The organism is Nocardia sp. NPDC050710 (genome assembly GCF_040654375.1).
In the GTDB taxonomy this organism is placed as follows: domain Bacteria; phylum Actinomycetota; class Actinomycetes; order Mycobacteriales; family Mycobacteriaceae; genus Nocardia.
The window spans coordinates 1-114624 of the sequence record NZ_JBFAHV010000001.1 but is presented as its reverse complement, the minus strand read 5'-3'; the positions used below and the strand labels follow the sequence as shown (position 1 = coordinate 114624).

The 114624-nt window shown below is 66.8% G+C and carries 110 protein-coding genes and 3 pseudogenes; 67 read left to right on the top strand and 46 right to left on the bottom strand.

The window, feature by feature from the left end; translation table 11 throughout:
* Positions 1-225: 225 nt before the first annotated feature.
* From AB0H61_RS00565 to AB0H61_RS00550, 4 genes are all read right to left on the bottom strand, one after another.
* Positions 226-873 carry a hypothetical protein gene (locus tag AB0H61_RS00565; protein WP_357297463.1) on the bottom strand — a complete coding sequence of 216 codons (648 nt, stop codon included), beginning with the start codon at positions 871-873 and terminating at the stop codon, positions 226-228.
* A 670-nt stretch (positions 874-1543) separates the two neighbouring features.
* Complete coding sequence (locus AB0H61_RS00560; protein WP_357297461.1) at positions 1544-3604, bottom strand: CocE/NonD family hydrolase; 2061 nt, start codon at positions 3602-3604, stop codon at positions 1544-1546.
* Positions 3605-3768: 164 nt separating this feature from the next.
* Positions 3769-4941 (bottom strand): helix-turn-helix domain-containing protein, encoded by a 1173-nt coding sequence (locus AB0H61_RS00555; protein ID WP_357297460.1) that lies wholly within the window; start codon positions 4939-4941, stop codon positions 3769-3771.
* A gap of 20 nt (positions 4942-4961) precedes the next feature.
* A complete protein-coding gene (locus AB0H61_RS00550) occupies positions 4962-6758 on the bottom strand; it encodes a long-chain fatty acid--CoA ligase (protein ID WP_357299766.1) in 1797 nt (598 codons plus the stop codon).
* 363 nt (positions 6759-7121) lie between these two features.
* Here AB0H61_RS00550 and glnA point away from each other — a divergent pair, with 363 nt between their 5' ends.
* The gene (gene glnA / locus AB0H61_RS00545; protein ID WP_357297459.1) at positions 7122-8558 is read left to right on the top strand and encodes a type I glutamate--ammonia ligase; all 1437 of its coding nucleotides are present in this window, start codon (positions 7122-7124) and stop codon (positions 8556-8558) included.
* Positions 8559-8570: 12 nt separating this feature from the next.
* Here the strand turns inward: glnA and AB0H61_RS00540 are convergent, their stop codons facing one another.
* Positions 8571-9338 (bottom strand): helix-turn-helix domain-containing protein, encoded by a 768-nt coding sequence (locus tag AB0H61_RS00540; protein WP_357297456.1) that lies wholly within the window; start codon positions 9336-9338, stop codon positions 8571-8573.
* 78 nt (positions 9339-9416) lie between these two features.
* On the opposite strand from AB0H61_RS00540, the gene AB0H61_RS00535 reads away from it, so the two are divergent.
* Positions 9417-10268 carry an alpha/beta hydrolase gene (locus AB0H61_RS00535; protein ID WP_357297454.1) on the top strand — a complete coding sequence of 284 codons (852 nt, stop codon included), beginning with the start codon at positions 9417-9419 and terminating at the stop codon, positions 10266-10268.
* Positions 10269-10289: 21 nt separating this feature from the next.
* On the opposite strand, the gene AB0H61_RS00530 is transcribed toward AB0H61_RS00535, so the two are convergent.
* The 3 genes from AB0H61_RS00530 to AB0H61_RS00520 all read right to left on the bottom strand — a co-directional run bounded on the left by AB0H61_RS00530 (position 10290) and on the right by AB0H61_RS00520 (position 12999).
* Positions 10290-10817 carry an NUDIX domain-containing protein gene (locus AB0H61_RS00530; protein WP_357297451.1) on the bottom strand — a complete coding sequence of 176 codons (528 nt, stop codon included), beginning with the start codon at positions 10815-10817 and terminating at the stop codon, positions 10290-10292.
* A gap of 19 nt (positions 10818-10836) precedes the next feature.
* Positions 10837-11535, bottom strand: a complete 699-nt coding sequence (locus AB0H61_RS00525) for a hypothetical protein (protein ID WP_357297449.1) — start codon at positions 11533-11535, stop codon at positions 10837-10839.
* A gap of 246 nt (positions 11536-11781) precedes the next feature.
* Complete coding sequence (locus AB0H61_RS00520; RefSeq protein WP_357297446.1) at positions 11782-12999, bottom strand: DUF418 domain-containing protein; 1218 nt, start codon at positions 12997-12999, stop codon at positions 11782-11784.
* 92 nt (positions 13000-13091) lie between these two features.
* On the opposite strand from AB0H61_RS00520, the gene dop reads away from it, so the two are divergent.
* The 6 genes from dop (at position 13092) to AB0H61_RS00490 (ending at position 18667) form a co-directional block, all read left to right on the top strand.
* Entirely contained in the window at positions 13092-14591 is a 1500-nt protein-coding gene (gene dop / locus AB0H61_RS00515) for a depupylase/deamidase Dop (RefSeq protein ID WP_357297444.1), read from the top strand.
* A 161-nt stretch (positions 14592-14752) separates the two neighbouring features.
* Positions 14753-14947, top strand: a complete 195-nt coding sequence (locus tag AB0H61_RS00510) for a ubiquitin-like protein Pup (protein ID WP_014351559.1) — start codon at positions 14753-14755, stop codon at positions 14945-14947.
* Positions 14948-14961: 14 nt separating this feature from the next.
* Positions 14962-15810: a proteasome subunit beta gene (gene prcB / locus AB0H61_RS00505; protein WP_357297441.1), complete on the top strand. Its 849-nt coding sequence runs from the start codon at positions 14962-14964 to the stop codon at positions 15808-15810.
* A complete protein-coding gene (gene prcA, locus AB0H61_RS00500) occupies positions 15807-16580 on the top strand; it encodes a proteasome subunit alpha (RefSeq protein ID WP_357297439.1) in 774 nt (257 codons plus the stop codon). The genes prcB and prcA overlap by 4 nt, the downstream gene beginning before the upstream one ends.
* A gap of 243 nt (positions 16581-16823) precedes the next feature.
* On the top strand, positions 16824-18182 hold the full coding sequence (gene pafA, locus AB0H61_RS00495; RefSeq protein WP_218024195.1) for a Pup--protein ligase: 1359 nt from the start codon (positions 16824-16826) through the stop codon (positions 18180-18182).
* Positions 18183-18289: 107 nt separating this feature from the next.
* Complete coding sequence (locus AB0H61_RS00490; RefSeq protein ID WP_357297436.1) at positions 18290-18667, top strand: nuclear transport factor 2 family protein; 378 nt, start codon at positions 18290-18292, stop codon at positions 18665-18667.
* A 4-nt stretch (positions 18668-18671) separates the two neighbouring features.
* Here the strand turns inward: AB0H61_RS00490 and AB0H61_RS00485 are convergent, their stop codons facing one another.
* Positions 18672-18971 (bottom strand): MTH1187 family thiamine-binding protein, encoded by a 300-nt coding sequence (locus tag AB0H61_RS00485; RefSeq protein WP_357297434.1) that lies wholly within the window; start codon positions 18969-18971, stop codon positions 18672-18674.
* A gap of 133 nt (positions 18972-19104) precedes the next feature.
* Here AB0H61_RS00485 and AB0H61_RS00480 point away from each other — a divergent pair, with 133 nt between their 5' ends.
* From AB0H61_RS00480 to AB0H61_RS00450, 7 genes are all read left to right on the top strand, one after another.
* Positions 19105-20100, top strand: a complete 996-nt coding sequence (locus tag AB0H61_RS00480; RefSeq protein ID WP_357297431.1) for a YafY family protein — start codon at positions 19105-19107, stop codon at positions 20098-20100.
* Positions 20097-21077, top strand: coding sequence for a YafY family protein (locus AB0H61_RS00475; RefSeq protein ID WP_357297428.1), 981 nt, complete (start codon positions 20097-20099; stop codon positions 21075-21077). The genes AB0H61_RS00480 and AB0H61_RS00475 overlap by 4 nt, the downstream gene beginning before the upstream one ends.
* Positions 21074-22096 (top strand): 2-dehydropantoate 2-reductase, encoded by a 1023-nt coding sequence (locus AB0H61_RS00470; RefSeq protein WP_357297425.1) that lies wholly within the window; start codon positions 21074-21076, stop codon positions 22094-22096. The genes AB0H61_RS00475 and AB0H61_RS00470 overlap by 4 nt, the downstream gene beginning before the upstream one ends.
* An 85-nt stretch (positions 22097-22181) precedes the next feature.
* On the top strand, positions 22182-22442 hold the full coding sequence (tatA, locus tag AB0H61_RS00465) for a Sec-independent protein translocase subunit TatA (RefSeq protein WP_357297424.1): 261 nt from the start codon (positions 22182-22184) through the stop codon (positions 22440-22442).
* 128 nt (positions 22443-22570) lie between these two features.
* Positions 22571-23518: a twin-arginine translocase subunit TatC gene (tatC, locus tag AB0H61_RS00460; protein WP_357297421.1), complete on the top strand. Its 948-nt coding sequence runs from the start codon at positions 22571-22573 to the stop codon at positions 23516-23518.
* 2 nt (positions 23519-23520) lie between these two features.
* The gene (locus AB0H61_RS00455) at positions 23521-26220 is read left to right on the top strand and encodes an RNA helicase (protein WP_357297419.1); all 2700 of its coding nucleotides are present in this window, start codon (positions 23521-23523) and stop codon (positions 26218-26220) included.
* A 120-nt stretch (positions 26221-26340) separates the two neighbouring features.
* Positions 26341-27027: a DUF4333 domain-containing protein gene (locus AB0H61_RS00450; RefSeq protein ID WP_357297417.1), complete on the top strand. Its 687-nt coding sequence runs from the start codon at positions 26341-26343 to the stop codon at positions 27025-27027.
* Between the two features lie 176 nt (positions 27028-27203).
* Here the strand turns inward: AB0H61_RS00450 and AB0H61_RS00445 are convergent, their stop codons facing one another.
* Positions 27204-28178 carry a 5'-3' exonuclease gene (locus tag AB0H61_RS00445; protein ID WP_357297414.1) on the bottom strand — a complete coding sequence of 325 codons (975 nt, stop codon included), beginning with the start codon at positions 28176-28178 and terminating at the stop codon, positions 27204-27206.
* Positions 28179-28484: 306 nt separating this feature from the next.
* Between AB0H61_RS00445 and AB0H61_RS00440 the strand changes: the two genes are divergently transcribed.
* A complete protein-coding gene (locus tag AB0H61_RS00440) occupies positions 28485-29612 on the top strand; it encodes a Xaa-Pro peptidase family protein (protein ID WP_357297411.1) in 1128 nt (375 codons plus the stop codon).
* 55 nt (positions 29613-29667) lie between these two features.
* Here the strand turns inward: AB0H61_RS00440 and AB0H61_RS00435 are convergent, their stop codons facing one another.
* Positions 29668-30075, bottom strand: coding sequence for a PPOX class F420-dependent oxidoreductase (locus AB0H61_RS00435; RefSeq protein ID WP_357297409.1), 408 nt, complete (start codon positions 30073-30075; stop codon positions 29668-29670).
* An 84-nt stretch (positions 30076-30159) separates the two neighbouring features.
* On the opposite strand from AB0H61_RS00435, the gene AB0H61_RS00430 reads away from it, so the two are divergent.
* Together AB0H61_RS00430 and cbiE are read left to right on the top strand one after the other, a co-directional pair.
* The gene (locus AB0H61_RS00430; RefSeq protein WP_357297406.1) at positions 30160-30915 is read left to right on the top strand and encodes an SDR family NAD(P)-dependent oxidoreductase; all 756 of its coding nucleotides are present in this window, start codon (positions 30160-30162) and stop codon (positions 30913-30915) included.
* A gap of 151 nt (positions 30916-31066) precedes the next feature.
* A complete protein-coding gene (gene cbiE / locus AB0H61_RS00425; protein ID WP_357297403.1) occupies positions 31067-32308 on the top strand; it encodes a precorrin-6y C5,15-methyltransferase (decarboxylating) subunit CbiE in 1242 nt (413 codons plus the stop codon).
* 327 nt (positions 32309-32635) lie between these two features.
* Here cbiE and AB0H61_RS00420 read toward each other — a convergent pair whose 3' ends face one another.
* From AB0H61_RS00420 to AB0H61_RS00400, 5 genes are all read right to left on the bottom strand, one after another.
* On the bottom strand, positions 32636-33481 hold the full coding sequence (locus tag AB0H61_RS00420) for an SGNH/GDSL hydrolase family protein (protein WP_357297401.1): 846 nt from the start codon (positions 33479-33481) through the stop codon (positions 32636-32638).
* Between the two features lie 117 nt (positions 33482-33598).
* Entirely contained in the window at positions 33599-35437 is a 1839-nt protein-coding gene (locus tag AB0H61_RS00415; RefSeq protein ID WP_357297398.1) for an acyl-CoA dehydrogenase, read from the bottom strand.
* Positions 35434-36570 carry an FAD-binding oxidoreductase gene (locus AB0H61_RS00410; protein WP_357297396.1) on the bottom strand — a complete coding sequence of 379 codons (1137 nt, stop codon included), beginning with the start codon at positions 36568-36570 and terminating at the stop codon, positions 35434-35436. The genes AB0H61_RS00415 and AB0H61_RS00410 overlap by 4 nt, the downstream gene beginning before the upstream one ends.
* 11 nt (positions 36571-36581) lie before the next feature.
* Positions 36582-38069, bottom strand: a complete 1488-nt coding sequence (locus AB0H61_RS00405; protein ID WP_357297393.1) for an NAD(P)/FAD-dependent oxidoreductase — start codon at positions 38067-38069, stop codon at positions 36582-36584.
* Positions 38066-38482 (bottom strand): nuclear transport factor 2 family protein, encoded by a 417-nt coding sequence (locus tag AB0H61_RS00400; RefSeq protein ID WP_357297392.1) that lies wholly within the window; start codon positions 38480-38482, stop codon positions 38066-38068. Before AB0H61_RS00400 ends, AB0H61_RS00405 begins: the two co-directional genes overlap by 4 nt.
* Before the next feature lie 124 nt (positions 38483-38606).
* Between AB0H61_RS00400 and AB0H61_RS00395 the strand changes: the two genes are divergently transcribed.
* The gene (locus AB0H61_RS00395; protein WP_357297389.1) at positions 38607-39170 is read left to right on the top strand and encodes a PadR family transcriptional regulator; all 564 of its coding nucleotides are present in this window, start codon (positions 38607-38609) and stop codon (positions 39168-39170) included.
* Positions 39171-39233: 63 nt separating this feature from the next.
* On the opposite strand, the gene AB0H61_RS00390 is transcribed toward AB0H61_RS00395, so the two are convergent.
* Complete coding sequence (locus AB0H61_RS00390; RefSeq protein WP_357297386.1) at positions 39234-40823, bottom strand: AMP-binding protein; 1590 nt, start codon at positions 40821-40823, stop codon at positions 39234-39236.
* 117 nt (positions 40824-40940) lie between these two features.
* Entirely contained in the window at positions 40941-42146 is a 1206-nt protein-coding gene (locus AB0H61_RS00385) for a helix-turn-helix domain-containing protein (protein WP_357297384.1), read from the bottom strand.
* Between the two features lie 179 nt (positions 42147-42325).
* Between AB0H61_RS00385 and AB0H61_RS00380 the strand changes: the two genes are divergently transcribed.
* The 3 genes from AB0H61_RS00380 (at position 42326) to AB0H61_RS00370 (ending at position 46446) form a co-directional block, all read left to right on the top strand.
* Entirely contained in the window at positions 42326-42940 is a 615-nt protein-coding gene (locus AB0H61_RS00380; protein ID WP_357297383.1) for a GMC oxidoreductase, read from the top strand.
* Positions 42937-44634, top strand: a complete 1698-nt coding sequence (locus AB0H61_RS00375) for an aldehyde dehydrogenase family protein (RefSeq protein ID WP_357297381.1) — start codon at positions 42937-42939, stop codon at positions 44632-44634. The genes AB0H61_RS00380 and AB0H61_RS00375 overlap by 4 nt, the downstream gene beginning before the upstream one ends.
* A gap of 135 nt (positions 44635-44769) precedes the next feature.
* The gene (locus AB0H61_RS00370; RefSeq protein WP_357299763.1) at positions 44770-46446 is read left to right on the top strand and encodes a long-chain fatty acid--CoA ligase; all 1677 of its coding nucleotides are present in this window, start codon (positions 44770-44772) and stop codon (positions 46444-46446) included.
* Positions 46447-46538: 92 nt separating this feature from the next.
* Here AB0H61_RS00370 and AB0H61_RS00365 read toward each other — a convergent pair whose 3' ends face one another.
* Positions 46539-47552, bottom strand: a complete 1014-nt coding sequence (locus AB0H61_RS00365) for a phosphotransferase family protein (RefSeq protein ID WP_357297378.1) — start codon at positions 47550-47552, stop codon at positions 46539-46541.
* A gap of 323 nt (positions 47553-47875) precedes the next feature.
* Between AB0H61_RS00365 and AB0H61_RS00360 the strand changes: the two genes are divergently transcribed.
* From AB0H61_RS00360 to AB0H61_RS00350, 3 genes are all read left to right on the top strand, one after another.
* Complete coding sequence (locus tag AB0H61_RS00360; RefSeq protein WP_357297376.1) at positions 47876-48517, top strand: TetR/AcrR family transcriptional regulator; 642 nt, start codon at positions 47876-47878, stop codon at positions 48515-48517.
* 131 nt (positions 48518-48648) lie between these two features.
* Positions 48649-49467, top strand: a complete 819-nt coding sequence (locus AB0H61_RS00355; protein ID WP_357297374.1) for an SDR family oxidoreductase — start codon at positions 48649-48651, stop codon at positions 49465-49467.
* A 206-nt stretch (positions 49468-49673) separates the two neighbouring features.
* Entirely contained in the window at positions 49674-50351 is a 678-nt protein-coding gene (locus AB0H61_RS00350) for a TetR/AcrR family transcriptional regulator (RefSeq protein WP_357297372.1), read from the top strand.
* Positions 50352-50358: 7 nt separating this feature from the next.
* Here the strand turns inward: AB0H61_RS00350 and AB0H61_RS00345 are convergent, their stop codons facing one another.
* Positions 50359-51120, bottom strand: coding sequence for a crotonase/enoyl-CoA hydratase family protein (locus AB0H61_RS00345; RefSeq protein ID WP_357297369.1), 762 nt, complete (start codon positions 51118-51120; stop codon positions 50359-50361).
* A gap of 224 nt (positions 51121-51344) precedes the next feature.
* Between AB0H61_RS00345 and AB0H61_RS00340 the strand changes: the two genes are divergently transcribed.
* The 16 genes from AB0H61_RS00340 (at position 51345) to AB0H61_RS00265 (ending at position 67958) form a co-directional block, all read left to right on the top strand.
* Complete coding sequence (locus tag AB0H61_RS00340; RefSeq protein WP_357297366.1) at positions 51345-52562, top strand: acetyl-CoA C-acetyltransferase; 1218 nt, start codon at positions 51345-51347, stop codon at positions 52560-52562.
* 29 nt (positions 52563-52591) lie between these two features.
* Positions 52592-53344 (top strand): SDR family oxidoreductase, encoded by a 753-nt coding sequence (locus tag AB0H61_RS00335; RefSeq protein ID WP_357297364.1) that lies wholly within the window; start codon positions 52592-52594, stop codon positions 53342-53344.
* Between the two features lie 10 nt (positions 53345-53354).
* Positions 53355-54338, top strand: a complete 984-nt coding sequence (locus AB0H61_RS00330) for an NADPH:quinone oxidoreductase family protein (RefSeq protein WP_357299760.1) — start codon at positions 53355-53357, stop codon at positions 54336-54338.
* Entirely contained in the window at positions 54335-55003 is a 669-nt protein-coding gene (locus AB0H61_RS00325) for an HAD family phosphatase (RefSeq protein WP_357297361.1), read from the top strand. Before AB0H61_RS00330 ends, AB0H61_RS00325 begins: the two co-directional genes overlap by 4 nt.
* Positions 55000-55761 (top strand): 3-oxoacyl-ACP reductase FabG, encoded by a 762-nt coding sequence (gene fabG / locus AB0H61_RS00320; protein WP_357297359.1) that lies wholly within the window; start codon positions 55000-55002, stop codon positions 55759-55761. Before AB0H61_RS00325 ends, fabG begins: the two co-directional genes overlap by 4 nt.
* Positions 55762-55798: 37 nt before the next feature.
* Entirely contained in the window at positions 55799-56251 is a 453-nt protein-coding gene (locus AB0H61_RS00315) for a MaoC family dehydratase (protein ID WP_357297358.1), read from the top strand.
* The gene (locus AB0H61_RS00310) at positions 56251-57288 is read left to right on the top strand and encodes a phosphotransferase family protein (protein WP_357297356.1); all 1038 of its coding nucleotides are present in this window, start codon (positions 56251-56253) and stop codon (positions 57286-57288) included. The genes AB0H61_RS00315 and AB0H61_RS00310 overlap by 1 nt, the downstream gene beginning before the upstream one ends.
* Positions 57285-58472, top strand: a complete 1188-nt coding sequence (locus AB0H61_RS00305; RefSeq protein ID WP_357297354.1) for an acyl-CoA dehydrogenase family protein — start codon at positions 57285-57287, stop codon at positions 58470-58472. Before AB0H61_RS00310 ends, AB0H61_RS00305 begins: the two co-directional genes overlap by 4 nt.
* Positions 58469-59578, top strand: a complete 1110-nt coding sequence (locus AB0H61_RS00300) for an acyl-CoA dehydrogenase family protein (RefSeq protein ID WP_357297351.1) — start codon at positions 58469-58471, stop codon at positions 59576-59578. Before AB0H61_RS00305 ends, AB0H61_RS00300 begins: the two co-directional genes overlap by 4 nt.
* A 4-nt stretch (positions 59579-59582) precedes the next feature.
* Complete coding sequence (locus AB0H61_RS00295) at positions 59583-60602, top strand: NADP-dependent oxidoreductase (protein ID WP_357297348.1); 1020 nt, start codon at positions 59583-59585, stop codon at positions 60600-60602.
* Positions 60599-62116 carry a Re/Si-specific NAD(P)(+) transhydrogenase subunit alpha gene (locus AB0H61_RS00290; protein WP_357297346.1) on the top strand — a complete coding sequence of 506 codons (1518 nt, stop codon included), beginning with the start codon at positions 60599-60601 and terminating at the stop codon, positions 62114-62116. Before AB0H61_RS00295 ends, AB0H61_RS00290 begins: the two co-directional genes overlap by 4 nt.
* 3 nt (positions 62117-62119) lie before the next feature.
* A complete protein-coding gene (pntB, locus tag AB0H61_RS00285) occupies positions 62120-63541 on the top strand; it encodes a Re/Si-specific NAD(P)(+) transhydrogenase subunit beta (protein ID WP_357297344.1) in 1422 nt (473 codons plus the stop codon).
* A 161-nt stretch (positions 63542-63702) separates the two neighbouring features.
* Positions 63703-65199 carry a long-chain fatty acid--CoA ligase gene (locus AB0H61_RS00280; RefSeq protein ID WP_357297341.1) on the top strand — a complete coding sequence of 499 codons (1497 nt, stop codon included), beginning with the start codon at positions 63703-63705 and terminating at the stop codon, positions 65197-65199.
* A 64-nt stretch (positions 65200-65263) separates the two neighbouring features.
* Entirely contained in the window at positions 65264-66493 is a 1230-nt protein-coding gene (locus AB0H61_RS00275; RefSeq protein WP_357297338.1) for an acyl-CoA dehydrogenase family protein, read from the top strand.
* Between the two features lie 42 nt (positions 66494-66535).
* The gene (locus tag AB0H61_RS00270; protein ID WP_357297335.1) at positions 66536-66859 is read left to right on the top strand and encodes a putative quinol monooxygenase; all 324 of its coding nucleotides are present in this window, start codon (positions 66536-66538) and stop codon (positions 66857-66859) included.
* Positions 66860-66959: 100 nt separating this feature from the next.
* Positions 66960-67958, top strand: coding sequence for an NADP-dependent oxidoreductase (locus tag AB0H61_RS00265; protein ID WP_357299758.1), 999 nt, complete (start codon positions 66960-66962; stop codon positions 67956-67958).
* Positions 67959-68099: 141 nt separating this feature from the next.
* Here the strand turns inward: AB0H61_RS00265 and AB0H61_RS00260 are convergent, their stop codons facing one another.
* Positions 68100-68762 carry an HAD family phosphatase gene (locus AB0H61_RS00260; protein ID WP_357297333.1) on the bottom strand — a complete coding sequence of 221 codons (663 nt, stop codon included), beginning with the start codon at positions 68760-68762 and terminating at the stop codon, positions 68100-68102.
* On the opposite strand from AB0H61_RS00260, the gene AB0H61_RS00255 reads away from it, so the two are divergent.
* The 3 genes from AB0H61_RS00255 (at position 68761) to AB0H61_RS00245 (ending at position 71128) form a co-directional block, all read left to right on the top strand.
* A complete protein-coding gene (locus tag AB0H61_RS00255) occupies positions 68761-69522 on the top strand; it encodes a TetR family transcriptional regulator (RefSeq protein WP_357297330.1) in 762 nt (253 codons plus the stop codon). The genes AB0H61_RS00260 and AB0H61_RS00255 overlap by 2 nt on opposite strands.
* Positions 69523-69695: 173 nt before the next feature.
* On the top strand, positions 69696-70592 hold the full coding sequence (locus tag AB0H61_RS00250) for a hypothetical protein (protein WP_357297328.1): 897 nt from the start codon (positions 69696-69698) through the stop codon (positions 70590-70592).
* Positions 70593-70618: 26 nt separating this feature from the next.
* Positions 70619-71128, top strand: coding sequence for a thioesterase family protein (locus AB0H61_RS00245; protein ID WP_357297325.1), 510 nt, complete (start codon positions 70619-70621; stop codon positions 71126-71128).
* A 59-nt stretch (positions 71129-71187) separates the two neighbouring features.
* Here the strand turns inward: AB0H61_RS00245 and AB0H61_RS00240 are convergent, their stop codons facing one another.
* On the bottom strand, positions 71188-72084 hold the full coding sequence (locus tag AB0H61_RS00240; RefSeq protein WP_357299756.1) for an alpha/beta hydrolase: 897 nt from the start codon (positions 72082-72084) through the stop codon (positions 71188-71190).
* Positions 72085-72312: 228 nt separating this feature from the next.
* On the opposite strand from AB0H61_RS00240, the gene AB0H61_RS00235 reads away from it, so the two are divergent.
* A complete protein-coding gene (locus AB0H61_RS00235) occupies positions 72313-73527 on the top strand; it encodes a hypothetical protein (RefSeq protein ID WP_357297322.1) in 1215 nt (404 codons plus the stop codon).
* A gap of 126 nt (positions 73528-73653) precedes the next feature.
* Here AB0H61_RS00235 and AB0H61_RS00230 read toward each other — a convergent pair whose 3' ends face one another.
* The 3 genes from AB0H61_RS00230 to AB0H61_RS00220 are packed head-to-tail and all read right to left on the bottom strand — an operon-like array spanning position 73654 to position 75841.
* Positions 73654-74517, bottom strand: a complete 864-nt coding sequence (locus tag AB0H61_RS00230) for an aldo/keto reductase (RefSeq protein WP_357297320.1) — start codon at positions 74515-74517, stop codon at positions 73654-73656.
* A gap of 59 nt (positions 74518-74576) precedes the next feature.
* Positions 74577-75143 carry a helix-turn-helix domain-containing protein gene (locus tag AB0H61_RS00225; RefSeq protein WP_357297319.1) on the bottom strand — a complete coding sequence of 189 codons (567 nt, stop codon included), beginning with the start codon at positions 75141-75143 and terminating at the stop codon, positions 74577-74579.
* Between the two features lie 5 nt (positions 75144-75148).
* Complete coding sequence (locus AB0H61_RS00220) at positions 75149-75841, bottom strand: type 1 glutamine amidotransferase domain-containing protein (RefSeq protein ID WP_357297316.1); 693 nt, start codon at positions 75839-75841, stop codon at positions 75149-75151.
* Between the two features lie 121 nt (positions 75842-75962).
* Between AB0H61_RS00220 and AB0H61_RS00215 the strand changes: the two genes are divergently transcribed.
* From AB0H61_RS00215 to AB0H61_RS00200, 4 genes and pseudogenes are all read left to right on the top strand, one after another.
* Positions 75963-76889 (top strand): LysR family transcriptional regulator, encoded by a 927-nt coding sequence (locus AB0H61_RS00215; protein ID WP_357297314.1) that lies wholly within the window; start codon positions 75963-75965, stop codon positions 76887-76889.
* Between the two features lie 198 nt (positions 76890-77087).
* Positions 77088-77384: pseudogene (locus tag AB0H61_RS00210) on the top strand (hypothetical protein); the annotation flags it as partial.
* A gap of 78 nt (positions 77385-77462) precedes the next feature.
* Positions 77463-78053 carry a hypothetical protein gene (locus AB0H61_RS00205; protein ID WP_357297312.1) on the top strand — a complete coding sequence of 197 codons (591 nt, stop codon included), beginning with the start codon at positions 77463-77465 and terminating at the stop codon, positions 78051-78053.
* Positions 78050-78808: a cobalt-precorrin-6A reductase gene (locus tag AB0H61_RS00200; RefSeq protein ID WP_357299755.1), complete on the top strand. Its 759-nt coding sequence runs from the start codon at positions 78050-78052 to the stop codon at positions 78806-78808. Before AB0H61_RS00205 ends, AB0H61_RS00200 begins: the two co-directional genes overlap by 4 nt.
* A gap of 42 nt (positions 78809-78850) precedes the next feature.
* Here AB0H61_RS00200 and AB0H61_RS00195 read toward each other — a convergent pair whose 3' ends face one another.
* The 4 genes from AB0H61_RS00195 to AB0H61_RS00180 form a co-directional block, all read right to left on the bottom strand.
* Positions 78851-79375 carry a PadR family transcriptional regulator gene (locus tag AB0H61_RS00195; RefSeq protein ID WP_357297310.1) on the bottom strand — a complete coding sequence of 175 codons (525 nt, stop codon included), beginning with the start codon at positions 79373-79375 and terminating at the stop codon, positions 78851-78853.
* A 74-nt stretch (positions 79376-79449) separates the two neighbouring features.
* Positions 79450-81027: a precorrin-2 C(20)-methyltransferase gene (locus AB0H61_RS00190; RefSeq protein ID WP_357297307.1), complete on the bottom strand. Its 1578-nt coding sequence runs from the start codon at positions 81025-81027 to the stop codon at positions 79450-79452.
* Positions 81024-81659 carry a precorrin-8X methylmutase gene (locus AB0H61_RS00185; protein ID WP_357297304.1) on the bottom strand — a complete coding sequence of 212 codons (636 nt, stop codon included), beginning with the start codon at positions 81657-81659 and terminating at the stop codon, positions 81024-81026. Before AB0H61_RS00185 ends, AB0H61_RS00190 begins: the two co-directional genes overlap by 4 nt.
* A 126-nt stretch (positions 81660-81785) precedes the next feature.
* Entirely contained in the window at positions 81786-82223 is a 438-nt protein-coding gene (locus AB0H61_RS00180; protein WP_357297301.1) for an Lrp/AsnC family transcriptional regulator, read from the bottom strand.
* 137 nt (positions 82224-82360) lie between these two features.
* On the opposite strand from AB0H61_RS00180, the gene ddaH reads away from it, so the two are divergent.
* Entirely contained in the window at positions 82361-83206 is an 846-nt protein-coding gene (ddaH, locus tag AB0H61_RS00175; protein ID WP_357297299.1) for a dimethylargininase, read from the top strand.
* A gap of 184 nt (positions 83207-83390) precedes the next feature.
* On the opposite strand, the gene AB0H61_RS00170 is transcribed toward ddaH, so the two are convergent.
* The 3 genes from AB0H61_RS00170 to AB0H61_RS00160 all read right to left on the bottom strand — a co-directional run bounded on the left by AB0H61_RS00170 (position 83391) and on the right by AB0H61_RS00160 (position 85323).
* A complete protein-coding gene (locus AB0H61_RS00170; protein WP_357297296.1) occupies positions 83391-84617 on the bottom strand; it encodes an FAD-dependent oxidoreductase in 1227 nt (408 codons plus the stop codon).
* Positions 84614-84799 (bottom strand): rubredoxin, encoded by a 186-nt coding sequence (locus AB0H61_RS00165; protein WP_357297294.1) that lies wholly within the window; start codon positions 84797-84799, stop codon positions 84614-84616. The genes AB0H61_RS00170 and AB0H61_RS00165 overlap by 4 nt, the downstream gene beginning before the upstream one ends.
* A 74-nt stretch (positions 84800-84873) precedes the next feature.
* The gene (locus AB0H61_RS00160; RefSeq protein WP_357297292.1) at positions 84874-85323 is read right to left on the bottom strand and encodes a hypothetical protein; all 450 of its coding nucleotides are present in this window, start codon (positions 85321-85323) and stop codon (positions 84874-84876) included.
* 155 nt (positions 85324-85478) lie between these two features.
* On the opposite strand from AB0H61_RS00160, the gene AB0H61_RS00155 reads away from it, so the two are divergent.
* Positions 85479-86102, top strand: a complete 624-nt coding sequence (locus AB0H61_RS00155) for a TetR family transcriptional regulator (RefSeq protein WP_357297291.1) — start codon at positions 85479-85481, stop codon at positions 86100-86102.
* A gap of 72 nt (positions 86103-86174) precedes the next feature.
* On the opposite strand, the gene cobG is transcribed toward AB0H61_RS00155, so the two are convergent.
* Both cobG and AB0H61_RS00145 read right to left on the bottom strand, forming a co-directional pair.
* Positions 86175-87353, bottom strand: a complete 1179-nt coding sequence (gene cobG, locus AB0H61_RS00150) for a precorrin-3B synthase (protein WP_357297288.1) — start codon at positions 87351-87353, stop codon at positions 86175-86177.
* Positions 87350-87544: a hypothetical protein gene (locus tag AB0H61_RS00145; protein ID WP_357297285.1), complete on the bottom strand. Its 195-nt coding sequence runs from the start codon at positions 87542-87544 to the stop codon at positions 87350-87352. Before AB0H61_RS00145 ends, cobG begins: the two co-directional genes overlap by 4 nt.
* On the opposite strand from AB0H61_RS00145, the gene AB0H61_RS00140 reads away from it, so the two are divergent.
* Positions 87543-87980 (top strand): nuclear transport factor 2 family protein, encoded by a 438-nt coding sequence (locus AB0H61_RS00140; RefSeq protein ID WP_357297283.1) that lies wholly within the window; start codon positions 87543-87545, stop codon positions 87978-87980. The genes AB0H61_RS00145 and AB0H61_RS00140 overlap by 2 nt on opposite strands.
* A 65-nt stretch (positions 87981-88045) precedes the next feature.
* Here AB0H61_RS00140 and AB0H61_RS00135 read toward each other — a convergent pair whose 3' ends face one another.
* Complete coding sequence (locus AB0H61_RS00135; RefSeq protein ID WP_357297280.1) at positions 88046-89605, bottom strand: MFS transporter; 1560 nt, start codon at positions 89603-89605, stop codon at positions 88046-88048.
* Positions 89606-89653: 48 nt separating this feature from the next.
* Between AB0H61_RS00135 and AB0H61_RS00130 the strand changes: the two genes are divergently transcribed.
* The 3 genes from AB0H61_RS00130 (at position 89654) to AB0H61_RS00120 (ending at position 95000) form a co-directional block, all read left to right on the top strand.
* Positions 89654-90316: a TetR/AcrR family transcriptional regulator gene (locus AB0H61_RS00130; protein ID WP_357297278.1), complete on the top strand. Its 663-nt coding sequence runs from the start codon at positions 89654-89656 to the stop codon at positions 90314-90316.
* Between the two features lie 176 nt (positions 90317-90492).
* Complete coding sequence (cobN, locus tag AB0H61_RS00125) at positions 90493-94128, top strand: cobaltochelatase subunit CobN (protein ID WP_357297275.1); 3636 nt, start codon at positions 90493-90495, stop codon at positions 94126-94128.
* A gap of 290 nt (positions 94129-94418) precedes the next feature.
* Entirely contained in the window at positions 94419-95000 is a 582-nt protein-coding gene (locus AB0H61_RS00120) for a hypothetical protein (protein ID WP_357297272.1), read from the top strand.
* 193 nt (positions 95001-95193) lie between these two features.
* Here AB0H61_RS00120 and AB0H61_RS00115 read toward each other — a convergent pair whose 3' ends face one another.
* Entirely contained in the window at positions 95194-95379 is a 186-nt protein-coding gene (locus AB0H61_RS00115; protein WP_357297270.1) for a hypothetical protein, read from the bottom strand.
* A gap of 22 nt (positions 95380-95401) precedes the next feature.
* Entirely contained in the window at positions 95402-95734 is a 333-nt protein-coding gene (locus AB0H61_RS00110) for a hypothetical protein (RefSeq protein ID WP_357297267.1), read from the bottom strand.
* An 86-nt stretch (positions 95735-95820) separates the two neighbouring features.
* Here AB0H61_RS00110 and AB0H61_RS00105 point away from each other — a divergent pair, with 86 nt between their 5' ends.
* The 4 genes from AB0H61_RS00105 to AB0H61_RS00090 are packed head-to-tail and all read left to right on the top strand — an operon-like array spanning position 95821 to position 99419.
* The gene (locus AB0H61_RS00105) at positions 95821-96471 is read left to right on the top strand and encodes an ABC transporter permease (RefSeq protein ID WP_357299750.1); all 651 of its coding nucleotides are present in this window, start codon (positions 95821-95823) and stop codon (positions 96469-96471) included.
* Positions 96464-97663: an ABC transporter ATP-binding protein gene (locus AB0H61_RS00100; protein ID WP_357297265.1), complete on the top strand. Its 1200-nt coding sequence runs from the start codon at positions 96464-96466 to the stop codon at positions 97661-97663. Before AB0H61_RS00105 ends, AB0H61_RS00100 begins: the two co-directional genes overlap by 8 nt.
* Positions 97660-98448 carry an ABC transporter permease subunit gene (locus tag AB0H61_RS00095; RefSeq protein ID WP_357297263.1) on the top strand — a complete coding sequence of 263 codons (789 nt, stop codon included), beginning with the start codon at positions 97660-97662 and terminating at the stop codon, positions 98446-98448. Before AB0H61_RS00100 ends, AB0H61_RS00095 begins: the two co-directional genes overlap by 4 nt.
* The gene (locus AB0H61_RS00090) at positions 98445-99419 is read left to right on the top strand and encodes a glycine betaine ABC transporter substrate-binding protein (protein WP_357297260.1); all 975 of its coding nucleotides are present in this window, start codon (positions 98445-98447) and stop codon (positions 99417-99419) included. Before AB0H61_RS00095 ends, AB0H61_RS00090 begins: the two co-directional genes overlap by 4 nt.
* Before the next feature lie 9 nt (positions 99420-99428).
* Here the strand turns inward: AB0H61_RS00090 and AB0H61_RS00085 are convergent, their stop codons facing one another.
* Positions 99429-100175 (bottom strand): TetR/AcrR family transcriptional regulator, encoded by a 747-nt coding sequence (locus tag AB0H61_RS00085; RefSeq protein WP_357297258.1) that lies wholly within the window; start codon positions 100173-100175, stop codon positions 99429-99431.
* A gap of 55 nt (positions 100176-100230) precedes the next feature.
* On the opposite strand from AB0H61_RS00085, the gene AB0H61_RS00080 reads away from it, so the two are divergent.
* The gene (locus tag AB0H61_RS00080) at positions 100231-101694 is read left to right on the top strand and encodes an MFS transporter (RefSeq protein ID WP_357297255.1); all 1464 of its coding nucleotides are present in this window, start codon (positions 100231-100233) and stop codon (positions 101692-101694) included.
* Positions 101695-101804: 110 nt separating this feature from the next.
* On the opposite strand, the gene AB0H61_RS00075 is transcribed toward AB0H61_RS00080, so the two are convergent.
* Positions 101805-102824 (bottom strand): crotonase/enoyl-CoA hydratase family protein, encoded by a 1020-nt coding sequence (locus tag AB0H61_RS00075; protein ID WP_357297253.1) that lies wholly within the window; start codon positions 102822-102824, stop codon positions 101805-101807.
* 169 nt (positions 102825-102993) lie between these two features.
* On the opposite strand from AB0H61_RS00075, the gene AB0H61_RS00070 reads away from it, so the two are divergent.
* The 4 genes from AB0H61_RS00070 to AB0H61_RS00055 all read left to right on the top strand — a co-directional run bounded on the left by AB0H61_RS00070 (position 102994) and on the right by AB0H61_RS00055 (position 105540).
* Complete coding sequence (locus AB0H61_RS00070; RefSeq protein ID WP_357297250.1) at positions 102994-103617, top strand: TetR/AcrR family transcriptional regulator; 624 nt, start codon at positions 102994-102996, stop codon at positions 103615-103617.
* A gap of 49 nt (positions 103618-103666) precedes the next feature.
* Positions 103667-104872: an acyl-CoA dehydrogenase family protein gene (locus tag AB0H61_RS00065; RefSeq protein WP_357297248.1), complete on the top strand. Its 1206-nt coding sequence runs from the start codon at positions 103667-103669 to the stop codon at positions 104870-104872.
* A 77-nt stretch (positions 104873-104949) separates the two neighbouring features.
* Positions 104950-105309 (top strand): hypothetical protein, encoded by a 360-nt coding sequence (locus tag AB0H61_RS00060; protein ID WP_357297247.1) that lies wholly within the window; start codon positions 104950-104952, stop codon positions 105307-105309.
* 84 nt (positions 105310-105393) lie between these two features.
* Positions 105394-105540 carry a hypothetical protein gene (locus AB0H61_RS00055; protein ID WP_357297246.1) on the top strand — a complete coding sequence of 49 codons (147 nt, stop codon included), beginning with the start codon at positions 105394-105396 and terminating at the stop codon, positions 105538-105540.
* A 367-nt stretch (positions 105541-105907) separates the two neighbouring features.
* Here AB0H61_RS00055 and AB0H61_RS00050 read toward each other — a convergent pair whose 3' ends face one another.
* The 4 genes from AB0H61_RS00050 to AB0H61_RS00035 all read right to left on the bottom strand — a co-directional run bounded on the left by AB0H61_RS00050 (position 105908) and on the right by AB0H61_RS00035 (position 109312).
* Complete coding sequence (locus AB0H61_RS00050; RefSeq protein ID WP_357297243.1) at positions 105908-107629, bottom strand: DUF3556 domain-containing protein; 1722 nt, start codon at positions 107627-107629, stop codon at positions 105908-105910.
* A gap of 118 nt (positions 107630-107747) precedes the next feature.
* Positions 107748-108467: a metallophosphoesterase gene (locus AB0H61_RS00045; RefSeq protein ID WP_357297241.1), complete on the bottom strand. Its 720-nt coding sequence runs from the start codon at positions 108465-108467 to the stop codon at positions 107748-107750.
* A gap of 2 nt (positions 108468-108469) precedes the next feature.
* Positions 108470-108748, bottom strand: a complete 279-nt coding sequence (locus tag AB0H61_RS00040) for a BON domain-containing protein (protein ID WP_357297239.1) — start codon at positions 108746-108748, stop codon at positions 108470-108472.
* Positions 108749-109312: a nucleotidyltransferase family protein gene (locus AB0H61_RS00035; protein WP_357297236.1), complete on the bottom strand. Its 564-nt coding sequence runs from the start codon at positions 109310-109312 to the stop codon at positions 108749-108751.
* Between the two features lie 566 nt (positions 109313-109878).
* On the opposite strand from AB0H61_RS00035, the gene AB0H61_RS00030 reads away from it, so the two are divergent.
* The gene (locus AB0H61_RS00030) at positions 109879-110223 is read left to right on the top strand and encodes a hypothetical protein (RefSeq protein WP_357297234.1); all 345 of its coding nucleotides are present in this window, start codon (positions 109879-109881) and stop codon (positions 110221-110223) included.
* A 425-nt stretch (positions 110224-110648) separates the two neighbouring features.
* Here AB0H61_RS00030 and AB0H61_RS00025 read toward each other — a convergent pair whose 3' ends face one another.
* The gene (locus tag AB0H61_RS00025; RefSeq protein ID WP_357297233.1) at positions 110649-111935 is read right to left on the bottom strand and encodes a helix-turn-helix domain-containing protein; all 1287 of its coding nucleotides are present in this window, start codon (positions 111933-111935) and stop codon (positions 110649-110651) included.
* Between the two features lie 354 nt (positions 111936-112289).
* Here AB0H61_RS00025 and AB0H61_RS00020 point away from each other — a divergent pair, with 354 nt between their 5' ends.
* Positions 112290-113225 carry an AMP-binding protein gene (locus tag AB0H61_RS00020; protein WP_357297230.1) on the top strand — a complete coding sequence of 312 codons (936 nt, stop codon included), beginning with the start codon at positions 112290-112292 and terminating at the stop codon, positions 113223-113225.
* 303 nt (positions 113226-113528) lie between these two features.
* On the opposite strand, the gene AB0H61_RS00015 is transcribed toward AB0H61_RS00020, so the two are convergent.
* Positions 113529-113783, bottom strand: coding sequence for a hypothetical protein (locus AB0H61_RS00015; protein ID WP_357297227.1), 255 nt, complete (start codon positions 113781-113783; stop codon positions 113529-113531).
* 180 nt (positions 113784-113963) lie between these two features.
* Between AB0H61_RS00015 and AB0H61_RS00010 the strand changes: the two are divergent.
* Positions 113964-114299 (top strand): annotated as a pseudogene (locus AB0H61_RS00010) (transglycosylase family protein); the annotation flags it as partial.
* Between the two features lie 127 nt (positions 114300-114426).
* Here AB0H61_RS00010 and AB0H61_RS00005 read toward each other — a convergent pair.
* A pseudogene (locus AB0H61_RS00005) lies at positions 114427-114624 on the bottom strand (glyoxalase); the annotation flags it as partial.

The following is a 114624-nucleotide window of genomic DNA, read 5'->3' as shown; positions in this document are numbered from 1 at the left end:
CGCCGTGGCCGTCGCGAGCCACTCGGTGACGCGCACGCTCGGCAGCGGGTAATCGGCGAACACGACAGTCGTACTTCGTCACTCGGATCAGCGAGCGGGGCACTTCGGTGTGCGCACGAGACCACTGTGTGCAACTGCCGACCCTCTCAGACCTGTTGGCCTTCGTCACTTCAGGCTAGCGGTTCGTCACCGGCCAGTGCTCTCGTCCGATGGGATGGTCGGGCACTACACCCCCATTTCCTCCGCTGTCGAAACAGAACCAATACCAGTCGCCGCTGAGGTGATGGGATGCGCCAGTCGCGGGTCGGTGGCCAGAAAGGCGGGCAAAGCCACTTCCCATCGAGCAATAGCCCAGCGGAGGGCCAGTCCTGAAGTAGATGCCGTCGCTGAGGCTTTCCACACCGCGATCGCCGTTTGGTTCCAGACCGCGAATGCGATAAGAGCCGAGGCGGTCGCCTTCGAACGTCCGTGGATCGACACCGGCGCCCACCTGCCGTGCCGCATCGTCGAATACGTGCGCCGAGAAGTGCCAGCGCACAGCCATTGGCAGGTCCGCGCTCCACATATCGCCGTGAGCGCGATTATCAGTGCGGGAGCAACCAGGGGGTCGAGCGCAGGTGCCCGAAGCCGCCGGGATCGGGCTGCCTGGATCGGGTAGGTGATGACCAGAAAGAACACCGCAACCACCATGAATGCCCACGCGAGAACCAAGAACGGCGACAACGACATCAGCTCGGCGCTCGCCGGGTTGCTCGCCGAGACGAGTATCCCGAGGCAGACCACGATGGTGCAGACAAGCAGAAGACTGCTGCGGAGCCATGACCGTAATCGTCGGTTCCCCGGTCTGCTGTTCTCGGTTTGCGCCGTGCTCATGCCGGGAGCCTAGAAGCTTCGAGGACCTGATGGGCGTGTAGCCGGATGGATCCGACGTGTCGAGAAACGTCGCACTGCACGGGATGGTGACCAGTCTGGTCTCGGGCTGCCGGACAAGAACTGCTGGACACTGTCGGAACTGGTTCAGCCGGTTCGTTATGCCGCCGCACGGCAGCGGTATAGCGAACTACGGCTGGACTGCCAATTCGATGAATTCCATGACACACCCTCAGTTGCCTGATGGGAATTCCCTTGTACGCCGGGGAATTCCCGAACCGTGACGCGTCCGTATGTTGCCGCAGTTGGTCGCCCGAATTTCACCGGTGCGTCGTGGTCGACCGGAATGGGAAATAATTAGAGATCCTTCCGCCGAGCTCAATGGTGAGTTGTGCCACCGATATTGCCCTGGCGGGTTTGTGGAATGGGTGCGTGCCCGAGGTTGCCGGGGTGCTCGACGCCGCTACCCGGCGCTCATACGAATGTTCTTGCCTCGAGTGGCTGAAGGGTTGCTCGCTGAGGACCGGTAGCCAGCCCATCCCAGGTTCGCGCATCCTTTGCGGGCATCGTGTCGTCGGGCACGGTGGAAGTATCCGCGCCCAGTCGAATTCGAACGCCCCTCTGGATCACAGACGGTCCGCCGGGGGCGTTCGAGTGTGTCGGAGCTCGGTGCTCAGCCGCCGAACGCCGAGGCGGGAGCCAGCGGCACGATCAGGCTCGACGGCCCGGCCGCATCTCGATGGATCTGCTGCGACGAACCGACCAGCCGCGGCAGATCGGACGGCACCGGGATGGTGGTCGGGAAGGTGCCGCTGGTGATCCGCACCCGCAGCGCGTGTCCGGGTTCGAGCCGGTAGAACGCGGGCCGCAGCTTGATCTCCATGCGTGTCACGGCCCCGGGTGTGAGCAGTTGCTCGGCATCCTTGCGGACGATGTGCTCGGGTCCGTAGACCGCACCGTCCGGTCCGCACCCGGTCTTGGCCTCGTCCAGGGTGCGCATGCTGGCCAACTGCGAGCCGCCGGTGATATTCACGGCCGATCCGTCCGGTGCGATATCGTCGAGCCATACCTGGAAGGCGGCGTCGGTGCTGGTGGACGACGCGTACAGGGTGAGGCTGCCGGGCCCGGCGAGCACGGTCGGCTCGGACACCGAATCCATCGTGTACTTCCGGCCCGCGGTCGGTTCCTGCACCGATTCGGTGCAGGGGTTGTACGCGGTGAAGAGCCGGAATACGAAGTCCAGCAAGCCGCCGGTGTACTGGGCGAGGCTCTGGCGGTTACATGGATTGTCGAATCCGGTGTAGTCCAGGCGATCCGAGGCGTCGGCCGCCGTCGGTGCCTGCGCTACCAGGCGGTCACCGTCGAGGTAGCGCTGCTGAATTCCGGCCTGCTCGAAGGGATAGCGTGCCGCGGCCACCGCCATATTGCCCGGGTCGATCACGTGCAAGGGGGTGTCGGTCTTGTCGATGCCGTTCGGAATGTCCTTGAGCCACCGGTCGAACCATGCGAGCGTGATGAGGTCGGTGTCCAGTCGCGAGCCGGGCCCGAACCCGAGCCCGACGTGGTACCAGGGCCCCATCAACAGCTGATAGCGCCCGTCGGCGGCCTGATCCGGGGACATCGGCGCGAACTGTTCGCCGCCAGCCGAAAGATTCTGCAGCTGTGCGTAATTGCGCCATGGTCCCTCCTGGTACAGGTCCCACGATCCGCCGACCTGGTACATGGCGATGTCGTTGTCGATCAGCTTCGGCAGCTCGGTCTCGAAGCGCCGATCCTGCCACCACTGGCCGTCATAGGCGAGTGGCCCGCCGCCGTATGCCTCGAACAGCAGCTTGATGGTGGAGTCGGCGGAGACCAGCGCGGTCAGATGATCGCCCAGTGCGGTCAGGAACTGCTGGGGCGAGACCACCGCCGACATAAACGGCCCGATCAAGCTCAGATACGGCACCATGACCGAGATCGCGGTGAGCAGGATCGGGCTCATCATGCCGTCGTGCCCGAGCACCTCGTTGAAGATGTTGTTGGGCATGGCCATCGGGACGATCGCCTTCAACGGCGAACCGGGACCGACGGATTCGGCGGTGCGCAGCGCCGAGAGCGCCGGGAACGAGTACCCGTACATACCGACCTTGCCGTTGGAGCCGGGCAGTTTCGCGGCCCAGTCCACCAATTGCGCGCCGTCGATACCGTCCTGTTTCGATGCCGGATTCCAGGCGCCCGTCGACCCACCGGTGCCGCGCACATCGGCGATCACCTCGATATAGCCGCGCCGTACCAGCATGTCCTGGGCGCTGGTCGCCTGGTTGACGATCCGGCGCGCATCCTTCAGCTGATCCGGCAGCGGGATGCGCAGTTCGTCGACCACGCTGGTGACCGCGGCGGCGAGCGCGCTGGACAGCGCGCCATAAGTGGTGAAGTTGACGACCACCGGGAATTCGCCCGCGGCCCGCTGCCCGGTGGCCGGGTCGGTCGGATACCGCACCTCGGTCTGTAGCCGGGTGCCGTCCGCGAGCGGCACCACATGTCCGAGTTCGTAGGCGATCGCGTACCGCTCGGGCGTCGGCCGGTAGTCCGTGGGCAGCCCGAAGTTCGCCGGCGCGTCCGGCACCGGACCCGCGGCGGGCACCGCCACGGCGGTGGGGGCGAACTGGATGGTCGGTCCGAACGCGGTGATGACCGCGACGGCAATCGTCAGGGTGCGCCCGGCGGCGCCCGTACGGGTCGATATTCTCAACTACCTGCAACCTCTTTTGCCGTGGCGAGGCCGGGTATGCCGCAGCAGCGCCCGACCTCCTCGTCGCTCTACAGCACACCGCACAGGTAGGGGGTCCTACTACCGGCAATCCGCACGATGAGCGGGTGACCGTTTGTGAACCCGACCAAGGCGCGCGATGTGGCTCAGGGTGCGAAGGAGGCGGATTCCAGCCGCCGGGCCAAGCGGGCCGCGGACAGGGTCATCGCATCGGCAGGCCGATGCGGGTCAAGGCCGGTGAGTTCGTGCACGCGCGAGAGCCGATAGGTCACGGTATTGCGGTGCACATTGAGCTGCCGTGCGGTGGCCAATTGGTTGAAGCCGCTATCGACGAACATATCCAGCGTCTCGGCCAGCATGGGCTGGGTGTCCAGCGGGGCCAACACCGAGGCCAGTCCGGGCCGTGCCGCATCGCTCACCGCGAGGGTGTATTCGAACTGGAGATTCGTTCTGCGGCAGATGATTTCGTGATGCGATAGGCAACGACCGAGCTCGGCGAGCACCCGGGCCTCGGCGTACATCGCGGGAATGGCGCCGCGTGTGCGTGCCGTGCCGACGCCCACCCAGTACTGTGGCGCACCTTCGGGAACCGGAGCGGGCAGCCGTGCGGTCAACGCGGCGAGCGTGGCCGAGCCGTCGTCGCCGGGGTGCAGCGGGAGCAGGGCGGTCCAGCCGCCCGCGTCCAAACGCAGGAATACACCCGGAATCGCCTCGACTCGGTGCCGCAGCGCCGATGCGGGCGCGCCGTGGGTGCCGCTGAGGCGGAACACCGCGACCAGGAACGCGTCGGCGACCGGGATCACCGGATCATTGGCCCACTCCACCGGATCCTGCCCGTCGAGTAGCGCGTCGGCGATGCCTCGTCGGCGCTCCAGCAGTTCCCAGCGCGGATCGAGCGAGCGCTGGGTGGCGGCGGTGGCGATTCTGGCGGTGATCAGCGTGATGTACTTCAGCAATACCAGTGAAGTGTCGAGCAGCAGCTCATGTTCGGCGGGGGAGACCGTATCGCGCAGCTTCTCCCAGAGGAATGCCGCGCCGAGCCGGTATCGCTCCAGCACGTCGGCCAGCGGGGTGCCATCGCGCAGCCGATCCATCGCGAGTTCGACCAGCTCCCTGGTGTCCTCCTCCGAAGGCTCCGCGCCGCGCCGCAGGTAGTCGAAGAACAGATCGACATTGAGCTTGGTCCCGCGGGCGAAATCGGTCTCCACCAGCGACACCGGCATCTGCTTATAAGGCGGCAACGACGCGTAGAACCCGTCGATCATCGACGCGGCCCTCCGGTGTAGATCGTCGAACACCCGGGTCCGCGCTGGCATCATGTGCTGTCCTCCGTCCCGGACTACGTCGAGTAAAGATTCTCGATCGTATCCGTGTAGCGGGTGGCGATCGGCGTGCGTTTGAGTTTGCCGGTGGCGGTGAGACAGTCGCCGCCGGGCTCCCAAACCTCGGCGAGCACAACGTACTTCTTGATCTGCTCCACGCGGGAGAGTTTGCTGTTGGCCGCGGCCACACCCTGTTCGATCACGGCCAGCACCTGCGGATTCTCGGCCAGCGCGGCCGCCGAGGTCTCGGTGATCCCGTGGCGCGCGGCGAAGGCGGCGGCCAGATCAGGGTCCAGGCAGATCAGCGCCGTGTTGTAGGGCCGCTGCTCGCCGATGCAGACCACCGAGCCCGCCAGCGGGGTGTTCGCGGTGATGGTGTTCTCGATATTGGCGGGCGACATATTCTTGCCCGCCGCGTTGATGATGAGCTCTTTCTTCCGATCCACGATTGAGAGATACCCATCGGCGTCGAACGACCCGATATCGCCGGTGTGCAGCCAGCCGTCGGCGTCCACCGTCTCGGCGGTCTTGACCGGGTCGTTGCGGTAGCCGCGCATCACCATCTTGCCGCGGACCAATACCTCGCCGTCCTCGGCGAGCTTCACCTCGGCGCCGGGCAGCGGGGTGCCGACCGTGCCGATCTTCACCCGGTCCGGGCCATTGAGCGTCGCGCCCGCCGTGCATTCGGTCATGCCGTACCCCTCGCACAACGGCAGACCGAGACCGAGGAAGAATTCGTGCACCTCCGGTGGGATGGCCACCGAGCCGGTGACCGCGACCCGCACCTGATCCAGGCCGAGTTTCTCGCGAATGGGTGCGAGCACCAGTCGATCCGCGAGACGGTACCGAAGGGTCTGAAAAGCGCCCGGCACGGTACCGGCCGAGCCGGCTCGTGCCCGGGAGCGCCCGATATCGATGGCCCAGGCGATCAGGCGGCGCTTTATCCCGCTTTCGGTCGCGAAGCGCGCCTCGAGCGCGCCCTTGATCTTCACCCAGATGCGCGGGACGCCGAGGAAGACCGTCGGATGAACTTCTGCCAGCGCCGCGGCCACCTGTGCGAAATCGGCGACGGTGGTGATCTGGCCGCCCTCGAGCATGGTCAGGTAGTGCGCGAACCAGCGGTTCGCAGCGTGTGCGTCCGGCAGGTAGGAGATGACCCGATCGTCCGGGCCCGCGCCACCGAATTGCTCGACGACCCTGGCATTTTCGATGAAATTGGTATGGGTCAGCTCGACCCCTTTGGGCGGACCGGTGGTGCCCGAGGTGTACACGATGGTCAGCAGATCTCCGGGTTCCACAGCGCGCCAAGTAGATTCGAAGTCGAAGTCGTCGCTGCCAGCGGCTTCGACGGCCTCCAGTGCGATCGTGCCCGCCGGGGCCTCGTCTACACAGATGACATGGGCGACGGCGGCCCCCTGCGTGGCAGCCTTCGCCACTGCCGTGAGAATGTCCGGGACGAAACGACTTTCGCAGATCACCGCCTTATTGGCGGCATTGCCGAATTGGTAGGCGAGCAGGTCGACGGGGTTGGTGTTGTAGACAGAGAACGGTGTGGCGCCGGTGTGCAGCACGGCGGTATCGCACAGATGGAATTCGGGCCGGTTGGTCATCATCAACGCGACCGTGTCACCGGGCTCGATGCCGAAAGCGGCCAGACCGGCTGCGATCGAGCGCACCCGGTCTCCATACGCGCGCCAGGTGAGCGATTGCGCACCGTCGTGGGTGCGCAACGCGACCCTATCGGCATACTTCGCGACATTCGCCTGGAATGCGGCGCATAGCGTATCCGGACGGGCCGAACCCGCGGGGACCATCGATGGAACCACGACCTGAACCTTCTGCTCGACAGTGTTCGAGGTCGCGTGTCCGCGCGGTGGCGGATGACCTCGTCGTCGGTACCAGCACAGCGCATGGGCGTGGTGCGCGGCTAGCGGCAAACGCCAAGACTGTGCTCCGTCCGTTTGTGCATCCGACCAAGACGGCCCGAGGGGTGCGGACATCGGAATTCCGTGGCGGTCGGTTGAGGTCCCTCCGATTCGACTCCGTCGCCGACGGTGGCGTCGTATGGTGAAAACGGCGAGCAGCACCCGCCGCGACCCCTAGCGGGTGCGGTCGACCGGGGATGCGGTCGCCTCGCCGATCCGTGGAAACATGTCCGCGAGAGCGAGGAGACAGCCATGATCCCGGATTCCACCGACGGTATCGTGGAGTACATCGACTCGGCCGAGGTCGAGTTCATCGATATTCGATTCTGCGACGTTCCCGGTGTCCAACAACACTTTTCGATGCCCGCCAGCGGGTTCGGCCCGGATCTGGTGGATAACGGCGTCGCCTTCGACGGATCGTCGGTGCGCGGCTTCCAGTCCATCCACGAATCGGACATGTTGCTGCTGCCGGATCTGCGTACCGCGCACCTGGATCCGTTCCGCGCGGCGAAAACGTTGAACCTGAACTGCTTTGTGCACGATCCGCATACGCACGAGGCCTACAGCCGGGATCCCCGCAATATCGCACGCAAGGCCGAGGAATACCTGAAAAGCACCGGCATCGCCGACACCGCGTACTTCGGACCCGAGGCCGAGTTCTACATCTTCGACAGTGTCCGTTACGACACCACGATGAACGGCGCCTTCTACGAGGTGGATTCGTGGTCGGCGGACTGGAACACCGGATCGAAGTTCAACCCCGACGGCAGCCTCAACCGCGGGTACAAGATTCGGGCCAAGGGCGGATACTTCCCGGTCGCGCCGTACGACCACGACGTCGACATCCGCGACGAGATGTGCACCAACCTGATGAACGCCGGATTCGAATTGGAGAAGGGCCATCACGAGGTCGGCACCGCGGGCCAGGCCGAGATCAACTACAAATTCAACACCTTGCTCGCCGCCGCGGACGATCTGCAGCTGTACAAGTACATCGTCAAGAACACCGCGTGGGCGGCGGGCAAGACCGTCACCTTCATGCCGAAACCGCTGTTCGGCGACAACGGTTCCGGTATGCACGTGCACCAATCCCTGTGGAAGGATGGCGCACCGCTCTTCTACGACGAGGCGGGCTACGCGGGCCTGTCCGATCTGGCGCGGCACTACATCGGCGGACTGCTCCGCCACGCGCCCTCGCTGCTCGCCTTCACCAACCCCACCGTGAACTCCTATAAACGCTTGGTGCCCGGCTTCGAGGCGCCGGTCAACCTGGTGTACAGCCAGCGCAATCGCTCAGCGGCCGTACGTATCCCGGTGACCGGCGCCAGCCCCGGGGCCAAACGCCTCGAATTCCGCTGCCCCGACTCCTCCGGCAACCCGTACCTGGCCTTCGCGGCCATGATGATGGCGGGCTTGGACGGCATCCGCCGCAAGATCGAACCGGCTCAACCCATCGACAAGGATCTCTACGAACTCACCCCCGAGGAATCCGCCGAGGTCGCCCAGACTCCGGCCCGGCTCGACAGCGTGATCGACAGCCTGGAGGCCGACAACGACTACCTCACCGAAGGCAATGTCTTCACCGACGATCTCCTCGAAACCTGGATCCGTCTCAAGCGCGACACCGAGATCGCCGAAATCGACATCCGCCCGCACCCGTACGAATTCGAGCTGTACTTCGACGTGTAGCCGACGCGGGCGTCAATCCAGCAGGTGGAGATCGCCGTTGACGGCCGTGAAGGCGGTCGGTGTGAGGCCGAACATGGCGCGGAAGGTGTCGCTGAAGTGAGAGGGGGACGCGAAGCCCGCATCGACCGAGGCGCGGGTGAGATCGTGGCCCGCGGCATATGATTTGGCCACCTCCAGCATTCGCGCCCACTGGATGTAGCGGCGGAAGCTGGTGCCGGTCTGCTCGGCGAAAGTACGCAGGAAATAGGATGTGGAAAGCCCTGCGGTGAGCGCGGTTTCGGCCGCGCGCCGCTGCCGGGCCGGGTCCGCGCGGATCGCGGCCGCCGCCGCGGCGATGCGAGGGTCACGCACCAGGGGCAGCGGAATACTCGCCAATTCCAGCAACCGTGCGATATCGGGTTCCGGTTGCGCGCAGAGCGCGATGATCTCGGTCTCGGCACGGTGGTCGGCGGAGAACCCATTGACCTCGCGCAGCATGCCGCCGAGGCAGCGGGCCACCCGCGCCGAGGTCGCGTCGAAGTAGCAGAACAGCATCCGGCCCGAGCCATCGAGCAGGTGGTGGGTGACGCGGGGCCGGAACAGGAAGCTACGGGCGACAATGTCCGGCGTGCCCGCGGCACGGACCCGGAAGGGTGCGTCGAGCCCGACGCCGAGCGAGGCCACCGCATTGGAGTGGGCGTCCAGGCCCAAGCTCGGGCCGATGTAGATCGCGTGGCCGAGCCGCAGCCACAGCTGCGCCGTCTCGGTAGCGCACGTTTGCGGAAGTGCCGAACGCGCCATACGGGCGACGATACCGGTGTGCCATCGCCGCGCCGAGGCGAGTGGCCGTACCGGAGGGAGAGATCGATGGAGCGGGTGATGAACGAGCCGGCCTTCGCGATGCGGTCGCTGGTCGTGGACGGCACGCGGATGCGCTATGCCGAAGCGGGGAACGGTGATCCGCTGGTATTACTGCACGGCTGGCCGGAGAGTCATGCGGCATGGCGCGCGCAGATCGGTCCGCTCGCCGCGTCACGCCGCGTCATCGCCCCGGATTGGCTCGGGTGGGGCGAGTCCGACCGCGATACTGGACTGGCCTGCGACTACGACAGCGAGGTCGACCGCATCGGCCGCATGCTCGACGCCCTCGACCAGGACCGCGTCGACCTCGCCTGTCATGACTACGGCGGCTTCCTCGGGCTCGGCTTCGCGCAACGCCATCCGGACCGCGTCCGTCGCCTCGCGATCCTCAATTCCCGCGCCCACGGCACCTTCACCCGCCCCTATTACGCGCTGTTCGGGCTCATCACCGCGGTGGCCCGGCGTCCGCGTCTACGTCCGCTGCTGACCGCCCGCCCCCTGAAATCGCTGCACCGGTGGGGCCTTGCGCCCTACATCCGCAACGGCTCCTTCGACCGCGACCGGCTCGACCGCTACCTCACCGCACTGGACACCCCCGAAGGCCGCCACTGGTACGCCCACTTCTGGTCCGGCTACCGGGTGCGCATTCATCCCGAACTCCGGGACGGACTCCCGGCCATCACCTGCCCCACCGCCGTCATCTGGGGCGTGCGCGACCCGGCCATCCCCTTCGACACGGCCCGGGAACTGGCCGAACGCATCCCCGACGCCACCCTCACCGCCCTCGATGGCAGTCACTTCATCATGGAGGAACGACCGACCGAGGTCACCGAGGCCCTCGACGCCTGGCTCCGCCGACCCGCGCCGTGACCGGATAGGCGGGTGCGGCAGCTACCGGCGATGCAGTTCGATGGCGAGTGACACCAATTCGGGCATGTGATCGCCGTCGGTGCCCGCCAGCCGGATCGCCTCCTCGGCCGGGAAGGTGCGAACCTCGAGGATCTGCTCGGCGTCCGCGGGATTGGTCGGCGCCGAATCGAGCACCACATCGGCCGTGCACCAGAGGAAGGCCTTGCGCGGGTGCGGCTGCCATTCCCGGTACGGCGCGGGGCGATCGCTGATGCCGTGGTGCGCGCCGATCCACCGGATCGGGCCGACCGGACGCGCACCCGCCTCCTCCTCGAGCTCGCGGCGAATGCAGTCGTCGATGGACTCGCCCGCCTCGCGAGTACCGCCCGGCACCAGCCAGATATCGCGGTCGTCGCGACACAGCACGATCCGCGCGCCGACGAAGCAGACGACATGGATATTGGTGACCAATTCATCCGCGGGCAGCTCGGTCGAGAATTGGACGTCGAGGCCGCCCCATTCCCAGCGGACGGGGGTGTGTAGCAACGGATATCGGTCGGCGAGCGTCACCGCGACCACGCTAGCCGGATCACGGAATACGGAACAGCAGCATCTCCGGATCGAGTCCCTCGTCCTCCACCCGGAAGGCGTTGCGGAACAACTCCTGGCTGCGATCGTTGCGGCGCACCGCGGTGCCGATCTCGGGATTGACGCGACATTCGGCGGCACAGCGCAACCAATCGCGGGTGAACGCGGCATCCTGGAAGCGAGGGAATTGGAACCTCGGGCCCATCATCCAGCACATGCTGAGCATGCCGAGCTGCGCGTCGGCGGGCCAGGAATCGAAGGCGGCGAACGGCATGATGATCGAGCCACTGCTGTGCCGCACCATGCGACCGCGGAGCAGGGTCTCCAGTTCGTCGAGATGCTCGAAGACCAGCCGTTCGATCGCGGCCTCGGTGAGCCGTAGGTCGGTCAGGCGCTCGAAGCGGCGGCAGCCGCCGGGCACGAGATCGGTGCGGCTCTTCACCATGTCCCAGGCGGCGTCGATCTCGGGGTCGGAGGCGTAGCCACCGCGGGTGCCGTGGCGCCAGGGGAGCCGTCGAGCGGTGGCGAGGGCGGCGGCTCGTTCGGCCGTGCTCGGCGGGCTGAGCACGCGCACCGCATCGTCGAGCTTGATGCCGACGGCGGTGCTGACGTAGCCCCGGGCGTCCAGGTACATCCAGGGCACCCGGCCCTCCAGCGGCACATTGAACGGCAGCCAGATCTCGCGGACCGCGGCTTTCATCGGTAGAACTCCGTATTCCGGTGCGACGCGCGGGAATCGGATATCGCATCCGACACGACGCACCCTTCGCTATGTGGTGAATGCGTCGACAGGTGACGCTATTCCAGCATCGGGTGGCCGAATGCGGAGAACACGAGTAGTGGACTACTCATGTTTCTCACCTGGCGCCTTCGATCGGATCGGTACCCGGCCGCATACGCGCGCTGACCGGCGGTCCACGGGTGACCGGCGCGCGCCCGCGCGCCCTCAGCGCTCGCGGGCCAGGATGCGATAGCTGCTATTCCACGCCCATTCGACCGGGCCGCGTTCGAAGCGGCGTAGCCACAGGTGGGCGCCGGTGACGATGATCAACGACACCAGCAGGTACATGCCGATCGTGAACGGCACCCTGGCGTCGGGAGCAACCTCGGCGGCCAGTCCCAGCCCCCACCCGTAGCACAGCGCCGAAGCGACCAGGTTCTGCAGGATGTAGCAGCTGAGCGCGGTGCGGCCGACCTCGCTCAGCCGGGCTCCGATGAACCCGACGCGGGGGCGGCGCACATAGAACTCCGCCACCAGCGCCAGGATGCCGAGCGCCACGAACGGCGCCGTGCCGTACCGGGTGAACAGGATCAGATCCCCGCCGCCGAAGACGCCGGCCACCAGGTCGATCGGCGCCGCCACTCCGAAGCCGACGACCATGAGCCGCTTGCGGATTCGCGCACCCGCCGGTTCGAAGACACCCTCCCGGAACAGTCGCACGCCGACCAGGAACAGCGCGATCGACATCGGGAAGATGAAGATCGCCTCGACCCGGAACATGCCCGCGTTCTCCAGCCGGAACAGCACCAGATCCCAGAACGATCCGTCCGCATAGGGATTCGGATCCAGCGGTTCGCGCGGTGCTGGATCCCGCGGCGGCACGAAGGCCATCGCGATGCCGATCGCCGTCAGCATCGCGACGTGTACGGCCGCCGCGATGATCAGCCAACGCCGTTGCGCCCGTTCGCTCGTCGCGAGTACGAACGCGACCACCAACCCGGTGACCGCATAGCCCATCAGCACGTCGAACTCCGCGACGAAGACGAAGTTGAGTACACCGTCCAGGAATAGCAATCCGGCCCGCCACGGATATCTGCCGGGCCAGCGTCGCCCGCCGCGCACCGCGGAAGCCTGCTGGATGGCGAGTCCGATGCCGAACATGACGGTGAGCAGTCCGAGGAATTTGCCCTGTGCCAGTTGCTGGAGTATCCGCTCGGTCCACGCCCAGCCACCGGAGGCATCGGCGAGCCCGCCGATGTACCCGATGAGCCCCTCGGGGTCGGTCAGAATCCAGATGTTGGTGCCGAGCGTGCCGAGGATCGCGATCCCGCGCAGCACATCCAACGCGACCAAGCGGGCGGGTCGGGCAGCGGTAACCTGTTCCTCCGGTTTCCGGTGCCGCCCTGCCGTATCCGGCGTGGTCGTGGCCATCGATTCGATCATGTACCGAGAATCCCGGGATCGGGGTCGACGCGGATCCTACGGAAGTACCACCCTCGGTATGACATTGGTATCGGTCGCCTAGGCTCGATGCCATGCAGCGCATCATCGGAATCGAGGTCGAATACGGCATCTCGACCCCCACGGAGCCGTCGGCCAACCCGATCCTGACCTCCACCCAGGCGGTGCTGGCGTACGCCGCCGCCGAGGGTGTGCCACGGGCCAAGCGGACCCGCTGGGACTACGAGGTGGAATCGCCGCTGCGTGACGCGCGCGGATTCGACCTGAGCCGGATGAACGGGCCCGCCCCGGTGATCGACGCCGACGAGGTCGGTGCGGCGAATATGATCCTGACCAACGGCGCGCGGCTCTACGTCGACCACGCGCACCCGGAGTACTCCGCCCCCGAGGTCACCGACCCGCTGGACGCGGTGATCTGGGACAAAGCCGGGGAGCGGGTGATGGAGGCCGCCGCAAGGCACGCCTCCAGCGTCCCGGGCGCCCCGCGCCTGCAGCTGTACAAGAACAACGTCGACGGCAAGGGTGCCTCCTACGGCACCCACGAGAACTACCTGATGAGCCGCGACACCCCCTTCAACCAGATCATCGTCGGGCTGACCCCGTTCTTCGTCTCCCGTCAGGTGATCACCGGTTCCGGGCGGGTCGGCATCGGCCAGTCCGGTGACCATGCCGGATTCCAGCTGTCCCAGCGTTCGGACTACATCGAGGTCGAGGTCGGCCTGGAGACCACGCTCAAGCGCGGCATCATCAACACCCGCGACGAACCGCACGCCGACGCGGACAAGTACCGCAGGCTGCACGTCATCATCGGTGACGCCAACCTGGCCGAGATGTCGACCTACCTGAAGGTCGGCACCACCGCGCTGGTGCTGGATCTGATCGAGGCGGGCGAGGATCTGTCCGACCTGCAGCTGGCCCGTCCGGTCACCGCTGTGCACCAGATCAGCCACGATCCGACGCTGCGCACCGCTGTCGCGCTGACCGATGGCCGTGAACTCACCGGCCTGGCGCTGCAACGGCTCTACCACGAGCGGGTGGCGAAGTTCATGGACCGCGAGGGCAACGACGACCCGCGTGCCCTCGACATCCTGGAGAACTGGGCCATGGTGCTCGACCTGCTGGAGCGCGATCCGATGGAGACCGCGAACCTGCTGGACTGGACCGCCAAGCTGCGGCTGCTGGAGGGTATGCGCAACCGTGAGGGCCTCGGCTGGGCCGCGCCCAAACTGCACCTGATGGACCTGCAGTACTCCGACGTGCGCCTGGACAAGGGTCTGTACAACCGCCTGGTCGCGCGCGGCTCGATGAAGCGCCTGGTCACCGAGCAGCAGGTGCTCGATGCGATGACCAATCCGCCCACCGATACCCGCGCCTATTTCCGCGGTGAATGCCTGCGCCGATTCGGCGCCGATATCGCCGCGGCCAGCTGGGATTCCGTGATCTTCGATCTGGGCGGTGATTCGCTGGTGCGTATCCCCACCTTGGAGCCCCGCCGCGGCACCAAATCCCATGTCGGCAAGCTGCTCGACGGTGTCGACACCGCCGCGGAACTGGTCGAGCAGCTCACCCAGTAGGCCCGCGCTCCATGTCGACTCGGTCCCACATCGGACGCGAATCCGACATGGTCTCGGTTCCGCTGGGTAGGGTTGTTGTACGAGCACGAACATTGCTCATGATCGGGGCCGTGCTCATACTTGGGCTCCGGTCATGATGAGGACAGAGGAGGTCGGCTGCCATGGCACAAGAGCAGACCAAGCGCGCCGGGGGCGGCGACGAGGACGAGGGTCCGGAGGGCGTCGATGCCGCCGGTCAGGAGCGCCGCGAGAAGTTGGCGGAGGATACCGACGACCTGCTCGACGAGATCGATGACGTGCTCGAGGAGAACGCCGAGGACTTCGTCCGCGCGTACGTGCAGAAGGGCGGCCAGTGACAGCAGGTGACCCGATGCGTCTCCAACCGGGGCACGCGCTCTCGTCCTTCACCGAACACCTGCGCACACACGCACCGGAACTGTTGCCGGGCAACAGGTTCGCCGCGATCGATGGTGCCACCGGAGCTTCCGGTGGCACCGTCGCGAAGGACCTGGCTCCGCACGGGACCACCATCGTCGCGGTCAGTTACCGCGGCGGTGTGCTGATCGCGGGTGATCGGCGGGCCACCCAGGGAAACCTGTTGGCCAGCAGGGATATCGAGAAGGTGTACATCACCGACACCTATTCGGCGGCGGGTATCGCGGGCACCGCGGGCATGGCCATCGAGATGGTGCGGCTGTTCGCCGTCGAACTGGAGCACTACGAGAAGATCGAGGGCGTCTCGCTCACCTTCGACGGTAAGTCCAACAAACTGTCGAAGATGGTGCGCGACAACCTGCCCGCGGCCCTACAGGGGCTGGCGGTGGTGCCGATACTGGTCGGCTACGACCAGCACGCCACCGATCCGGACCGGGCGGGCCGCATCGTCTCCTACGACGTGGTCGGCGGCCGCAGTGAGGAGCGGTTCGGCTACACCGCGGTCGGCTCCGGTTCGGTTTTCGCCAAGTCATCGCTGAAGAAGCTGTACGCCAAGGGAATCGACGAGACGCGCGCGTTGCGCATCGCCGTCGAGTCGCTGTTCGACGCCGCCGATGACGACACCGCCACCGGCGGCCCGGATATGGTGCGCGGCATCTATCCGACAGCGATCGTCATCAATGACGAGGGCGCCGAAGAGGTGACCGAGGCGCGGTTGGAGGAGATCACCCGCGGCATCGTCGCCGACCGGGAGGCCGCGGAAGAAGGGAGTGCCCCCGCATGACGCTGCCGTACTACGCGTCGGCCGAGCAGATCATGCGCGACAAGACCGAACTTGCGCGCAAAGGCATCGCTCGCGGTCGCAGTGTCATCGTCCTGGTGTACGACAAGGGTGTGCTGTTCGTCGCGGAGAACCCGTCCGCGACCCTGCACAAGGTGAGTGAGCTCTACGACCGCGTCGGGTTCGCGGCCGTCGGCAAGTACAACGAGTTCGAGAGCCTGCGCCGAGGTGGCATCCTGCAGGCCGACCTGCGCGGTTATCAGTACGACCGGCGGGATGTGGCGGGCCGGGCGCTGGCCAACGCCTACGCGTCGACCCTCGGGTCGATCTTCACCGATCAGCTCAAGCCCTACGAGGTGGAGCTGTGCGTCGCCGAGGTCGGATATCCGGAGCAGGCGTCGCAGTCGGTGCTGTACCGGATCACCTTCGACGGGTCGATCGTGGACGAGCGCGAATACGTGGTGATGGGCGGCACGACCGAACCCATCGTCACCGCGTTGAAGAGCTCCTATCAGGCGGGTCTGGATCTGGGCGCCGCCATGGGGATCGCGGTGAAGGCGTTGCAGGCCGGGATTCCGGAGGGTGCCGATAAGGAGAAGCGGGGCTTGGGGGTGACCTCACTGGAGGTTGCCACGCTGGAGCAGTCGCGGCCGCGACGGGCCTTCCGCCGGATCTCCAACAACCAGTTGGAGCAGTTGCTGGCTACCGGTAAGCCGGCCGCCAAGGGCAAGTCGGCGCCGAAAACCGCCGATGACGGCGCCCAGCCGGAATAAGCCTTCCGGCGAATAGCCACCTCGGGCCCGCGCCCGGAACACCGCACAGCGGACGTTCCGGCGCGGGCCCGAGCCATTCCCGAGGTCGAATGGCGCGCCCGACCTCGGGGTACGGTCGTGCCGAATTCCGCCGGTGTGGTCCCGGCAAATCCGGCAAACCGACCCAAATCGTTGTGAAGACGTATGCGTTCGTATTCTCCGCAGCCCCACGCGACCGCATGACATGGCTGTAATGTCGATGGTGTGCAGCGACGAATTATGGGGATCGAGACCGAGTTCGGTGTGACATGCACCTTCCACGGTCACCGTCGGCTGTCCCCCGACGAGGTAGCCCGGTACCTGTTCCGCCGGGTGGTGTCCTGGGGCCGTAGCTCTAACGTGTTCCTCCGCAACGGCGCTCGGCTGTACCTCGATGTCGGTTCGCATCCGGAGTACGCCACCGCGGAATGTGACAGTCTGCATCAGTTGGTCACCCACGACCGTGCGGGCGAGCGGGTGTTGGAAGAGCTACTCATCGACGCCGAGCAGCGGCTCGCCGAAGAGGGTATCGGCGGCGACATCTACCTGTTCAAGAACAACACCGACTCCGCGGGCAACTCCTACGGCTGCCACGAGAACTTCCTCGTGGTCCGGGCGGGCGAATTCTCCCGGATCTCCGATGTGCTGCTGCCGTTCCTGGTGACCCGCCAATTGATCTGTGGCGCGGGCAAAGTGCTCCAGACGCCCAAGGCGGCCACCTTCTGCCTGTCGCAGCGGGCCGAACATATCTGGGAGGGCGTCTCCTCGGCGACCACCCGGTCCCGGCCGATCATCAACACCAGGGATGAGCCGCATGCGGACGCGGAGAAATACCGCCGCCTGCATGTAATCGTCGGCGACTCGAATATGTCCGAGACCACCACCATGCTCAAGGTGGGCACGGCCGCGCTGGTACTCGAGATGATCGAGGCCGGTGTCTCGTTCCGCGATTTCGCCCTGGACAACCCGATCCGCGCCATCCGCGAGGTGAGCCACGACCTGACCGGCCGACGGCCGGTGCGGCTGGCCGGCGGACGGCAGGCGAGCGCCCTGGACATCCAGCGCGAGTACTACGCCCGCGCCGTCGAGCACCTACGCAACCGGGACCGGGATCCGCAGATCGACCAGGTGGTCGACCTGTGGGGCCGCACCCTGGACGCGGTCGAGGCGCAGGACTTCGCCAAGGTCGACACCGAGATCGACTGGGTGATCAAGCGCAAACTGTTCCAGCGCTACCAGGACCGCTACAACATGGAGCTGTCCGATCCCAAGATCGCCCAGCTGGATCTGGCCTATCACGACATCAAGCGCGGACGCGGCGTCTTCGACCTGCTCCAGCGCAAGGGTCTGGCCAAGCGGATCACCGAGGACGAGGCCGTGGACGCCGCGGTGGACACGCCGCCGCAGACCACCCGGGCCAAACTGCGCGGTGACTTCATCACCGCCGCCCAGGAGGCCGGTCGCGACTTCACCGTCGATTGGGTACATCTCAAGCTCAACGATCAGGCGCAGCGCACCGTGCTCTGCAAGGATCCGTTCCGCTCGGTCGACGAGCGTGTGGACCGGCTCATCGCCTCGATGTAGACAGCCGACGCCTCGAAGCCGCCCACCGTGCACGGTGGGCGGCTTTCGTTCGCGGTTTGCAACCGAAGACGACCTCCGTCCGGCAGCAGCGCACTAGCGTGGAGTGTATGACCGAGACGGAACTCCTCGACGAACTGCTCACGGTCGAGCGCCGCGGTTGGGACGCGCTGTGTACGAGCACCGGTGCGGAGTTCTACGGCTCGCTGATGAGCGACGACGCGCTGATGATCCTCGCCGATGGCGCAGTTCTCGATCGCGCTGCCGTGGTCGCCTCCCTGAAGGACGCGCTCCCGTGGCGCGCATTCGATATCGAAGATCCGCGGGTAGTGGTAGCGGGTCGCGACGCCGCCGTCCTCGTCTACATCGCGGTGGCGTATCTCGACTCGCGAGAACCCGCTTTCCGGGGTGCGATGTCGAGTACGTACATCCGCACGCCGGACTGTTGGCGGCTGGCCTGCTATCAGCAGACACGTTTTCCCGACTGACGCGCTACCCGCCGTCGGCCAGGTAACGCTCGACGGACTCGACCTTCGCGGTCATCCCGTCGGTCACCCCGGGCCGGATATCGGCCTTGAGCACCAGGCTGCAGCGCGGCGCGACCGCCAGGATCGCGTCGGTGGCTTGCTTCACCACCGCCATGACCTCGTCCCATTCGCCCTCGACGGTGGTGAACATGGCGTCCGTACGGTTCGGTAGTCCGCTGGCCCGCACTACCCGGACCGCCTCGGCTACAGCACGTCCGACATCGACGCCGGTGCCGAGGGGTGTCACGGAGAAGGCGACGATCATTGATGACTCCTCGGGGGTGGTCGGTCCATTCGCGTATACGCCGATTCTCACCGTTCGCCGATCTCCCGGATGTGACCGAGTGAATCGCGCGCCGCCGCGCACTGTGGGTCCGGCGCAGATTACCCTCTATCGGGTGGCGATATCCAAGGTCGAGCGGCTGATGAATCTGGTCATCGCGCTGCTGTCGACTCGGCAGTTCTTGACCGCGGAGCGGATTCGGGACAGCGTCGCGGGGTACGAGGAGTCCGCGAGCGACGAGGCGTTCAGCCGGATGTTCGAGCGGGACAAGAACGAGCTGCGCGACCTGGGCATACCGCTGGAAGTCGGCCAGGTGAGCCGGTACTCGACGCTGGAGGGTTACCGGATCAATCGGGATGCCTACGAGCTGCCCGATATCGACCTGTCCGACGAGGAAGCGGCGGCCGTCGCGGTGGCGGTTCAGATGTGGGAGTCCCCTGAGTTGGCGGCTGCGGCCGACGGCGCGCTGTTGAAGCTACGGGCGGCGGGTGTGCACGTGGAGACCGACGCGGCGGTGGCCTCGGTGCCCGCCGTGCCCGCGCGCACCCGCGGTTCGGAGCCGGTGCTCGGCAAGTTGCTCGCCGCGATCGATGCGGGCCGCGCCGTGCGGTTCGAACACCGCGGCGCGATCAATGCGCCGTATCTCATGCGCGATGTGGAGCCGTGGGGTGTGGTGACCCATCACGGACGCTGGTACCTCGTCGGGCACGACCGGGGCCGGGATGCGGTGCGTAGCTTCCGGCTGTCCCGGATTGGTGACGACATCACCGCGTACGGTCCGGTGAACGTCGTGCGCAAACCGGACGGCGTCGATCTGCGGGCGATCGTGGACCGGGTCACCAGCAGCGCGCCGGTCAGTGGATCGGCGACGGTGTGGGTGGCCGACGACCGTGGCCGGGAGATCCGCAGGCTCGGCCGGGTGATCGAGCAGCGCCGCGTCGGCGACCGCGCCGGGGTGGTGGTGGAAGTGCCGATCCGCTCCCGTGACTGGCTGGCCCGCCTGATCACCGGTCTCGGCCCGGACGCGTTGGTGCTCGCGCCCGAGGAACTACGGTCCGATGTGGTCGCGCGGCTGCGTTCGGTCCTCGAACGGACGGAGGTCGCGCTGTGAGTAATACGCGCCTTTCCGTGCGGCTTTCGCGGCTGCTCAATATGATTCCGTACTTCATCGCCAACCCGGGGATCAGCGCCGCCGAGGCCGCCGCCGATCTCGGTGTGACGACCAAACAGCTGATGAGCGATCTGAATCAGCTGTGGATGTGCGGGCTACCCGGCTACGGGCCCGGCGATCTGATCGACCTGTCCTTCTCCGAGGAGAGCATCGAGGTCACCTTCTCAGCGGGTATCGACCGGCCGTTGCGGCTGACTTCCACCGAGGCGACGGCGCTGCTGGTGGCGCTGCGCTCGATCGTGGAGATGCCGGGCATGGTCGATCCGACCGCGGCGTACGCGGCCATCGCCAAGATCGAATCGGCGATCGCGGGCGGCGGTGTCGGGGCGGGCGAGGGTGAGGAGCCCAGGGTGGCGCCGATGGAGGCGCCCGCGGTGGCGGCGGTCCGCTCGGCGCTGGCTCGGCAGCACGCGCTGCGCATCGTCTACTACTCGGCCAGCCGCGATGTGGTGTCGGAGCGGGTCGTCGACCCCATCCGAATCGTTCTGGTCGACGACAACAGCTATCTACAGGCCTGGTGCAGGCAGGCCGAGGGCGTGCGGCTGTTCCGATTCGACAGGATCGAGGCGGCGACCGAGCTCGACGAGCCCGCCCGCCCGCCCAGCCATGCCGCCGCGGCCGCCGCGGCGCTCGACCTGTTCCAGGAGGATCCCGCGGTTCCGCTGGCGCGCTTGCGGATTCGCGGCGACTACGGGTGGGTACTGGATCAGTACCCGATGCATCGACTCGCCGTACATCCCGACGGCAGCCTGGAGACCACCATGCGTTTCGCCACCCTCGACTGGATGGCGCGCTTGCTGCTCGGGTTCGGTTCGGGGGTGACGGTGCTGGGTCCGCCGGAGCTCGTGGCGGCGGTGCGTGAACGTTCCGATGCCGCGCTGGCGGCCTACGCGGAGGCCGGGTTCGAGGTTCGATGAATGTCATGGTGCTCGGTGCGGGCAGCATCGGGGTTTTCGTCGGCGGGAAGCTGGCGGCCGCTGGCGCCGAGGTGATCTTCGTCGGTCGGCCCCGGGTACTGGACGAGATCACCGCGTCGGGGCTGCGGCTGACCGATCTCGACGGCGGCGAGGTCGCGGTCGCGCCCGACGGATTCCGGGTGGCCACCGAGCCGGAGGAGGTCGGATCGGCGGACCTGGTGCTCGTCACGGTGAAGTCTGCGGCGACCGCCGATGCGGTCCGGGGGCTGACCGGCAAGATCCGGCCCGGAACCGTGGTGCTGAGCCTGCAGAACGGGATCGGCAACGACACGGTGATCCGGGAGATCCTGCCCACCTGCGTGGTCCTGGCCGGAATGGTGATGTTCAATGTCGTGCATCACCCGGACGGTTGGTTCCACCGCGGCACCGACGGCGTGATCGCGGTGCAGGACGATCCCGCGCTGGCCGAGTTCGCCGGGGTCTTCGATCGGGCGGGTCTGGCGCTGCGCCGGTATCCGGATCTGCGGCCGGTGCGGTGGGCCAAGCTGCTGCTCAACCTGAACAATCCGATCAACGCCCTGTCCGGACGGCCGCTGCGCGAGGAACTCGCGGACCGCGACTACCGCCGCTGCCTGGCGCTGACCCAGGCCGAGGCACTGGCCACGATGAACAGGGCGCGAATTCGCCCGGCCCGGCTGACCCCGTTGCCGCCCGCGCTGATGACCCGGCTGCTGACGGCGCCGGACGGCGTTTTTCGTCGGGTAGCGGGCAAGGTGCTGGCCATCGATCCGGTGGCGCGTTCGTCCATGGCCGACGATCTCGCGCTCGGGCGCAAGACCGAAATCTCTTGGCTCTGCGGCGAAATCGTCGGGCTCGGTGCGATGGTGGGGATGCCGACCCCGGTGAACCAGCGCCTCATCGAATTGATCGTCGCGGCCGAACAGGGTGACCAGCGCACCTGGACCGGTCCGGAACTGTTGGAGCAATTGCGGGCGGCGGCAGCGAGCGAGCCCACCTGAACACCCGGCAAACCCGGACTGACCGGGACGTTCGTGACCCCCGTGGTCCGGTAGCATCGAACTACCACAGTCTTGGGAGGTACAGATGTCAGGCACGTTCAGCTGGACGCACCTGCTGATCATCGCGTTGCTGTTCGTGGTGCTCTTCGGCGCGAAGCGGCTGCCGGATGCGGCCCGCGGCCTCGGGCGGTCGCTGCGCATCTTCAAGAGCGAGGTCAGCCAGATGCAGAAGGAGGAGACCCCCGCGAGCCCCGCGGCTCCGACCCAGCAACCGGCACAGCAGCTGCCCCCGGGGCAGTCCGTCGCGCAGCCCGCGCAGCCGCAGGCCGAGCCGAAGTCGATCTAGCGAGCTGTTCCCACCGGGGTGAGCGCCGCTCACCCCGTTCAGTGCTGTTCGGCGGTTTGTGACACGGTTCGGCAGGCCGGACCCCCGCGCCCGGCGCGGCACTCAGGAGCACAGGGGCAATCACACATATGCGAATCCCGTTCGATCCCCGGCGCAGCAAGCGCAGGACGAATCCCGACGGCACCATGTCGTTGGTCGAGCACCTGCAAGAATTGCGCAGCAGACTGCTGAAGTCGCTGGCCGCCATCCTGCTCACCACGGTGATCGGGTTCCTCTGGTACGCGCATTCGTTCTTCGGGATCGAGAGCCTCGGTGATCTGCTGACCGGACCGTACTGTTCGCTGCCCCCGGAGGCACGTGCCTCGCTGACCACCGACGGCGCCTGCCGCCTGCTGGCCACCGCGCCGTTCGAGCAATTCATGCTGCGGCTGAAGGTGGGCTTCACCGCGGGTGTGGTGCTGGCCGCGCCGATCTGGCTGTACCAGCTGTGGGCGTTCATCACGCCCGGGCTGTATGCGAAGGAACGCAAGTACGCGGTGGGGTTCGTCACCTCGGGTTCGGTGCTGTTCGCGGCGGGGGCGGTGCTGGCCTACGTCGTCGTCGCCCATGCCTTGGACTTCCTGCTGACGATCGGCGACAACGTCCAGATCACCGCGTTGAGCGGTTCGCAGTACTTCGGCTTCATTATCCAGTTGCTGATCATCTTCGGCGTCAGTTTCGAGACACCGCTGATCATCATCGGTTTGAACCTGATCGGGGTGCTGACCTACGCGCGGCTGAAGGCATGGCGGCGCGGGCTCATCTTCGGACTCTTCGTTTTCGCGGCCATCGTGACCCCGCAGGATCCGTTCTCCATGCTGGCACTGGCGCTCGCGCTCACGGTGCTGTTCGAGGTCGCGGTGCAGTTCGCCAGGATCAATGACGGGCGCCGCGCCCGCAAGGAAGCCCAAGCCGCGCTCGCCGACGACGAGGCATCCTCGATCACCGCGCCCGAGCCGATCCGGGCGGGTGAGTCGATCATGGAATCCGCCGATAAATCCACGCGACCCGTGCCGGACTACTCCGATACCCTCTGACGGTGACAGATCACCGGTCGCGGACAGGCGAGCTGGCGAAGTTTTCCGCCGAGCTGAGTTTCACCCTGGATCCCTTCCAGCGCAGTGCCTGTGCGGCATTGGAGGATGGGCACGGGGTGCTGGTGTGTGCCCCGACCGGGGCGGGTAAGACCGTGGTCGGCGAATTCGCGGTGCACCTGGCGTTGGCCGCGGGCGGCAAATGCTTCTACACCACACCGATCAAGGCGTTGTCGAACCAGAAGTTCGCCGATCTCACCGAGCGGTACGGGCGCGCCAGCGTCGGCCTGCTGACCGGTGACCAGTCGATCAACCCGGACGCGCCGGTGGTGGTGATGACCACCGAGGTGCTGCGCAACATGCTCTACGCCTCCTCCGACGCGCTGCGCGGGCTGTCGTATGTGGTGATGGACGAGGTGCACTACCTGGCCGACAGGTTCCGCGGCGCGGTCTGGGAGGAGGTCATCCTGCACCTGCCGACCGACGTGCGGCTGGTCAGCCTGTCCGCCACGGTCAGCAATGCCGAGGAGTTCGGCGCATGGATGGAGACCGTGCGCGGCGACACCACGGTGGTGGTGGACGAGACCCGGCCGGTGCCGCTGTGGCAGCACGTGATGGTCGGGCGGCGGATGTTCGACCTTTTCGACACCGACTCCAGCGAACAGAAGGTCCTCGTCGACGAGGACTTGGTGCGCTACATCAAGCACCGCGAGGCCGCAGACCGGATGAACGGCTGGGGCGGACCGCGTGGTCGTGGCGGCCCCCGACGCGACTTCCGTCCGCTGCCGCGTCCGGAGGTGCTGGCCAAGCTGGACGAGGAAGGGCTACTACCCGCGATCACGTTCATCTTCAGCCGGGCCGGTTGCGACAGCGCATTGGCGCAGTGCCTGCGTTCGCGGCTGGATCTGAGCCGTGCGGAAGAGACCGACGAGATCGACGCCATCATCGAGAAGCACACCGGGGACCTGCCCAAGGGTGATCTCGAGGTGCTCGGTTACTGGGAGTGGCGCGAGGCATTGCACCGCGGTCTTGCCGCGCACCACGCGGGCATGTTGCCCGCATTCCGGCATACCGTCGAGGAACTATTCGTGCGTGGGCTGGTGCGGGCCGTATTCGCTACCGAGACACTGGCTTTGGGCATCAATATGCCCGCGCGCACGGTGGTGCTGGAGCGGCTGGTCAAGTTCAACGGGGAATCGCACGCCGAGCTCACCCCCGGCGAGTACACCCAGCTGACCGGTCGCGCCGGACGCCGCGGCATCGACGTCGAAGGACATGCGGTAGTGCTCTGGCAGCCGGAGGTCGACACCAGCGCGGTCGCCGGTCTGGCCTCCACACGCACCTATCCGCTGCGCAGTTCGTTCAAGCCCGGCTACAACATGTCCATCAACCTGATCGATCGGATGGGCGCCGACGAGTCGCGAGCGCTGTTGGAACGGTCCTTCGCACAGTTCCAGGCGGACCGCTCGGTGGTCGGTTTGGTGCGCGGTATCGAACGCAACGAGGCACAGCTGCGCAAATTGCGCGGTCAGCTCGGTGACACCGAGGGCGGCTTCCTGGAATACATTTCCCTGCGCGAACGCATCAAGCAGCGGGAACGGCAGTTGGAACAGCAGACCAGGTCGGATCGTCGCGGTGTGGCGGTGACCTCGCTGACGTCGCTGCGCCGCGGCGATGTGGTGGCGATCCCGTCGGGGCGGCGGGCCGGGCTCGCGGTCATCCTGGAGCCGGACGCGACGCCGGGGGATCCACGTCCGCTGGTGCTCACCGAGGACAAATGGGCGGGCCGGGTCTCGGTCGCCGACTTCCCGGTGCCCGCGGAGGCGCTCGGGCATATGCGGCTGCCGCGGCGCGTCGACCATCGCACCGCGCGCACCCGGCGCGACCTCGCGTCGGCGCTGCGCGACACCGGCATTTCGATACCGGGCAGGCAGCGGCGCGGCAAACGATCGTCGGCGGCCGACGACCGGGAACTGGCCACGCTGCGCCGCAGCCTGCGCTCGCACCCCGCGCACACCAGACCGGATCGAGAGCAGATGAGCCGGGTCGGTGAGCGCTACAACCGGCTGCTGCGCGAGACCGACACCATGCGCCAGAAGGTTGCCGCCACCACGAATTCGCTGGCTCGCACCTTCGATCGGATCCTCGGGTTGCTGGAGGAACGCGGCTTCGTGCACGAGGGTGAGGTGACCACGGACGGCCGCAGGCTGGCGCGCATCTACGCGGAGAGCGATTTGCTCGTCTCGGAATGCCTGCGGCAGGGCCTGTGGCGTGGACTCGGCCCGGCCGAACTGGCCGGGGTGGTCTCGACCCTGGTGTACGAATCGCGTCAAGAGGGTGGATACCTCGGCGCGACCGGACCCACCGAGCCGATCCGGCGAGCGGTTGGCAACACCGTCGGGGTATGGAGCCAACTGCGGTCCGATGAGGCGCGGCATAAGATCGCGCCGACTCGCGAGCCCGATCTGGGGTTCGTCACGGGCGTCTACAAGTGGGCGCACGGCGACGGGTTGGCCGAGTCGTTGCTGGCCAGTGGTGACCAGGGTGCGCCGCTCTCGGCGGGCGATTTCGTGCGGTGGTGCAGACAGGTCATCGACCTGCTGGACCAGATCCACGGCACTGCCGATGACGTGGAGGTGGCCGCGACCGCGGCCAAGGCCGTGCGCGCCATTCGGCGGGGTGTCGTTGCGGTGGACGCCGCGTAGGCGATTCACTTGTGATTTGATTTCTTTCGCGTACCGACCGTGGCGGAGGAGTCGTGCTATGCGACGAGTCGCCGACGGGGGGCTACCGTAGGAATTACCGATGCGAGTGGAGGCAAGCAGATGAGCGGCCCGTACGGACCGAACGACCCAGGGGAGGGACGCAACGATCCCACCCAGCAGTGGGGCGGACAGCAGGCACCCGGCGGGGCCGGACCGACCCAGCACTGGGGCGGCCAGCAGACTCCGTCGCAGGCGCAACCGACGCAGCAGTGGGGTGACCAATCCCAGCAGCAGTGGGGTCAGCCGCAGACCGGTGGCCAGCCTCAGCAGCAGTGGGGCCAGCCGCCGGCCGGTCAGCCGCAGTGGGGCCAGCAGCCGCAACAGGATTGGAGCCAGCAGCCCCAGCAGCAGTGGGGGCAGCAGCCCCAGCAGCAGTGGGGGCAGCAGCCGCAACAGCAATGGGGCCAGGGCCAGCAGCCTGCGCCCGCGAGCGGCGGCAAGGGCAAGGGCCTGATCATCGGTCTCGCCGTCCTCGGCGTGGTGGTGCTCGGCGCGATCGCGGCACTGGTTGTGGTGCTGACCTCCAAGGACAAGCTGGACCAGACCGCCGTGCAGGACGGCGTGAAGAAGGTCCTCACCGATTCCTACGGCATCCAGGACGTCGCCGATGTCTCTTGCCCGTCCGGCCAGGAGGTGAAGGTCGACGCGACCTTCGAATGCACCCTCAAGGTGAGTGGCGAGCAGAAGAAGGTCAACGTCAAGATCACCAATGAGAACGGCACCTACGAGGTCGGCCGTCCGAGCTGAGCTCAGAGCTACCCCGGGTAGCCCGTGTTCCCGCGCGGGCGCCCGTGGGCGTGTGGGCGTCGGCCGTGTGACGCCGCGCCGCAGATGTCTTGCCGGGCGTTCGCCGGACGGTCTCGAGTGTCCGCGACCGTCCGCGTGAGGTTTACGGCCCAGCCGGAATGCCCGACCGCCGGGAGTTACGGTGTGCGCGGGGCGTTCATGGCGGTGATGAGGCGTTTGACCGGGCTCTCGGCGTTGTAGGCGATCGCCAAATCGCCCAGTCGATCCGGGTCGGCCGGCGTGGTCGGCAAGGTGTCGGAGCGGGACAACTCGACATCGGCGTCGCGGACCACGCGAACCACCGGCGCGGCCGCCTTCACGTAATCCTCCGCGGCACGGAGCTTGGCGCGTACGCCCGCCGCGAGATCGGCGTCGGGGTCGTCGACCGCCGCCACCAGCGCCTCCAGCGAACCGAACCGGGAAATCAATGTGGACGCGGACTTCTCGCCGATGCCGGCGACACCGGGCAGACCGTCCGAAGCGTCGCCGCGCAGGGTCGCCAGATCCGCATAGGCCGGGCCCGCATTCTCCAGCGGCACACCGTATTTCGCGGAGACTTCCGCCGGACCGAAGAGTTCGGCTTTGGCCAGACCGCGGCCGGCGTAGAGCACCCGCACCGGCGGTGCGGGATCGTCGCGGACCAGCTGCAGCAGATCGCGGTCGCCGCTGACGACCACCACCGGATCGGTGCGTTCCCGGGTGGCGAGGGTGCCGAGCACATCGTCGGCCTCCAGCCCGTCCGCGCCGCCGGTCGCGATACCCGCGGCGGCGAGCACTTCGAGGATCATCTCGACCTGCGGGGTCAGCCGATCCGGCACCTCCTCGGCCCCTGCCGCGGCCTCGGCGGAGGTATCCAACCGGTGCGTTTTGTACGAGGGCACCAGATCGACCCGGAACTGCGGGCGCCAATTCAGATCCAGGCACACCACCAGACGACTCGGCCCGTGTTTGGTGATGAGCGAGGCGACCATATCGGTGAAGCCCCGCAGCGCGTTCACCGAGCGGCCGTCGGACGCCGTGATCTTGTCCGGGATCGCATAGAACGCGCGGAACCACAGGCTGGCCCCATCGAGCAGCAGCAGGGTCCCACCGGAAGTCGCAGCAGAGGTCACGCGCTGAGGCTACCTGTCCGGCACGACAACGCCCGCGGATATCGGGCGGGCGGTTCGGTATTCGTGCCCGGTGTGCGGGGCTCCGCGGGCTACCTCCGGCCTCGGTCGGGGCGACCGTGGCCCGGTGATCATTCGTGCGTGCTACGGGTGGCTCCACCCTGAACCGGTGACTCGCGGCCGTTCGGAATTCGGTGGGCGAATTCGGGGCCGTGGCCGCCGGGCGGCGTCGGGTCACCGCGCGTCGGCGTAGTGGCGGGTCGGTATTCGGGTCCTGGGGTCCGCGCCGGGCGGGTAACGTCGGTGGGTATGAGTTCGCACACGGAGTCCAGGTTCGCGGCGGATGTCTACGGTGAGCGGCTGGAGCGGGCGGTGGAGTTGATGCGGGCCGCACATCTGGATGCCCTGCTCATCACACCGGGGCCGGATCTGCGCTATCTGATCGGATCGGCGGCCGAATCCTTCGAGCGGTTGACCTGTCTGGTGATCTCCGCCGATGGCGCGACCCCGTCGGTGGTGATCCCGAAACTGGAGTTGGCGTCGCTGTCCGAATCGGCGGCGGGTGAGCTCGGGCTGCAGGTTCTGGACTGGGTGGACGGCGTCGACCCGTACCAGGTGGTGAAGTCGACGCTGCACGCGGGTTCCCGGGTCGCGGTCGCCGACGCGATGCCCGCACTGCATCTGATTCCGCTGGCACAGTCCTTCAGCGGCCTCCCGGTTTCGGCCACGCCGGTGCTGCGCGAACTGCGGATGACCAAAGACGCGGCCGAAATCGACGCGCTGCGCCGGGCAGGTGCCGCGATCGATCGGGTGCATGCGCGGATGGGGGAATTCCTGCGGGCCGGACGCACCGAGGCGGAGGTCGGCGCGGATATCGCGGCGGCCATTGTCGAGGAGGGCCATACCGAGGCCGCGTTCGTCATCGTGGGCAGCGGCCCGCATGGCGCCGATCCGCACCACGGCGTTTCGGAGCGCCGCATCGAGCGCGGCGATGTGGTGGTCATCGATATCGGTGGCCCGGTCGACCCCGGCTACTACTCCGACTCCACCCGCACCTACGTGCTCGGCGAGCCGACCCCGGAGATCGCCGCGAAGTTCGACGCCCTGGAACGTGCGCAGGCCGCGGCGGTCGCCGCCGTGCGCCCCGGCGTCACCGCCGAGTCGGTCGACGCCGCCGCCCGAGATTTGTTGACCGAGGCGGGTTTCGGCGAAGCCTTCGTGCACCGCACCGGCCACGGCATCGGCCTGTCCGTGCACGAGGAGCCCTATATCGTCGCGGGCAACGACCTGGTTCTCCAACCGGGCATGGCGTTCAGCATCGAACCCGGCATCTACTTCCGCGGTGAGTGGGGCGCTCGCATCGAAGATATCGTGGTCGTCACCGAGGACGGCTGCGAGTCGATGAACCAGCGCCCGCACGGTCTGACCGCGCTGTAGTGACGTCGACGCCGGTCTGACGCCATCGGCCACGGTCGACCGTGCGGAGCCGGGGTCAGCGTGGCTGAACCAGGGTGCTGCTGGACAGGACACGGCGGACCTGGATGGCGATGACGACACGGGTGGGGTTTTCGCGCGGTACCCGGTAGCGGCCCGCGTAGCGCTCGACCGCGTCGGCCACTTCGTCGGGACCGTCGAGCACCGTGGCGGGGCCCTCCAAGGTGAGCCAGCGAATTCCGTCGACCTGACTCACCGCCGCATACCCGGACCGCCGCACGTTGCGTACCTTCACCGACCCGTTATTGGTGATCACCCGCGCGATCCCGGCCTCCGGATCCCAGGTGAACCCCACCGCCACCACATGCGGCGTCCCATTGGCCCGCAGGGTGGTGAGCGTGGCGAGGTGGCGTTCGGTGACGAATTCGGTGGCGGCGGGCGACAGCGTCGCGGTCGTGGTGGGCATTACCCGACCGTAGCGGGCCGCCGCGCGGCTCGACGGCCAGCCCACCCGCGCGGCAGGTGCGGGCCACAATGACAGACTGAGCCTATGGGATCGGAAGGGATTGCCACGGGGCCGCTGCTGGTGCTGGGTGGACGCAGCGAGATCGGGCTCGAGGTGGCGCGGAGGCTGGCATCGGGGCGCACCGTGATTCTGGCGGCGCGGCGCAGTGATGAGCTGGACGCGGAAGTCGCGGAGGTACGGGCGGCGGGTGCGACGGCGGTGCATACGGTGGAGTTCGACGCCGACGACACCGCGAGCCATCCGGCGTTGCTGGAGAAGATCGACGCCGAGCACGGTGGTATCGGTATCGCGGTGCTGGCGTTCGGCATCCTCGGCGATCAGGCACGGGCGGAACAGGATCCGGCGCACGCGTTGGCCATGGTGCACACCGATTACGTGGCGCAGATCAGTGTGCTGACCACCTTGGCGAACGTGATGCGGGCCCGCGGCGCGGGACAGATCGTGGTCTTCAGCTCGGTGGCGGGCGCACGGGTGCGTCGCGCCAACTACGTCTACGGCTCGGCCAAAGCGGGCTTGGACGGTTTCGCCACCGGTCTCTCGGATGCCTTGTACAGCAGCGGTGTTCACCTTCTGCTGCTGCGTCCCGGGTTCGTCATCGGCCATATGACCGTGGGCATGGACCCGGCCCCGCTGTCGAGCACTCCCGACCAGGTAGCGGACGCGGTAGTGCGCGGTCTGCGCCGCCGCGCGGGCGTCATCTGGCAGCCCCGCGCGCTCCGACCGGCCTACGTCGTGGCCCGCTTCGTGCCGCAGTCGATCTGGCGGCGGCTGCCCCGGTGATCACGACACCCCACCCCGCGCCGCACCCGATTCGCCTGAGCGGACGAGAGCCCGCCGGAGCGCGAATGCCGCTGAGCTGCCGCATATCCCGCTACTACCGCGCATCGGACGCGACCTGTGCGAGGCGGCAACATGGCGTGCGAGGTGGGAGATGAGTGGAGGTTGGGCAGGGGCGCCGGTGCTGGTTGTCGGGATCGGGGCTGATGGGTGGGACGGGCTGGGGCGGGCCGCACGCGAGGAGCTTGCCGGGTGTGCGGTGATCTTCGGATCGCGGCGGCAGTTGGGGCTGGTTCCGGAGGCGGTTCGGGGGGAGCGGGTGGTGTGGCCGTCGCCGCTGGTACCCGCGTTGCCCGGGTTGTTCGAGCGGTATGCCGGGGCGCGGATCGGTGTGCTGGCCAGTGGGGATCCGATGTTCTACGGGATCGGGGTGACCTTGGCCCGGTTGCTCGGGGCGGCGGCATTGCGGGTGTATCCACAGCCGTCCTCGGCGTCACTGGCCTGCGCCCGTTTGGGGTGGCCGCTGGCGGAGGTGCCGGTGGTGAGCGTGGTGGGGCGGCCCTTGGTGACGATTGCGCCGGAGTTGGCGGATGGACGCCGCGTGCTGGTGCTGAGCGCCGATGAGAAGAGTCCGGCGGGGATTGCAGAGTTGCTGCGCGACGAGGGTTTCGGTGATTCCCGAATGACAGTGCTCGAGCAGTTGGGCGGTACGGCCGAACGGACCGTGGCCGGTGTCGCGCGCGCGTGGGAGCATGCCCCGGGCGACCCGTTGAATATCGTCGCCATCGAATGCGTCGCCGATCCGGACCGCCCGCGGGTGACCCGGCTGCCCGGTCTGCCGGATGAAATGTATTGCGGTGATGGGCAGCTCACCAAGTCGGAGGTGCGTGCCTTGACGCTGGCGGCGCTCGCTCCAGCGCCGGGCGAGCTGCTCTGGGATATCGGCGGGGGATCGGGCACGATCGCCATCGAATGGTGCCGGACGCACCCGACCTGCCGCGCGGTGACCTTCGAACGGCTCGAACATCGGCGGCGGCAGATCGCCGACAATGCCAGTGCGCTGGGTGTCCCGCACATTGTGGTGCGGGGGGAGGTGCATGCGGAGCTGGAGCCCACCGATTCCGCCGAATCCGCCTCGCCCGAAGCGGTTTTCGTCGGTGGTGGAATCACCCAGGACGGCCTGCTCGAGGCCTGCTGGTCACATCTGCGTCAGGGCGGCAGGCTGGTCGCGAATGCGGTGACCGCGGAGTCGGAGGCACTACTGCTGACCTGGGCATCCGCGCACGGCGGTGCACTGCGGAAGTTTCAGATCTACCGGGCGGAGCCGCTCGGTGGGTTCACCGCGTGGCGGCCGCAACTGCCGGTGACGCAGTGGTCGGTGGTCAAAGGAGGGTAGTGCCTCGCTTGGTCCCGCGCCATCTCCGCGCTGCCAGTACGACCTCGACGGCAATCCGCAGGCTCGCGACGAGCCATTGATCGGGAGCGCGAGTTTCGCTGTCGGCGGCCGGTTCTCGGCGCCGTGACCTCCGCCGACTGTGGGCCGAATTCGAATAAGCCGACACTTCGGCATCCGGACCTTGCACAACTACACCCGCTGTACTGACAGTCGCTCCGAAGGATCGGGATCCCCGGCGAGGCTATCTGTCCGTTTCGAATTGCGGGAAGACGATCCGGCCGTAGCCTCATATCCGGATGCGGCGGACACGGCGTTGGGAGCCCTCGGTTACGAGTGGGACCGGTCGCTGATCGTACGGAGCGACGTGTCCCCACTGTCGCGAACCGGACCCAGTTGGGGGCGCTTGGCGGTGCGGCCGTCGCCGGAAGATCGGCCGGTCAGTCGCCGCTTCAGCCAAGGGCCTAGAAATGTTGTGGCCCAGCGTAGTTCATTGATCACCGTGGACGCCGCACCCGGATGTGGCAGCGCCGGCAGCAAGGGATGGGTCCAGCTGTCATCGGCGCCGGGCAGTTGGAGGGCGTACCCCATGGCTTCGGCGATGCGTTGGTGTCCGAGTGGTCCCGCGTGCAGGCGATCGGAGCTCCAGAGCCGAGGGTCGGTGACGACGGCATGATCGGCGGTTTCGGCAACGATGACGCCGTGGCGCGCGGCGGATTCACGGATGCGCTGGTTGAGCTCGGTGACACGGCCGCTGACCGGCCGGGCGAGGGGAGTGATGCGAGCGACGTCGGGGAAGGTCATGGTTGCCACGACCGCACCTTCGGCGGTGAGCGCGGCGAACATGGAATCCAGGTGGCCGGCGACCTCATCGGCGTCGAACCCCGGACGTAGCAGGTCGTTGACGCCTGCGACCACTGTGGCGAGGTCGGGGCGGAGGGCTACCGCGGCGTCGAGCTGTTCGTCGTGAACCTGTCCGGCGAGTTTGCCGCGGACGGCGAGGTTCGCATAGTGCAGGTCGGAGTTGATCGCGGCGAGCTGGTCGGCGAGTCGGTCGGCCCAGCCGCGCAGCCCGGTGTGGTCGTCGCCATCGCCCACGCCCTCGGTCTGACTGTCGCCCAGGGCGACATATCGCGAGTACGCGGCGGCGGTGCGGTGTTCATGGTCGGCAGCCATGAGGCCAGCCTAGTGATATAGTCAATTATTTGTCTACTAATAGTGTTGGGGTTCACCCCGCGTGAACGACGGTGGGGGCGGAGCCACGTTGCGCCACCCCCACCGAGCCCACTGTTGTCAGAGGGCGGCTTCGTCCAGCTCCATCACCGTGTTGTCCAGGTTGGACAACACGATGCGAGTGGCGGTGAGGGTCGGCAGTACCGTGCGGGCGAAGAACCGCGCGGTGGCGATCTTGCCCTGGTAGAACGCCTGCTCTTGGCGCACGTCGCCGCTCGACAGGGCAGCGGTGGCGATCTCGGCCTGGTGCAGTAGCCGCCACCCGATGAGCAGGTCGCCGACCGCGAGCAGGAAGCGGACCGAGCCGAGGCCGATCTTGTACAGCTCCTTCGGATCTTCTTGCGCCGCCATCAGATGACCGGTGAGGACTCCGGCCATGGCCTCCACGTTCGCGAGCGCGGTGCCCAATAGGATGCGTTCGGGCGCGAGGTCGCCGGAGTCGATGCTGATGAATTCCGCTATCCGCCCCGCGAGGTGGCCCAGCGCGGCGCCTTTGTCGCGAATGATCTTGCGGAAGAAGAAGTCCTGCGCCTGAATGGCCGTGGTGCCTTCGTACAGCGAGTCGATCTTCGAATCACGCAGATACTGCTCGAGTGGATAGTCCTGGAGATAACCCGAACCGCCCAGGATTTGCAGCGATTCACCCAGGTACTGGAAGGCGCGCTCGGAGCCCACCCCTTTGACGATCGGCAGCAGCAGATCGTTGACGCGGGCGGCCATCTCCGCATCCGCACCCGAAACCTGCTGCGCCATCACCGGATCCTGATGTGCGGCCGTGTAGAGGTACACCGCCCGCAGTCCCTCGGCATACGCCTTCTGGAGCAGCAGCGAACGACGGATATCCGGATGCCGGATGATCGGTACTCGCGGCGCCGTCGGGTCGTCCCTCCGCGTGAGGTCAGGGCCCTGAACGCGATTGCGCGCGTAGTCGAGCGCGTGCAGATACCCGGTGGACAGGGTGGCGATAGCCTTGGTGCCCACCATCATTCGCGCGTTCTCGATAATCCGGAACATCTGCGAGATGCCCGCGTCACGTTCCCCGATCAGCTTGCCTTTCGCCGGAATCCCGTGGCCGCCGAAGGTCAGTTCGCATGTGGCCGAGACTTTCAGGCCCATCTTGTGCTCGACGTTGGTGACGAACACCCCATTGCGCTCGCCCAGCTCGCCGGTGTCCGGATCGAAGTGGAACTTCGGCACGAGGAACAGCGCCAGACCCTTCGTGCCGGGTCCCGCACCTTCCGGACGGGCGAGTACCAGGTGGACGATATTGTCGAACAGGTCATCGGAGTCGCCGGAGGAGATGAACCGCTTGACACCCTCCAGGTGCCAGGAACCATCCGGTTGCGGAATCGCGCGGGTACGTGCCGCGCCCACATCCGATCCGGCGTCGGGTTCGGTGAGAACCATGGTGCCGCCCCAACTGTTCTCGACCGTGGCGCGTGTGTGTCGGCGCTGATCCTCGCTGCCGTGGTGGAACAGCGCCGCGGCGCTGGGGCCGAGTGAGTAGATGAAGGCGGCCGGTTGCGCGCCGAGGATCATCTCGGCCAGCGCCCAGTAGACTGCCCGTGGCACCGGGGTTCCGCCCAGTTCCGCGGGGACGCCGATCTTTTCCCAGCCCAGCTCACGAAGCGCCCGGTAGCTGCGTTTGAACGATGCGGGCAGGGTGACCGAGTGGGAATCGGGGTGGAAGACCGGCGGATTGCGATCGGAGTCGGCGAACGACTCCCCGAGGGGGCCCTCCGCCAAACGGCGCATCTGGTCGAGCATCTCCCGCACCGTGTCGGAGTCGAGGTCACCGAAGGCTCCGAGGTCGAGTGCCGCGTCGATTCCGAGTACTTCGAACAGGTTGAATTCGAGATCGCGGACGTTACTGCGGTAGTGGCTCGCGCCCGAGGTCACAGGTCGATCTCCACGTCCGTTATGGGGTAGGCGACGCAGGAGTGGGTGTAGCCGAATTGTGCATCGGAAAGTCGAGGTTTGGCTTCCTCAGCGGTATGTACCGCGCCCTTCACGACACGCACCCGGCACAGGCTGCATTCGCCCGAGCGGCAGGCCGCTTCGGGACGAATGCCGTTGTCCTCCAAAGCATCCAATAGTGGTCGGTTACGCGGGGTGCGGAACGATGTACCGGCCACGGTCACCGTGACCTCCTCGGCGGGGTCCACATCGGCCGGCCAGTGCGCCTGAGCGGTCGGGTCGCTCGGTGCGCCATTGGCCTCGAAACGAATGCGTTTGCGTGGCTGGCCGAGCGCGGTCAGCTGCTCGAGCGCGTACAGGTACAGCGCCTGCGGCCCGCAGACGTAGACCATTCGATTGTCGAGGCCGCGCGCCAGGGTGCGGATGGTGTCCGCCGTGAGGAAGCCGGCCGCCCCGGTCCATTCGATATCGGGTTCGGTGATGACGTGGTCGACGTCGATGCCCGGATGCGCCGCGGCGATCGCGTCGAGTTCGGCGCGAAAGATGATGTCGGAAGCGTTGCGGGAGCCGTAGATCAGGTGGAAGGTGCGATCCGAACCGATGTCGGCGATCTCGCGGATCATGCTCATGGCGGGGGCGACGCCGGACCCGCCCGCCAGGAACACGATGTCGGAGCCGTGGAACAGCGGATTGTGGTGAAAGGTGCCCATCGGGCCGGTGGTGGTCAGCACCTGGCCGACATTCACGGTATCGATCAGCAGATTACTGATGCGCCCGTTGGGGACGCGGCGAACGGTGAGGTCGTAGTGGTCGAGTCGCGCCGGGCTGGAGGATATGGCGTAGGGGCGGCTGGTGCCGTCGATGAAGACATTGACATACTGACCGGCCAGGAATGGCGGCAGCTCGAGTTCGTCGCGTCGTTCGAGCCGAAATGTCTTGGTGGTGGCGGTCTCGTCGATGACATCGGTCACCACCAGCTGTAGCCGTTTGGGATGGTAGGTATCGATGGTGGCACGCGTCTCGGCGCCATAGTCACGGGTGTCCGGGATGCGGCTGTCGATTTCGGCGAGGATTTCGGCCGCGCCGTCGAATCGTTGTGCGAGGGGGTGGTTCACGAATGCTCCGTTCAGGCGGCCTTGGCGCGCAGCAGGCGGCGGGCGACCCGTGCGCCCGCTTCGAGGGTGGGTTGGAAACCGCCGATTCCGGCCCAGGAACCGGCCAGATGCAGTCCGGGAATATGGGTTCGGCGTTCGCTGTTGCGGAACAGCCAGCCTTCGGTGGCGTCCTGGTCGTAGCCGTAGATGGCCCCGCCCGGGTGGCCGAGGTAACGCATCATGGTCAAAGGTGTCGCGACATCCACCTCTTCGATGGCGTCGCGGATACCCGGGGTGACGGCCTCGCACAGGTCGAGCAGCGATTCGGCATAGGCGAATTTGGTGCGCGCGTACTCCGACGGTGCCACGTTCTTCCAGATGTCGGCGTATTGCAATGTCATGAGACTGACGTGGGTGGCCCCGGCGGGCGCGAAGCCGATGGGCGCGACATCGTAGGAGCTGACGCAGATTCCGCGTGCGGGTTGAAAGGACCGCCACGCGTTGTAGGTGCGGTCGTCGTCGGTGTCGATATTCACGAATGTGGTGCTGGTGGTGAAGCCGAGCTCCGCGGGTGTGGCGTCGAGACCCATGTGCAGCACGAACCCGGAGACGCCGATTCGCCTGGTGGCCAGATCATCTCGTACCGCGGCGGGCACCTCGATACCCTCGAGCATGCCGTAGGTGGTGGGGAGCGAGGCATTGGACACCACATCGGTCGCGGTGACTTCGGTACCGTCCTCGAGCCGCACACCGAGCACTCGACCCCCCGAGATGAGGATGGCCTCGACCCCGGTATTGAACCGCACCTCGCCACCCGCCGCGAGGAAAGCGTCGAGAATGGCGGTGGACATGGCCTGCGAGCCGCCGCGCACATGCCAGGGCTTGAATTCGAAGTAGGCGAACAGCGTGAGCGCCAGATCCTGGAAGCGCAGCTTCGACGGCGGCTGCCCGAGATAGGTCCAGTACATGCCGAGCGCGACCTTGATCCGGTCGTCGTCGAAGAACTCGTCGAGCACGTCCTTCAGCGGCCGCAGCCCGTACTTGAACAGCACCGGGTCGATCTGTTCGACAGGCATACCGCGCATGGCGGCGATCTGCCAGAAGGTGATTTGCTTGAGCAGTTCGAAGAATTTGGCCGTGCGGTCGCGGTTACCGGGGAACTCCGCCTCGATGGCGTCGATGGCGGCATCCCAGTCGGCGGGCAGGGTCAGATCCAGCTGCCCGGGAATCACCGCGCGGTAGATGTCGTGCTCCTGCACGAATTCCAGCTTGTCGGCAATGCCGAGCTGCTGGAACAGGCCTTCGCGCAGAGAGATCGGCTGACCTTCCACGCCCACACCGGATAGCTGGTGCAGGGCCACCTCGAATTCGAAACGTCCACGGCGGAAGGAGGTTCCGCAGCCGCCCGGAATATTGTGCCGCTCCAACAGCAGGGTGCGCGCACCCGCGCGCTGCAGTGTCGCGGCGGCGGTCAGCCCGGCATTGCCCGCGCCGATGACAATAGCGTCGTAGTCGCTCACGCCTGCGCCGCCTCACGCTCGACCTGTGCGATGGCCTCGGACTTGATGCGTTCGAACTGCTCGCCCATGCGAGCGGCGAGCGCCTGCGCCGCCGACAGCGGCCGCACCATGACCATGAACTCGTCGATCTTCCCGTCCGCGTCGAAATGCAGGAAGTCGCAGCCGGTGAGTTGCTTGCCATCCACGGTGGCCTCGAAGACGAACGCGTGATCGCGCCCGCCCGCATCGGCGATCTCGCGAACGTAGTGGAAATCCTCGAAGACCCGGATCACCGCACGCAGGATGGCCGCCGTTATCGCCTTGCCCGGGTACGGCTTGAACGCCACCGGGCTGGTGAACACCACATTGTCGGCCAGCAGGGCCTCGATGGCATTGTCGTCGCGTGCCTCGACAGCGGCGCGGAAGGGATGCATGCCCTCACCTCTCGTACTAAAATAATTGACTAGATTGCCTTGTACGGTATCGGTGCTTGTGGCTGGTGTCCATAGTTTTATAGACAACAAATTGAATAATCACTCCGGATGGTACTCTGTGTCGATGGCGCTACGTAACGCGGTCCTGGCCGCCCTCCTGGAAGGCGAGGCCTCCGGCTACGACCTGGCCAAGGGTTTCGATGCCTCGGTAGCCAACTTCTGGATGGCCACCCCCCAGCAGCTGTACAAGGAACTCGAGCGCATGGCGGCCGAGGGGCTCATCGAAACCCGTGTCATCCAGCAGGAGCGCCGCCCCAACAAGCGCGTGCACGCGATCACCCCCGCGGGTCGCGCGGCATTGCACGAGTTCATCGAAGGACCGGCCAAGCCGACCGCCATCCGCGACGAGATGATGGTGAAGGTGCAGGCCATGGAGGCCGACGACGCTGCGGCCGTACGCGCCGCCGTCTCCGACCAGCTGGAGTGGTCCAAGGCGAAACTCGCCCGCTACGAACGCCTGCGTACGCGGCTGCTGGACGGCCGCAGTGAGCAGGCATATCTGGAGGAGGCCGAGCGGGTCGGCCCCTACCTGACATTGATGCGCGGTATCTCCTTCGAGCAGGAGAACATTCGCTGGGCGGGGTTCGCGCTCTCCGTCATCGATCGCCGTACCACCGCGCACCTCTAGCCGGGCGACCGGCAACCAGAATCCGCCGCCGATCCGTGGTCCGGATCGGCGGCGGTTGCGCGTTCAGCGCGTGGATTCCAGCTGCCGCAGGTCCTTGCGCAGGATCTTGCCGGTCATAGATTTCGGTATGGTGTCTACGAATTCGACCCGGCGCACCTTCTTGTAGGGTGCGACGCGTTCGGCGACGAATCCGATGACATCGCCCTCGTCCAGCTCGGCCCCCGCCTGTCGCACTACGAACGCCTTCGGAATTTCCTCGCCGTCGGCGTCTTTCACGCCGATCACCGCCGCATCGGCGATAGCGGGGTGGGTCAGCAGGAGCGCCTCCAATTCAGCGGGCGGCACCTGATAGCCCTTGTGCTTGATCAGCTCCTTGACTCGATCCACCAGGTAGACAACGCCATTGGCGTCCACGACGGCGATATCGCCGGTGCGCAGGAACCCTTGCTCATCGAAGGTTTCGGCCGTCGCCGCATCATTACCGAAATATCCGGGCATGATATTCGGTCCCTTGCAGCACAATTCGCCCGGCGCGCTGAGCCCCTCGGTGGGGTAGGTGATCTCGATGCCGGTCGCGGTATCCACGAGTTTGCACTCGATATTGGGCAGTGTGATCCCGATCGATCCCAGTGGCAGGTCCAGGCGACCCTCCGGGATCCCATGGCTGGCCGGGCTCATCTCGGTCATCCCGTACCCCTGGTGGACTCGGCATTTCAGCCTTTCGGCGACGGTGTTCGCGAGTTCGGCGTCCAATGCGGCCGCCCCGGACATGATCACCCGCACGCTGGACAGGTCGTAGTCGTCGACACGCGGATCCTTCGCCAGCGTCACGGCGATCGGCGGCGCGATGGGCAGGTAGGTGCAGCGCTGTTCCGCGGTGATCCGGAGGAACTCCGTCAGCTCATACCTGAGCATGGTGACCAGCGTGGCCCGACGGCGCAGAGTCGTATTGAGCAGTAGCGTCAGGCCGTAGATGTGAAAGAACGGCAGTACGGCCATGACCCGGTCAGCAGCTCCGATATGCGTCAACGGTTCGACCTGACAGATATTGGCCACCAGATTCCGGTGCGTCAGCATGACGCCCTTGGGATTTCCGGTCGTCCCCGATGAATACGGCAGCACCGCGAGGTGACCGGCGGGATCGAACGTCACGTGCGGAGCGGGTCGACTCTCGGCGAGTAGATCGGCCAGTGACTCGTGCCCGGGCGCGCCATCCAGCACGATGATGTGCTCGGACGGGATGCCCACCGTCGCGGCGGCCGCGGCCGCCTGCGGCAGGAACAATGAAATCGTGAACAGGAAACGGGCTTTCGAATCGCGGAGCTGTTTGGAGATTTCGTCGGCGGTGTAGAGGACGTGCACCGGCGTAGCCGTACCTCCGGCGCGCAGCACCCCGTGCAGCACCGCCGCGAAGGCCGGTGTGTTCGGCACATGTACCGCCGCCACCTCGCCGACACCGAAACCTCGGGCCGCGAGTGCCCCGGCTACCGCGTCGATCTGCTCACGGAGTTCGCGATAGGAGGTCGTGGCTCCGGTCGCGCCGTCGAGCAGCGCGGTACGGCCCAGATCGTCGTCGGTGAGTCCACCGAACAGGAACTCGTACAGGTTGACGGCCGGGATTTCGACATCGGGATAGGGGCTGGTGAAGCTCATGGGCTGATCCTCGTGATCGTCCGAACCCGTGCGTATGGTGGCGCGGGTCACAACTGGGCCGACTTTAGAGGCAAAACAGTCACTATTCAACTAATTGACTAGAAGGCGAATTGGCTATTAATCGGCGGATCGGGCCGGATCGAGCCCCATGAGTCGAGCCGCATGGAGGGCGACGAACAGCTCGGCGGCAGCTTTCGGATCCGAGCAGCGGCGGTCGGTGAGGGTTTCGATGCGGCGTAACCGGTAGTGGATGGTATTGCGGTGGTAGTGCAGGTGTTGTGCTACTTCGGTATTGGAGCCGCCGCATTCGAACCAGAGCTCGAGAGTGTCGAGCAGGGTGTCGCGTTCCTCGGCCGGCAGATTCAGCACGGGGCCGAGGATGTCATCGGCCAGTTCTCGCGAGGCGGACGGCGCGTGCGCGAGTACGAGCGGGATGGGTGTGCTGCCGTACGCGGTGACGGTCGCTGTGCCGGGTGGTGCGCAGCGACCGGCGAGTTCGGCCTCGCGTAGACCCATGCCCGCGGAGTTCGGGGTCGGGAAGGGGCGGCTCACGCCGATCCGGCCGGTGGCGTGCAGTCGTAGGCGCGAGAGCACCCGGTCGTGTGACCGGGTGGTGGCCAGGCTGAGGAGGCCGATCCGTGCGCCGGGTTCGGTGAGCCAGATCGATTCGACGAATTCGGTGCGCAGTCGATCCTCGATGCCGATGAGCGGTTCGATCGCACCGGAATCGGTTTCCGCGTGCACGACGATGAAGCTCCCCAGCGGCGGGAGGTGCAGCGCACGGGCGATGTCGCGTTGGGTCGGATCGTCGGCGTCGCCGTCGAAGAGACGGCGGAGCATGGCGCGGCGTTCGGAATCGCCACGGCGAACGCGTTCGGTCAGGTAATCGCTGTACGCATCGGCGGCCGCGCCCGAGTAATCGTCGATGATCCGCCACATCTCCGAACCGAGCTGTGGCAGCACGTCCAGGCTCGAGCCGGTAGCGGTGGTCAGCGCCCGTTCCCACAGCAGCCGCCCAGCCAGCCGGTATGCGTGTAGCACTGCCGCGAGCGGTACGCCCAGCTCTGCCTTGAACCGGCCGACGACGGCGGCCGGTTGCAATCGGCAGCCGATACTTCCCGAGAGCTGGCCGAGGACGGCGACGAGATTGTCGCGGACGACAACCCGCAGCTGGTCTTCGGTCAGAGCGGTGGACTCCGCGTAGGCGTGGTCACCCGTGCGAATGCGACCGACGAGTTCGGCGGTGAGATCGTCGACTTCCACCAGCAAAGTGCGCGCGACCGCGGCGGAGTCGTTCACGGGCGGGCCGGTCAACGCTGTCATGGGTTCGATGGTAGGCATTCGCTCTCGGCGCGGGCTGTGCTCCAGCACAGTCGGGCGGCCACGATCGGCAAACCCGCGCACATGGTGGGCGACCACAGCCGACCCGCAGTATCGACTGCGACAGTGACCGGGGTCATAGCACCCCGATTCGAGTATGAGCTCGAGAGGAGGTGCCGACCGTGTACGTCGTAGGCGCGGGATCCGTCGGATCCGTGCTGGCCAGCCGACTATACGAATACCCGGGAGTCCGGGCAGCGGTGATCGAGGCCGGGCCACGGGATACCGCGGATGAGATCGCGTTGCCGGTCGCCTTTCCGTCGCTGCTCAAGAGCCCGCTCGACCGGGACTACGACACCGAGCCCGAGCCACGCCTGCACAGTCGCCGCGCTTATCTGCCGCGCGGGCGGATGCTCGGTGGGTCGAGTTCGCTGAACGCCATGATCTACATTCGCGGTGCCCGCGCCGACTACGACGGCTGGGCCGCGAGCGGCGCGGACGGGCGGAGCTACCACGAGGTCCTGCCGTACTTCCTGAAGGCCGCGGACAACGAGCGCGGCAAGCATTTCGCGGCCCACGCCGCGCAGACTCTCAACCACCCCACCTCCACCTGCGCCATCGGCGCCGTCGTGGACCCGAGCCTGCGTGTGCCGGGTCTACGGGGCCTGCGCGTGGCCGACCCCTCGGTCATGCCGAATGTGGTGCGAGGCAACACCAATGCGCCCACGATCATGAACGGTGAGAAGGCCGCGGTCATGATCGTCGAGGACGCCGACTCGGAAGGAATCCAACGGTGACCACAACCGTGACAGCAACCATCGACGCCGCCGTCTCCGCACTGCGGCGCGGTGAAATCGAATGGGCTCGAACATCTTTGCCCGACCGCAGGCGACTGCTCGACCGAATTCACGCCAATACGGCGAGCTACGCGCGGGAATGGGTCGAGATCGCGGCCGGGATAAAAAAGCTGTCCCTGGACTCGCCGCTGCTGGGTGAGGAATGGGTGAGTGGCCCCTACTCGCTGCTCACCGGAGCAGCCGCGCTGGCTGAATCCCTCCTGGCGCTGGAGAACGGGGGCAGCCCGGTCGACGGATACCCGATGCGAGCGGCTCCCGGTGGTCGCACCGCGGTCGAGGTCTTCCCGCACGGCATGTTCGATACCCTGCTGCTTAATGGATTCCGTGCCGAGGTCTGGTCGCGGCCGGGCATTGATCCCGAAACCGTACGCGCCCGTGCGGGTTTGGGGCAGCGTAAACCGGACCACACCGGCGGTATCGGCGTCGTGCTCGGTGCGGGAAATATCTTCTCGATCGCCCCGCTGGACGTGCTGTACCAGCTCTACGCCGACAATCGGGTGGTCGCACTCAAGCTCAACCCCATCACCGATCCGCTGTTGCCGGTGCTGGAGAAGATCTTCGCCCCCATGATCGAGCGTGGATTCGTCCGCCTGCTCACCGGTGGACCGGATGTGGGAGCGGCGTTGGTGCATCATCTCGACGTGGATGCCGTGCATATGACCGGCAGCGCGCTCACCCATGACGCCATCGTCTTCGGCACCGGAGTCGAGGCCGCTCAGAACAAGGCGGCGGGCACCCCCAAGCTGACCAAACCCATCACCAGCGAGCTCGGCGGTGTCTCACCGGCCATCGTGGTACCTGGCCGCTGGTCGACCGCCGACCTGCGTTTCCAAGCCGAGCATCTCGCCACGCAGCGGCTGCACAACAACGGCTACAACTGCATCGCTTCCCAGGTGGCGGTGATCTCCGCGGACTGGCCGCAGAAGGACCGTTTTCTCGCCGAACTGCGCGCGGCCATCGAGCGTGCACCGGAGCGGCCGGACTACTACCCGGGGTCGGCCGCCCGCGTCGCGGCCGCCCGCCAGGGCTACCCGCAGGCAGAGGCGATCGGCGCACGCACCTTCATCGAGGGACTGACTCCGGACAGGGATGAACCCGCCCTGCACACCGAATACTTCTCCCCGGTGCTCGGAGTGCTCGAATTGCCTGGCGACCCCGCCGAATTCCTGGCGCGGGCGGTGCAGGTGGCCAACGACGAGTTCGAGGGCACGCTCGGTGTGAACATCACCGCCCACCCCGCCACGATCAAGCAGCTGGGCGAGCGATTCGACCGTGCGGTCACGGACCTGCGCTACGGCACCATCGCCATCAACGCCTGGACCGGCCTGGGCTACCTGACCGCCCGCGCCTCCTGGGGAGCCTTCCCCGGCCACACCCTGGCTGATGTCCAGAGCGGAATCGGTGTGGTGCACAACGCCTTGCTGATCGAGGAACCGGAGCGCACCGTGCTACGCGGCCCGTTCCGGCCCGCGCCACGGTCGCTGCTGCACGGTGAGTTCACCCTCGCACCGAAGCCGCCGTGGTTCGTGACCAACCGTACCGGCGCCACCACTCTGCGGCGTCTGACGGACTTCGCGAAGAGGCCCCGCATCTCCGCCCTGCCGGGGATCTTCGCTTCCGCGCTGCGCGGCTGAGCGCAGCGGTGAGCCGGGCCGGGCGCCGACTGTCCACAGCGCGTGCCCGGCCCGGCGTACCCGATGTTCACCGTAGGCCCGGACCCCTTCGAGAAAGACCAGCACACAATGACTTACCACGATTACGACCTGCCGATGGTCAGCACCATGCAGGATGAACCCCTGTCCTTGGCGACACTCCTGCGATATGCCGCCACCGTGCACGCCGAAGCGACCGTCCGTACCTGGACCGGCAGCGAGTCACGGGTACTGACCTACCGTGAATTGGGCGAACACGCATCCCGGCTCGCACATGCCCTGACCGCGCTCGGCATCGGCCGTGGCGATCGGGTGGGCACGTTCATGTGGAACAACAACGAACACCTCATCGCCTACTGCGCGGTGCCCGCGATGGGGGCGGTGCTGCACACCCTCAATATCCGGCTGTTCCCCGAACAGATCACTTACGTGGCGAACCACGCGGCGGACAAAGTGGTGATCGTCGATGGATCGCTGGTACCGCTGTTCGCCGGGGTGCTGCCGACCCTGCGAACCGTCCGCCACGTCATCGTGGCCAATGGGAACGCTTCGGCGTTGACCGCACCCGAGGGTGTGACGGTGCACGATCTGGACACGCTGCTCGCCGAATATCCGTCGACCTTCGACTTCCCCGTACTCGATGAGCGGTCGGCCGCCGCGATGTGCTACACCTCCGGCACCACGGGTGACCCGAAAGGTGTTGTCTACTCGCATCGTTCGAACTGGTTGCACTCGCTGCACGCCTGCACCGGTGACGGCATGGGAGTCGAGGCCGGGGATCAGGTGCTCGCGATCGTGCCGATGTTCCACGCCAACGCCTGGGGTTTGCCGTATGCGGCGCTCATGGCGGGTGCATCGCTCGTGATGCCCGACCGCTTCCTGCAACCCGCGCCGCTACTGGAACTCATGGCGGTCGAACGTCCCAGCTTCGCCGCCGCTGTTCCGACGGTCTGGAACGGCGTGCTCTCCGCGGTCGATGCGAGTCCGCAGGATCTCGGCCATCTGCGGGCGGTGGTGGTCGGCGGTTCGGCCGTGCCGCCGCAGCTCATGCGAGCCTTCGAAAACCGCCACGGTGTGCGCATCATCCAGGCGTGGGGCATGACCGAAACCTCCCCGCTGGGTAGTGTCGCCTGGCCGCCGCCCGGAACCGAAGGCGAGTCGGCCTACGCCTACCGGGTCACCCAGGGACGATTCCCCGCTACCGTCCAGGCCCGCCTCATCGGCGACGACGGCGTCGAGCTGCCCCGCGACGGAAAGTCCGTGGGGGAGCTCGAGGTTCGCGGTCCTTGGATCACGGCCTCGTACTATTCGCCGGACGCGGACGCGACCGGCGCCGACTCATTCCATGACGGCTGGCTGCGCACCGGCGACGTCGGCACCATTTCGCCCGACGGCTACCTCACCCTGGTGGATCGTGCGAAGGACATCATCAAGTCCGGCGGTGAATGGATCTCCTCGGTCGACCTCGAGAACGCGCTCATGGCTCACCCCGATATCGCAGAGGCCGCCGTATTCGGGGTGCCCGACGAGAAGTGGGACGAGCGTCCTGTCGTCGCGGCGGCCTTGCGCGACGGAGCGACCGCCGACGCCGGGGAGTTGCGCTCGTTCCTGGCCGACAAAGTGGCGAAATGGCAACTGCCCGAACGCTGGACCTTCCTTCCCGAGGTGCCCAAGACCAGCGTCGGCAAATTCGACAAGAAGGCCCTGCGCGCCCGCTACGCCGCCGGCGCACTCGATATCCTGACCCTGGAAGCCGATTCCGCGCAGGCGAGTTCGGAAAGCGGGGCGCGATGATGGAGTACGACGATCCGAGATCACTTCTCCCGGGTCGGTGCTCTGCGGAGGGATCGCGCTGAATTCCTTCCGCACGTCGCGGCCGGGGTCGATCAGATCCCGGCCGCCTCGGCGACATCGTGAGCCGCCGCGACCACCTGGTCGATCTGCTCACGCGTCGGCGTGCCCGCGGCGGCGCGATTGCGCGGATCGTCGAGCGCGCGGCGCAGCACCCCCTCGCCGATGATCGCGATCTTCCACATGCCCAGCGCATGCCAGAAGCCGAGCGCCGCGGCATCTCTGCCGGTGACCGCGAGATACTCGGCCGCGAGCTCGGCCCGCGAGGGGAAGCCGGGCAGCGTGCACATCGAGAAGTTGCCCACCAGATCTTCACCGGGCTCGGGCCAGTAGGCCAGCAGGCTGCCGATATCCGCGAGCGGTTCGCCGAGCGTGCAGAGTTCCCAATCGAGTACCGCGCGGATCGCACCGGTATCCGGATCGGTGATCACATTGCGGATGTGGAAATCCCCGTGCACCAGGGCGATTTCGTGCTGTTCGGGGACCGCGGCGCGGAGCCGCTCGGTGAGCTGGTCGACGGCGGGAAGCTCCCGGGTCTTGGACTGCTCCCACTGCGCGGCCCACCGCTTGAGCTGGCGCGCGGCGTAGGGCTTGTGGCTGGCCAGGTCCGTCAACCCCGTCCGTTCGAGGTCGACCGCGTGTATGCGAGCGAGCGTGCGCGGCAGCGCCATCCCGATCGCATGCCGCTGCGCGGGTGTCAGCGCTTCGGCGATCTCGATATTGTCCACGACCAGGCCCGCGACGTACTCCATGATCGCCACGGGTACCTCGTCATCGGAGACCACGCTGTAGACCCGGGGGACGGGCACGTCGGTGTCGGCCAGTGCCGACAGAATGCGCGCCTCGCGGGCGATGTCGTGGGCGGAGGCGAGGAGATGACCCAGCGGCGGCCGCCGCAACACGTACCGACGCCCCTCGGCATCGGTCAGTCCGTAAGTCAGATTCGACTGCCCCAGACCGAGCCTCGATGTCCGCAGCGGAAGGCGATGCGCCAGCCCGAGGGAGCTCAGCCAGCCGGACGCCGTCTCGTCCGAAAGTTCGCTGTTCATGACCAATGCTCCTCGAATGATCGTCTGGATGGGAGCGTGGCGGACGGGAGATGGACACCGCGCCACGGGAGACCGCGAAGACTCTATACCCGAAGTTGAGTTCCGGTTCGAGAACCTTCGAAAGTCGCTATCGGATAATTGATTCCGCCCGCAGGCGTACCTCCGACGGGATGATTTCCCCGCCGATCGCAGCGCGCGATTCGGATGCGTCGGCGCAGGTAGAGGAGGGATGCCGGTCGTCAGCGTGGGATGAACTCACACGGTGTCCGCGGTGATACGGTGACAATCGATAACTATCCCTGCGACCTAGTGAGTGATCAGCGTTGGCGTCCGATCCCGTTGCCAGCGAGGCCGAGCCTCGTCGAGTTCCCCCGCGTACGAAGCGCGGCGAGCGCACACGCACCGCATTGATCACCGCGGCGCGGGAGGTCTTCGAGCGCGACGGGTACCTCGACGCCAAGATCGCCGATATCTCCAAGGCCGCGGGCACCGCCTCCGGCTCGTTCTACACCTACTTCGACAGCAAGGAAGAGATCTTCACCGCGGTTGTCGAGCAGGTGCAGGAGGAGATGCTGCATCCGCACGTGCGGGAGCGCACCGGCGTCACCGATCCCCGCGACCTCATCGAGGCCGCCAATCGTGAGTATTTGCTCTCGTACAAGCGCAATGCGCGCCTGATGGCGGTGTTCGAGGAGGTTTCGCTGATCAACGAGGACTTCCGGAAGCTGCGGGTCGAACGCAACAAGGCCTTCGTGCAGCGCAATGCGAAGATGATCCGGGAGTTGCAGGAATCGGGCCGGGCCAGCGCGGATCTCGATCCCCTTATCACCGCGCAGGCGCTATCGGTGATGGTCAGCCGCATGGCCTATCTCGTCTTCGCGCAGAATCAGCGCATCGCGTTCGAGAAGCTGGTGGGTACCCTGACCCAGCTCTGGGTCAACGCCCTGCAATTGAAGTCCGAGTGATCCGGACTCCGTCCGGATCAGCCGTCCTTGTCGAAACTTGAAATTGACGTAGGATTCAAGTTTATGACAGGCTCGGCTCGGCGGAGTCGATCGGGGGATCGCGCGCCGGGGATGCTCGGAAGGAGACAATTGTGAAGGTCGCGGGAAAAACCGCAGTGGTCACCGGAGGCGGCGGTGGAATCGGTGGCGCGATCGCGCTGCGCCTGGTCGAGGCGGGTGCGCGCGTCGTGGTCGCCGATCTGGACGGTAATGCGGCCGAGGCCGTCGTCGGATCAATTCCGGAGAACTCCCGCGGCGCCGCGATCGCCGTCGGAGTCGACGTATCCGACGAAGGGCGGATCCGTGAGCTGATCGAGCGCGCGGAGGCCGAATTCGGCCCGGTGGATATGTATTTCGCGAATGCGGGTATCGGAGGTCCGGTCGGCCTCGGCGACGATGCCGCCTGGGCCGCCACGATCGACATCAATGTCAGCGCCCACGTCCGGGCCGCGCGGCTGCTGGTTCCCGGCTGGCTGGAACGCGGCGAGGGGTACTTCATCAGCACCGCCTCGGCGGCGGGCCTGCTGACCCAGATCGGTTCGTCCGCCTATTCGGTCACCAAGCATGCCGCCGTCGGATTCGCCGAATGGCTGTCGGTCACTTACGGCGACAATGGAATTCGGGTCAGCTGCCTGTGCCCGATGGGCGTCGAGACGAAACTGCTGCGTGCCGGTGAGAATTCGGGAGACGCGCTCGGCGAGGCGGCGACCAGGGCGGTCACCTCCGCCGGTGCGGTCCTGACCCCGGACGAGGCCGCGGACATCGTCATGGACGCCATCGACGACGAGCGATTCCTGATCCTGCCCCATCCGGAGGTGCTCGAGATGTACCGCCGCAAAGGCGCCGACTACGAGAAGTGGTTGAGCGGGATGCGCCGATACCAGACGGGACTGCTGCAAGCCGCTGATTAGCGACTGCGCAGTCGGGACGGGCCGATGTCCGGACGTGGGGCCGCCGAGACGTCCTCGATCGGGGGAGCGGGTCGCCGCAGCGCGCCGACCGGCGCCGGAGTAATCACACGGCTCGGTGGATGGGGTCATGTGGCAAACTTGACTGTGAATTCAAGTTCGCCTGGCGTTGTTCCAGGTGGACGCGAGAATTCGAGTGGGAGGTAGACATGACCATGACGACCGGAGATGGCGTCGCGGTGGAGGGGATCCCGTCGCTGGCCGACACGTCGATCCTGCGCGAGCCGCCCAGTACGGCCCGGGGCGTGCGTACGCGCGCCGCGCTGGTCGCGGCGGCGCGGGCGGTGTTCGAACGCGATGGCTATCTCGAGGCGCGACTATCCGATGTCGCCGCCGAGGCGAAGTGTTCGACGGGGTCGTTCTACACCTATTTCGCCAGCAAGGAGGAGGTCCTGCACGCGGTGCTGGACCTCGCGCAGAGTGAATTGCTGCATCCCGGTATGCCGCGGCTGGGTGATGACGAGGCATCGCCCGCGGCGGTGATCGAGGCCAGCAATCGGGCGTACTTCGAGGCGTATAAACGCAACGCGAAGCTGATGAACATCCTCGATCAGGTCGCCGCGATCGATCCCAAGTTCCGTGAGTTGCGCCGCCGTCGCAGTCGTGCCTTCTGTGATCGCAACGCCCGGTCGCTCGCGCAGCTACAAGAGCGCGGACTCGCCGATCCCGAGCTGAATCCGCACCAGGCCGCGCGGGCACTGTCGGGCATGGTGGGCCGCATGGCGTACTACACCTTCGTGCTCGGCGAGGAGAACTCCCTCGACGATCTGGTGCGGCACGCCACCCGGCTGTGGGTGAATGCCGTGCGGATCGGCTCCGCCGGCTGAACAGAATTCAGACCCCGCGCCACACGGGCGGGCGCTTCTCGGCGAAGGCGCGTGCCCCTTCGAGTGCGTCCGCCGAGGTGTTGACGGTCGCGACGATATCGAACTGCGATTCGAACGCCCCGGCGTCGGTGTACTGAATCGCTTGCGACAGTACCTGTTTCGTGGCACGAACGGCCAAGGGGCCGTTCTCGGCGATGCGCGCGGCGAGCGACTTCGCCGCCTGGAGCGCGTCGCCCGGTGCGGTGAGCACATTGACCAGCCCGAACCGGTGTGCGCGGGCCGCCGCGAGGGGATCACCGGTCAGGGCGATCTCCATGGCCAGCTGATAGGGGAGCACCTTCGGTAGTCGTAATGCGCCACCGCCGGCCGCGACCAGACTTCGTTTCACCTCGGGCAGACCGAATTTGGCATTCTCGGCCGCCACGATCAGGTCGCAGGCCAGGGCGAGTTCGAAGCCGCCCGCGAGCGCCCAGCCCTCCACGGCGGCGATGAGCGGTTTGGTCGGTGGCCGCTCGGTGAGGCCGCCGAATCCGCGCCCGGCCACGACCGGCAGCTCGCCCTCGGCGAACGCCTTGAGATCCATGCCCGCGCTGAAGGTGCCCGCCGCGCCGGTGAGGATGCCGACCGCGAGGTCGGATCGGTCCTCCAGTTCGTCGATGGCGTCCGCCAATGCCTGGGCGACCGCTCGATTCACCGCGTTTCGTGCCTCGGGCCGGTTGATGGTGATGGTGGCAATTCCCTCGGCGAACTCGGTCAGCACAACGCCCATCGCAGCCTCCTCTCCGCATGGCTGGTAGTCGTCGTGACGTTAGCGAAATCTGAATCCGACTTCAAAATCGCGTTTACTTTTGCGGTGTGACCTCGACTCTTGCAATTTATGTGGGTCAGATCACATACATGTTCCTGGGCTACCGGTATTGACCGCGGCGGGCGCATCCAGCAAGGTGGCGGAAGAAAATAAGCGCTTAGTAAGTTCTGTACGGAGGTTGGGCCATGCCCGAAGCTGTCATTGTTTCCGTCGCCCGGTCGCCGATCGGGCGCGCCGCCAAGGGCTCGCTCAAGGACATGCGGCCCGACGACCTGGCCGCGCAGATCGTGCGCGCCGCGCTGGACAAGGTTCCCGCACTCGATCCGAACGCGATCGACGACCTGATGCTCGGCGTCGGTCAGCCCGCCGGGGAATCGGGCTTCAATCTGGGCCGGATCGTGGCGGTGCTGGCCGGGCTCGATCAGGTGCCCGGTACCACGGTCAATCGCTACTGCTCCTCGAGTCTGCAGACGACTCGAATGGCGTTGCACGCGATTCGGGCGGGTGAGGGCGATGTATTCATCTCGGCCGGGGTCGAGACCGTGAGCCGCTACGGCAAGGGTAGTGCCGACGGCCTGCCCGGTACCCAGAACTCACTGTTCGACGACAGCGTCGAGCGGACCGCGAAATTCGCCGCGGGAGGCCAGGTGTGGGCCGATCCCCGGCAGGGCGGGCAGCTGCCCGACGTCTACATCGCGATGGGGCAGACCGCCGAGAACGTGGCCCAGCTCAAAGGGGTGAGCCGCCAGGAGCAGGACGCTTTCGGCGTGCGCAGCCAGAACCTCGCCGAGATCGCCCTCGCCAATGGCTTCTGGCAGCGCGACATCACGCCGATCACGCTGCCGGACGGCACCGTCGTATCCGCCGATGACGGCCCGCGCGCCGGCGTCACGCTCGATGCGGTGGCCGGGTTGAAGCCGGTTTTCCGGCCCGACGGAACTGTTACCGCGGGCAACTGCTGCCCGCTCAACGACGGGGCCGCGGCCGTGGTCATCATGTCCGATACCAAGGCCGCGGAGCTGGGCTTGACTCCGCTGGCGCGCATCGTCTCCACCGGAGTCAGCGCGCTGTCGCCGGAGATCATGGGTCTGGGCCCGGTCGAGGCGTCCCGGCAGGCGCTGGCCAGGGCGGGCATGACGATCGGCGATATCGACCTGGTCGAGATCAACGAAGCCTTTGCGGCGCAGGTCGTTCCGTCCGCCTGGGAGCTGGGTGTCGAACTGGACAAGCTCAATGTCAATGGCGGCGCGATCGCCGTCGGCCATCCCTTCGGCATGACCGGCGCGCGGATCACCAGCACCCTCATCAATTCACTGCAATTCCATGACAAGCAGATCGGCCTGGAAACGATGTGCGTGGGCGGTGGCCAGGGCATGGCCATGGTGCTCGAACGGCTGTCGTGACCGCAGGCGCAATCCGAAAGGACTTCTCCATGAACAGATTCGAAGGTAAGACCGCCATCGTCACCGGCGCCAGCCGCGGCATCGGGCTCGGGATCGCGCAGCGCCTGGTGGACGAGGGTGCGAAGGTCGTGATCACCGCCCGCAAACAGGAGGCGCTCGACGAGGCGGTCGCGGCTCTGGGCGGTCCGTCGCGGGCGTTGGCCGTGGCAGGTCGCTCCGATGATGTCGCGCACCAGGCCGAGACGGTCAAGCGGGCGATCGACACCTTCGGCAGCGCCGACCTGCTGGTCAACAACACCGGCATCAACCCGGTCTTCGGTCCGATGGTGGAGCTGTCGCTCGACGCCGCCCGCAAGATCGTGGAGGTCAACTGTCTTGCCGCGCTGTCCTGGGTGCAGCAGGCCTACCAGGCGTGGATGAAGGACCACGGCGGCGCGATTGTGAACGTCTCCTCGGTCGCCGGGACCAAGCCCGCGCCCGGTATCGGCTTCTACGGCTCCAGCAAGGCGATGCTGACCCACATCACCCAGGAACTCGCCGTCGAACTCGGCCCGAACCTGCGCGTGAACGCCGTAGCACCGGCCGTGGTGAAGACCCAATTCGCCAGTGCCCTCTACGAGGGGCGCGAGGAGAAGCTCGCGGCGACCTATCCGCTCAAGCGGCTGGGCGTGCCGGAGGACATCGGTAGCGTCGTCGCCTTCCTGCTCTCCGAGGACGCTGCCTGGCTCACCGGTCAGCTGCTCGTCGTGGACGGCGGCATCACCCTCACCGGCGGTGTCTGAGTTGGCGGAGATGAAGGCGTGGCGCGTCCACGAACTCGGCGAGCCCGGGCAGGTGCTGCGACTGGACACCGTGGAACGCCCCGAACCCGGCCCGCGCCAGCTCGTCGTCCGTGTCACCGGCGCGGCGGCGAACTTCCCCGACGTCCTCATGTGCCGTGGCCTGTACCAGGTGAAGCCGCCGCTGCCGTTCACGCCGGGCGTCGAGCTGTGCGGTGAGGTCGTGGCCGTGGGTGCCGATGTCACCGGGATCGCCATCGGCGATCGCGTGATCGGCGGCACCTCGCTGCCGCACGGCGGATTCGCCGAATACGCGCTGATGGAAGCCGCCCAGACCTTCCCCGCGCCACCGGCATTGGACGATGCCGAAGCGGCGTCGCTGTTCATCGGTTACCAGACCGGATGGTTCGGATTGCATCGCCGCGCCGCCCTGAAAGCGGGGGAGACCCTGCTGGTGCACGCCGCCGCCGGCGGCGTGGGTAGCGCGGCCATCCAACTCGGCAAGGCCGCCGGAGCCAGGGTGATCGGCGTGGTCGGCGGGCCCGAGAAGGCGGAGTACGCCCGCAAACTCGGCGCCGATGTCGTAATCGACCGTAGGACAGAGGATTTCGTCGAGGTCGTCAAGAAGGTCACGGATAATCGTGGCGCGGATGTCATCTACGATCCCGTCGGCGGCGAGGTCTACGCGCGCTCGACCAAGTGCATCGCGTTCGAAGGCCGGATCCTGGTCGTCGGCTTCGCGGGCGGCGAAATCCAAACCGCCGCACTGAATCACGCGCTGGTCAAGAACTACTCGATCGTGGGGCTGCACTGGGGTCTCTACAACGCCTACGACCCGGCCGCGGTCGCCGAATGCCACCGGGCGCTGACTCGCCTCGCGGCCGACGGCGCGATCCGCCCACTGGTCAGCGAGCGGCTGGCCCTGGCGGATATCGCCGATGGCGTGCAGCGCCTCGCCGACGGCAAGACCGTCGGGCGGGTGGTCTACACACCGTGAGCGATACCGCCGAAGCCGTGCTGTTCGATTACGGCGGCGTGCTGACCGGCCCGGTCCGGCCGTCGATCGAATCATGGCTGACGCGAGAGCATCTCGACGCGGCCGTGCTGTGGGAGGTGCTCGGCTCCTGGGTGTCGGCCTCCACCGGGGAGTCGACGCCCGTCCACCGGCTCGAGACCGGAGAGCTCGAGCTCGGTGAATTCGATCGGTTGCTCGCCGCGCGCCTGCGACGCCGCGACGGCAGCCGGCCGTCCGCCGACGGCCTCACCGCCGCCATGCTGGCCGAGCTACGTCCCGACACGGCGATGTTCGAACTCGTCGGGGATCTCCGGGAAGCCGGAATCCGGGTCGGGATGTTGTCGAACAGCTGGGCCGGAACCTATCCGCGTGACCTGATCGACGCGCTGCTGGACCCGATCGTGATCTCCGCCGAGGTCGGTTTGCGCAAACCCGATCCGGCCATTTTCGAGTTGGCGGTCGATCGGCTCGGAATGCGTCCCGACCAGGTGCTTTTCGTCGATGACTCGATGGACAACGTCGCGGGTGCCCGCCGCGCGGGACTGCGCGCGCTACTGCACACCGACCCCCACGGCACTCGTATCGCGATGGCCGCTCTGCTCGAGCGGCCATCGCCCCAGAACACACCACAGAGGAGAACCCCATGAGCAACGAAACACAGCGAGTCGCGGTCGTCACCGGCGCGGCACGGGGTATCGGTGCCGCGGTCGCGCGGCGGCTCGCGGCGGACGGAATGGCCGTTGCCGTACTGGATTTGGATGAGGCCGCGTGCAAGCCGGTCGTGGCGGAGATCGAGGCGGCCGGTGGCCGCGCGCTCGCGATCGGCGCGGATGTGTCGGACGAGAGCGCGGTCACGCTGGCCGTGGACCGTGTCGTTGCCGAACTCGGCGCTCCCACGGTGCTCGTCAACAATGCGGGTATCCTCCGCGACAACCTCCTGTTCAAGATGACCGTCGACGACTGGGACGCCGTGATGGGGGTGCACCTGCGCGGTGCGTTCCTGTGCACCAGGGCGGTGCAGCGCCACATGATCGATCAGCGTTTCGGCCGCATCGTCAGCCTTTCCAGCACTTCGGCGCTGGGCAACCGCGGCCAGGCCAACTACGCGGCCGCGAAGGCTGGACTTCAGGGCTTCACCAAGACTCTCGCGCTCGAACTCGGCAAGTTCGGTGTCACCGCGAATGCCGTTGCCCCCGGATTCATCGAGACCGATATGACGCAGGCCACGGCCGAACGGATGGGCGTCGATTTCGAGGATTTCAAGAAGGTCGTCATCTCGCAGATCCCGGTGGCCAGGGCCGGATCGCCCGACGATATCGCGCACACCGTGTCGTTCCTGGTGAGCGAGGGCGCGGGATTCGTTTCGGGACAGGTCGTCTACGTGGCCGGTGGGCCGAAGAACTAACCAGGCCAACGTAATTGGAACGGAAGGAGCACAGGCGATGAAGGTTTTCCATGGCTTGCCCGAATTGGAGAAGGCCGTCGGCACCCATCTCGGATACAGCGACTGGCACACGGTGACCCAGGAGCAGATCGACCGTTTCGCCGACGCGACCGGTGATCACCAGTGGATTCACGTGGACCCGGAGAAGGCCGCGGCGGGGCCGTTCGGCACCACCGTCGCGCACGGCTTCCTGACCCTGTCGCTGCTGCCGATGCTCACCGTGAGCGTCTACACGGTGGAGGGCCTATCGATGGGAGTCAACTACGGGGCCAATAAGGTTCGCTTCCCGGCTCCGGTGCCGGTCGGCTCCCGGGTCCGGGCCGGTGTGGAGCTGGTGTCGCTCGTACCCGCGAGCATGGGGTACCAGGTGGTCAGCCGCGTCACGGTGGAGATCGAGGGCGCTGCCAAGCCGGCCTGCGTCGCCGAGTCCGTCGCCCTGCTGGTGCCCTGATGGGCGGCCGGGACGTCGCGGAGCTGCCGGGGCTGGATCTGGATCGGCTCGCGGGCTGGCTGGCCGCCACCCTGCCCGACCTCTTCACCGGGCCGCTGACCGGCCGGTTGATCGCCGGTGGGAGGTCCAATCTCACCTACGCGGTCGGCGACGGCAGCTCGGAATGGATCCTGCGCCGTCCACCGCTGGGCCACGTGCTGGCGACGGCACACGATATGGGCCGGGAATTCCGGGTGATGAGCGCGCTGGCGGGTACCGAGGTCCCGGTTCCGCGGACCTACGCGCTCTGCGCGGATCGCGATATCCTCGGCGCACCGTTCTATCTGATGGAGAGCGTCGCGGGCACGCCCTATCGGGCGGCGACCGAACTCGCGGCGGTGGGTCCGGAACGGACACAGGTCATTTCGGCCGGAATGGTCGACGCACTGGCCGCCCTGCATTCCGTCGACCCGGTGGCGGTGGGACTCGGGGACTTCGGGCGCGCGAGCGGATTCCTGGAGCGGCAGGTGCACCGCTGGAAGAAACAGCTGGACGCCTCCCGCTCCCGCGACCTGCCGGGTGCCGACGAGCTCTTCGCGCTGCTCGCCGAGCATCAGCCCGAGCAATCGCCGGATGGCATCGTGCACGGTGACTACCGGCTCGACAATATCCTCGTCGATGCGCAGGATCGGGTGGCGGCCGTCATCGACTGGGAGATGGCCACTCTGGGTGATCCCCTCACCGATGTGGCCTTGCTGCTGCTGTACCAGCGCCTCGGCGAACTGGGTCTGCCCATTGTCAGCGATGTGTCCGGCGCCCCCGGGTATCTCAGCGAATCCGAGATGCTCGACCGGTACGCCGCCCGCAGCGGCCGCGACCTGGCGCATCTCGGTTTCTACCTCGGGCTGGCGGCATTCAAGCTCGCCGCCATCCTCGAGGGCATCCATTACCGCTATCTCCACGGCAAGACCGTGGGCTCCGGCTTCGAGAGTGTGGGCGAGGCGGTCGATCCGCTCCTGCGCGCCGGAATCGCCTCTGTGAAGGAGAGGAACCGATGACCGACACGGTTCGCGACGACCTCCGGCAGCGGGTGGAAACCCTGCTCGCCGAACATGATCCGGGCACCACCGATGCGGTGACCTTCCATCGCGCCCGGTTCGACGCCGGACTGGCCTGGGTGTACTTCCCGGCCGGCCTGGGTGGCCTCGGGGTCGAGCGGGAACTCCAGCCGTTCGTCGACGGGTTGTTCGAGAAGGCCGGGGCCCCGGGTAATAACGCCGAACTCAATGGCATCGGCCTCGGCATGGCCGCTCCGACCATCGTGGCCTATGGCACGCCGGAACAGCAGCGGCGTTTCCTGCGCCCGTTGTGGGCCGGCGAGGAGATCTGGTGTCAGCTGTTCAGCGAGCCGGGGGCCGGATCGGATCTGGCGGCGGTCGGCACCCGGGCGGTCCGCGATGGCGAGGACTGGATTGTCAACGGGCAGAAGGTGTGGACCTCGGTCGCGCACAAGGCGCAGCTGGCCATCCTGGTCGCCCGCACCGATCCGAGCCGTCCCAAGCATTCGGGCCTCAGCTACTTCATCTGCGATATGACGGATCCGGGCGTGGACGTCCGGCCGCTGCGTCAGATCACCGGTGAGGCGGAGTTCAACGAGGTCTTCCTCACCGATGTGCGCATCCCCGACGCGCACCGCCTGGGCAAGGAGGGGGAGGGCTGGCGCGTCGCCACGACCACCCTCAACAACGAGCGCGCATCGATCGGCGGACGAGCCGTCCCGCGCGAGAGCGGTGTCCTGGGAGCCGTGGCCCGCAGCTGGCGGAGCAATCCGGATAAGCACACCCCGGAACTGCACGACCGGCTGCTGCGGCTGTGGGTCGAGGCCGAGGCGGGTCGCCTGGCGGCCACCAAGATGCGGCAGCAGGTGTCCGGTGGGCAGCCGGGACCCGAGAGCTCCGCGCTCAAACTCGCCTTCGCGCGGTCCAATCAACAGCTATCCGGGCTCGAACTGGAAATCCTCGGTGAGGGCGGCCTGCGCTACGACGACTGGACCATGGTGCGCACGGAGCGCGTCGATTTCGCCGGGCGTAGCCCCGGCTACCGGTACCTGCGCGCGAAGGGTAATTCGATCGAGGGCGGAACCTCGGAAATCCTGCGCAATATCGTCGCCGAGCGGGTCCTCGGCCTGCCGGTCGAAGCGCGCGCGGACAAGGACATCGCCTGGAAGGACCTGACCCGATGAGTGACGACATCCTCCTGCTCGACACCGACACCGAGACCGCACTGCGTCAGACGGTCCGCGATCTGCTTGCGGCCCAATGCGATCCGACCACGGTGGCACGGGCCTACGAAGGTGACCGCGCGCTCACGCCGGGGCTGTGGAAGGCACTGGCCCGCGATCTCGGGCTGGCCGGATTGCTCATTCCCGAGGATCGCGGTGGAGCCGGTGGTTCCGCCCGCGACGCCGCGGTCGTGCTCGAAGAACTCGGGCGGTTCGTCGCACCCGTTCCCTTCCTCAGCAGTAGCGTGATCGCCGCGACGGTGCTGCTCGCCGGTGAATCCGAGCTGGTCGGCAAGCTGGCCGAAGGGGAGGTGACCGCGGCACTGCTCGCGCCCTTCACCGCCGCCTCGGCGACCGAAGTCCCGTCCTTCTGGAAGGACGCCGACGGGCGGCTGTCGGGCCGCGTGACGAGCGCCGCGGGCGTCCTGGACGCCGATGTGCTGCTGGCCGCGGTCGAAACCGATTCCGGCACAGAGATTCACGCGATTCCGGTGGCCGCGGCCACTGTCACGCCGGTGATCTCGCTCGACATGACCCGCCAGCTCGCGGATGTCGTTGTCGAATCCGCGCCGGGTCAGGTCGTCGTCCCCGCCGGTTCCGGTGTCGTGGCCTTGCGGGCGGGCCTGGAAGTCGGCGCTGCGCTGCTGGCATCGGAACAGGCGGGCGTTGCCGCGTTCTGCCTGGAAACCACGGTCGACTATCTGAAGCTGCGCCGCCAATTCGGCCGGATCGTCGGCGGATTCCAGGCGCTCAAGCACCGTCTCGCGGACCTCTACGTCGAGGTCGAGACCGCGGCGGCCACCGCTCGGTACGCGGCGGGCGTCATCGCGGCATCCGATCCCGATGCTGCCGTTGGCACCTCGCTCGCTGCGGCCTACTGCGCGGATGTCGCGGTCAAGGCCGCCGAGGAGGCCGTCCAACTGCACGCCGGCATCGGCATGACCTGGGAGTATCCGGTGCACCTCTACCTCAAGCGGGCCAAGGCCGACCAGATCGGTCTCGGTAGCCCCGGCTATCACCGATCGGTGCTGGCCGAACTCGTCGATCTTCGCCTGGGCGGGAACTGAACCGATGGAAACGACACAGATTCAGCTGATCGCGCGGCCCCATGGCGAGCCCATGGACACCGACTTCGCTGTCGTGAAGATCGGCCTGCCGGAACTGGAAGACGGAGACGTGCTGCTGCGCGTGCTCTACCTGTCGCTGGACCCGTATATGCGGGGCCGGATGAGCACGGCCAAATCCTATGCAGCACCAGTGGAATTGGGCACCGTCATGGTCGGCGCCACCGTCTGCGAAGTGATCGAATCCCGCGCGGATTCGCTCGCCCCGGGCGATGTCGTGCTGTCGTACTCGGGCTGGCAGACCCACACCGTCGCCAAGGCCCGCCACGTCCGGAAGCTGGACCCCGAGGCCGCGCCGATCTCCACCGCGCTCGGCGTCCTCGGCATGCCCGGATTCACGGCCTATGGCGGTCTGCTCGAAATCGGCCGCCCGCAACGCCATGAGACCGTCGTGGTCGCGGCGGCGACCGGCCCGGTGGGCTCGGCCGTCGGGCAGATCGCGCGGATCAAGGGTGCGCGCGCCGTCGGCATCGCCGGTGGACCGGAGAAATGCCGGGCCCTGCTCGACGAATTCGGGTTCGACGCGGCCGTGGACCACCGCGCGCCCGACTTCGAAGACCAGTTGGCCGCAGCGGTTCCGGACGGCATCGACGTGTACTTCGAGAATGTCGGCGGCGGGGTGGCCGATGCTGTCACGCCGCTGCTGAATCGATTCGCGCGCATTCCGGTGTGCGGCCTGGTGTCCGCCTATAACGCCACCGAGGCACCCACCGGCCCGGATCGCCTGCCCGCCTTCATGCGCCGAATCCTGACCTCGAGCCTCACGGTGCGCGGCTTCATCCAGGATGAGTTCGTGCCCACCCGGTACGACGATTTCCTGCGCGACATGTCGGAGTGGATCCGCGACGGTTCGGTCGCGTACCGCGAGGACGTCGTCGTCGGACTGGAGAATGCGCCCGAGGCATTTCGGGGCATGCTGGCCGGACGCAATTTCGGCAAGGTGCTCATTCGAATCGGTGACCGATGATCGTCGGCATCGTCCGCGAATCGCAGGTGGGGGAGACCCGCGTCGCCGCCACGCCCGCCACCGTATCCCGGCTGCTGAAGCTGGGATACGAGGTTGTCGTGGAGTCCGGCGCGGGTGTCGCCGCCAGTTTCTCGGATGAGTCCTATACCGGGGCAGGTGCGCGTATCGGCACCGCTACCGCCGCCGATATCGTCCTCGGCATCAACCCGTTCACTCCCGAGCAACTCGATCAATTGCCCTCGGGTGCGATGGTGATCAGCCTGCTGCGGCCCGCCTCGGATCCGGATCTGGTGGCGGATCTGGCTCGCCGTCCGATCACCGCGCTGGCGATGGATGCCGTCCCGCGTATTTCGCGCGCCCAGTCGCTGGATGTGCTGAGCTCCATGGCCAATATCGCGGGCTACCGGGCCGTAGTGGAGGCCGCCCACGCCTTCGGGCGGTTCTTCACCGGACAGGTCACGGCGGCCGGAAAAGTCCCACCGGCCAAAGTGCTGGTCGCCGGAGCCGGTGTCGCCGGACTCGCGGCCATCAGCGCCGCGGGCCGACTCGGTGCCATCGTCCGGGCCGCCGATCCGCGGCCCGAAGTGGCAGACCAGGTGAAATCGCTGGGTGGACAGTATCTTTCGATCGCCTCGCCGGATACGGAGGTGAGTGCCACCGGATACGCCAAGCAAATGTCGGACGACTACAACACCCGTGCCGCCGCGCTGTACGCCGAACAGGCCCGAGACGTCGACATCATCATCACCACCGCCCTGATTCCCGGCAAACCCGCGCCGCGGCTCATTACCGCCGACATGGTCGCGGGCATGAAGCCCGGCAGCGTGATCGTGGATATGGCCGCCGCCAACGGCGGCAATGTCGAAGGCACGGTGGCGGGACAGTCGATCGTCACGAGCAATGGTGTGACCATCATCGGCTACACCGATCTCGCCGGTCGGCTGCCCGCGCAGGCATCGCAGCTGTACGGCACCAATGTGGCGAACCTGCTCGAACTCCTCACGCCCGCTCGCGATGGGAATCCGGTGCTCGACTTCGAGGATCCGGTACAGCGCTCGATAACCGTTGTGCGCGAGGGCAGCCTCACCTGGCCTCCGCCACCGGTTCAGGTATCGGCCGCACCGGTGTCCACGCCGAAACGCGCGGAGGTGCAAGCGAAGTCGCAGCCCTCCGCGGCGAGGCGGATCGGCGCGGTCGCGGTCGGTGCCATGCTGCTGTTCTTCCTGACGGCGGGCTCACCGCCCGCGCTACAGGGCCATCTCACGGTCTTCGTGCTGGCCGTCGTCATCGGCTTCTATGTCATCGGACATGTGCATCACGCCCTGCACACCCCACTCATGTCGGTCACCAACGCCATTTCCGGGATCGTGGTCGTGGGTGCGCTGTTGCAGATCGGGCACGGTGACGTCATCGTCTCGGCGCTGTCGTTCGCGGCCATCGCGCTCGCCGGTATCAATATCTTCGGCGGCTTCGCGGTCACCCGGCGCATGCTCGCCATGTTCGCGAGGAGCTGACCTGTGCTGACCATCGACACGGCGACACACGCCGCATATCTCATCTCGGCACTGCTGTTCATCCTGGCCCTGGCCGGATTGTCGAAACACGAGACGGCCAAAGCGGGCAATGGTTTCGGCATCGCGGGGATGGCGGTCGCGTTGGGGGCCACCGCGGTACTGGCCGCGAAGGACGGCATGGACGCCACCGGTGCGGTGCTGGCCATTGTCGCCGTGCTGGCCGGTGCGCTCATCGGAGTGCGACGGGCCACTTCGGTGGAGATGACCGGCATCCCCGAAATGATCGCGCTGCTGCACAGTTTCGTCGGCCTGGCCGCGGTACTGGTCGGCTGGAACGGCTACCTGCATGTGGAAGCCGACCCCGATGGTGGCGAGGCCCGGCGGCTGGAACAGTTGCAGACCTTGGGAATTCACCACGCCGAGGTCTTCATCGGTGTGTTCATCGGCGGCGTGACATTCGTCGGCTCCATCGTCGCGTACCTCAAGCTGTCGGCCCGGATGAAGCCGGATCCGCTCGTGCTGCCCGGCAAGAACGCTCTGAACATCGGCGCGTTGCTGCTCTTCGCCGCACTGACCGCCGCGTTCGTCGTCCGGCCGCACCCGGGGCTGCTCGTCGCGGTGACGGTCCTGGCCCTGGTGCTCGGCTGGCATCTGGTCGCCTCGATCGGCGGCGGCGATATGCCCGTGGTGGTGTCCATGCTCAACAGCTATTCCGGTTGGGCCGCCGCGGCGTCGGGATTCCTGCTGGAGAACGACCTGCTGATCATTGTCGGTGCCCTGGTGGGTTCCTCCGGCGCGTATCTGTCGTACATCATGTGCCGGGCCATGAACCGCTCATTCCTCTCGGTCATCGCGGGCGGATTCGGGATCGAGGCCACCTCCGGCGGCGAGCAGGCCCATGGCGAGCATCGTGAGGTGACCGCGGCGGGCGTCGCCGAAATGCTCGCGAACGCCACGACGGTGATCATCACTCCGGGCTACGGAATGGCGGTGGCGCAGGCCCAGCACGGCGTCGCCGAGCTCACGCGCAAGCTCGCCGAGCGCGGCGTCGAGGTCAGATTCGGCGTCCACCCGGTCGCCGGACGGCTGCCCGGGCATATGAACGTGTTGCTCGCCGAGGCGAAAGTGCCGTACGACGTCGTTCTCGAAATGGACGAGATCAATGACGATTTCGACGGCACCTCGGTGGTGCTGGTGATCGGAGCCAATGACACCGTCAACCCGGCCGCGGCCGAGGATCCGGCCAGTCCGATCGCCGGCATGCCGGTGCTACGGGTGTGGGAGGCCGAGAACGTGATCGTTTTCAAACGATCCATGGCGGCGGGCTACGCGGGCGTGGCGAACCCGCTGTTCTACCGCGAGAACAGCGCCATGCTCTTCGGCGATGCCAAGGAGAGGGTCGAGGACATCCTGCTGGCCATCTGAACCGGAGCGCCCTCGCACCGAACGGTGTCGTGACACGTGGTGTCACGACACCGTTCGCGCATGTCGGCGACCTTTCGCGTCGCAAAGTTGAAGTTGAATCCGAATTCAAGTACCTTGCGAAGTGGAACGCATGTCAGTTGGGCACGAGAGGAATGATTCGGATGGTCAATGTCGCCGGTCCGATGTGGGACAACGCGCTCGCGCGGCCCGACGCGATCGCGCTACGCGCCGGTGGTGAGGGGTGGACCTACGGCCGCTTGCGCGATGCTGTTGCGGCGTTCGGCGGCGCACTGCGCGACGCCGGTGTCGCCAGTGGAGACCGGGTACTGCTGGTCGCGCCCAGTGTTCCCGAATTCGTGGTCGCGTACTACGGCGCACATCTGCGCGGTGCGATCGTCATCACGATGAACACCATGGCGACCGCATCCGAAATCGGTTATGTGTTGGATGATTCGGCGGCCAGTCTGGTCGTCGCTTGGCACGAGGCGGCGGACGCAACCGAAAAGGCCACGACCGAGCGCGGATTGCCGTTCAGGACCTTGGAACCCGGTGCTGCCATGGGTACTTCGGAACCGATGATCGAGCCGGTCGAACTCGATCCGAACGATATCGCGATCCTTCTCTATACCTCGGGCACCACGGGAAAACCCAAGGGCGTCCAGCTCACCGTGGGCAATTTACAGGCCACCTCTGCCACCGTGGTCGACTATCTGAGCTTCACCGCGGAGGATCGCCTCGGTACGGCGCTGCCGCTATTCCACGTCTTCGGCCAGTCGGTGGTCATGAATACCGCGCTGCACGCGGGCGCGTCGCTGTCGCTGCTGTCGCCGTTCGATCCGCGCGGAATGCTCGAGATGCTGCGCGCGGATCAGCTCACTATGCTCGCGGGCGTCCCGACCATGTGGAACGCCATGCTGCACGCGGCGGGAGACTTCGGGCCCGAGGACTGCGCGAGCCTGCGATCCGCGTGCTCGGGCGGGGCCTCGCTGCCTGCCGAGGTGATTCGCGCGTTCCGGGCCCGGTTCGGGTGCGAAATCCTGGAAGGCTACGGACTCACCGAGTCCTCGGGCGTGGCCACATACAACCCGATGGGCCGGGAGCCGCGCATCGGCTCGGTCGGATTGCCATTGCCTGGCATGGCGGTCGAGGTGCGCGATGCCGCGGGGCAGCCACTGACCGGCGACGAGATCGGCGAGCTGTACGTGTCCGGGCCGAATGTGATGAAGGGGTACTGGAACCGGCCCGAGGCGACCGCGTCGGACCTGCGTGACGGCTGGCTGAAGACCGGTGATCTCGGCCGGGTCGACGCGGACGGTTACGTCTACATCGTCGACCGGGCCAAGGACATGATCATTCGCGGCGGCTACAACGTCTATCCGCGTGAGGTCGAGGAAGTGCTGTACGAGCATCCGGACATCGTCGAGGCGGCGGTGATCGGCGTGCCCCATGAACACTATGGCGAAGAGGTCGCCGCGGTGATCACTCCGGCCGCGGGCGTGACGCTCGATCCGGAGGAACTGCGCGCCTGGGCCAAACAACAGCTTTCCGCCTATAAGGTCCCGCATTTGTTCGCCTTCGTCGACCAATTGCCGAAGGGGGCCACCGGGAAGATTCTCAAACGCGCGATCGACTGGGACAGTCTGACCGGCCGCGCGTGAATTCCGGCGCTACGCGCAACGTGGCGCGGACCCATATCCGTTGTGGCACAATAAATTACGAGGAGTGACCATGTTCGAGACGACCGACCGGGCTCGACGCTACCGCGAAGATCTGCTCACCTTCATGGACGAGCACATCTACCCGTCGGAATCGATCTACGAGGCGCAGATGGCGGAGTCCGGTGACCCGCACTTCCATCCGCCGATTCTCGAGGAACTCAAGACCGAGGCGCGCAAGCGCGGGCTGTGGAATCTCTTCCACCCGCACCCGGAATGGGGTCCGGGCCTGACCAATCTGGAGTACGCGCCGCTCGCCGAAATCATGGGCCGCAGTGCGCATCTGGCTCCGGAGGCCACCAACTGCAATGCTCCGGACACCGGGAATATGGAGGTGCTGACGCTCTTCGGCACGCCCGAGCACAAGGAGCAGTGGCTGCGCCCGCTGCTGGACGGCGACATCGCCTCGGCATTCGCCATGACCGAGCCCGCCGTCGCCAGTTCCGACGCCACCAATATCGAGCTACGCATGGAGCCGGACGGCGACGAATACGTCCTCAACGGCCGGAAGTGGTGGACCTCCAACGCCTTGCACAAGAACTGCAAGGTCCTCATCGTCATGGGCAAGACCGATCCCACCGCGGCCGCGCACCGGCAGCAGAGCATGATGGTCGTTCCGATCGATACCCCCGGTGTGACCGTGCTGCGCAATCTGCCGGTGTTCGGCTACCAGGACCGGGAAGGGCACGCGGAGGTCGTATTCGAGAACGTGCGGGTGCCGCGCACCGCGCTGCTGGCCGGTGAGGGCGACGGATTCATGATCAGCCAGGCCCGGCTGGGTCCCGGCCGCATCCACCACTGCATGCGTGCCATCGGCATGGCCGAACGGGCGCTGGACCTGATGATCGACCGGGCGCAGGCGCGCACCACATTCGGCGCACCGGTCGCCGACCGGGCGAACATCCAGGACTGGATCGCCGAATCCCGTATCGAGATCGAGATGGCGCGGCTGTTGACGCTGAAGGCCGCCCACCTCATGGACACCGTCGGAAATCGTAATGCGCGTATCGAGATCGCCGCGATCAAGGTGGCCGCGCCGCAGGTCGCGCTGAAGGTGGTCGACCGAGCGATCCAGGTCCACGGCGGCGGCGGCGTCTCCGACGACTTCCCGCTCGCCAGTATGTACGCGCACGTGCGGACGTTGCGGCTCGCGGACGGTCCGGACGAGGTCCACAAGCGCACCATCGCCCAGATGGAACTGCGCCGCCGTGACCCCGCGTGGGGCAAGCGCGGGTAACCGCTGGAAGTTCGACATCACCCACTCACCGAGGAGGAATCAATGGCCGACCCCTGCGTCGTCGTGGCGACCATGATCGCGAAGCCTGGTCAGGAAGACCTGGTCGAGAAGACCCTGCGGGCAGCGGCGCCCGCCGTGCACGCCGAGTCCGGCTGCCTGCGATACGCGCTGCACCGGCAGCACAAGAAGCCCGGACATTTCGTGATGATCGAGAAGTGGGCGTCCAAGGACGCCTTGCGCGCGCACGGCCAGAGCGCGACATTGCGCGAGGTCGGTGCGACCCTGTCCGACGCCCTCGGGGCTCCGCCGGAGGTCCTGGTCTTCGAACCCTTGCCCGCAGGCGATCCCGAACTGGGCGCGCTCTGATATAGGAATTCGCCCGACGGGCAGGCTGCCTCGACGGCGTGAACGCCGTGCCGCGCGCACCCCGCGCGGCACGGCGTCAGGAACGAGAAGAGATCTCATGATGAAAACTCAGCAGGTGCGTCTCGCGCAGCGCCCGTCCGGGTTGCCCGACGGCGACACCTGGGACGTGACGACCGAGGAACTCCCCGTCCTGTCCACGGGGCAGATTCTGGTGAAGGTCGCCTACATTTCCGTCGACCCGGCCATGCGGGGCTGGCTCAATGACGTGCGCTCCTACGTCCCGCCGGTCGGGTTGGGCGAGGTGATGCGCTCATTGGACATCGCGACCGTTGTCGAATCCACCCACCCGGACTTCGCCGTCGGCGACACCGTGAGCGGAATCTTCGGGGTGACCGAATACGCGATCAGTGACGGCAGTGGCGTGCAGCAGGTCGACCTGAGCGTCGCACCCGGACCCACCTGGCTCGGCACGCTCGGAATGCCCGGCATGACAGCGTATTTCGGGCTGCTCGAGGTTGGGAAACTACAAGCCGGTGAGACCGTGGTGGTGTCGGCGGCGGCCGGCGCAACCGGCAGCGTGGTCGGCCAGATCGCGAAAGCCAAGGGCGCGACCGTCATCGGCATCGCCGGTGGCGAGGAGAAGTGCCGGTTGCTCACCGAGGAACTCGGTTTCGACGCCGCCATCGACTATCGCGGCGAGGATGTGCTGCAGCGGTTGCGGGAGCTGGCGCCGAAGGGGATCGACATCTACTTCGACAATGTGGGCGGCGAGATTCTCGATGCCGCGCTCGCCAACCTCCGCCGGGGTGCCCGCGTGGTGCTGTGCGGGGCCATCTCGGCCTACAACGACGAGAAGCTGTCGCCCGGGCCGTCGCGCTATATGTCGTTGCTGGTCTTCCGCGCGACCATGACCGGATTCGTCGTCTTCGACTACGCCGACCGCTATGGCGAAGCGGTCGCGCAGATCGCGCAGTGGCTGGCCGAAGGGAAGCTGAAGAGCCGCGAGCACGTCGTAGACGGCGGCGTGGCGCGCTTCGGCGAGACCTTGAACATGCTGTTCACCGGCGGTAACACCGGAAAGCTGGTGCTCGCGCTCTGAGGTGCCGAGTTCGACGCTGACGGCCGCACCGGGACCCCGCACCGCACGGTGCGGGGTCCCGGTCATTCAGCAGGCTCTCCGGCGCGCAGCGTCGATCGACAGAAATGCTTTGCCAGGCAACAGGACTGGCTGTGCTCGAGGTCAGGGATCGCGCCGCAGGCCGAGCGCGCCCCACAGCCGCGCGGCCGTACTGAACGCCTCGCGGTGCAGGATACCGGTGAGCCCCACCCGCTCGGCCGCGACGATGTTCTGCCTCAGGTCGTCCACCATCACGGTGGCCTCCGGTGCGGTACCCAATCGGGCACAGGCGATCGCGTACGCGCGCCGGGACGGTTTCCGCACTCCGATCTCGCCGGAGATGGTGACGGCGTCGAACATCGCGTCGAGATCGAATCCGGCGTAGCAATCGTCGCCGAGCGAATTCGACAGCAGTCCGACCCGGAACCCGGCCGCCCTGACATCCGCCACCAGCTGGATCATGTCCTTGTCGGCGTGCATTCCGGACTGGATCCGGCGCACCAGGCCCGCACCGTCCACATCGACCCCGCGAACCCGCAGGCAGGCCGCGAAGCCGCGTTCGAACGCCCGTTCATTGATTCGCCCCTCCTCGTGGTCGACCAGCAGGGTCCGCGCCACGGTGTCCTCGCTGAGCACGCGTAGCGGCAACCGGGGATCGCAGCCCAGGGATGTGCCGAGAGCCTCGAACGCCTCGAAGATGCTGGAGGTCAGCACACCGCCGAAGTCGAACAGCGCCGCCGTCGCGGGCTGGCTGTGCTCGGTCGATGCGGGCATCGGGCTGGTCATGGAATTCCCTTCCGCTCTCTGTGCCGAATCGAGCTTAGTTGAATTCGAGGTCATGTTCAATGCGCGATTCAGCGCGGTGAGCGCGGGTTTCTTCGTCGAGGCGGATCGTCTGGTTGGTACCACCCGGAAATTTGCGGCGGCCGGATGCAAGACTGTTCGGGTGACCGGATCAGAGGATCGCTCGCGCGCGGACGAGACGCGGGCTCGGTTGTTGGAGGCTGCTGTCGTCGCCTTCGCCGAGCGTGGTTTCCATGGCTCCACCACCCGCGATATCACCTCGATCGCGGGCCTGAGCACGGCGGCCATCTATGTGCATCACCGCTCGAAGGAGGAGTTGCTCTATCAGGTCTCACGCGGCGGGCATCAGAACACGCTGGAGCGCATCCAGGCCGCCATCGCGTCCTCGGACGACCCGGTCGATCAGTTGATCGCGGTAATGCGGGAGTTCGCCATCCACCACGCTCGCGCGCACACCGTGGCCCGGGTCATCAACTACGAACTCGCCGCGCTGAGTCCCGAGCACCAGCGCGAGATCAAGGCCATCCGGCACGTCATCGACGCGGAGATGCGGCAGCTGATCGAGCGCGGTGTCGCCGCCGGTGCCTTCGACAACCCGGATCCGCATATGGCGGCGGTCGCCCTGCTGTCGCTCGGTATCGACCTCGCCCGCTGGTATCGCGAGGACGGCCCGTTGTCGCCCGAGGAGATCGGCGACTACTACGTCGACCTCGCCTTGCGGATCGTGGGCGCGCGTACGTAGGGCGCACGGCTCCGGTTCGCGGGGCGGCCCACCTCGGATCCAAATCTTGAAATTGACATCGGATTCGGGTAACTATGTGATGACGCGCGACGTTCGGTCATGAGTGAACCGAGTGGCGCATGGCCGCAAGCAGATTCGGCCTCTCCCTCGCACTGAGACATCGGAGCATTCTTTTGACTACGGTTTCCCCGCACAATGCCCGTCTGACCTTCCGCGCCCTCGAACCGGTGCACGGCATGATCTACTTCACCCCGCACGGCCCGGACGTGTACCGCGAACTGGGGATCACGGATCCGCGGATGATGTACTTCGCGTCCCGGTCCGCCGCCCTCGGCCCGGTACCCGCCGAGGTCACCATCTCGACCTTCTTCAATTTCAATCCGGCCGTGGTCGGTGCGGTGCTGCCCACCGCCTGGGACATTGCCTCTCCCGCGGAGATTCTGCGCGCCAGGCTGGAAGCGGTCGACCGGTCGCTGCGGCAGGTATGGGGCGAGGATATCTCCGGTGCCCAGGTGCGTGAAGCCGCCGACCTGGCGCGGCAGGCCGCCGAACGCGCGTGCGAACGACCGCAGGGGCGGCCGTTGTTCGCGGCCCACGCGGCGCTGCCCTGGCCGGACGAACCGCATTTGGTGCTGTGGCATGCGCAGTCGCTGCTGCGGGAGTTCCGCGGTGATGGGCACGTCGCGCTGCTGCTGACCGAGGGACTGAGCGGTATCGAAGCCTTGATCACGCACAGCGGCACCGGCGAGATCGCGCCGGAAGTCCTGCGGATCAGCCGATCCTGGAGTGAGCAGGACTGGGCGGCGGGTGTGAACGGGCTGCGAGAGCGCGGCTGGCTGGTGGATGACGACATCGCGCTGAGCGAGCACGGCAAGGCCCGGCGCGCGGCGATCGAGAGCCGTACCGACGAACTCGCGGTCTATCCGTACGAGGCGATCGGCGACGCCGGGTGTGAGCGTCTGCGAGTCCTCGTGGCACCGTTGACCATCCGGGTGATCGAGGGCGATCTGGGCTTCCCGCCGCAGCTGTCGGAGCGCTACCGGCAGGCGATCCAGGCCGGGTCGCGGTAGGTTCCCGGCGAGCGAGGAGGAGCGCGGTGGCGGCAGTGAAACCGGAACTCGCCGAGGTGCTCGCGGTACGCGCCGCGTTCACCCGGGTGATCCCGCCGGAATTCGAGGACAGCAACGGGCATATGAATGTGATGCACTACTTCCGGTTGCACGGCGAGGCCATGTGGCAGATGCATCACCGGATGGGTTACGGCCTGATGGGCGGGGCCGGGCTGTTCGCGTCGGAGCAGCATCTGACCTATTTCCGGGAAGTGCTGGTGGGGCACGAGGTTTCGGTGCACGTCTGCGATCTGGGCCGAACCGACAAGGCCGTCCACGGGATCTCATACCTGGTCAATCGCACCATCGGCGAGATCGCGAATTCGTTCGAGTTCCTCAGCGTGAATGTCGATCTGGCATCGCGCCGCCCGGCCGCACTTCCCGACCAGGTCGCCGAGGTCCTGGACGAATCCATCGCGCGAACCCGAGCGCTGGGCTTCGGCCCCGAGCACGGTGTACTCGAGCTACGTCCGGTGGCGACACCGGTGCACGACTGAGAGCTGCCGGGGCGGCGGTGATGTGGTGAAATACGCCGCCGCCCCGGACTTTCGGCGGTTCAGCCGAGGTCGCTGACGAAGTCGATCAGCGCGACATTGACCTCGGCTGCTCGCTCCTGCTGAATCCAGTGCCCCGCACCGTCCAGGATGATCGTGGCCCGTAGATCCGACAGCACCGCGGCCATCTTCGAGGTCGGGGTGAATTTGATGACAGGATCCTCGGATCCGGCGATGAACAGGGCGGGCTTGTCGATCTTCGCACCGGCGAGATGCGCGGTGAGGTCCCAGTTCCGGTCGAGATTGCGGTAGTAGTTGAGTCCGCCGGTGAATCCGGTGGCAGTGAAAGTATCGATGTAGTAACCGAGTTCGGCCTCACTGAGCCACGCGGGCACGGTCGGCTCCGTGCTGTCGGCGTCCATCCAGTCGCGGACGCTGATGACGTCGTCCTTCAGTAGGGTGCGGCGCACATCCGAGGCGAGAACCTCATCGGCTACGCCAGGCTCCTGGAACCAGCACATGTAGAAGTCGTCGCCCAGCCGGGACCGCAGAATCGACAGCGGTGGTGCCGCCGACCGCGGCGTGACCGGCACGCTCAGGCCCGCGACCGCTCGCACCCGATCGGGGTACAGGGTGGCCAGCTGCCACACCACCGAAGCACCCCAGTCGTGTCCGACGAAGATGGCGTCCTCGAGGCCCGCCTCATCGAGAATCCCGACGAGATCGGCGCACAGCGTCGTGACGTCGTAGTCCTCGATCCGGTCGGGCCGCGAGCTGCCGCCGTATCCGCGCATATCCGGCGTCAGGGTCCGGAACCCGGCCTCGGCGAGTGCGAAAACCTGGTGACGCCAGGAGAATCCGAGTTCGGGGAAGCCGTGGCAGAACACCACTGCGGGGCCCTCGCCGTGGTCGACGACGCGCAGTTCGATCCCATTCGTCGCGACTCGGCGACTGCCCAGTCGCTGCCATTCGTCCAGCAGATTGCGTGTTCCCATATGTGGAGCCACCTCGTGTTCGCGGATGTATCGCCCATAGACCGTATTCGATTCTGACGTCGAATTCAATTAACGGGTCGAGCGGGTGCCCAGGTCCGTGCGGGCGTCGCCGCGGCAACCGGCGGCCCGACGCCGACAAGCCACGCCGAGTGGATAGGCGGAGCGGTCGGTCTATTCCCGTAGGCTCTGCGAATGCGCCTTGACCAGGTGGTCTACTCCGTAGACGGGTGGCTTTCCGCCGAGCGCTTTCTCGGCGCGGGCACACGGACGTACAGCAAGTACGCCGATATCACCGACATCTCATCGGCGTTCCATCCGCAGCATGGGAACACGTCGTTCCGGGTGCCGAGTTTCCGGGTCCCCGCCGCGCTCGGGCGGTTGCGCACCAATGGCATCGCATCGGAATTGCCGGGGTACTACCACGATGGTGAGCGGCTACTGCTGCCCGTACATCCCGATGCCTTGGCATGCGCCGATCTCGTCGGGCGCGAGGAACTGCTCGAGTGTGAGCCGGGGCCGGATTTCGAGGTGATCCCGCTGGCCAATGCGCGCACGGTTTTCGTCGTAGCGATCGACGGGGTCGATATCCGACCGCATCAGCTCAAACTGCACTACCCGCGACGAATATCGCGGTTCACTCGACGGCTCCGAGAGCCGATGATCGAGCTGGAATTGTGGGTCGCGGACGAGCTCGCAGCCCTGGGCACTCCGTTCTTGGCCGAGGTGTGCGGTGGGATATTCGGATCTGGCGGTGATGCCTGGGGATTCATCGTGCGCGAAGCTCCTCCACTCGCCGCGGGCCGCTACACCGTGCCACTGTTCGCCCTGTACGGCGGTGACATTCGCGCCCCGCAGGACCCTACGCTGCTCGAGCAATTGGTCGAGGTCGGCTCCGAAACCGCCGAAACCTTCATTGCCGAGCGGATCGTCGCACCGATGATCCGGCTGTGGGTGCGCGCTGCGGTCTCCGCGGGCTGCCTGTTGGAACCGCACGGGCAGAACACCCTGGTCTCGTTCACGGCCGACGCGCGGGATATCGAGGTGCGGTATCGGGACTGCGGCGTCTACATCGATCCCGTGATTCGGCGGCGGCTGGGCCTGAACCGCCCGCTTCCACCGATGAACGTGATCGGTTCGGACCTGCGGGCACCGGCCGCGGGAATCCGCAGCCTGACCTACGACAGCTTCATGGGTCACCATGCGCTGGACTATCTCGCGGAACTCGCCCGCAAACGATTCGGCGCCGATCCGGACGTGCTGCACGAAGCCGCCCGGATCGTCTACGCGTCCGCTGTGGAAGGGTTCCCAGAGCCCTTGCTGCCGGACACCGTCTACTACTACGACGATGCCGCGCCCCCGGAGAGATGGCGATTGAAGGACACCGGGATTCGCCCGCATTGGCGTTGAGATTCGACGGCCGATGTCATGCCCCGGCATTCGAATGGCTGTGCGGCGGCACAATCCGGCGGGGCCATGTACGAGTAGGGCCCACCCACCGGAGTGAACGGGCCCCACGGCCGGCGGTTCGAGCGGCTACACCGTGGCGGTGAGCGCCTGGAATTCCGCATCGGTGAGTGTGATTTCGGCGGCGGCGATGTTCTCCTCCACATGCGGCACGCGGGAGGTGCCCGGGATGGGCAGCATCACGGGGGAGCGGCGCAGTAGCCAGGCGAGCGCCAGCTGGGCGGGGGTGGCACCGTGCTCTTTCGCCGCGGTATCGAGCGGGCCGCCCGGCCGGGCGAGTTCACCGGTGGCGATCGGGAACCACGGGATGAATGCGATGCCATTGGCCTCGGCGTATTCCAGCACATCCTCGGCCTTGCGGTTGGCGAGGTTGTACAGGTTCTGCACCGAGACGATCTCGGCGTGCTCACGCGCCTGCTTCAGCTGGTCGACGGTGACCTCCGAAACGCCGATGTGGCGAATCTTGCCTTCCCGCTGCAGCTCCACCAACGCGCCGAGCTGGTCGGCGAGCGGCACCTGCCGATCGATCCGATGCAGCTGGTAGAGATCGATGCGATCGACGCCGAGGTGGCGCAGGCTCAGATGCAGTTGCTGACGCAGGTATTCGGGGCGACCGACGGGGCGCCAGTCGCCGGGCCCGGAGCGGGTGAGCCCGGCCTTGGTGGCGATGACGAGGTCGTCGGCATAGGGGTGCAATGCTTTTCGAATCAGCTGCTCGCTGACGAAAGGTCCGTAGGAGTCGGCGGTGTCGATGAAATTCACCCCGAGTTCGACGGCCCGCCGCAGGACGCGGACGGCCTCGTCGGGATCGGCCGGGTCGCCCCAGACTCCGGGGCCGGTGAGCTGCATGGCGCCGTAGCCGAGCCGGTGGATGGGCAGATCACCACCCAGGGCGTGGACGCCGGATGCTGTGGCGGGTTGTGCTGTGGTCATCGTGAGATCCCTTGGGTAGCAGAGAGACACCAGCATCTTGCCGGTATTCGCGCCATTCATCATGGCAGTGAACGCATCGAGGGGTACGCAGTGTGGTGATCGTAGAAGCCGCCGAGCAGGGCGACGGTGGCGCGGCGTAGCAAGTCCGGCCGGCCGGTCGACAGCAGGCCGATGGTTGTGGCCAGCAGGATTCGCGCAGCGTCGGCCGGGCGGTCGATGTGTTCGGCGGCGAGACTCGTGGTGAGCAGGGAGTGCAGTTCGTCGGTGAACTCCCGGCAGATGTCACCGCACAGCCGGGCTTGTTCATCGAAAAGCTCGGTGGCGTGCGGAGATTCGGTAAACGGCCCGGTGGCGAGCTCGACCTTGGCCGACAGGATGCCGTGCACGCGCTCCGCGAGGGGTGCGTCGGCTACGGCAGCCTCGCGGGCATGCGTGAGTGCCCGTCGGTGCAGCCGGTCCGCCACCCGGCGCACGGCGTCGTCCTTACCGCGGACGTACTGGTAGACCGCCGACCGGGAGACGCCGACCTCGGCGGCGATATCGTCCACGGTGGTCCGGCGCACGCCATAGCGCAGCAGGCAACGGAGGGTGGCGTCCAGGACGTCCGCGGTGCGGTCGGCGGCCATGGGTATCAGAGCGCCTTCAGTATCTCCGCGGCCAGCGGTGCGGAGGAGGCCGGGTTCTGGCCGGTGTAGAGGTTGCGGTCGACCTCGATGTGCGGGGCCCAGGGCTCGCCCTCACGGTAGTCGACACCGAGCTCGATCAGACGGTCCTGCAACAGCCATTTGGCCTTGTCCGCGAACCCGGCCTGGGTCTCCTCCGCATTGGTGAAGGCCGCGACGCGGTAGCCCGCGAACGGGGACTTGCCGTCCGCGTCGGCGGTGGCCAGCAGCGCGGCGGGCGCGTGGCACACCACACCGAGCGGCTTGCCGGAGGCGAGAGCGTCGGTCAGCAGCTTGCCGGAGACGGCGTCGACGGCCAGATCCTCCATCGGGCCGTGGCCGCCCGGGTAGTAGACCGCGTCGTAGGCGGCGAGGTCGGCGTCCTCGAGATTGATCGGCTGGGTCAATTCGGTTGCCGCTCGCAGGGTTTCGGCGATCTTCTCGGCACCCTCGGCGCCGCCGTTGACCTCGGGCGCCAGGCTGCCGCGGTCGACCGACGGGATGACGCTACCCGGGGTTGCCACCACGACGGTATGTCCGGCCGCCTTGAACGCCTCGTAGGGCGCGGCGAATTCTTCGGCCCAGTACCCGGTGGGGTGCTTGGTGCCGTCGGCGAGCGTCCAGTAGTCGACGCCGGTCATGACGAACAGGATGTGTGCCATCGGAAGCTCCTCGCGTGAGTGGTTCGAATTCGACGGGCTGACACTTTGTGCGCGTTTCGTCAGGCCGTCGTGAACACCACGCTAGGGGCAGAGCCATCATCTGACCAATAGAATCTGCTATATGGGACATAGGGAATCCAATAGCTCCATGGATTTGGTGCACCTCAGGACGTTTCTGGCCGTCTACCGGGCCGGATCGCTCACCGCCGGCGCGGCCCAGGTGGGTTTGTCCCAGCCCACGGTGACGACGCAGTTGCAGGCGCTCGAACGGCACCTGGGACGGCCATTGTTCGAACGACTGCCTCGTGGGGTCGCGCCCACCGCGGCGGCCCTCGACTTGGCCGCGCGGGTGGCCGATCCATTGGACGACCTCGAAGCGGTCATCGGAGGTTCGTCGACGCGGAGCACGCCGTTGCCGGAGCCACCGGTTCTCTTGGGAGGTCCGGCCGAACTCCTCGCGACTCAGGCGCTGCCCGCATTGGCGCCCTTGGTCGCCGACGGTATCCGGCTGACCGTCACCACCGGGCTCACCGACGATCTCCTGACCGACCTGCGGGCCGGCAAGCTCGACTTGGTCATTGCTACCACCCGCCCCCGCGGCCGGTCGGTGCTCGCGGAACCTCTGGCGGACGAAGAGTTCGTGCTCATCGCGGCACCAGAGGTCGCCGAGCGCATCGATCTCGATCGGCTACAGGCCGGTGACTTCACCGCCCTCGACCAAATTCCGCTGATCAGCTACGCCGCGGATCTGCCGATCGTGCGCCGCTACTGGCGTCACGTCTTCGGCGCCCGACTGGAGGCCCGACCCGCCTTGATCGTGGCCGACCTGCGCGCGGTTCTCGCCGCGGTCGTCGCCGGTGCCGGTTACAGTGTGCTGCCGCGCTATCTCTGCACACGCGACCTCGTCGCCGGAACTGCCGTGATGCTCACGGACCCCGCTGACCCACCGATCAACACCGGATTCCTGGCCCGCCGCGTCGGTGGTCCGGTCCGCCCGCACGTCGAACGCGTCCGCACCCGGCTGCTGACCGCGGCGGAGATCTGGTAAGCGTGAACCGGGTCCGGACCATTTCTGTTGGGCGCTATGACCTTCCGTGCCCATTGTTCGAGCCGTGACCGCCCCGGGCGGGATCGAAGGTGATCTTCTGGGATTGCGGAATTGTTGCGAGACAAGGGTTTCGATGACTCGCGAGTGACCGTGCTCGAGCAGCTGGGCGGTACGTGTGAACGGGCCGTGGCCGGTTCCGCCGCGCCCGATACGGTTTTCGTCGGTGGTGGAATCACCCGGGATGGCCTGCTCGAGACATGTTGGTCGCATTTGCGCCATGACGGCGCGCCGGTGGCTGATGCGGTGACCGCGGGGTCGCAGGCACTGCTGTTGACCTGGGCATCCGTGCACGGTGGTGCACTGCGGAGGTTTCACATCTATCGGTCGGAGCCGCTCGGTGGGTTCACCGCGTGGCGGCCGCAATTGCCGGTGACCCGGTGGTCGATGGTCGAACGAGGCTGGTGCCTCGCTGTGAAAACCTCGGTTCACGGGTGAAACGGGTCGACCTGCGCGGTAGGGTCGGTGGCCGAGATCCGATGGTTATCGGATCTTCGGTTCCTATTGGGGAGATGTATGAAGTACAAGAAGTTTGCCGCCACCGCGATGATGGCGGTTGCCGCCACGGGTATTGCCGCAGGTACCTCCGGCGCCGCACCCTCGGCGCCCGCGCCGGTCGTGCAGAACCAGGCGGCGCCTGCCGTGCAGGGCGAGGACCACGGTGTGAACTACGCGGTGCAGATGGTCGACAAGTCGATCGTCGCCGCCGTCACCGGTGGTGCGTTCAGCCTCGACGCCGACAAGAAGTATGTGACGGTCAAGAACAACGAGGGTGCGGTCGTCACCTCGATTCCGCTGCAGGCCAAGGTCGGTGAGCAGCTGATCCCGATCGCCGCCACCATCGACCCGTCGGCGCAGCAGCTGACCCTGACCCCCGAGGTCACGCCGACCGCCAACGCGGTGGCCGCGAGCGCCGAGGCGATCTCGTCGCAGCAGTGGTTCTTCAGCGAATTGCAGCGCGCGTCGCTCGGTGCGGTCATCGGCGGCATCATCGGGTTCTTCTTCTTCGGTATCGGCCTGCCGGTGGGTGCGCTGATCGGCCTGCTCATCGCGGGCGGCCCGAACCTGATCAACGCGGGCATCGCCTACTTCAGCGGCCAGCCCTGAAAATCCTGATTCTGGGCGGCACCCGGGAGGCCCGGGAACTCGCCCACCTGACCGCCGGCGAGCGAGGATTCGATACCGTTTCCTCGCTCGCCGGTCGTGTCCGCGACCCGCTGCTCCCGGAAGGCGAGGTGCGCGTCGGCGGATTCGGCGGGGCGACCGGGCTCCGGGACTGGTTGGCGGAGAACCGCATTGCGGTCGTGATCGATGCGACACATCCCTTTGCCGCCACCATCAGCGCGAATGCCGCCGCGGCCGCCACGGAACTCGGTCTCGAGCTGGTGCAGGTGCGCAGGCCCGGCTGGTCCGAGCGCCCGGGCGACCGCTGGATCCGGGTCGCCGACCTCGATGCCGCCGCCCGTGCACTCACCGATCTCGGTGAACGCGTATTTCTCACCATCGGCCGCCAGGGCGTGGGCGCTTTCGCCGGTCTGGAACAGCACTGGTTCCTCATCCGCGCTATCGATCCACCCGAGGCGCCCCTGCCGCCGCGGCATGAATTGCTGCTGGCGCGTGGACCTTTCACGATCGATGACGAAACCGAGCTACTGTCCGCGCACCGCATCGATGTAATGGTGACCAAGGACAGCGGCGGCGATCAGACCGACGCCAAGCTGGCGGCGGCGCGTGTGGCCGGACTCCCGGTCGTCGTCATCGACCGGCCGCGGCTCCCGCCCGGTGGCATCGAGGTCGCGGGGGTATCGCAAGCGTGGGACTGGTTGCGCCGGAACATCACTCGTTTCGACGCGGGGATGTAACCGTGTTGCGTACGGCATGCTCGCGCCTGCCGTACGCGGAATTCACCGGGACAGCAAACCGGGCAGCCGGTCGAACCACTCCAGCACCGCGCGCTCGTAACCGAGGCCGAAGTCCAGGGTGGCGCGTTGATGCGAGTTCATGGCGGAGATGTCCTGGGCGAGATATCTGTCGAGGCGTTCCTGATGGATGGTTCTGTTCGCGGCGATGATCCGGTCGAGGTGGCCGGGGTCGAGGTGATCGCCGAACGAGAGTGTCAGCAGCAGCGGAACCCGAATGGTCTCGCCGCCGGGGTCGCGCGTGATCCATTCCAGGAACGCCTCGCGGCCCGCGTCGGTGATCCGGTACGGCGTGCGTTCACGGGCGCCGGTCTCGCCCTTCTCGACCAACCCCGTCGCATCCATGGCGGCCAGTTCGCGGTAGACCTGGCTCTGGGTGATGGTCCAGAAGTCGCCGATCCGGTCCTGTGCGATTGCCACCAGATCCCATCCGGACATCGGGCCCTCGTGCAGGAAGCCGAGCAGGGAGGCCGCCGTGGAGTTCAGCGGCTTGCGACGGGTACTCAGCATGGGTTCGCTCCCTCTACCCTCACGTTCCATAATGGAATGTTATAGGACCGGCCACCGAAGTCGCCGGGTGATCGTCAGCGGGTATAGCGGCGGGACGTGTAGACCTTGGGGCCGTGCTCGGTCTCGATGGTCGCGGTCGTGGACGCGCCGATGATGAGCAGCGTGCGCATATCGACATCGGCCGGATTCAGCTCGGCCAGCGTGACGACCCGGACCGACTCGGTGGGTCCGCCCACATCGCGGCCGATCACCACGGGCGTGTCCGGCTTGCGGTGCTCCAGCAGGATATCCCGCATGGCGCCCACCTGCCAGGTGCGCTGCGAGGAAGCCGGATTGTAGATCGCGATAGCCATATCGGCCGCGGCGACCGCCGAAAGACGTTGTGCGACAACCTCCCACGGCTTGAGCCGATCGGACAGCGAAATCATCGCGTAGTCGTGGCCGAGCGGCGCGCCCACCCGGCTGGCGACCGCGTTGGCGGCGGTCATTCCGGGTAGCACCCGTACCGGGACGCCGCTCCACTGCGGATCCGCGGATTCCTCCAATACCGCCGCCGCCATCGCGAAGACGCCGGGGTCGCCCGAGGAGATGACCGCGACCCTGGCGCCCTGTTTGGCCAGATCCAGTGCCATGGCGGCTCTTTCGGATTCCACCCGGTTGTCGCTGGCGTGCCTGCGCTGCCCTGCCCTTGTCGGCACCCGATTGATGTAAGTGGTGTATCCGACGAGATCGGTGGCTTCGTCCAGTGCTCGCCGTACCTCGGGAGTGGTCCAGTCCGCGGACCCCGGGCCGAGCCCGACCACGACCACCTCGCCGGTCGAACCGGGGTTGAGCGCCGTATCGGCATCCGTTGCGGTCGAGGCATTTTCGGCAGAGACGATCGCATCCGCGGTCGCGCCGACGCGGGGGAGTGGGCCGGTGGGACGTGGCCCCGGCACCAGGGTGATGGAGAAGTAGGGAACGTCGGCGTCCTCGACGTCGGCGGCGCGCATGACCCGTTGTCGGGTGCTGCTCGCGCGTTCCACGTAGTAGGCGTCGTCGAGCCGACCCGCATCCGAAAGCGCCTGGCGCACACCGGGATAGGTGCGCCCGAGCTTCATGATGGCGGCGGCCTCGGTATCGCGCAGCCTGCGGGTCAGCTCCGCGGTGGACATGGTTCCCGGCAGCACCGTGAGGACCTGCTCACCCTCGACCAGCGGGGTGCCGAGCGCGGCCGAGGCGGCGCTGACCGAGGTGATGCCGGGGATGATCTCGGCGTCGAAGCGGTCGGCGAGCCTGCGGTGCATATGCATATAGGAGCTGTAGAACAGTGGGTCGCCCGCGGCCAGCAGCGCGACCGACCGGCCCGCCGTCAGATGTGTAGCCAGCCGTTCGGCCGCCTGCTCGTAGAACTCGTCGATGGCGCCCTGGTAGCCGCCGGGATGGTCGGTGGTCTCGGTGGTCACCGGGTAGACCAGGTGTTCCTCCAACTGACCCGCGCGCATGTAGGGCGCCGCGATACCCCGCGAAATACTGTGTCCGTGCCGCGCGCTGTGGAAGGCGATCACATCGGCCGCCCCGATCACCCTGGCGGCCTTCACCGTGACGAGTTCGGGGTCGCCGGGCCCGAGACCCACACCCCACAATTTGCCCGGCGTCACATTGTCTGTCATTCCTGTTCGCTCGCAATCGCATTCAGCGCCGACGCGGTGATGGCGCTGCCGCCGCGCCTGCCGCGCACCGTCAGATATTCGATCCCGCCGAAATCGATCAGCGCGTCCTTGGATTCCGCGGCGCCGATGAAGCCCACCGGGATGCCGAGCACCGCGGCGGGGCGGGGCGCGCCCGCGTCCAGCATGTCGAGCAGGTGGAATAGTGCGGTGGGCGCGTTGCCGATGGCGACCACCGCGCCGTCGAGCCGATCACGCCACAGTTCCAGTGCGGCCGCCGAACGCGTATTGCCCAGGGCGGCAGCGAGTTCCGGCACCCGGGGATCGGTCAGCGTGCAGATGACCGCATTGTCGGCAGGCAGGCGTTTGCGCGTCACGCCCGAGGCCACCATATTCGCGTCGCACAGAATCGGTGCGCCCGCGCGCAGGGCGGACCGGGCGGCGGCGACCACACCCGGGGAAAACGCGATGTCCTCGGCCAGATCGACCTGTCCGCACCCGTGGATCATCCGCACCACCACCTGCGCGACATCCGCCGGGAACCGGCGCAGATCCGCCTCGTCGCGAATCGTCGCGAACGAGCGCCGATAGATCTCGGCCCCGTCGGTGAGGTAGCTGGCACGCACATCGGACATGCGCACCACACTAGGAGGAGGTTGCCCGGCCGGTCGCGCCCGGGTGTCGGCCGGTGCGGCCGACTTCGGCTCGGGGCCGTCACGGTTCGGCTCGGGGTGCGGTGTTCGGACGGGCGGTCGCCTCGTTCAGGTGCGCGGCCGCTCGAGGATTCGGGACATGACGATCGAGCTGCGGGTGCGGCCCACGCGGGTGTTCTCGCGGATCCGCTCCACGGTCGACTCGATCTCGGCCATATCGGTGGCCATGACGTGCACGAGTGCGTCCGCCTCGCCCGCGATGGTCCAGACGCCGACGACCTGGGGGATCGGTTCCAGGCTGCGCCGCAGCTCGGCCGGGGTGATGTTGTCGCGGTAGTACACCTCGACGTAGGCCTCGGTGGTCCAGCCGAGTGCGGCCGGGTTGACCAGCGCGGTGAATCCGGTGATCTGCCCGCTGGCGACCATGCGGTCCACCCTGCGCTTCACCGCGGGCGCCGAGAGCCCGACCGCGGAGCCGATTTCCTGAAACGATGCGCGCGCCGATTTCAGCAGATGGCCGAGGATTCGCCGATCTATGTCATCCACGTCACATCACTCCGTCCCACACGCAACAATCAGCGATTTCAGCGATCAATTACGCAATGAATTGATGTTTCTGACGCAATGGTAGGCCACTTACCTTCGTGGCAGTGAAACGATTCGCACCTACCTCGGGAGCCCCGTTGACCTCTGTAGCCACTCTGCACACGCCCGAGCCCACCCCCGCTCGGCAGTCGACACCCCGCCGTTTCGTCATGTGCCGCCCGGACCACTTCGACGTCTTCTACTCCATCAACCCCTGGATGAACCCGGCCGAACCGGTCGACCGGACCCTGGCGCTGGCCCAGTGGGAGACCCTGCGCACGACCTTCGAGCGCTACGGCCACGACATCGATCTGGTCCCCGGCGAACCGGGCCTGCCCGATATGGTCTTCGCCGCGAACAGCGGCCTGGTGATCGGCGGCCGCGCCATGTCGGCCCGCTTCACCCACCCCGAACGCGCCGCGGAGGGCCCCGCCTACCACGACTGGTTCGCCCGGTGCGGCTTCACCGAACTCGTCGCGGCACACGAAATCAATGAGGGCGAAGGGGATTTCCTACGGGTCGGCCCACGCATCCTGGCCGCGACCGGCTTCCGCAGTTCGCCCGCCGCGCACCGGGAGGTGGCGCGCTACTTCGGTCGCCCCGTCGTCTCGCTGGAATTGGTCGACCCGCGCTTCTACCACCTGGACACCGCTTTGATGGCGCTCGACGAGGACAATATCGCCTACTTCCCGGCGGCCTTCAGCGCCGACAGCCGAGCCATCCTCACCGCCCTCTATCCCGACGCCATCGTCGCCACCGACGCCGATGCGGTGGTACTCGGTTTGAACGGCGTCTCCGACGGATTCAACGTCTTCGTCAGCAACCGTGCGGCGGGTCTGAGCGCCGCCCTGCGCGCTCGCGGGTATAACCCCGTCGGCATCGACCTGTCCGAGCTGCTGAAGGCGGGCGGCGGCGTGAAGTGCTGCACGCTGGAATTGCACTAGCCACGCACACGATTGGTTACCGGCGATGGGGTCGGACTCGCCCGGCTGTGTGGGGAGGCGTTCGGTCGTCTGCACTTCCGGTGCGCGCGGTCGAGGGTCGCCGCGCCGGTGGCTCTGTCGAGCGCGGTCGAACGTGCCGGATCACCGCCGCATCGTTGGGGCGACGGAACTTCCGTGACGGCCGTCAACGGCCGACGTGTTCGGCCACTTCCGCCTGAGCGAGCGGAACCGACGGGTCGGCGCACGCGCCGGTATCGAGGACTGCGCCCCGACCGATGAGGCCGCGTGCCGCGCGCAGATCCGCGGGCCGGGCGATCGCGATGGCGCCGACCAGTCTGCGTTCACGCAGGGCGAGGACCGTGAAGGCGGGCTCGTCGAGCGAACCACGCAACACGAATGCGTCGTCCGGGCGTATCCGACCGGCGAATTGCAGGTTCAGGCCGTACTGGGTGGACCAGCCCCACGGCACCTCCGGGCAGGCGGGCGGTGCGCCGAGCATGGACCGCGCCGCCGCCGCGCCCTGTGCCTGCGCACTGTTCCAGTGTTCGGTGCGCTCGTGCGCGCCGAGTTCGGGGTCGAAGCGGTTGGCCGCGTCCCCTGCCGCGTACACACCCGGTGCGGAGGTCCGATAGTGCTCGTCGACGAGGATGCCATTGTCGACATCCAGCCCCGCCACGGTGGCGAGTTCGGTATCGGGGACCGAGCCGATGGCCACCAGCGCCGCCGCGGCGGTCCAGGTGCGCCCATCGCTGCCGGTCGCCGTCACCCCGTCGCTGTCGCCCGCCAGACCGGTCAAGGTGACGGCGTCGTGGATCGCGACCCCGTTGTCCGCGTGCAGCTTTCGGTAGAACGCGCCGACCGCGGGCGGGGCGACCCGCTCGAGCGGCGCGGATCCGGCGTGCACGACGGTCACCCGGGCGCCGAGGGTGCGGGCGGTGGCCGCCACCTCGCAGCCGATCAGCCCGCCGCCGACGATCAGCAGTGAACCGCCGGTGTCGAGTGCGCTGCGCAGCGGGGCGACATCGGCCGCGTGGCGCAGCGTATGCACGTTGCGCTGCGGTCCGGGCAGTGTGCGGGCGCGTGCGCCGGTCGCCATCAGGAGGCTGTCGTAGCCGAGCCATTCGCCGTCGGCCAGGCGTACCCGCCTGCCCGCGGAGTCGATCTCGGTCGCGCGGGTGCCGGTGCGTATGTCGATCGTGCCCACCCGCCAGGATTCCGCGGTGTCGAGCAGCGTGCGACGTTCGACCACCGTGCCCGCGAGCAATTCCTTCGACACCATCGGACGCCGATAGGGCAGTCCGTCCTCGGCGCCGACGAGGACGATACGGCCGGTATAGCCTTCGGCGCGTAGGGTTTTGGCCGCGGTCGCACCGGCGACGCCGGTGCCGACGATGACGATCTGCCCGGTCACGCCCGGCTCACCTCCACCATCGCGAAGTCGCTCTTGGCCGCTCCACAGTCCGGGCACGACCAGTCCTCGGGGATGTCGTCCCACCGGGTGCCCGGTTCGATGCCGTCCTCGGGCCAGCCGAGCGCCTCGTCGTATTCGAAGCCGCATTGCACGCAGCGAAACAGTTTGAAATCGGTATTCATCGGTTGTGTCCTGTTCTGATAGTTCGGGATTCGAAGTCCGGCTGCTCCCGGACTCGGGCAGCCGTAGGAGGCCATCACCGTGCCCCGTACTTCGCCAGCACCCGATTCCGCTTACCCGGTTGGATATTCACCCGCGTGATGTCGCCGTTGTAGTGGGCCAGGACGCGGTGGTCCATCACCTTGCGCCACAGCGGCGTCAGGTAGGCCAGGCCGATCATGCTGGCGTAGCCGCTCGGCAGGTTCGGCGCGCCGTCCATGCTGCGCAGGGTCTGATACCGCCGGGTGGGGTTGGCGTGATGGTCGCTGTGCCGCTGGAGGATCGGCAACAGCACGAAGACCAGCAGTGGACCGATCCACCACCACACCGGTGACACCCGCTGCCAACCGAGCTGACCGAACGCCCACACCAGCCCTATCGCGAGCAGCACCGCGGTCGGCGGCACCAGGCCGAACAGCCACAGGTATCGCTTGCGATCGCGCCACTGCAGCGTCGGCATGGGCGCGCCGATTCGAGATGTCGTCATTGTCGATCTCCTTGTGAACCCGACGAGCCGGTCGGGGGAACACCGCACGTGACGGTCGGCGTGTTTACAAATAGTCTGATATGTCCAATTCAAATACAGATAGTCATCCATTGTCAATGTTCTGAACAAATTCACATTCTCTGTATGATCGAAGCGTGGCCCAAGCGTCGAGATTTCACATCCAGATGCGCCAGTTACTGCGCGAGCGGGTCATCGCGACCGCCCGCGAGGTCGTCTGTGCCGAGGGGTGGGGTGCGGTGAATATGTCGCGGCTGGCCAAGGAGGTCGGAGTCAGCCGTCCCGTGCTCTACAACGAAATCGGCACCAAACAGGATTTGGCCGACGTGGTCATCCGGCACGAGGTCGAAACCTTCCTGGTCGGCATCGCCGAAAGCCTCGCCGATCACCCCGACGATGTCATCGCGGGCCTGACCGGGGCGGTCGAATTCACCCTCCGCGGGGGCGCGGACAATCCGTTGCTCGCCGCGGTCCTGTCCGGACGCTCCGACGACGCCGCCCTGCTGCCGACGCTGATGACCGACCCCGACCCGGTGCTCGGCCGGGCACTGGCCGCGGTCACCGCGGCGGTGCGCGCCCAGTACGGACTCGACGACCTGAGCGACGACGAATTGGCGTCGAAGACGGAGATCATCATCCGCCTCACGCTGAGCCACCTGTTCCAGCCGCTCGGCCCGATCGACCGCGCGGCGCGTCAGATCGCCGTGGTCGTCGCGTGCGTCTTCATGCCCGTTCCGGAATCGGCACTACCGCGCGTCTAGCTGGCCGAGTTGGCCGAGAGACGTTCCAGCCCTGGAAGATTCGGCGACAAACCATCCACCGACCGGCGGTTGTCAGTTGATCAGGTAGCCGTCGGAGGTCGCGACGATATCTGTGACCGCGCCGCGCGGGCGGCCACAGCGTCGATCGCAGCCCGACCAGTGCTGGCGTCCGCCGGCGCGTACCTCGGCGCGCGGGACCGGCTCGGCCGGGTGTGCCGCTGTCGGCGAAAGGGGTAGCACGCGGCCGGATTCGACGGCATCGGTGACGTCCGAACGGACATCGGTGCGCGATTTGGCACAGCCGGGTTGTCCGGCGCACGCGCTGACCAGCAGCCAGGGTGAATCGGCGTCGAAGATCAGACCCATCGGGGCCAGGACGCGGACCACCTGTTCGGCGGGCCATTCTTCGAGATCCGCCACGACCAGGCTGCGCCACGGGGTGACGAAGATCGGGCGCTCGACGGCGGCGAGGAATTCGGCGGTGCGAGCGGGCAGCGCGCCGAGGCGGACGCCCGCGCCCAGGCTCACCAGTCCGTTGTCCTGATCCAGCCAGCCGATCGGAATATCCTGGGTGGCACCGAATTCCATTCGCTCGGCCACCGGTTCCAGGCCCAGGTGGTCGGCGAGACGGGCGGCGCCGTCATCGATGTCGTGCAGCCGCCACTCTCCGGAGCTGAGGTCGAGGAAGCCGTCCGCCGCGGCGAGCATGACATCGACCGCGTCGGCGGAGCCGATCCGGATACCGGTATCGGCGCCGGCCAGTACGAGCGCGAATGTATCGGAGTCGACGGCGTGTACGCCGATATCGCCCGATAGGCCGCTCACGTCGCCGCGCCCGTCGTCCAGCGTGAAGAGGATGCGTCCCGGCAGGTCCGCCAAGCGCGGCGCCGTGCGCAATCCCTCATCGAGCGAGGCGACCAGCCGGTGCACATCGGCGCGGCCGCCGACCCGCCCCGACAGTGGGGAAGCGACGATATTGCGTACCCGTTCGTGCGTCCGGCTGGGCAGCAGCCCCGCGGCGTCGAGCCGGTCGGTCAGGGCGCTCGCATCCCGCACCCGACGCAACTGCAGATTCCCGCGCGAGGTCAGCTCGATATTCCCGTCGGCCAGTTCGAGCGTGATCTCGGCCAGGTCGCGCAGCTGATCGGGTTCCAGCCGGCCGCCGGGCACACGAATGCGCGCCAGCGGGCCGTCGGCCGCCTGATGCAGCCGCAACACGCCGGGGCAGGAGTCGGGAACGGGTCGCGTCATAACCACCCCAGACTACGACGCGCCGACGAGCCGGAACCGTCGGCCGCCTCGGAGTCGTATCGGACCGCGCGGTCCGGCCGGGGGGTTGTGGGATCCGCGTCCCACGCGGACCTTGCCGTGGTGATCACCCAGGTGATGTGCACCGCCCCGGCGAGGCGGTTCGGCGGGATGCTCAGTGGGGTTGGGTCCATGACCGAAACCTCCGATATCGCAGATTGTTTGGCGATCATCGATGTCATCACACGCATGTTCGTCTACACCGATCAGAAGCGCTGGGATGACCTGCTCGCGGTGTTCACCGCGAAGGTGGATTTCGACGGTGGTTTCGGTGGGCCGGTCGAGGTGCGGCCCGCCGCCGATATCGTCGGGGACTGGCGCGCCGGACTCTCGGATCTGGACGGCATCCACCACCAAGCCGGCAACTATCTGATCGACCTGCACGCCGATACCGCCGCCGTGCATGCCGACGCCATCGCGATGCATGTGAAGAACGACGCCGTCAACGGCAAAACCCGGACGTTCGTCGGCAGCTACCGGATCGGCGCCGAACGCACGCCCGCGGGCTGGCGTGTCAATCGGTTCCACTATCAACTCAAAGTCATCGACGGGAACGCCGACCTGACCTGATCCCCGCTCCGGATCGAGTCCGGATGGTGTGCGGGAACTTTCACACGTGGATACCGTCGTCGCGCTCAGCGCGGTGCGGACGTCGGCTCCGGAACCTCAGCGGCCGACGGTTTCCGCGAACCGCGCCTGCGCCCCGGCGCCCACGCCCCGATGAGTAAGGCGGCGACCAATGCCACGCATCCGACCGCGAACGCGGACTGCTGTGCCCCGTGCATGAACGCCTCTTTCGCGAATGCGGCGAGCGGCTCCGCTTGCGGCCCGGCGCGCTCGGTGACGTGCAGGGCGGCGGCCAGCGAATCCCCGACGGGTTCGCGGGCCGCCTCGGGAAGCCGGGGGAGGACCGGGGCGATGCGATCGCTGTACCCCGCGGCCAGGATGCTGCCCGCGATCGCGATGCCCACGGCGGCGCCGACTTCGCGGGCGGCATCGTTGACCGCCGCCGCGACGCCGTGCTTTTCGACCGGCGTCCCGGCGATAATGGCCGCAGTGGCGGGCGCGGTGCACAGCCCGAGCCCGGTGCTCATGATCAGCAATGGCGCCAGCACATCGACGTAGCCGCTGTCGACGTCGAGGCGCGACATCGCGATCAGCGCCGCTCCGATGGTCACCAGTCCTACGAGAGTCGGCAGGCGCAGTCCGAGCCGTTCGGCCAACCAGGGCGCCATGGCTGAGATCGCCACCATCGGCACGATCATCGGCGCCATCGCCAGCGCCGACATCAGTGGCCGATAGCCGAGAATCAGCTGCAGGAACTGCACCAGCAGCATGAACACCCCGAACGACACCAGGAATTGAACCGTCACCGAGGCGGTCCCGCTGCCGAACCCTCGATCGGCGAACAACCGCACATCCAATAGCGGGTGGTCCACCCGCACTTCGATCAACGCGAAGATGCCCCCGGCCAGCACACCGGCGGCGAAAAGCCCGATCACCAGCGGATCCGACCAGCCGCGCTCCGGCGCTTCGACGGCCGCCACCACGATCGACCCGACCGCCAGCGCCGCGCTGAGCGCACCCCACAGATCGAACGCGGGCCGGGACCCGTCCACCGACTCGGGCACCGTGCACGAAGCCACCGAAAGTGCCAGTCCCGCAACGGTCATCGCGACGAAGATAGACATCCACGACCAATGTTCCAGCAGCAGGCCGGATCCGAGGATGCCGAGAACCGCACCGGCGCCCGCGATCCCGGCCCACAGCCCGACCGCATTGCCGCGCCGTTCCTTGGGGAATCCGGCCGTCAGCAGTGACAGCGTCGAGGGCATCACGAGCGCGGCCCCGACCCCGGCCGCGGCCCGCGCGACGATCAACCAGATCGGGGTGTCGAGCAATATCGGCGCGGCGGAGGCGAGGGAGAACACGATCAATCCCGCGATCAGCATCTTGCGCCGCCCGAACCGGTCGCCGAGCGCACCCGCGGGCAGAACCAGGCAGGCGAGCGCGAGGGTGTACCCGTCGACGATCCAGGTCAGCTGGCGCTGGCTGGCGCCGGTGGCCGCCGCGATCTCCGGCAATGCGGTGTACAGCGCGGCCATCGACGCGATCACCAGCGCCACCGCGAGGCAGGACAGTGTGAGCAGCCAGCGTTGGGCGGCGGACAGGCCGGCGCGTTCAGTGGAATCCATCGGTCCTCCGCAACGGTTGGTATCGCTCCGCTACTATCAGTAGCATAAGTGGCGTGGGTCGCGGTAGCCCCGGTCGAGGAGGAATGCTTTCCGGATATGAGCGGTATCGATGACGATGAGGTCGACCCCCGCAGGCTGCGTTCCCGTGCGCGACTACTCGACGCCGCCACCGCGCTGCTGAAATCCGGTGGCCTCGAAGCGGTCACCGTCGAGGCGGTCACCAAACTGTCGAAGGTCGCCAAGACCACCCTGTATCGGCACTTCGACAACGGGGTGCAGTTGCGGGCCGCAACAATCGAACGGCTGCTGCCCGCCGTCGTCGAAACCCCCGCCGCGGGGCCGCTGCGGGAACGCCTGATCGCCCTGCTGGTGGGCCAGGCCGACGCCATCCGCGATGCGCCACTACAGGTCTCGACGCTGGCCTGGCTCGCGACCGGCACCGAACGCGCCGATACCCCCGACGCCCCCGTGCTCACCTCACTGCGGCAGCGCCTCATCGACCGATACCGGGTGCCGTTCGACCGGGTGCTCGACACCCCGGAGGCCCGTGCCGAGTTCGGCGATTTCGACCTCACCCTGGCACTGGCCCAGCTGGTCGGCCCACTGGTCTTCACCAAACTGGTCGGCCTCGGCGCGCCGAATCCGGCCGACTGCGCCCGCATCGTCGATGACTTCCTGGTGGCGCGCACCGGCAACCGCGCGGCATCCTGACCGACCGGCCGGACGCCCGGGCGGAGCCGGCCGGCGCGGCAGGTAGCATCTGGATGCTCGGCGGGCGTCGAGGAAACCGGTGGAAATCCGGTGCGGTCGCGCCACTGTGAACAGCCAGACCCTCTCCGGCGAGCACCACACCCCCCGATGGGCGCGTCACCCGAGGAAGGTCACCCGTGATCCTGCTGCTGTCCACGTCCGACACCGATCTGCTGAGTGCGCGCGCCAGCGGCGCCGACTACCGGTGGGGCAACCCCGCCCGGCTGCTGGTGGACGATCTTCCCGCGCTGCTGGAGGGCGCCGATCTGGTGATCGTGCGGATCCTCGGCGGCAAGCGGGCCTGGGAGGAGGGTCTGGAAGCGGTCCGCGTCAGCGGAGTTCCGATGGTAGCCCTCGGTGGCGAGATCGCACCGGACGCGGAGCTGATGGAATGCTCGACGGTTCCGGGCGGCGTGGCCGCCGATGCGCACAACTACCTGGCCGCGGGTGGTGCGGATAATCTGCGTCAGCTGCACAACTTCCTGTCCGATACCGTGCTGCTCACAGGGCACGGTTTCGAGCCTCCGGTGCAGCTGTCCAGCTGGGGCGAGCTCGAGCGGACCGCGCGTGAGTCGGCACCGGGCGCGCCCGCCGTCGCGGTGATCTACTACCGCGCACAGCATCTCGCGGGCAATACCGGCTATATCGATGCCCTCTGCACCGCGATCGAGGACGCGGGCGCCCGTGCGATCCCGCTGTACTGCGCCTCGCTGCGCACCGCCGAACCCGAATTGCTCGATACCCTGCGCCAGGCCGACGCCCTGGTGGTGACGGTGCTCGCGGCGGGCGGCGCCAAACCCGCGACCGCGTCGGCGGGCGGCGACGACGAAGCCTGGGATGTGGCCGCGCTGGCCGAGCTGGATGTGCCGATCCTGCAGGGTCTGTGCCTGACCAGCGGCCGCGCTCAGTGGGAGGCCAACGACGACGGCCTCTCGCCGCTGGACGTCGCGACCCAGGTGGCGGTGCCGGAATTCGACGGCCGCATCATCACGGTTCCGTTCTCGTTCAAGGAGTTCGACGCCGACGGCCTGTCCACCTATGTACCGGACGCCGAGCGGGCCGCGCGGGTGGCGGGCATCGCCGTCCGGTACGCGCGGTTGCGCCATATTCCGGCGGCGGATAAGCGCATCGCCCTGATGCTCTCGGCCTATCCGACCAAACATGCCCGCATCGGCAATGCGGTCGGTCTGGACACCCCGGCCAGCGCGATCCAGCTGCTCACCGAATTGGGTTCGGCGGGTTACGATCTCGGCGCGCCGGGCGAGATCCCGGGTCTGGCCGAACATGACGGTGACGCGCTGATCCACGCGTTGATCGCCGCGGGTGGACAGGATCCCGACTGGTTGACCGCGGAACAGTTGGAGGGCAACCCGATCCGCATCGGCGCCGACACCTACACCGCATGGTTCGAGACACTGCCGGAGGATCTGCGCACCGGCGTGGTCGAGGCGTGGGGCCCACCGCCGGGTGAGCTGTATGTGGACCGCTCGCGGGATCCGAAGGGCGAGATCGTCATCGCCGCATTGCGTTTCGGCAATGTGGTGCTGATGGTACAGCCGCCGCGCGGATTCGGTGAGAACCCGGTAGCGATCTACCACGATCCGGACCTGCCGCCCAGTCACCACTACTTGGCCGCGTACCGCTGGCTCAGCGCGCCGGACGGTTTCGGCGCCGACGCCATGGTGCACCTCGGCAAGCACGGCAATCTGGAGTGGCTGCCCGGTAAGACCCTCGGCATGTCCGCCTCCTGCGGTACCGATGCCGCGCTCGGCGATCTGCCGCTGATCTACCCGTTCCTGGTCAACGACCCGGGTGAAGGCACCCAGGCCAAGCGCCGGGCCCACGCCACCCTGGTCGACCATCTGATCCCACCGATGGCGCGCGCCGAAAGCTACGGCGATATCTCGCGTTTGGAGCAGCTGCTCGACGAGCACGCGAATATCTCGACGCTGGATCCGGCCAAGCTGCCCGCGATCCGCCAGCAGATCTGGACCCTGATGCGCGCGGCCAAGATGGACCACGACCTCGGGTTGGCCGAACGCCCGGACGAGGACTCCTTCGACGATATGCTGCTGCACGTCGACGGCTGGCTGTGCGAGATCAAGGATGTGCAGATCCGCGACGGGCTGCATGTGCTCGGCCAGGCGCCCGCGGGGGAGACCGAACTCGACCTCGTGCTCGCCATGCTGCGCGCCCGTCAGCTGTGGGGCGGCGAGCGCAATGTGCCCGGCCTGCGAGAGGCGTTGGGGCTCGATGAATCCGGGGGCGAGGCTCGCGAGCGCGTCGACGTGGTGGAGCGCAAGGCCCGGCATCTCGTCGAGGCGCTACAGGCCACCGGCTGGTCGGTGGCGGCCGTCGACGAAGTGGTCGGGGATTTCGCCGACTCGATCGTCGAACCGACCCTCGCTGCCGATGCGGCGGAAGCGCGCATGGCCGCGGTGCGGTCGGTATTGCGCTTCGCCGCCGCCGAGGTCGCACCGCGCCTGCGTCAGACGGGGATCGAGATCGAGCGGGTGCTGCACGCGCTCAATGGTGGTTTCATCCCGGCCGGCCCGAGTGGTTCCCCGCTGCGCGGCCTGATCAATGTCCTGCCGACCGGTCGCAACTTCTACTCCGTCGACCCGAAGGCGGTGCCCTCGCGCCTGGCCTGGGAAACCGGTCAGGCCATGGCGGATTCGCTGCTGGAGCGTTATCTCGCAGATCACGGTGAGTACCCGCGCTCGGTGGGACTGTCGGTGTGGGGCACCTCGGCCATGCGCACCTCCGGCGACGATATCGCCGAAGTGCTTGCGCTGCTCGGTGTTCGGCCCGTGTGGGATGAGGCCAGCCGTCGCGTCACCACACTCGAGGTGATCTCGCTCGAAGAGCTGGCGCGGCCGCGAGTGGACGTCACGGTGCGCATCAGCGGCTTTTTCCGCGATGCCTTCCCGCACGTGCTCGCGCTGCTCGACGACGCGGTCCGGTTGGTGGCCGACCTGGACGAACCCGCAGAGTCGAATTATGTACGGGCCCACGCCCAATCGGACCTGGCCGCGCACGGCGACCAGCGCCGCGCCACCACCCGCATCTTCGGATCCAAGCCAGGCACCTACGGTGCGGGCCTGTTGCAGCTGATCGACTCCAAGAGTTGGCGCACCGACGACGATCTCGCGCAGGTGTACACCGCGTGGGGCGGTTTCGCCTACGGCCGCGATCTGGACGGCGTACCCGCGGCCGACGATATGCGCACCGCCTACCGTCGAATCGCGGTGGCCGCCAAGAACACCGACACTCGCGAGCACGATATCGCCGACTCCGACGACTACTTCCAATACCACGGCGGTATGGTCGCCACCGTGCGCGCGCTGACGGGTAAGAACCCCGAGGCATACATCGGCGACAGCACCCGCCCCGACGCGGTGCGCACCCGCACTCTCTCCGAGGAGACCTCGCGGGTGTTCCGGGCCCGCGTGGTGAATCCGCGCTGGCTCGAGGCGATGCGCAGGCACGGCTACAAGGGCGCGTTCGAAATGGCCGCGACCGTCGACTACCTGTTCGGCTACGACGCCACCACGGATGTAGTGGCCGACTGGATGTACGAAAAGCTCTCCGAGAGTTATGTATTCGATGACGTGAATCGCAAGTTCATGGAACAGTCGAACCCGTGGGCGTTGCACGGCATCACCGAGCGTCTGCTGGAAGCCGCCGAACGTGGCATGTGGTCCGCGCCGGAGCAGGAGACGCTGGATCGGTTGCGCGAGGTGTACCTGGAGACCGAGGGCGAGCTGGAGTAGTCCGGTATGGGGCGGCGGCCGGTCTGCCGCCCCTCCTGGACAGGCGATTTCGTTGTTCGCTCCGCGCCATCGGGGGTGGACCGGTCCGGCCGCACATCTGGCCGTCATCGAAGTGTGACAAAATAACGACGCGTCGGTTTATCCGTCCGCGAACATGATTCACCGAGCCCGTCGCGGTATTCGAATAGCAGCGAGGAAATCAACCCCCCAATTCTCGGGCCAATTATTTGATCTTGCAGTGTAATTCGATTTCCGGAATCCCTTCCCGTACGCCGGTGCGGAGGCGCATCATGATTGATGTCCCAGGTCCGTTTCTCGGGGAACATCATTCGATTCGGCTGGAGGATTGGAACCTCATGAAGATCAGAAAATTGGTAGCGGCAACGGTATTGACGGTCGCCGCCACCGGAATCACCGCCGCCACCGCGTACGGCTCACCTGTCACCTCCGATACGGTGATCACCGGTGTCGATCGAGGCGTCGAGTACACCGGCGCGGTGGCGTCCGACCACTCGAGCGCGACCATGACGCTGGCCTCCGGCCGGTTCGTGGTGACGCCGGAGGCGGGTATCACCGTGCTCGCACCGGACGGCGCGGTGCTGGCCACGGTGCCGACGGCGCTGCAGACCGCGGCGGGTCAGGTCGAGGTGACGCCGGAAGTCGACGCCACCGCAACGACATTGACATTGACGCCGGTCGGCGCACCGGTTCCGCAGGCGCAGTTCATCGGTGATGCGGGCACCACGGTGGCGGGCGTGTTGATCGGGTGCGCGGTCGGCGCGCTGATCGGATTGCTCTTCTTCGTCGCCGGGTTCATTCCCGGGTGCATCGTCGGCGGCATCATCGGAGGTATAGTAGGCGCCAACCAATAACCCCGAACGGATATCCCCCGGCCGCACTCTTGACGTAAATCCCGAGCGGCCGGGGGTGTTCGTATACGTGAATTCGCGGACATCGGCATTTCAATTCACACCGGTGGACCGTTGGAAACGCTCGGCGGTGTGTCCGAACCGACCCGAACCACACAGAGATTCGGGCCACCGGCTCCGAACGCGGCGGCCGGAGTCAGTGGGTGCCATCCCGGCGAAATGTCGCGCGCCACCGGTAGCCGCCGGGCTGTTCGACACCGGACACCTGTTCGACATCGACGGCATGCAATCCGCCGACGGCGAACGCGTCGATCTCCGACCGGCTGAGCGGCCACGGCGGGCCGTCGACCGGCTCGCCCTCGGCGCGAATCTTGGCGATCACCAACAGTTCCCCGCCGGGCGACCTATTCGACATCGCGCCCGAGCCCGCAACCGACGATCAGCGCGCTCCGGTCGGCCCCTTCGGGCTGCATTCGCGAGATCCGCTCGACCAGAAGCGGATTCGGCTCGGCGACATCCCATGGCACGATCGCGGCCCCGTCGGCCGCCGCCGCGTAGAGTGGTTCGAACCATCCCGTCGGATCGCCCTGCTCGGGTGCTCGGGCGGCGAATCGGGACGCGTCCTCATCACGGGGTTGCTCATCCCGACCAGTCTGCCAGCTCCATCCGGCGGGATCGGTAATCGTGGCCGGGCATATTCGCCATCGGGCGACGCACGGTGCGGCGGGACCCGACACGCACCGGACGGTTGTTTCGATAGGTATGGCGCGGGCACGCTCGGCGAGATAGTCTCCGGGACACCGGGCGACGGGAAGGTGGGGTCCTGGACACACTGTGGAATTTCGTCGTGACTCGGCGGCAGCAGCTGCTCATCGACTCGTATCTGCATGTGTCGGCGGTGCTGCAATCCCTGGTGGTCGCCACGCTGATCGCGGTGCTGATCGGGGTGCTGGTCTACCGGAGTCCGCTCGGCTCGTCGGCGGCGACCGCCGCGGCGAGCGCCATTCTCACGGTGCCGTCGTTCGCCCTGCTCGGCCTGTTGATTCCGGTACTCGGTCTCGGTGTCGGGCCGACCGTGACGGCATTGGTCGTCTACGCGCTGCTGCCGATCCTGCGCAACACCATCATCGGACTCGCGTCGGTCGATCCCGCGGTGATCGACGCCGCGCGCGGGGTCGGGATGAACCGGATGCGGGTGCTGGCCGCCATCGAACTCCCGCTGGCCTGGCCGTCCATCCTGACCGGTATGCGGGTCAGCACCCAGATGATCATGGGCATCCTCGCGCTCGCCGCCTACGCGAAGGGCCCCGGCCTCGGCAATCTGATCTTTTCCGGGCTGTCCCGGCTGGGCAGTCCGAACGCGGTGCCGCAGGCGCTGACCGGGACCGTGCTCATCATCGTGCTGGCACTGGTTCTCGACGGGTTGTTCGTACTCGTCGGCCGTCTCACCACCTCGAGGGGAATGCGTGACTGACACCGAAACCCGACGCGCCGCCGCCGCATCCGCGGTGTCGGGGGTCGAGATCGTGCTCGACGCCGTCACCAAACACTATCCGGGACAGCGCGATCCGGCCGTCGACCGGGTCTCGCTGACGATTCCGGCTGGCGAGATCGTGGTGTTCGTCGGACCGTCCGGCTGCGGCAAGACCACGACGATGCGGATGATCAACCGGCTGATCGAGCCGAGTTCGGGGACGATCACCATCGGCGGGCGCGACGTCGCCGGGATGAATCCCGATCACCTGCGGCGCGGCATCGGGTATTCGATCCAGCAGGCCGGGCTGTTCCCGCATCTGACGGTGGCGAAGAATATCGCGACGGTGCCGGGCCTGCTCGGATGGGATCGAGCCAGGATCGCCGCCCGCGTCGACGAGATGTTGGATCTGGTCGGCCTCGATCCCGACACCTACCGGCGCCGCTACCCCCGCCAGCTCTCGGGTGGCCAGCAGCAGCGCGTCGGAGTGGCGCGCGCATTGGCCGCGGATCCTCCGGTTCTGCTGATGGACGAACCCTTCGGCGCGGTCGACCCGATCACCCGCGGATCGTTGCAGGACGAACTGCTGCGGCTGCAAGCCGAATTGGGCAAGACCATTGTCTTCGTCACCCACGATTTCACCGAGGCCGTGAAGCTCGGCGATCGAATCGCGGTGCTGGGCAATCAATCCCGCATTCTGCAATACGACACCCCGGCGGCGATCCTCGCCGACCCGGCCGATGAGACGGTCGCGGGCTTCGTCGGAGCGGACGCCTCCCTCAAACAGCTCACCCTCACCCGGGTGCGGGATGTGGCGCTCGGCGAATGCCCGACGGCGGTGGAATCCGAGCCGGTGACCGCCCTGCGCGCCGCACTCGCGGGCCGGGACCGGCCGTGGGCGTTGATCCTCGACACCCAGCGGCGCCCGCTGCGCTGGGTGTCGGCCGAGCAACTCGCGCACGCGGATTCACTGCGTGACGCAGGTGCGCCCGTCGGTGCGCCGCTGTCGTTGCGGTCGACCTTGCAGGATGCGCTGGAGGCCTTGCTCGCCGAGCAGACGGCGACCGCCGTCGTCACCGGATCCCGGGGTGAATACGCGGGATTGATCACAATCGACACGCTGGTCGCGCACCTGTCCGCGTTGCGGGCCGAGCACGGTGGCGGTCACGCCGAGTCGGAGATTCCGACATGACCGCGGCCATCGGCGCGGAGGCCGCCGCGTCGCTGTCCAGTCCGACCACCGAACGCCGTGCCGAACATCTGCGCCTGCTGGTTCAGCCCGTGCTCGTGCTGCTGCTCACCCTCGGTGTGCTGGTGTGGGCCTTTCGGCGCGACCTCACCGCCACCCAGCGGGCCAGCCTCAACGCGAGCAATATCGCGACGGTCACCTGGCAGCACGTGGTGATCACCGCGACCGTCGTACTCATTGTCGTCACCGTCGCGGTGCCGCTCGGTACTCTGTTGACCCGGCCCGGATACGGTCGTCTCGCACCGGTTTTCATCGGGATCGCCAATGTCGGCGCCGCCGCGCCCGCGATCGGGCTTATCGTGTTGTGCTACCTGGCGACCCGGACGACCGGCTTCTGGATCGGTGTCGCGCCGATCGCCTTCTATTCACTGCTTCCGGTGCTGCGCAATACGATTCTCGGCTACCAGCAGGTGGACCCCGCGCTCATCGATGCCGGGCGCGGCCAGGGCATGTCGGCGGGAACGGTATTGCGCCGCATCGAATTTCCACTCGCCGTGCCGTATATCCTGGCGGGCCTGCGGACCTCGCTGGTATTGGCGGTCGGCACCGCGACGCTGTCGTTCCTGGTGAGCGCGGGCGGGCTCGGCATCCTCATCGACACCGGCTACAAGTTGCGCGACAACGTCACCCTGGTGGTCGGTGCGGTCCTGGCCGTCGCGCTGGCGTTGCTCGTCGACTGGCTCGGAGCGCTGGCCGAACAGTTCCTCGGACCGCGGGGGCTGAAGTGAGGACGGGTCTGCGGCGGCTCGTTCCGCTGTTCGGGTTGGTGCTGGTCGCCGCGTGTGGGCTGCAATCCGGTGGCGCGGTGCCGCTGCCGGTGGGACCCGGAAGTATCCGCCCGGTGCCGGAACTGGATGGGGTCGCGATCACCGTGGGGTCGAAGGACTTCAGCGAGCAGAACATCCTCGGCTATCTCATCGAGTTCGCCATGGTCGCGGCCGGTGCCGATGTACGGGATCTGACGAATATCCAGGGCTCCAACAGTTTGCGCGACGCGCAGCTGCACGGGCAGATCGATATCGCCTACGACTACACCGGCACCGGCTGGATCAACTACCTCGGCAACGAGACCCCGGTGCCGGACGAGGTCGGCCAGTTCGAGGCGGTGCGCGAGGCCGATCTCGCGGCCCACGGCATGGTGTGGACGGCGATGGCCCCGATGAACAACACCTACGCCCTGGTGACGAGTCGGCGTACCGCCCAGGAGACCGGCGTCGCGACCCTGTCCGACTACGCGAAACTGATCGAGACCGATCCGGCCGCGGCGGCGACCTGCGTCGGCACCGAATTCAATGTGCGCCAGGACGGTTACCCGGGCATGGCGCGCAAATACGGCATCGACACCGGCAAGGTGCGCAAGCAGATCGTGCAGGATGCCCTCGTCTATCAGGCCACCGCCGACGCCGGACAGTGCCGCTTCGGCTCCGTCGCCGCCACCGACGGCCGTATCCCGGCACTGGATCTGGTGCTGTTGCGCGACGATCGGGCGTTCTTCCCGAAATACAATGCGGCACTGGTGATGCGCAGTGATTTCGCCGAGGCCAATCCGCAGGTCGCCACCATCATGGCCAGCATCTCGGCGCGCCTGACCAACGAGACCATTACCGAACTGAACCGTCAGGTTGATGTCGACGGCCGCGAACCCGCCGAGGTGGCGAGGGACTGGATGGTGGCCGAGGGATTCGTGACCGCGGGCTGAGGTCCCGGATCAGGGCTGCATTTTTGCGGATTCGTCTGGCACGCCGCTGGATTCGCGGGGGTGGCGGAGGCGGGCCGCTAGGCCGTCGAGGACGCAGAGCAGGCCGTAGTCGAAGGCCAGTGCGCGGGCGGTGGCGACGGACATCGGTGGTGTCGCTCGATATTCCTCGACCATTTCGGGGTATTCGTGCGCCAACTCGAGCACATCCTCGATGAGCGCGTCGCGGTCGGGTTCCGCGTCGCCGTAGGCGTTGCTCCAGGCGAGCTCCGGCATCACCTGGCCGAGAACGAAACACATCACGGTGCCGCTCGACAGGTAGATGTCGGTGCCGGTGAACCCCGCCTGCACGAAGGCGCGGCGCAGCCGATCGGTGAGTCGCAATGAATTCGGGCCCATGCTCGGCAACTGCCCGATCAGGGTGGCCGCCCACGGGTGGGCCAGCAGGGTTTCCCGGAAGCTGTAGGCGAATGTCGTGACCACCTCGCGCCACGATGCCTCGCCGGGATCGGCGCCATCGAGCATGCCCCAGAATTCGTCGAGCGCCAGCTCCAGCAGTTCGCCTTTGTTGGCGACGTACCAGTACAGGCTGGTCGCGCCGGAGTCGAGCTTGGCGCCGAGCTTGCGCATGCTGAGCGCGGACAGTCCCTCGGCGTCGAGTATCTCGACAGCGGCCGTGACGATCTGGTCGCGTCGCAGCCCGGAGGTTTTGGGCTGGCGCATTTCACGAGTCCATACCGATGAGAACTGCTTGGTCACGCAGACAATCCTATATCCACTCGCACATCGTTCGAGTTTATCGTACAGTGTGCGAGTGGAATCGAACACTGTACGAGACCCTCGCCGCTGGTGGATCCTAGGGGTGCTGTGTCTATCGCTGCTGGTGCTGATGATCGACGGCACTGTACTCAATCTCGCTATCCCGTCCCTGATCCGGGAACTGGGGGCCACTCCGGCCGATATCCAGTGGATTCTGGACGCCTACGTCCTTGTTTTCGCCGGACTGCTACTCACCGCGGGCAGCCTGTCCGACCGGTTCGGCAGGCGGCGGATGCTGATCCTCGGGCTGGCCGTCTTCGGTGTGTCGTCGCTGGCCGCCGTGCTGGCCACCGAACCGTGGCAGGTGGTGGCCGCCCGCGCCGCGATGGGCGTCGGCGGGTCGCTGCTGATGCCCTCGACCCTGTCCATCCTCATGACCACCTTCGCCGAGGATGAGCGCCGCACCGCCATGGCGGCCTGGTCGACGGTCTCGATGGTCGGCATCGTCGCCGGCCCGACACTGGGTGGCTTTCTGCTCCAGCACTATTGGTGGGGCTCGGTGTTCCTGCTCAATATCCCGGTCGCCGCGCTGGCGATCGTCGCAGCCGTGGTGCTGATGCCGGAGTCCAAGGGCGATCAGCGGCCGATCGACCCGGTCGGCGTGCTGCTGTCCATCGCGGCGCTCGGCTCGATCGTCTACGTGATCATCGAGCGCGAGTGGAATATCGGCATGATTGTGCTCGCCGCCGTCGCGGCGATCGGCTTCGTGGTCTGGGAGGCGCGCTCCGTACACCCCATGCTGCCGCTCGGTGTCTTCCGCAACCGGGACTTCACCGGCACCGCGCTGACACTGCTGCTGATGGTGTTCGGCATGGGCGCGATCATGCTCATGCTCACCCAGTACCTGCAGTTCGTACTCGGCTACGGCCCGATGAAGGCGGGCCTGGCGCTGCTGCCGTACGCGGTCGCGGCCGCCGTCTGCAACGGGCTCGGCGCGACCCTGGGCAAGACGTTGAGTAATAAGACCCTGATCGTCTCCGGTCTACTGGTTATGGGCGTGGCCTTCGCCGTGCTCGCGGTCGGTGAGGGTTACGTGTGGGTTCTGGTCAGCATGCTGGTCATGGGTGTCGGCGGCGGTCTGGCCGGACCCGCCGCGTACGCCGCCATCATGAACGCTATTCCGCTCGAGCACGCGGGCGTCGGCTCCGCCATGAACGACACCCTGCAACAGGTCGGTATGGCGATCAGCATCGCCGTGCTGGGTAGCGTGCTGGCCGGTGTGTTCACCTCCGAAATGCCCGGCGACGCACCCGAGGCCGCGCGCGAATCCATCGGCGCCGCATTCCAACTCGGTTACATCGAACCCGCGAAGGCGGCGTTCACCACCGCCATGTCCACCGGCGCGTGGATCAGCGCGGGTTTCAGCATCGCCGCCGCTCTCCTCGGTGTGGTCCTGCTGCGTTCGCGTCCGGTGAGCACCCCGGCGCCCGACCAGCCGGAGGCCGCCACGGTCTCCTGAGCCCGCCGAACCGTCGTCGGCCGCCCTCGCGGTCGGCGACGGTTCAGCGGGCTGGTCCGTGTCTATACGCCGCCGCAGGGGGCTGAATGATGAACGCGCGGACCCATGGTTCAGTGGTCGAACTGGGCGCGCTTGTGGTCGCCGTAGGGTTCGTCGCGTTCGCGGACCGCTTCGCGGAAACCCACTGTGGCGGAACGTAGTTGGAAGGCGTAGCCCTCGCGGGTGTGCCGGGAGATGCCGTCGAAGACGGTGCTGATCATCCCGGAGTTGGTGACGCCCTGGGAGTGCAGCGCGGAGTTGAGAGCGAGCTTGGCCATCATGAGTTGGTTGATCGGCATCCGGGCGATGCGCTCGACCAGGGCCTCGGTGCGGGCGTCGAGTTCGTCGGCGGGGCAGGATTCGACCGCGAGGCCCCATTCGGCGGCTTGCTTTCCGCTGATGCAGTCGCCGGTGAACAGCAGTCGTTTGGCGCGCTGGTCGCCCAGGCGGTGGGCCCACATGCCCGCGGCGGGAATGCCCCAGACACGGGTGGGTGGGTAGCCGATTTTGGTGTCGTCGGCGCAGATGATCTGGTCCGAATACAGGGCGATATCGGTGCCGCCCGCGACGGCGAAGCCGTGCAATTTGGCGACGGTGGGTTTATTGGCGTTCATGAGGCTGGAGAAGCCGCGGTTGAAGCGGCTCATCATGGCGTAGTCGATCATGGGATCCCAGGTGCCCCAGGGATTGTGGTTGACCGCCTGCACGACCGGATCGATGACGGTGCCGGTGAGCTCATCGGCTCCGTCGCCGGTCCGGAAGCCCTGTTCGGCGAACATATCCAGGTCGTAGCCGCCGCAGAAGCCTTTGCCTCGTCCTGAGACCAGGATGACGTGCACGCGCGGGTCGAGGTCGGCGCGTTCCACCGCGTGCGCGATATCGCGCGGGGTGTCGGGGGTGATGGTGTTGCCCTTCTCCGGGCGGTTGAAGGTGATGCGGGCGATGCGGCCGTCGCGCTCGTAGGTGAGGGTGCGGTACTCGCGGTCATCGGCCGGTTCCGGCCGGTGCTGCCAGGGGGAGTCTGGTCCCTCTGTCCAATTCTCGTACCACGCGGCGGGGTGCTGTCCTGAGTGAGTTCGATTGTCGGTCATGGTTTTCCCTTTCGAGGAGCCGAGAACGGCAGATCCGGGGCGGGCCGTTGGGAGGCGGGCGGCCACGGCGGGATACGCATGCAGCTTGACCGATTCACCCATTGACAGTCAATAGTGACTGTGAAATTCTCGGTGCATCGGCTGCCGGAATGCCCAGGAAAGGTCGGCTTTGACCACACGCGACGAACAGAAGCGAGCCACCAGGGCGCGCATCCTCGGCGTGGCAACCGAACTGCTGGTCGAGCGCGGGTACTCGGCATTGACCACCGTGGCCGTGCAGAACGCGGCCGGAATCAGTCGCGGCGCGCTGCTGCACCACTTCCCGACCATCCACGAGTTGTCCAAGGCCCTGGTCGCCGATCTGGTGGAGCGGAACGAAGCGGCCGCGCGGACGGCCGCGCAGCGGCTGGGTGGCGCCGCGGACCCGGTCGAGCGGGCGCTGACGGCGTTGTACGAGACGATGACGCGACCGCCCGCACAGGCGGAGTACGAGCTGTGGGCGGCCGCGCGCACCGACCCGCGGTTGGCGGTAGCCCTGCTGGAAGCCGAACGCGCGGCGGGCCGCGACCTGTTCCGCGTCGTCGACGATCTCTTCGGTCCGCAAGTCGCCGCACATCCGCGATATCCCGTGATTCGCGATCTCACCATCGCAATGCTGCGCGGTACCGCGATGTCCCGGGTGCTGCACACCACCGACAAAGCCGCCGAGGCCACACTGCGCAACTGGGCCGATACCATCCGGATCCTGCTCGCCGCCGACGGCGAACCGCTGTCGCAGCTACCGGACTCCTGATGTGTACTGCGGCACAACATATTTCGATGCCACGACGGAGAGGCTGATCATGGATTTCGCACATTCGGAGCGAGCGGCGGACTACCTCGTCGAGGTGCGGCGCTTCGTCCGCGAACGGATCGAACCGCAGGAGGCGTCCGTCGCGGCGGCATTGGCGGCGGCGCCGTGGACCGTGCCGCCGGTTGTCGAGGAACTCAAGTCCGCGGCTCGCGCCGCCAATCTGTGGAATCTGTTCCTTCCGAATCACGATCACGGCGCCGGGTTGAGCAATGTCGACTACGCCCCGCTGGCCGAGGCGATGGGCGCCTCCGCGTTGGCACCGGAGATCTTCAATTGCAATGCGCCCGACACCGGTAACGCCGAAGTGCTGGTGCAGTACGGCAGCGCGCAACAGCAGCAGGACTGGCTGCTGCCGCTGCTCGACGGCACGATCCGGTCGGCCTTCTGTATGACCGAACCCGATGTCGCCTCCTCCGACGCCACGAATATGGCGGCCCGCGCCGTGGTCGACGGCGCCGATATCGTGCTCAACGGCCGCAAATGGTGGAGCACCGGAATCGGCCACCCGAATTGCAAGTTCGTGATCTTTATGGGAGTGACCGATCCGGACGCGCACCCCTACATGCGCCATTCGATGGTCCTGGTACCACTGGATACGCCGGGGGTGAAGGTCGAGCGCATGCTGACGACCTTCGGCTATTTCGATGAGCCCTACGGCCACGGCGAGGTGTCCTTCACCGATGTCCGGCTCCCGCTCGACGCCGTAATCGGCGGCCCGGGAAGAGGATTCGAAATCGCCCAGGGGCGCCTGGGTCCCGGACGCATCCACCACTGCATGCGCGCCATCGGGCTCGCCGAACGCGCATTGGAACTGGCATGCCGACGTGGATTGTCCCGCACGGCATTCGGCAAGCCACTGGTGAATCTGGGCGGCAATCGCGAGCGCATCGCACAGGCGCGCATCGCGATCGACCAGGCTCGGCTGCTGGTACTGCATACGGCCTGGCTGCTCGACACCAAGGGCATCGCGGGCGCGCGCAGTGAGGTGTCGCAGATCAAGGCGGTGGTACCGCGCATGACCCAGGAGGTGATCGACATGGCCATCCAATTGCACGGTGGCGCGGGCATGTCCGATGACTTCCCGCTGGCGCGAGCCTTCACCGGCGCTCGCGCGCTGCGACTGGCGGACGGCCCGGACGAGGTCCACCTCGGCGTCGTCGCCCGGCAAGAACTGCGGCGTTACCAGGACTCCTGAGCCCGGAGGCGCCGTGCCGGTGTTTGTCGGGTAGCTGGAGGGTAACCTCCAAAGCATCCACTCCCGCGGGAGGTGCGATGGTCAACGACGTCGAGAAGCGGTGGCCCGACGGGGGAACATTTCGCCGGGCGTCGAGCTATGTGCTCGCGATTATCGTGATCGCGGCGCTGGTCGCGGCGGCGGGCATGATTTGGGCGGACCATCGTGCGCGCTGCGCCGCCGCGGAGGTGGTGCTCTGTGATTCCGCCGCCCGTTTCGCGGTGCTGTTCGGCCCGGTGATTGTGTTGATGCTCGGTGGTATCGGCGCCTTCGTCATCACCTATCGCGTGTGGCGGCGCCGCGGGGGTTGGCCGATCTGGCAGGGCGCGGGGTGGTTCCTGTTCGTCCTGATGACCATGTATATGGCGATCGGTGGAAGTGCCGTGGCGCCCAGCTAGTCGGTCGGCGGCGAGCGAAATTCCGTCGAAGCTGTCCGACAGATTTGTGGTTAACGCGATGTCCCGGTGGGAAACCGTATGCGCATGGGATCGAGAGAAGTTGCCTTCCGGCTGCTGGAGAGCGTCCTTGCCCGCTACGGGACGATCGAGGAGTTCATTGTTTCCCTGCGCGTCGACCCGATGACCGACACCGTCGAACTACCGGTGATCGACCGGCCGGTGCGTCTCTGAACCCACCGAGTACCTCGCGCCGTTCGGGAGCTCAGCCGCGTCGGCTGGGTCAGGCGAAAGGCGATCTGCCCGATCTCGAGCAGTACGCACACCGTGTGCGTCCCCATGGTGCCCGGTACCAGGGGCGGTTCGCTGAGCGTGCGGGCACTCCTTCGCGTGCCGCCGGATCGGCGCTCGAATTCCGCCGCTGCTCGATTCGGGCTGCGGGCCCGCTTCGGTATCTTCTGCGAGCTCTGCGACGAGAAGTTCATCGAACTGACATTGCCGGTGTCGCCGTCCGCACCACTCGATGCGATTCGCGATCTCGCGTCTGGTGCGTCTCTCGCTGGCGACGTCGAGCGCGGCGGACACCTACCGAATCGGAGAATCACGCCGAGCGATGGACGTGCACGGGTACGTCATCCGCCCACGGCTGGCGGACAACCATGTCCGCGACGTGGACGACACCGCGCTCGAACTCACCGGTGGCAGCGTCGACGAGACGGTATTCCTGGGTCTGCTTGTGGATCGGCTGGGCATCGAGCAGCACCACGCGCACTTCCCCCGGTTCGAACCGGCACCGCTGCTGTATCGCGGCGATGAGTTGCTCGTTGTGCATATGACCGTCCCCGAAGTTCCAGCCGACCGCGGTGCTACAGATGCGTTCGCCGTCGGTGATGGTGTAGTCGTCCTCGTGACCGGCGGGCATCGCGCGATGAACCAGGGTGAACAGCGCTCGACCGTGGGTGTTCATGGCGCGGAAGGCATATCCCATATACATCGGGATCTGCGCCCGATCCTTGCCGTAGAACCGCTCCAACTGGGCCTGCGGCATACTCGCGATCGCGACGATGCCGCGGCCGATCTTCTCGGCGGCCGACGGTGTGACGCACCACAGCGTCGTATCCCAATTGCCCGCGTAATACCGCATGCCCGGCAGAAATGAGATCTTGCGCGGGAAGAGGTTTCCGGCGATCACGATGCCCGCGATCACGACGAACAACAACGCCACCGGTACGGGTTCGGTCAGGTCGGCCAAGCCCTGATCGGCGTGCGCGACGAACAACACCAACACGCCGAAGATCATGAAGACATTCCATTCCAGGGGCACCCCCATCGGAATGGCCGTCAGGATCGCCAGGTGGAAGCCCACCATCATCGCCGCGGCGATCGCCGTCGGCACACCACCGTGCGAGAAGAACAGCACCAAGGGCACCCCCATCTCGACGGCCGTCCCCGTGTGGGCGACGACGCGCGACAGCCGACCGGGTCGAAGGTCGTCCGGGAAGTTCTCGAAGAACATGCGCTTGAACGACTTTCGCCGGATCACCGGGCTGTTGGACATCATCGTCGAGACGACGAATGGGAAATGCTTGTTCAGCTTGGATGTCGCCGCGCCCATCCAGATCACCACGAAGACCACCTTCGCGGCGACGATCATGTCGGCGCCGAAGAGGAAGGTGACCGCCAGCGTGGCATAGACCTCACCGCGCGCCGCCAGGAAAATCACCTTATCGCGCACTCCGATGGCCGCGAGCAGACCGAGGATCACCGCGATCTGCCATACCGGCAGCAGTCCCACGGAGGTGTCCAACCGCGATACCGGACCGGTGCCGTCGGATAGCAACGCGACCGAGATCAGTACCAGCAGTGCCGCGTACAGCGCGATATCTGCCGCCGTCCGGGTCGTACCCGCGGTCAGCGGAACCCGCCCCGGCCACGGCGGCAGCCGAATCGTCCTCGGCCGCAACCAATACAGTGCCGAGCCCAGCGGTGGGAAGAACCGGTTGTTCAACGGACCGAATCCGCAGCCGAGCCCGACCACCTCGAACAGCAGCGTGTACAGCACGACTTTCTGGAAGACGATCGGCTCCGACCACCAATCCCCGACGCTGGTGAACCCGTCGATTCCCGTGGTGGACAGTACGATCAGCCAGCCGCCGAGGATGTAGAGCAGGACCTTGGCGACATAGAACAGGTGCAGCGCGATCGGTGTCCCGAAGCCGACCTCGGCCCAATGCCGGGCCATCGGTCGAATCCGTTCGCTACGGGTGCTTTTACTCCATTCCGCCATATCGACCACTGGCAGGTCGGGTTCGAGAAACCCCATCGGGCACGCTCCGATTCACTGACACCGCGCAAGTGTCCTTGCACTAACGAACTGACGGTAGCGGCGAAATGCGGCGCCCGTAGACGAATTGAACGAATGCCGATCCGCGTGTGGCGAGTCAGCCCGGGTCCGGTTCGAGTTCGTAGACCGCGTACGCCGATCGGATCACCGGTTGGGCGACATTGCGCACCCTGATGCCTCCGGGGGTGGTGCCGCGTTCGATGCCCGCATGGGCGTGTCCATGCAGAGCCAAGTCGGCTCCGTTGTCGTCGATCGCTTCTCCCAGGAGATAGGAACCCAGGAACGGGTAGATCTCGCGCGGCTCGCCGTGCAACGTATCGCTGATGGGCGAATAATGCGTCAGTGCCACGGTGATATCGGTGCTCAATTCGGCAAGCGCCGCACCGAGGCCATTGGCCATATCAACGGTGTGGCAAGCGAATTCGCGCATGATCCGTTCACCGAAGATGCTGGCGCATTTACCCGCGAATCCGCCGCCGAACCCCTTGGTGCCCGCGACACCGAGGGTATATCCGTCGACGGTGAAGGTCGCCGAACTGCCCTCCAATACCGTAATGCCGTGATCGGTCAGCAGTTTCGCGATATCGTCGGCCGCATCGCTGTGGTGGTCGTGGTTGCCGAGTACGGCGACCACCGGCACGTCGAGGTCGGCGAATTCCTGCGCGACGATCCCGGCCTCGTCCAGGGTGCCATGTCTGGTCAGATCGCCTGCGAGCAACAGAATATCGGCTCGCCGCGAAAGATCACGCAAGCTCGGACGCAGGTTGTCGGCGGAATCCGCGCCCAGATGGACATCACCGACGGCGGCGATTCGCATCGCTACTCACCTTCTTTCGGCCGATGTGTCACCGGTCCGAGCTCCTCGAAGTCGGCAGGAGGCGCCGGTTTGGTGACGTGTATGTCATTGTGAATCACCGAATCCGGAAGCTGTTCGCGTACAACGGCTTCGATCTGTCTCTTTAGTTCCGGCGTATTCACCTCACCGTCCAGGGCCACCACGTCACCCCGGATGGTCACCTGCACACCGAGTTCGGCCGTGCGCGGATCCTCGGCCAGCGCCCGGTGCAATTGCGCTACGAGATATTGCGGATGCTCCATTCACTCCACCTTTCCGGTGTCGGTGATGCCCAGATCGTCGACCAGACCGAGAAAAGCCCTGGCGTACGGTGAGTGCGCGGTCTGCTCGCGTACCGTCGGCCAATCCACCTGTTCCCGCAGGTCGCGCGCGATGTGGAGCAGTGGGCTCAGATCCAGTCGGTGCGCGTCGAAGACCAGCAGTTTGTCGACGATCAGATCTGTTCCGGAGACCACCGGAGCCCGGGCGGGCCCGATCCGCATCACGGTCGCGCGGTCCAACAGCTCATCGGTGACGTCGCGGTCATTCGGACGATAGATCAGGTCGATCATCGTGTCGCCGTCGTACACCTTACGCAGCCAGTTCTCGGGCGGTTCCGACGCGCGCAAACCGGCGCGGGTCAGCGCCCTGACCGCTCGCGCCACATCGAGGGGTTTGACGAACAGATCGACGTCGTGGTGCGTGGCGGGCCCACCCCGCGCGTAGACGGCACAGCCGCCCGCCACCGCGAATTTGATGTCGGCATCGGACAGCGAATTCACCGCACGCGTCAACGCATGCAGCAACCTGTCCGTAGTCGCATCCATACTGCGGCGGTACCCGCCATGTACTCGGCTAATCAGTTCCTGTCATGTTGCCCGAACTCAGGTGAGGCCGGTTGGGTCAGATCGGCGACCGCCGGAATGGTGGTGCCGCGGGAACGCTGCCGTGCAGGTAGGCGCTGTGCAGTCGATCGGGTCCCAAGCTGTCGACGATTGCCGCACATGCGCCGTCGACGACCGGAGCGAATCGCGGCTGAACTCGACTCAGCGAGCCATCCCTGGCGATGAACCCATCGGCATCCAGTCCCTCGATCCCCGTGTGGGGCACTATGCCCGCACGCACCGGCTACGAGCCACCGGGTTTCGCGGATCAGTCGGCCGATGCCGCGAGGCGGTGGCGCATCGGCTGCGTGGCCGTGCGGCTGGTGTCGCCGCTCCGGGGAGGCATTTGCTGAAAGGTTGCCATGACTCTTCGGGTTGGTTATGGTCGGCGCGCACGCGGTGGATGGTCGCCCCGAAGGGTGCGCGAATCGGAGGGTTGAGATGAGCCACGACGAAGTTACTTTTGCCCTGTCGGCATCGAACCGACCGGTGCCATGATCATCGCGGGCATGGTGGGAGACGACTTCTGGGTAACGAAGGAGTTCGACAAGGGCGGCACCCGTATTCGCGTGGAGATCGGGCGCCCCACCCGCTACCCGGCCGGACCCGGTTGGCGGTGCCAGGTCCGGATCGAACGCGGAGATTCGCGCTTCGAGCAGTCGCAAGTGGTCGCGCCGACCGAACAGGCGGTGGCCCGTATGGCCTTGGATCTGGTCACCTCTCGCCTCGCACTGACCGAAGCGGCATTCTTCCGCGGCGCGACCGTCTGCCCCGGCTCGGCCTCGCTGCGGCGCACCCCGCGCACCCGCATCAGCGTCTTGTTCGGCGCATTGAACGATCTGGGGCGCCGGTAACGGTCAGCTGCCCCAGCAGACAGCCCTCGCCGGTCAGCTGCAGCCCGCTGGCGCGGGCCTGGCCCACCAGCTCGCATTTGCCGACGGTTCAGGTGTTTCAGCAATTCGATCGGCGCCGACATATGTGCAGGGCGATGTCGGGCGCCTCGCGAGCAGCGACGGTCGTCGGCGAGTAGAGGTAGTGCCTTCGTGTGCTGCCCGACATCGAGCTGTCTTAGATCGATGCGAGTTCGCCGGAATAGACACCGTCACGAAGGTCGATGTGCCGCGCTGCGGGTACTTCGCCTGTCGGGTGTCGGGTCTTACTGCAATCCGTGCCGAGAGCGGTAGGCCGCACCTGGGCGCGCGCCACGTGGGGGGAAGACGAATTCGGGTCTGGTCGTTGTCGCTCGGGATGAGGGCCGAGAGCGGGTTGGTAGCCGTACTTACTGGTTCGGGTCCGGCCGCAGGACGGCGGGGCCGTACCAGTGGCATACCAGCAGTGCGAGTTCGACGTCGAGCCGGTCGGCGCCGATCGGTCGCCCGCGTCGGGCGACGGCGCGTCCGATCCGGTATTTGACGGAGTTGGAATGCAGATTCAGCTCGGTGGCGGCGGCTTTGTAGCTGGATCCGGTGCCCAGGAATATCCGCAGGGTGTCACGCAAGCGTTCGTCGTGCTCGTCGTCACCGGCCAGGTCGCCGAGCACCTCGCTCACCCAGTCGCGAGTCTCGGCGACAGTGCCGCCCAGTAGTGCAGCAGTCGTCAGACCGGGGTCGTCGGCGGCGACGACGGTGGACGAGGACTGTCCACGTGCCAGGGCGACGGAGCAGGCGCGCTGAGCGCTGTGATGGGAGTTGCGGAAGCCATCGATTCCCGCGGCGACGGTGCCGATCGCAACGTTCGGGTGGTCGCGGTGGGCGGTCACGAATGTGCGTACATCGGCGACCAGGCTTCCCGGCGCAGTCCGGTACGGCAGCCAGGCCCAGATGCTGACCTGATCCGACCCGACGACCAGCGGGCTCGACGCGGCGGCAACCGCGTCCCCGAGTTCGCGGACGAACCGCTGCAGACGCGGTATCGCATCGCTGTCGGTCTCGGCGTCGGGGTACCACAGCACAAGCGCCAGGTGTTGCCAGCGCAGCGGATACCGGATCGCCTCGGTCACCGCGTCGACATCAATGCTCTTGCGGCCATCGATTACCTCGCGAACCCGCACTGCTCGGACGCTGTTCTGGCTTTCCAGCCAGCGCTCCCGCTCGTCGTCGTAGATCGCCACGACCTGTTCGGTGACGCGGTCACTGAAGTCGAAAAGAGTCACGGTGATGCGTTCGATCACGCTGATCCGCTCGGCCGGGGGGATGGCCAGTGTCTGCAGTTCAGCGAAGACCAGCTCGGTCATGCGCCGCTGCCCGAGCCGGTAGGCGCGGATAAGGGCATTGGCGGGCACCCCTTGCCGAGCCAGGCGTCTGGCGTACTCCACGGCGGCGAGCGGAGCTCGGACGTCTGCGGCGGGAAGGTCGTAGCGCAAGGCGCGCAGAATGGTGGCGACGTTGGATTCGACGCTGGCGGCGAGCAGATCAGAGGTGCGCGGATCGCCGCGAAGCTCGGTGATGCCGTCTTCGAGGTAAGCGCAGATGGCCGCGCCGACGTCGGTCACCCGGTCATTCATCCGGGCGGCTATCGCCGCGATGAAGCGGTCTGCATCGACATCGTCGTGACGCGCGATCGTCACGCTCTCAACCCTAATCTCCTGCCCACTCTCGTGGCAGCGTTCGATCGGCTTGTTCTCCCGCGACGAAATCGCCATGAACTCCCTCCCTCATTGCATGACCGGACCCAGCGACTGCCCATTCCCACCATTGGCGCTCGACAGCTGCACCACTGCCTCGCGAGTGCCCCCACATCGACATTGCGCAGCGACGAAGCGTCTGTTACATCGCGACTACCACCCAGCAGATCAAGGCGTCGGCATTGTCCTCGAGCAACAACACACGCCGCGAAGTTCATACCCGCACGACGGTGTCGAGCGACGTCGGGTATTCCTACCGTTGGTGGCATTCCCGCACCTCGCTCCCCAGGATCGACCATGAACCTTGCGACACTCCCGGACTGCCGTGCCGACAACGCACCACACGCCGCTGCGGTCGCCGATGACAGCACCGACCTGAACAACACCGGATTCCTGACCGCCGTACGGCGGGCCACCACTTCCCTACGCGACGCGGGAGTCTCGACGGGCGACGTGGTCGCGATCATGCTGCCCAACACAGCCGCCTTCGTCGTATCCCTGTTCGCCACCTGGCGCCTAGGTGCCACTGCGACCCCCATAGACCCAGCGCTGCCCGCCGAAGACGCCAGCCACCAAATGGCCTACACGAGAGCCAAAGTCGTCATCGCCGTGCACGAACCCGCCTACGCCTTTCCGGTCCAAACCGTGATACCCGCAGACCGGCTCACCACAGCACAGCCCGACACCGCCAAACCCGCCCGGTCCCGCGACGACGCACTGGCACTACTCATCCACACCAACAACGCCGCCAGCAATCCGAAGATCGTGACGCTCGACCACCTGAACCTCAATGCCCTATGCCGATTGGCGATCGAGATATTCGCACTCACCGACACCGACCACAGCCTGTCGATCCTGCCGCTGTTCCATGTCAACGGCATTGCACTGGGCACCGTGTCACCACTGCTCGCCGGTGGCCGCACCACCGTCGCTGGCCTATTCAGTCCCACCACATTCTTCGACCGGATCGAATGCAGCCGGGCCACCTACTTCACCGCCGACCCGACCATGTACACACAGCTGTCCGATCTGCCCGCAGAGATGCGGCCGAACACCTCGTCCGTGCGGTTCGCTATCTGCGGCGCGGCGCGAGTTGGCGTTGAACTGCGGACCAAGTTCGAACACCGCTACGGCATACCGATCATCCACGACCACGGACTGACCGAGGTACCTGGACGAGCGTGTTCCATCCGCCCTGCAGCACCCTCGAAACACTCCTACCAATCTGAATGATCCGACCCGCCGCCCCCGGCTCAGCTCTTCACTGTCAAATGAAATGCTCAGGGCCGGACAATGATTGACCGACCGGGGCTGAGCCATCGAGGGCTGTAACGGTATCGGCTGTCACCTGGCACACCGCTTGGTCCACGACGGCGAAACTGTCATCGACATCCCGACGAAACTCTCGGCGCAGGTGCGAGTGTTCGCGACCGGCAACGGCGGCAAGACCGACCCGGTTGACTCACACTCGGTCGCGCTCGGCCCTGCACGCGCCGAACCTGTATCGCGCCGAAGCCGATCCGGAATTGATCGCGCTCAGGATGCGCGCCGACCGACGGGACGGACTCGGCTGCCCGCACCGTCACGCTCAACCGCCTGCACCGGCGACATCCACCGCTTCGACAACCCGGACCGGTTCGCCTCCTGGAACGGCACCACCGCCTGGACGCGTCCTCGGGCGAGCAGCAGCGATATCGGCGCTCCCGCGCCGACAACCGCAAGATCAACCGAGTCCTCCACATCATGGCCGTGGTCCAGTTGCGCCACCGCATCGCCGGTCGTGCCTACCACAAAAGGCTGCCTGGCACGTTGACCCACAGCGCGGGTTCATATTGCGATGTGGACACGATATCGCGGGACTGCCACATCAGCTCACGGCACCCAGCACACACTCGTACGGGCCAAAGATCCAGTGATCACCTTTCATGCTTGGACACCTGTAAGGGTTACTAACTCGAAAGGAACTGCGATATGAGCGCTCTGGGCACCTTGCTGAAGAAGATTCTCGCTACCGGCGCGATAATCGGCGGGGCCGGTATAGCATCCATTGGCCAAGCTTCCGCCGCTACCGACCAGGAATGGGACAGCCTGGCCGCATGTGAGTCGGGTGGAAATTGGAGTATCAACACCGGCAATGGGTTTCATGGTGGCCTACAGTTCTCGCCGGGCACATGGATTGCCTATGGTGGTGCCGCGTATGCGCCGACTGCCGACAAAGCCACCCGGGAACAGCAGATCGCGGTCGCCGAGCAGGTACTCGCCGCACAGGGCTGGGGGCCCTGGGCGGGTTGTTCGGCGGCGCTTGGCCATTTCCAATGAGACAGCGGAGTTGCCCTGCGGGCACAACCGAATCGGAAGCTCATCGGCCAATGATCGGAACCGATTTATCGGTGGGCCCGGAAATAGTGACGGGTCGGGCGCCGGACCGAACGACTCAGACCGCGACCTCCCATTCGAACCCGTCCGGGTCGGTGAATGACCCGAAACCGCTGCCGATGATGATTCGGTGTGATCCGGTGCCTTCCGGGGCGACGCCGGCGTCCTTGGCGGCGGCGCGGCGTCCGTAGAGGGCCAGTTTGACCGTGGACGGTGGGGTGTCGAACTCGACGTATTTGCTGCCGAAGCTTTTGCC

Coding starts and splice junctions, on each gene's coding strand:
- AB0H61_RS00315 (WP_357297358.1), top strand. CDS start 55,799: ATGAAGGTTTTCCATGGCTTGCCCGAATTGGAGAAGGCCGTCGGCACC.
- AB0H61_RS00450 (WP_357297417.1), top strand. CDS start 26,341: ATGAGCGGCCCGTACGGACCGAACGACCCAGGGGAGGGACGCAACGAT.
- AB0H61_RS00060 (WP_357297247.1), top strand. CDS start 104,950: ATGGTCAACGACGTCGAGAAGCGGTGGCCCGACGGGGGAACATTTCGC.
- AB0H61_RS00215 (WP_357297314.1), top strand. CDS start 75,963: ATGGGACATAGGGAATCCAATAGCTCCATGGATTTGGTGCACCTCAGG.
- AB0H61_RS00365 (WP_357297378.1), bottom strand. CDS start 47,552: ATGAACAGCGAACTTTCGGACGAGACGGCGTCCGGCTGGCTGAGCTCC.
- AB0H61_RS00065 (WP_357297248.1), top strand. CDS start 103,667: ATGGATTTCGCACATTCGGAGCGAGCGGCGGACTACCTCGTCGAGGTG.
- AB0H61_RS00440 (WP_357297411.1), top strand. CDS start 28,485: ATGAGTTCGCACACGGAGTCCAGGTTCGCGGCGGATGTCTACGGTGAG.
- AB0H61_RS00095 (WP_357297263.1), top strand. CDS start 97,660: ATGACCGCGGCCATCGGCGCGGAGGCCGCCGCGTCGCTGTCCAGTCCG.
- AB0H61_RS00135 (WP_357297280.1), bottom strand. CDS start 89,605: ATGGATTCCACTGAACGCGCCGGCCTGTCCGCCGCCCAACGCTGGCTG.
- AB0H61_RS00300 (WP_357297351.1), top strand. CDS start 58,469: ATGAGTGACGACATCCTCCTGCTCGACACCGACACCGAGACCGCACTG.
- AB0H61_RS00190 (WP_357297307.1), bottom strand. CDS start 81,027: ATGACAGACAATGTGACGCCGGGCAAATTGTGGGGTGTGGGTCTCGGG.
- AB0H61_RS00555 (WP_357297460.1), bottom strand. CDS start 4,941: ATGATGCCAGCGCGGACCCGGGTGTTCGACGATCTACACCGGAGGGCC.
- AB0H61_RS00055 (WP_357297246.1), top strand. CDS start 105,394: ATGGGATCGAGAGAAGTTGCCTTCCGGCTGCTGGAGAGCGTCCTTGCC.
- tatC (WP_357297421.1), top strand. CDS start 22,571: ATGCGAATCCCGTTCGATCCCCGGCGCAGCAAGCGCAGGACGAATCCC.
- dop (WP_357297444.1), top strand. CDS start 13,092: ATGCAGCGCATCATCGGAATCGAGGTCGAATACGGCATCTCGACCCCC.
- AB0H61_RS00400 (WP_357297392.1), bottom strand. CDS start 38,482: ATGCATCCCTTCCGCGCCGCTGTCGAGGCACGCGACGACAATGCCATC.
- AB0H61_RS00205 (WP_357297312.1), top strand. CDS start 77,463: ATGAAGTACAAGAAGTTTGCCGCCACCGCGATGATGGCGGTTGCCGCC.
- AB0H61_RS00520 (WP_357297446.1), bottom strand. CDS start 12,999: ATGATCGAATCGATGGCCACGACCACGCCGGATACGGCAGGGCGGCAC.
- prcA (WP_357297439.1), top strand. CDS start 15,807: ATGACGCTGCCGTACTACGCGTCGGCCGAGCAGATCATGCGCGACAAG.
- AB0H61_RS00295 (WP_357297348.1), top strand. CDS start 59,583: ATGGAAACGACACAGATTCAGCTGATCGCGCGGCCCCATGGCGAGCCC.
- AB0H61_RS00385 (WP_357297384.1), bottom strand. CDS start 42,146: ATGACAGCGTTGACCGGCCCGCCCGTGAACGACTCCGCCGCGGTCGCG.
- AB0H61_RS00165 (WP_357297294.1), bottom strand. CDS start 84,799: ATGAATACCGATTTCAAACTGTTTCGCTGCGTGCAATGCGGCTTCGAA.
- fabG (WP_357297359.1), top strand. CDS start 55,000: ATGAGCAACGAAACACAGCGAGTCGCGGTCGTCACCGGCGCGGCACGG.
- AB0H61_RS00340 (WP_357297366.1), top strand. CDS start 51,345: ATGCCCGAAGCTGTCATTGTTTCCGTCGCCCGGTCGCCGATCGGGCGC.
- AB0H61_RS00525 (WP_357297449.1), bottom strand. CDS start 11,535: ATGAAAGCCGCGGTCCGCGAGATCTGGCTGCCGTTCAATGTGCCGCTG.
- AB0H61_RS00185 (WP_357297304.1), bottom strand. CDS start 81,659: ATGTCCGATGTGCGTGCCAGCTACCTCACCGACGGGGCCGAGATCTAT.
- AB0H61_RS00195 (WP_357297310.1), bottom strand. CDS start 79,375: ATGCTGAGTACCCGTCGCAAGCCGCTGAACTCCACGGCGGCCTCCCTG.
- tatA (WP_357297424.1), top strand. CDS start 22,182: ATGTCAGGCACGTTCAGCTGGACGCACCTGCTGATCATCGCGTTGCTG.
- AB0H61_RS00030 (WP_357297234.1), top strand. CDS start 109,879: ATGGTGGGAGACGACTTCTGGGTAACGAAGGAGTTCGACAAGGGCGGC.
- AB0H61_RS00490 (WP_357297436.1), top strand. CDS start 18,290: ATGACCGAGACGGAACTCCTCGACGAACTGCTCACGGTCGAGCGCCGC.
- AB0H61_RS00330 (WP_357299760.1), top strand. CDS start 53,355: ATGAAGGCGTGGCGCGTCCACGAACTCGGCGAGCCCGGGCAGGTGCTG.
- cobG (WP_357297288.1), bottom strand. CDS start 87,353: ATGACGCGACCCGTTCCCGACTCCTGCCCCGGCGTGTTGCGGCTGCAT.
- prcB (WP_357297441.1), top strand. CDS start 14,962: ATGCGTCTCCAACCGGGGCACGCGCTCTCGTCCTTCACCGAACACCTG.
- AB0H61_RS00345 (WP_357297369.1), bottom strand. CDS start 51,120: ATGGGCGTTGTGCTGACCGAGTTCGCCGAGGGAATTGCCACCATCACC.
- glnA (WP_357297459.1), top strand. CDS start 7,122: ATGATCCCGGATTCCACCGACGGTATCGTGGAGTACATCGACTCGGCC.
- AB0H61_RS00045 (WP_357297241.1), bottom strand. CDS start 108,467: ATGCGAATCGCCGCCGTCGGTGATGTCCATCTGGGCGCGGATTCCGCC.
- AB0H61_RS00550 (WP_357299766.1), bottom strand. CDS start 6,758: ATGGTCCCCGCGGGTTCGGCCCGTCCGGATACGCTATGCGCCGCATTC.
- AB0H61_RS00540 (WP_357297456.1), bottom strand. CDS start 9,338: ATGGCGCGTTCGGCACTTCCGCAAACGTGCGCTACCGAGACGGCGCAG.
- AB0H61_RS00120 (WP_357297272.1), top strand. CDS start 94,419: ATGATTGATGTCCCAGGTCCGTTTCTCGGGGAACATCATTCGATTCGG.
- AB0H61_RS00040 (WP_357297239.1), bottom strand. CDS start 108,748: ATGGAGCATCCGCAATATCTCGTAGCGCAATTGCACCGGGCGCTGGCC.
- AB0H61_RS00305 (WP_357297354.1), top strand. CDS start 57,285: ATGACCGACACGGTTCGCGACGACCTCCGGCAGCGGGTGGAAACCCTG.
- AB0H61_RS00270 (WP_357297335.1), top strand. CDS start 66,536: ATGGCCGACCCCTGCGTCGTCGTGGCGACCATGATCGCGAAGCCTGGT.
- AB0H61_RS00230 (WP_357297320.1), bottom strand. CDS start 74,517: ATGACCACAGCACAACCCGCCACAGCATCCGGCGTCCACGCCCTGGGT.
- AB0H61_RS00280 (WP_357297341.1), top strand. CDS start 63,703: ATGGTCAATGTCGCCGGTCCGATGTGGGACAACGCGCTCGCGCGGCCC.
- AB0H61_RS00140 (WP_357297283.1), top strand. CDS start 87,543: ATGACCGAAACCTCCGATATCGCAGATTGTTTGGCGATCATCGATGTC.
- AB0H61_RS00395 (WP_357297389.1), top strand. CDS start 38,607: ATGGCGCTACGTAACGCGGTCCTGGCCGCCCTCCTGGAAGGCGAGGCC.
- AB0H61_RS00265 (WP_357299758.1), top strand. CDS start 66,960: ATGAAAACTCAGCAGGTGCGTCTCGCGCAGCGCCCGTCCGGGTTGCCC.
- AB0H61_RS00420 (WP_357297401.1), bottom strand. CDS start 33,481: ATGGCTGCCGACCATGAACACCGCACCGCCGCCGCGTACTCGCGATAT.
- AB0H61_RS00160 (WP_357297292.1), bottom strand. CDS start 85,323: ATGACGACATCTCGAATCGGCGCGCCCATGCCGACGCTGCAGTGGCGC.
- AB0H61_RS00235 (WP_357297322.1), top strand. CDS start 72,313: ATGCGCCTTGACCAGGTGGTCTACTCCGTAGACGGGTGGCTTTCCGCC.
- AB0H61_RS00050 (WP_357297243.1), bottom strand. CDS start 107,629: ATGGGGTTTCTCGAACCCGACCTGCCAGTGGTCGATATGGCGGAATGG.
- AB0H61_RS00485 (WP_357297434.1), bottom strand. CDS start 18,971: ATGATCGTCGCCTTCTCCGTGACACCCCTCGGCACCGGCGTCGATGTC.
- AB0H61_RS00225 (WP_357297319.1), bottom strand. CDS start 75,143: ATGGCCGCCGACCGCACCGCGGACGTCCTGGACGCCACCCTCCGTTGC.
- AB0H61_RS00310 (WP_357297356.1), top strand. CDS start 56,251: ATGGGCGGCCGGGACGTCGCGGAGCTGCCGGGGCTGGATCTGGATCGG.
- AB0H61_RS00220 (WP_357297316.1), bottom strand. CDS start 75,841: ATGGCACACATCCTGTTCGTCATGACCGGCGTCGACTACTGGACGCTC.
- AB0H61_RS00020 (WP_357297230.1), top strand. CDS start 112,290: ATGAACCTTGCGACACTCCCGGACTGCCGTGCCGACAACGCACCACAC.
- AB0H61_RS00565 (WP_357297463.1), bottom strand. CDS start 873: ATGAGCACGGCGCAAACCGAGAACAGCAGACCGGGGAACCGACGATTA.
- AB0H61_RS00390 (WP_357297386.1), bottom strand. CDS start 40,823: ATGAGCTTCACCAGCCCCTATCCCGATGTCGAAATCCCGGCCGTCAAC.
- AB0H61_RS00370 (WP_357299763.1), top strand. CDS start 44,770: ATGGTCAGCACCATGCAGGATGAACCCCTGTCCTTGGCGACACTCCTG.
- AB0H61_RS00430 (WP_357297406.1), top strand. CDS start 30,160: ATGGGATCGGAAGGGATTGCCACGGGGCCGCTGCTGGTGCTGGGTGGA.
- AB0H61_RS00255 (WP_357297330.1), top strand. CDS start 68,761: ATGGAATTCCCTTCCGCTCTCTGTGCCGAATCGAGCTTAGTTGAATTC.
- AB0H61_RS00075 (WP_357297253.1), bottom strand. CDS start 102,824: ATGACCGACAATCGAACTCACTCAGGACAGCACCCCGCCGCGTGGTAC.
- AB0H61_RS00260 (WP_357297333.1), bottom strand. CDS start 68,762: ATGACCAGCCCGATGCCCGCATCGACCGAGCACAGCCAGCCCGCGACG.
- AB0H61_RS00335 (WP_357297364.1), top strand. CDS start 52,592: ATGAACAGATTCGAAGGTAAGACCGCCATCGTCACCGGCGCCAGCCGC.
- cbiE (WP_357297403.1), top strand. CDS start 31,067: ATGAGTGGAGGTTGGGCAGGGGCGCCGGTGCTGGTTGTCGGGATCGGG.
- AB0H61_RS00435 (WP_357297409.1), bottom strand. CDS start 30,075: ATGCCCACCACGACCGCGACGCTGTCGCCCGCCGCCACCGAATTCGTC.
- AB0H61_RS00535 (WP_357297454.1), top strand. CDS start 9,417: ATGAACGAGCCGGCCTTCGCGATGCGGTCGCTGGTCGTGGACGGCACG.
- AB0H61_RS00350 (WP_357297372.1), top strand. CDS start 49,674: ATGACCATGACGACCGGAGATGGCGTCGCGGTGGAGGGGATCCCGTCG.
- AB0H61_RS00510 (WP_014351559.1), top strand. CDS start 14,753: ATGGCACAAGAGCAGACCAAGCGCGCCGGGGGCGGCGACGAGGACGAG.
- AB0H61_RS00470 (WP_357297425.1), top strand. CDS start 21,074: ATGAATGTCATGGTGCTCGGTGCGGGCAGCATCGGGGTTTTCGTCGGC.
- AB0H61_RS00290 (WP_357297346.1), top strand. CDS start 60,599: ATGATCGTCGGCATCGTCCGCGAATCGCAGGTGGGGGAGACCCGCGTC.
- AB0H61_RS00145 (WP_357297285.1), bottom strand. CDS start 87,544: ATGGACCCAACCCCACTGAGCATCCCGCCGAACCGCCTCGCCGGGGCG.
- AB0H61_RS00035 (WP_357297236.1), bottom strand. CDS start 109,312: ATGGATGCGACTACGGACAGGTTGCTGCATGCGTTGACGCGTGCGGTG.